This is a genomic window from Ottowia sp. VDI28, assembly GCF_049532675.1.
Classification (GTDB): domain Bacteria; phylum Pseudomonadota; class Gammaproteobacteria; order Burkholderiales; family Burkholderiaceae_C; genus Ottowia.
The window spans coordinates 3,698,204-3,811,020 of record NZ_CP149820.1; the positions used below are offsets into that span (position 1 = coordinate 3,698,204).

A 112,817-nucleotide genomic window follows, 5' to 3' on the forward strand; every position below is an offset into this window, starting at 1 on the left:
GCGCTATCCCATTTCATGCCCATGAAGCCGCCGCGGGCAGCGCCAGCCTGGGCGCGGCCCGCCGGGCTACTCTTTCCGGCCGCACTGGGCCCGCCGCCGTTGTTAGTGAGTCCGTACGGGGGATCGGTGACGATTGAGTCAACGCTGTTATCGGCCATGGAGCCCAACACCTCGAGGCAATCGCCCTGATGAATCTCAAAGTGCGTCAAGCTGCCTCCACACACGAATCACACTTAAGTCGCCAGCCAGTGAAGGCTCCGACGGGTTTTTCCTTCTTGCAAGCAATGCAGGTACTTGTGAGACGAGGCTCCTCTGGCTGTCGGTCTTCGGGCCTGATCCAATTCGGCTGGCCACCAGGGAAATAGGGATAGGGACAGCCCTGGCAGCCAATGGACTGGCAGATGCCCAGGTTCTCGCAACATTTGCTCATGCCCTGCTCCTTAAAGTCCGACATGAGGGAGGCCTCTCGCGGCGAAGTGCCGCAGGGCATTGAGATCCGCGATGCTGATCACGCGGTAGTCCTGACCGATCACGCGCAGACCCATGGCCGCGATGAACATGGCCATCCGCTCGATGTCTTCGCTCTTCATCCGCGAGATCGTGGATTCAGATACGTTCATCTTGTCGGCCACACGGGCCTGGCCAAACTCTGCAAGGGAGTTGCGCAGGATGGTTTCGATCTTGCGTGCGCTTTCACGCAAGTCGGGAGAGACTTCAGACATGGGGATTTCAACCAAGTCAGGTAGTGGAGGCCTGCCCTTGTGCGGGGCTGAACTCGATCAGCAGGCGCAAGTCAGCTGGAGTTGGGAAAGATCGCCCATCCTTCAACCACGAGCAGAGGGCATTCACCACTGCTCCCTCGTCCTCACAGCCGACGGCCTGGAAGTAGACGTTCATTGCCTCGTCGAGGGTGAAGGGTCGGCGGCCGTATATCTCGGTGCACACGGCAAGCAGAAATTTCGCCCTCGATTTGGGCATCTTCAGGAAAGGGATAGGTTTCATGGCAACGAATTTCAAAGATCACTCCACGGCGGACATCGAGTCCGCAGTTGGGCAGGCGCTGGAGGCTCTGTTTGGTGCACCGGTGAGCGTGAACATCAGCACCCTCGACCATCGCCCCACCAATACGGCTGCGGCCTGGATGTCGGGCTCACAGTGGGCGGTGGATTTGCAGATGCGGGTTGCGGACAACCCTCCCCAAGACGAGGATTGAGATGGCCTCGCCTTCTGAGCAGCACGCCCCCTCCCCTTTATGGCGGCCAAGGGCGCCTTTCTAGAATGAGGGTTCCACCAACCACTCGTAGGAAGGGCCCCAGCCATGAACGAAGACATCCGGCACCTGACGGAAGCGTTGCAGTACAACCTGGAACTCGTGCGCTCACTCTCCGACCGGTTGGAGATGCTGGAAGGCAACGTAGAGGAGAACGCGGCACAGAGGATGGCCGTCATGCTTCTGCTCCGGGCCGTAATGCTGAGTTCGCCGGATCGGGATCAGATTGCTGCTCTGGCAGAGCGGATGGCTGCCCAGATGCAGGCTCAGCCCGGCATCCTGGTGGACGGTGGCAAGAGCACATTCCAGCGCATGAAGGGGCACTTGGACTGGATGCTCGGCGCGGACAAGGCCCCGGGCGGATAGCCTCCACTTCCGGGGATCGCATCGCCTGGAATGCAGCGTCCACATTGCGCCGAGTCGCTTCAGCGCGCATCAAGGCGCCAATTTCCCATGCAGTGCGGGCTACAGAGACTTCAGCCCACGCTCTAGCGAGCTGTTCCGCCCCAGAAGTAAGCTGCCGCTTGGCAGCCTCCACCCCACCCGCGGGAGTCTTAGGCGGGCGCGGAGGAGACGCCATCTCCGGTGCACCTTCTTCGGGTTCGGGTGGCAGCTCATACCCCGCCGCCATCATTAAGGCGTCCGCTTCTACCCGAGTGGAACTGATGACCCGACATCCACTCTCGATGCGACGCGCGGCCATCAGAGCTTGGGCCAGACTTACAAGGCGGGACCAATCATCGGCGTGCAGTCGCCCTTCCTTGGATGCCGTCTTCAAAATTCGAAGCGCTCGCCGCTCTTGCGACTTGTCTGCCGCCTGCGTCGAACGTGGCGCGTCTGGGGCTGGGGACGTGGAATTAACTTGCTTCCTCGTCAGCCATGCCCAGACGCGACCGAGCATGCCAGTTGGAGGGCGCCCGGCAGAATCGAGAATCCCGAGATGCTTACCCAAGCGCGCCATCGCTTGTTTCTTGGGGTCCTCATCCATGGGCCACCTCCCCTGCTTGGGAGGGTTCTTTGGTGGCGAGAGGCGGAAGCGCTCGCTCTCCCCGATCAATGGCTGCGAAATAGTCAAACAACGGTTGAATAGTCCGCACACCAGGGTTGCCGCGGTCGCCATAGACTATTTTTCGAGGCAGTGTCTTTGCAACGCCAGCATCCGCTGCAATTGCCTCCCAGCGAGAGGGACCCGCCGATCTCAGTCGCTCGATGAGAGGAGAAAGAATGCTATTCATAGGCTAGCATTCTTCCCCATTTATGGGTAAACGTCAACCCGTATATGGTCCTTCGATGGCGTCACAATCCCGTTTATGGGTTTCTATGTCTGATTCGTTGCTCCACCTATTCGTGAGTAACCTCAAGGCCTTCGGAATAAAGAAGGGCTTGGGGTCCGCGCCTGCGCTGGCGAAAGCCACAAAAGGCGGTGTGGGCAAGTCGACCGTTGGCCGCTATTTTGCGAATGACGGCAATCCATCCCTCGATCACATTGAGGCCCTGGCCACCGCAGTCGGTGTCGCCCCCTGGGAGCTGTTGCGACCACCTGGGATGGATGACCGCCGCCTTTCAGTGGAGCAAGCCTTAAGCCTGGTGATTGCCACTATTGCGCAGTTGCCTCAGCCGGCAAGGAAAGCTCTTTCAGAGGATCTGGGGTTGCTGGCAGTTGCCCCCGGCGATGCGGAAACGCGTGCACGTGTACTTCAGGCCATGGGGGTACAAGATGCATCGGGGGGAGGCAATCTGCTAGGGAAAGAGGCAGCTTGAAGTTGATTTCGATTGGACAACCCCGATTGCAACCATATGCCAAAAGTGACACGAAGTTAATACTTGTAACTAAGGATTTCCACCAATCGAGCGCTTGAGCCAGTTCGCCCTATGATGCTGAGACGACCATCCCGTGTGAGGAGGGAACTTGCGCCATATAGCCCGTTTGATTTCGGTCCGCGTCGCCACGCGCTCGACAGTTAAATATGCTTCGCTCTGGATGTTGACCGCATCCTTGATGTGCGGCACTCATAGCGCGGGCGCCTTCAATATCAAATGCAGTCTTGGGGCGAAGTGCGTTGAAAGTCAGGGCGCATCCATTCCTTCGGAACAGGTCCTGGAGATGATGGAGTACTGCGACGATTTCACTCGCGGAGGAGTCGGACGAACCATGTTGCGCCTATCTCTCCATGAGATATTGCAAAGCTCCGCAGGCAATCACCTGCATCCGATCTACTCAGCCTACTACGCGTTTGAACAACTTCGAGATAGTCCGTTGGCATTCAAGCGGCGCCCGAATGTCGAGGATACGGATTACAACGAGATCGCCAAATCATGCGCGCACCTATCCGCCGACTTTGAAAAATGGGTTCGCTAGCATCAATCAAGCGGAGATGGTGATGCGAGGAATTTCACTGCTCCTAGTCCTCTTGTTTTCTTGCGCCACAGCGCATGCGCAAGCCCACAAGTGCAAGGGCCCTGATGGGCGATTCACTTACAGCGACAAGCCGTGTGTTACAGGCTCCTCCGGTGGGGTTATCCAACTTCGGGAGAACAGCATCGACACCAGCATGGATTGGGAGCGACAGGAGCGGTATATCCGTCAAAGGCACGAAGAAGAGTCCACGAGGGGCCGCCCATTGAGACCTATGGTTACGCGAGGCGAGCCTGCCGCAAGCGGCGAACAGACTTATGAATGCAAGCAGGCGATCAAGAATGCTTCAGTCCACTCCGGCGCAGCCAAAGCCCGAGACATTGATGATCAACGCGCTAAAGCAGCCAGCATCTGCGGCTACAACCCTTGGCCTGGACCCAGCATGACGGAGACCGATGCCTATAACAAGCGCACCCAAGCTTTGGAAAAGCAAAATAACGCCGACAAATGGAACATCTGCACTGAAGCCGGAGGATTTGCTAACTGCCGCTAAGAGATGAAACCCGCAGGCCTCCTCGCCGTGGATTTGAAGAATACCCCTCGCCGCGCACGCTGGTGGGCCATGGATGCCGGTCGCCAAGCTCATTGCTACCGTGAACCAGATGTTGCCACCTTCACCAAACAACATCGGTTTCATTGGCGGGATCCGTACGCGGCCGCATGATGATGTCGGCGTCAGGCCTTATATAAAAAGAGGAACATCGGTCATGAGTCTGGATCCTGCCGTCATCAACGGCTTGTTCGCCTTGGGCGGCGTGCTTGCGGGCGCGATTCCTGCGGTCGTTGCGGCGTGCTTTAAAGAGCGATCCGAAAGTCGACGCCATCTTCGCGACCAGGCACTTAAGGTCGCCCTTGAGGCTTGGCGCGTTCGCCTTGAGCGCCAAATGGCAGTACAGCCACTGGAGCATCAGGTCATCTACTCCACATTGCTGGCCCAGCTTGCTTCCGAAAACCGCCTCACGCCAGATCGGGTCAAGGCAAGGCTGAACGATATCTCCGCCATCGTCGACGTCATGGCCAAGCATTCCGCCAGCAAGGTTGCGAGAAGTTAGAGTCAGCCCGCGCAACACGTCACAACTCCACCCGATAGCGATTGAGCTCCTCTTTGCAGCCCTTATAGGCTTGTGCGACGGACACGCCTACATCGCATCCAGATGCACTGCCCACTCCAGCCTTGAGCGCAGCGATCCGCGGCAGTATTAGCTTCAACATTCCGTGCTCCTAGCCCCGCCCCAGTGGCGGGTTTCTTTTTGGCCTCTGCGTGGCGAGATGCCTCGAACTGGGCTGGCCGCGTGATCGTGGATTGGCAAATTCTACACGCTCTCCCCATTTATGGGTTGACATAATCCCATATGTGGGGATAATTCATCCCAACAACACACCCAGCAAGCACGAGACGAACCGAGTGCGAGGCAGGCTGAGAAGTCCCGGGGGCTACCGGGCGCTGGGGTTGAGCATCCGTCTGAATGGCGGCTCTGCTTGGCGGTGTTGATGGGGCTCCTGTCATCGCGCCGCTGCCCGTCATGACCATTCAAAAGTTGTAGCCGATGTTGCTTGAGTGACCCGCTCATTCGTCCGGCAAATGGAGCCCCATGGGTAACGGGGTATCGCTGTCAGTCCGGGCAGTGTCAGTCCGCCAAAGCGCGGTACACGACTACGAACAGGTGAGGGGTAGACGCCCAAGACAAGTAATGGTCATGCCGCTTGGAATCGCGGCGAGCCCTTCTCACGAGGGGCGAAACAAAAGGGTCACGGGTGGCCCTTTTGCTTTTCTGGAGCCATGTATGACCCAAACCATTGAGGACCAAATCGCTGAACTGGCCATGAAACGCGAAGTGAACAAGCAACTGCTCTTCGAGAAGGTGGCGCTTCGGCTTCGACGCAAAGAACTCTTCTTCGTGCACGGCGAGCCCACCAGCTTGCAAGACCGGATTGCGCTCGACTCGGAGATTGCGACCCTGGAAGCCGATCGCCAGCGCTCGAAGGTCCAGATGCTGCAATTGAAGAAGCAAGCCCGCGAGGCCGATCGGCAGCGAGAACAAAATGCCGCAGCTTGAACATTTGGACGAAATCGCTCAGGAGGCATGGAACGGGGACTGCAGGCGGACAGGCGCCCTCTCCAAGGGCGAGCTGCTGTATGTCGCCCTGGCATCTGGGCGAATGCGTGAACTGGCTCCCGGCGACTCCATTGCCTATGCGGTGGATCGGGTCGGGCCGGAATGGATGGCGCACATGCTGGAAGTGTGGCGGTCTGCCGCGCAGCCGGACTGAAGGAGCAAGACATGGCAATCACAGCAGGCTTCGGTCTCCAAATGGATCTGAAGCGCGGAACTATGCGCCGCTGGTATTCGAAGTTGGACGGGGTGAAGCGGTGGGCCGATAACGATCAGCCATGCGAGCCACCCTGTGATCGCGGCGCCTGCAAGGACTTCTCGCCCGGCCCCTGCGACAACCCAGATTGCGCGGCCCGCGCCGCCATCAACAACGCCAATGGCCAGTAAGGAGAGAAAGATGGATCGATACGCAGCAGAGAACGCTCGCGAAAAGATTGCGGGTTACATGATTTCTAAGCACCCATCGGAATCACCAGATGCGTACTTTGAGCGCGCGAAAGACGAATGCCTGAAGCACATGCGGATTGACATTGAAAATGTTGCTGCGATGGACTTCGCGCAGTTCATTGCAGCCGCAAAGCACAAAAACACCGCACTCGCGGCAGAAGCTGACTAACCCCACCGCCCTGCCGTAGCAGGGCCAAAAGAGCAGCGGCAATACACGATACGCCAGCATGAGCCGAGTGGTTCAGTCCGCAGGCAAGCAACAGTGCATTCTCATTCGTGTGACCACCCCGGGAGAGCAGCGGGGACCATCAAAGAAAAGGCTGGATGACTTCATCCTTCAAGACGGCCTCAAAATGTCCACGAGGGATGCGGAGTCGCGCAGCACGTCAGCTTCTGCGCCGATTGCTGCTCGTAAGGCAGTCGTCCGACCTCGGCGACGTTAAAGGCCGAGGATCATCAAGAGCAGGGACTGTGAAGCGCAGTGGCGGCGGCCCTGATGGACTCCGGTCTAGCCGGACAAATTCGCGGCAGTCTCTGCCCTTGATGGTGAATGCGCTGAAGAAGCGTGGCGCGTTGTCATGGAACCGGCGCCGACTGGAACTAGGCCGCCATGCGCGGCTGCTATGAAAAATCCCGCGCGGCCCTGACCGCCATCACCCTTTCACGCCGGGCCTGGGAATACCTCCTCCTCCCTTCCCTCCTCCTTTCCCCAGGCATGCCGCTTCGGTGGCACCGGCACTTTATTCACAACCGCCCTCCCCCCGAGGGCATTTTTGTCTCTGGAAGCACTATGGACATCACTATCAATCTTGACCTCCCGAGCATCCTCAGCCAAGCGGTGAGCGCGGAGCGCGTCCAGCCGCTCTTGGATAAAGCCATTGGCGAGGCGATCAAGGACGCCATCAACAGTGCGACCGGATACAGAAGCGAGTTTCGCAAGCAGATCGAGGCGCAGTTGACCGAAGGATTGCCGCACGGCCTGGAGCTCGATGACATGGCGAAATTCCAGCAAGTACTCAACCAAGCCCTGACGAGCGCCGTGCACGGAAGCAACGCTGCAGCCATCAACGTAGCGCTGGCGAAGGCAGTTCAGGATGTCATGCCCGACACGCCCGCCGTCATGAAGCTGTCCGAACTGTTGCAGGCTGCCCGCGACGGCTTCAACCGCGAGGACGGCGGCGCGTTTTACGCACTCTATGAGAAGAGCGAATACGGCGGCAGCCACTTGTATCTCGACAGCAACCCCAGCCCGGGGCGTGGCTATGGCGTGGGCAACGGGAAGTACTCCGCGCACTATTCGCTGGACGTCAACGGCGATGGCGACGTCTACGCCCTCAAGATGCAGGACAAGCAAATCACGCCCGCATCCCGCCCCACTGTGATCAGCCGTTTCGACTCCATCCTTATGGCTATGTACGTGGGCCGCACCCGCCTTGAGGTGGACATGGACCCCGACGAAGTTGAAAGCGCTGCGGGCGAGCAGTACGACTGAGGGCGGGTATGGCCAAGCGCTTTCGTTGGACCCGGGAGACATACCGCAGAGCGCATCATGAAGCGCGTATCTACGACGGCATCGGCTTCATGTACCACGATGAGCCGCCAATCGTGAGGCGGTACCGCGAACTCTGGGAGCAACACCCCCAGAAGGATGACCCCCTCTTGAGTCACATCTCCTGGCGCCGACCACCGGCGGACGGAATCCCCTTCTAAACCCGGCCCTCCACGCGAGGGCCTTTTCTTTGGAGAACCTGATGGAAAACATAGAAAAGCCGCCGGCCCAAAAGGGGCCCAGCGAAGAAGAGCTTATCGCGGCCGACATCGCTTACCCAGCGATCCGGGAAGCCCGAGTGCGCCAGCAGTATGAGCGCGACCTGTCCGCACAACAGCAATATTTGGCGTCCACCGGACGCCTGGAGGGATGGAGATGATTCGAGATCTGAAACCCGGCACTGTGACAACTCACATCGCGCTCTGGGGCATCGTCATCGCATTTACGCTGCTCCTGGCCGTAGTCGGCCCGGCCATTGATCGCGGCCCCACGGATAGCCAAGCCGATGGCGCCATCGCCCTTGAGAAAGCAACAGCCATCAAAGATGCCAAGGCTAGCTTTGACGATGCCCGCGTCGAGGAATGGGTGCGAGCGGCCAAGGAAGCAAATCCAAACCTGACAGAGGAGCAGTTGAGCCGAGTGCGCGCGGCCGCCATGTATCTCGAAGGTACGCGGCGATGAAATGGACTCCCCTACTCTTTCAGACTCCAATGGTTCGCGGATTGTTGGCAGAAGCAAAGACCCAGACCCGGCGCGAGGTGAAGTGGCTGGACTTGGACCAGGGCCTGAGTCTCCAATTTTCGGGGCTCAGCACATCAACGACGCCGCAAGGGTGGGTACTGGAGTCCCCGAGCAGCACCTCACACGAATGGCGATCAGCGCCGACGCCCTGTCCCTATGGCGGGCCCGGAGATCGCCTGTGGGTGAAGGAGACATTCATCGCCTGGGGACGCTGGGAAACCCGCTTCTCCGCCAAGAAGGGCCGCGACGAGTGGCACTTCGTGGACATGACACACGAGGGCGGCCACGAGTATGCCTACGCTGCAGATGGCCGCAGCCTTGCGCCCTACACGCGGACCGCCGGAACAATTCCTTGCTGGTGGAAACGCCCCGCCATCTTCATGCCGCGTGCGGCCAGCCGCATCACGCGCGAAATCACCAGCGTGCGCCTGGAGCGAATCCAAGCCATCAGCGAAGCCGACGCAATCGCCGAAGGCATTGAGCGCCAGGGCGGCGGTTGGCGGAACTACCTGGATGCCAATGCTGGGGTGTGCTTCCGCAGCCCCGTGAACAGCTTCCGGTCACTGTGGGAAAGCATCAACGGCCCAGACTCATGGGATGCAAATCCATGGGTTTGGGCGCTCACTTTAAAGAGGTTGCTATGAGCGCAGTCCTGGAAGAACGGCCACAAACCACTCTGCCGGCGGTGCACGCGGAAACATCGGCGCTGATCCAAGCCATCATCGGCGCCGCACACGATCCAACGGTGGACATCGGAAAGATGGAGCGCCTGCTGGATATGCACGAGCGAATCTCTTCGCGGGATGCCGAGCAGCACTTCAATGCCGCGATGGTGGCCGCGCAGGCCGGCATGGGCCGAATTGCCGCCGATTCTACGAACCCGCAGACCAGGAGCCAGTACGCATCCTATGCGCAACTTGACCGGCACTTGCGGCCGATCTACACCGCGCATGGGTTCTCGCTCAGTTTCGATGAGGGCGAAGGTGCTCCCGAAAACTACGTCCGGGTGCTGTGCTACGTGTCCCATGCCGCGGGGCACACCCGTACCTACCACTGCGACATCCCAGCCGACGGGAAAGGCGCAAAGGGCGGCGATGTGATGACCAAGACCCACGCGGTGGGATCCGGCAAGAGCTACGGCAAACGGTATCTCTTGAAGGACATCTTCAACGTCGCAGTCGGCGAGGATGACGACGACGGGAACGGCGCTGCCGGCGTCCACCCACAAGCAGCCGAAGTCCTCGACGCATTCAACAAGCTGATGAAGCGCATCCCCAGTGCGGCCACTGACGCCGCGGCGCTGGGACTTTGGCGCGAGGGGGCGAACATTCTTGGTGAGTTCGAAGACCACCGGAACCTTTACGACAAGTTCAAGGATGCCGTCGCCCTGCGTCGAATGGAGCTCAAGCGATGATCGTGCTCAGCTATCCGCAGGAAGTCGAGACTGGCTGCACGCCCGATGCGGCGTGGCCACGGCCTCGCGGTTCACCGATGCCCGCCAGAAAGTCGGCGCATTGTCTGGGCAGCAACTGGCCTACGTGAACGCGATTCGTTCAGGTCTTCCGGAACTGGAAGCCCGGGATATGGCCGGCTACAAGGCAAAACCCACCTCCGGAGCGATTGCCAAGGCCATCCAAGGCCAGGCAACCGAAGAGCCGGGAGCCGACGCGATCAAGTACGCATGGCTGATTGCCATGGAGACGATCAGCCGGGAGCCGCTGGACGAAACATTCGTCACCTACGCCATGCGCCGCGGGCGAGAACTGGAGCCCCGCGCACGGATGGTCTACGAGCGGCGCACAGGCGCCCTGGTGGAAGAAGTCAGCTTGATCCTGACTGACGATGAGCGGTTTGGCTACAGCGCCGACGGCTTTGTGGACGATGACGGGCTGGTTGAAATCAAGTGCCCACTGGCCTGTGACAAGCTGGGCCAGGTCTGGGAAAGCCCCGAAACTGCCCATCTGGAATACATCGACCAGATCAACGGAGGCCTCTGGATCACCGGGCGCCTGTGGTGCGATCTGATCGTCTATTGCCCCTGGCTGGAGGCAGTGGGCAAAGATCTGTTCGTCAAGCGGATCTACCGCGACGACAACGCGATAGAGGCGCTGGAATCCGATCTGGTTGGCTTCATGCGCCTGGTGGATCGGTGCCTGGAAATCCTGCGCCGGCCCACAAAGATGACCGGGCGGCCTAAAGATGAGGCTGTCGACGTCTTGCCGATCGTGCCCGCCGCTTCTGTGCCAACACCAGGGTACCGCACTGTACCCACCGCTACGCAGCCCAAGCCCGCGGCCGTACCCAAGGCGACCCCAGCCGCCGCCCTCCTCCCTGATCTTTTCTAAGGAAAAACCGTGACCGAAACCATGGAAACAACGGCCGTCGCAGTGCCGAACCCCGCGAGTGACGTGACCGCCAAGCGCCTGAGCATCAAAGAAACCGTGCTCGCGCAATTCATTGAGGCCGAAATCGAAGTGCTGGCCATCGTCAACAAGTACCGAAACGTGGCCTACGCCGTGACCACACCCAAAGGGATGAAGGAAGCCATCGCGGCCCGGGCAGACCTACGGGACAACGGCCGCCTGATGATCACCAAGACGGCCGCTCGCGTGAAAACCGAAGTGAACGAACTCAAGCGCGTGATGGACGGCGAGGTGGAGCGGATTGTGGGGCTCATTAAACCCCATGAAGATGCAGTTGACGCCCAGATCAAGGTCGAGGAGCAGCGTAAAGCCGAGGACAAGGCCGAACGTGAGCGCAAGGAAGCCGAGCGCACCAACAAGCACCGCGAGAACTTGGAAAAGCTCAAATCCTATGTGGAGCGCGCCCAGGGACAACCGATTGACCTGGTGGAGCGCGCGATTGAAACCATTGCCGCTCTGGAGATAGGCGCCGAGTGGGAGGAATTCCAGGCAGCAGCGGCAGCCGAAAAGCAGGCCACCTTGACCGCGCTCAGGAACATGGTTGCCAACGAAAAGCAGCGGCTGGACAACGAGCGCCTGCAAAGGGAGCTTGCTGAAGCGAAAGCACTGCTGGCGGCGCAGTCCCCCACGGCAGATGCAGCACCTCATCCTGAGGTAGCGCCCGGCGCTCAAGATCAGGCCATGCCGGAATCAGACATCAGCACATCGCAACCGAAAGAGTCCTCTTCTGCAGCATTGCAGACTGAAAAATGGAACCGTGATCTCCAGAACCAGGAGCAAGGCCAGGCTCGCGTGGCGCGCTACATCTCGAGTCCGGTATACACCTCCAACCCGGTTGTGCGAGTCGGGCGCCTAAATCCAACGACGCAAGCATCCGATGCGCGAGATTCGGCCGCCGATAGCCCGCAGCGAATTGTGCAAGAACTGGAAATTGCGCCGGTGGCTGCAACAACCACCCCAGCGGCCGCGCCGATCGATGACGGTGCCCGAATCAACCTGGGCGGTATCAAGAAGTGGATTGCGCCCCTGGACATTGATGCCGTCGGCCTAGGGCAACTCGGATTCACCCACGTTGCAACCGAGAAAGCTTCCAAGCTCTACCGCATGTGCGACCTGCCGGCGATTCGTGCGGCCATGGTGAAGCATCTCGAAGCGCTGCCACTGCCGATCGCCCAACAAGAGGAGACACCCACCAAGTAGCAATCCCCCTGACCCTCATCCTTCAACAGGCCCGCCCCCTCGCGGGCCATTTTTATGGAACCTCCTGTGAATGCCCTGAAAAACCCAACCAAGAAGGTCGACCGCAAACCCTTCACCGAATTCTTCAAGTTACTGGAATTCGGCAATTTGGAGGCGGAAGCCACCGACGCGCTGAATGACATGGTGCACGCTTGCACCGAGACCGGCAAAACCGGAGAACTCACCATCAAGATCAAACTCAAGCCGATCGGTGGCAAGGCCGGCCAGGTGGAGCTTGATTCCGACGTGAAGGTCAAGCTGCCGCAGCCGGTGCGCAGCAAAACCCTCATGTTCGCCACGCCGGACAACAACCTGCAGCGCGAGAACCCGCGTCAGCAAACCCTCGATGGCCTTAAAACCCCCGCCCAGGAAGCAGAGGAACAGCACACGCTCCGCACGGCGCCAAAGACGGATGAGAAAGGAACTGACAAGACTCTGCGCAGCGCCATTCACTAATCCTCCCTCTTAACCGTCCAACCAGGAGAACATACCCATGGACCTAAATGAATCGCAACTCGAATGCATTGGCAAGGACGCCTTAGCCGCATCTCACCAGGAAACCCGCTTCGTCGGAAATCTCGGCATTCCGGCCTTGATCCTCCCTGAGGGCTTCAGTGTCCACACGCTGGAGCGCACACTTATCTCTCCTCCCCGAAAGATAGGGACGACTGTGTTGAACGACGCTGCCTCGTTTGTGTCCGTGGTCATCGATCAGATGAGCGAAAGCACCCGCCTCTTCAGCACGATCAATCCGCCAACCTTTACCGCCGTATTCAATCATCACGCGGCTGGCGGCGGCTGGGGAGATCACCGGGCCCAATACAACGCTCCCATTTCCCCGGAATGGAAAGCTTGGACCGCGATCGACGGGAAAAAAATGAGCCAGGTGGAAATCGCCCAGTTCATCGAGAACAATCTGGTGGACGTGGTCGAGCCGGATGGCGCAACGCTGCTCGAAATCTGTCGGACACTGGAAGCTAAGAAGAAGGTGAACTTCGCCAGCGCCATCCGCCTCTCCGACGGCTCGCACCAATTTACCTACGAGGAGGACGTTCAGGGTAGCGCTCAAAAAGGGCAACTCATGGTGCCCGAGGAGTTCGCCATTGGTATTCCCGTGTTCGAGAACGGCGAGAAGTGGCGATTGAATGTCCGCCTCCGTTACCGCATCGCCGACGGCGGTAGCCTGACCATGTGGCTTGAGCTCATCCGACCGCACAAAGTTATAGAGGAGGCTGTGAAGGAGCTCAGGGAGGCAATCGCTGTCCAGACTGGGCTTTCGATTCTGAACGGAACGCCCAACAATAATATGGTCTGCAAGATGTAACGACTACTCCACTAGCCCGCCTTCTGCGGGCTATCGGAGTCAACCTTGGCTCGAGGACTACTCGGAGTGGACCGCATGATCTCGAATTGTGTAGTCACCAGATTCGCATAAGTTTTGAAATCTCCTCTGGTGAACCGGATGTAGACATCAATATTCCCCCGATGCTCGGGCAATGTGAACACAGTCTCACGCTCCTGCATAACCTGAGACAACTCAACCGAAGCGAGTCGGATTTTGTGAACGGCATACGCCCATTTCGGGCTTAGATACTCGAATTGAATCGAACTCGCCTCGGGTATCAGTTCGTTGATTACCCTCTGTCTCAAGCGCAAGATGCCAGCGTCCATCCCTTCAAACGAGAGTAAGAGCCTGCCGAACTGCTCAGCTCTCTCAGCGAACGCCAGGGCTCTTGCGGCGGCGGATTTCTCCCGCCGCCCCTGCTCAAGAGCTTGCTGCCACCGAACTGCAGCGGCTGAAGCCACTATTGCAAGTACTGTGCCAATGACTTGCGCCCAGCTAGCCCACTCGCTTCTGGTCATGCAGATCGTCCACCAAGAGTCGCGATCTCCAAGGAAGCAGTACTCCGGTGAAGAAAGGGCCGCCTTGACAGCAGCCGCTATTCGATCAATCAACTGAATCTGATCCATTGCCCCTCCTCGTTCTGAAGCAAATCGTATCTCACCCGGCCCGCCTCTCGCGCGGGCTTTTTGTTTGCCATGGCCGCCTACTACAACGAGTTCGATCCATATGCGGCTCAGTGGCTGCGCAACCTTATCGCCGCGGGACATATAGCCCCTGGTGACGTGGACGAAAGGAGCATTGAGGATGTTCACCCAAACGACTTGCGAGGCTACACACAGTGTCACTTCTTCGCTGGCATCGGAGTGTGGAGTTACGCCCTTCGGCGCGCAGGCTGGCCCGACGATAGACCTGTTTGGACCGGTTCCTGTCCTTGCCAACCTTTCAGCCAGGCAGGCGAAGGAGTTGGGTTTGATGACGAGCGGCACCTATGGCCGCACTTCCACTGGCTCATCCAAGAGTGCCGCCCTCCAGTCATCCTTGGAGAGCAGGTTGCGAGCAAAGACGCGGATCCTTGGATCGACCTTGTACAAGATGACATGGAAGCCCTGGATTACGCCTTCGGGGCGGTCCCGTTCCCGTCTGCGGGCGTCGGTGCTCCGCACATCCGAGACCGGACGTACTGGGTGGCCCACGCCCACGACGCGCGACTGGCGCGACGGCAGCAACTGCGAGAACGTGGATCCCAACGGGCTGCTGGGGCGCGTCGCGTGGCTGGCCGGTTGGCCCACCACCACCAGCACGGATGCCTTGCGCCATCCCTCGATCGAGGCAACTACCCCGAACATCACGCTGAACCATGCAGCGAACCTGGCGGGCTGGCCGACTCCCACGGCATCGCTTGCGACGAAGGGCGTTCGCTCGCAGGAGGGCGCGATCAAGGAAGCGATGCGGTCGCACGGCCCGGACCTGGCGGCGATGGTTTCACTCGCCTCGAACTGCCCGGCCCGATTAACGGCCTCTGGCGTGCTGCTGACTGGCTCCTGTGCAGGGATGGAAAGTGGCGGCCAGTTGAACCCGGCACATTCCCGCTGGTTGATGGGCCTGCCGGTCGTCTGGGACGAAGCGGCGCCGATTGGCACTCCCCCGCAGGCCCGGAAGGGTTCGGTCACCGCGCAGGCCGACTCAAAGGGTACGGCAACGCGATCAACGCGGAAGCGGCCATCGCCTTCATCGAAGCAGTGATGGAGTGCATGCCTGCACAAACACCGGCCCCTCAGAGGGCCGTTTCTATTTCTGGAGCGACAAATTGACCACCCCCACACCCCAAGACTCTGCCCTGAAGCCCTGCCCTTTTTGCGCAGGCGCGGAAATATTCATTGAGCCTGACGAGCGCGGCAGTGGTGGGCAATGGGTTGGCCCTGTTCACGTCGGCTGTAAAGCTTGCGGTTGTCAATTGTGCGCCGATGATGAAAGCAAGGCGGTAGCGTGGTGGAACCGTCGCGCTCCGCAGTCTGGCTGGATTAGTGTGGATGAACGGCTGCCACCTTGCGACGGCGAAATCATGTTCATAGGAGAGAACGAGGCTGGCTATGTCGCTTGCTTCAATCGCTTCACCGAGGACGGCTATTGCTTTCACGACAGCGCAGAGTCAGAAATCTGCGTGATGAGCGGCCTGCGCGCGTGGAAGCGAGTTGACCTCCCCCTCCTCCATCAACCAAGGGAGAGAGCACCAATGGCTGATCTAACCAAGTGCAAGCACGGTGAACTCGGCTGCGGTCAACTGTACGACTGCGGACTGTGCGCCCGAGAGGCGCGGGCCAGAGCGTTCCGCCGTCTCACGCCTGAGCAGAAGGCATATGACCGCTACGTGGATCCGGCTGGCGCCTATCACACCGATTTCGATTCGGGCTGCTCTTGCCATATCTGCGCACCGTGTGATTTCTGCGTGAGTAAATCTGACGAGGAACCCCAATCATGATCCATCTAGGCGACCTAACCATTGAACAAATGGAGAGCCGTTCAGGCGTGGCCTTTCCGGAAGAGCTACAGATCGGAGTGCAACCATGAACACCAATACCAATGCCGCCCCGCTGGCTGAGGCATTTGACTCTGCGCAGGCCGCGCTGATGCACTGCCCCGACCGAGCATCTATTGCTCACATCCTGGATGTGTTGCGCGCCCGAGTTGATGCAGCCATATCCACCGCAGTACAGCCGCCAGCAGGATGGGCGATTGTTCCTGTGGAGCCTACCCATGCGCAGGCCAAAGCCGCCGCCGATGCATGGCTCGACTGCGGCAGCCGTCTCGTCTTGAACAAAGCTCATGCCGCTGTCAGAGCCGGGATAGCAGCCGCTCCCAAGGCAGACAAGGTAGAGCCGCCACCAGTCGATCCATTGGATGCACTGCGTTGGGGCGCCAACGTGGCGGAAACTCTCCTTAGCATTGGACGTGCAATCGGATTTGGCCGGGCTCAACAAATACTCGGCGAGCAGTGGGAGGCCGAGCACGATTGCGCGCCCAGAGGTCGAATGGGCGTGACGGTGAAGGATGCGCCCAAGGCAGAGCCAGTGCAGCAGCCTGACCTTCAGGCCCGCATCGCCGAACTGGAAGCGAACCTGAAGCGTGCCACGTCAGCTTTGCAGCAGCCTGAGCGAGTGCCGCTGACCGATGAGGCTATCGACGAAGCCATCCAACGGCACGTTGACCCGGTGGCGACCTATAAGAAGCTGCATAAGTTTGCCCGAGCTATTGAGGCTGCCGCCCACGGCATCCAGCCAGCACACAAGGAGCAGCCAGATGAGTAGCCTGCCTGAGTTTGGAACCGCACCTATTCGATGCGGGAGAACCCGCTGCTCCTGGCGCGGCCTGGAAACCGACCTCAAAAAGGTGCCAGGCGAGATTGCCGGAGTGCGTTGCACGCAAAGCACTTGCCCCAGATGTGGCTGCGACAGCTATTCATTCATGACGGCCGGGGAAATCGCCGCCTGGGAAAGAAAGAAGTCCAAGGAGCCCCAATGACTGACAACAAACCACACCCTGATCTGCCCGAGTCCTGGGCAGAAGCCGTGAACCTTGCGCGCAACATCAGCGATGGAGCCGGCGAGGTCGGCATCCCGACTCGAAAAGGCGCTTTCCTTCTGGCTCGCGCCATTCTGGACATGGACGCCACTTGCGCCATGCGTGCTGGGGAGCCCAAGTGCCTGACTTGCAATGGTCACGGCATGATCGGAGGCCTGCTCCCCGGAGACGGTGGATATGACGGACAACCCTGTCCAGAATGCAATACCGCCCCGCCAACGGTAGTACAGGCAGCGCCTGCCGCTGTAGCGGGGCCGATTGCATGGTTGCGTAACGAGCGTGGGGTACATGCTCGCGGCAAAGCTGTCTTAGACCCTCTCTGTATATTGGGGCCGGAAAAGCCATCAGGCTATACAGCAACGTATCAGCCGGTTTACGCCACACCCACCACTCAGACGCCTGCTGTGGCGGGTCCGAGCGAAGATGAGTTGCTAAAGCTTTCCCGTGCATGTGAAAAGATGCCCGGTGGTATGGGGATGTACTACAAGAACTTTGCTCTTGCCGTGCTAGCCCGTTGGGGAGCCGCACCCACCCAGACAGCGCCCCAGCCTGCCGCACATCAGTGGGACACTGTGCTCCATGCCCTATGGGTACTAACGGAACACAATGCGCTCCACTTCGGCGAGAACCACAACACTGTAATCCAAGGTCGCGCCGCTCTCGCCACCCAGCCCCAGGAGGCAGCGCCAGCGGCAGCATGGGAAATTCGCTTCAGGGCGTCGCCGGCATCAGTTGAACTCACGCCGTTCCCAGGCCGAGCCGAGGAAGCCAAGGCGCTGGGATTCGAGGTGCACGAGCTTGTCCGCCGAGTGGCAGCGCCCTATCAGGACGCGCTGACCAAAGCCGCAAAGGATGTGCTGGCCGAACGTCTGCGACAGATCAACGTTGAAGGTTGGACGCCTGATCATGATGATGAAGAGCACCTGCCTGACGAGCTCGCACTGGCGGCAGCAAGTTATGTCTGTGCAGACGCAGGCGATGCGCCGCCCGCCATTTGGCCGTGGGATAGGAATTGGTGGAAGCCGCGGGACCGCCGTCGCAATCTAGTCAAGTCTGGCGCCTTGATCCTGGCCGAACTGGAGCGCTTGGACCGCGCAGGAGCCCGCGCCCAGCAGGAGGGGAAGTGATGCTTGCCCTCAGCATTCGCCAGCCATGGGCGAGCCTGATCATCAAGGCCGGGAAGGACATCGAGAACCGAGATTGGTCAACTCCTGTGCGCGGCCGCATTCTTGTGCATGCCGCCAAAGGCATGACCCGAGATGAACATGAAGATGCCATCGTCTTCGCAGTAAGTGCCATCCGTACCGATCCGCGCAACGTCGGAGCGACGCGAACCCGCACATTGCGAGACCTCGGCTTTGCTTTCGAAGACCTCCCTCGCGGCGGCTTCGTAGGCACTGTCGAGATCGTGGATTGCGCCCAGAGCAGCGCTTCGCCGTGGTTCATGGGACGGTACGGCTTCGCTTTGCGTGATCCCCAGCCTATGGATTTCGTGCCCTGGAAAGGACAGCTCGGATTTTTTGAGGTGACGGATGCGGCACTCGAAGTGGCCCGTGCCCAGGCCAAGGAAGGAGGCCCAGATGCCCTGTGAGCAATGCACCGACCCAGACGGCGTTCCGTGCTTCCCAACATACGGACTCGGCCCTCATATTCATTACGGTGGGCGCACCGTAATGGCGCCTCAAGAAGCTCCCGGATTCACCCCCGATCCGGATGTACCCGGCCTGGGCACCTGGTGGTGTCCGCATTGTGGCGAGGGGAAACCTGAGGCCAAGGAAGGAACAGCATGAGCCGCAAACGCGATATCCGACGCGCCCGAAAGCAGCGCGAAGAAGAGAAACGAAACCCTGAGCCCCGCCATTGAGCGGGGTTTTCCTTTTGGAGGCTCCTATGAGCGCAATACCGGTACTCTCGATCCGGAAGAAGGATCTCCCTGCGGCCATCGGCCTGAGCAAATCCACCATAGATGGGCTTCGGCGCGGAGGCGATTTTCCCAAGCCAAGGTTGATTGGCGGCCGGGCCGTCGGTTGGCCGGTTGACGAGCTTCAGGCGTGGCTGAGGAGCCGCCCCCAGGTCAACACCGAAGTTAAATTTGAAGACGACGATTCAGATTGAAGAAGGCCAATAAAAGCCAAGCAAAGCCGAATTCTATTGGCCCATTCTATGGCCCATTAATCGCCAATCATAAATATAACCTGTTGATTTATATATAGATATGGCGGACTCCTTCTCCGCCAGACAGGCCCCTGAGCATTGATTTGCTCAGGGGCTTTTCTTTGGCCCCTGGCTGGCTGCATCAGCTGAAATCCATCTCCTTCAAAAGAATCAACGTCTCCCGCACAAGCCGTGACGTAGGACCGGACTTCGGAACAGCCAGCTTGAGGGTGTTCCGCAATGAAGGTGGACCAATCCGCGTACGGCTGAGCTTGTGGGCGGTCCCCAGATTACTCACCACGGTTTCAGGCAGTATGGTGTAGCCCATCCCTTGCGAGACCAGCTTCATCACCGTGCTGACAGTGCCCACCTCTGCGACGATCTGAGGCTCAATACCGCGAGGCTTGAATGCGGCATCGATCACGCTTCTCAAGGAGCTGGGAGCACTGGGCAGCAGGAGCGGATACTGGGCCAGCGCAACGAGTCCCACGCGGGCAGGCAACGATGCGCCGCGTAACGGACCAACCAGTTGGAGTTCTTCGTGAAGCAGGACTTCAAAGTTGAGTGCAGGCGTATTCGGCGGATCGAACAGCAGCGCGACATCCAGTCTTCCAGCGAGCAGCCACTCCCGCAAGTGCACGCTCAGGCCTTCGGTGATCGATATGACCGCACGCGGCAAGCGCTCTCGAAAGCGATTGATCAATACATCGCTGTGCGCCATGGAGATGCGAGGAGGAAGCCCGATCGAAATCCGTCCGATGGGGCTTTGCTGCAAGTCACGCAACTCCTCCTTGGCTCGTTGTGCAATGTCCAGCATTGCCCTCGCGTGCACGGCCAGCGCAAGGCCCGCCTCTGTCGGCTTGACTCCCCTGCCCGTGCGTGTCAGCAGGCGCTGCTGAAGTTCTTCTTCCAAGGCGGCAATCTGCCGGCTCAAGGTGGGCTGAGCAAGATCCAGGTTCGCGGCAGCTGCACTGAAGCTGCCTGTGTCGACGATCTGCACGAAATATTCAAGATGGCGCAATTCCATGTCTACAAAGCATAGCTGATATAGGTGCTATGCCATTCACTTAAATCATGCGGCTCGAAATAATCAGCCGCATGACAAGGAGACCCCGCTGATTGGGCGCCATCACCACCCGGAAAGCAGGCTCTGCACAAGAGATCTTCCAATGCCTCACCAAGCATCAAGGCCAAGGCCCCTGACAGGCCGAGTACCTGCAAGCGCCATACGGTGCACGACACTTCCGCGCCTCGATCCGGCTCTGCTGGACCGGGCCAGGGCACTACCGGATCTGACAGCGAATATCAGCGATGCGATGGATGAATTGGGATTGCGCGGCGTGGTTCCTGCGTCCTGCATGGCCTGCCAGTTGCCCGGGGCACGCATCGCCGGCCAAGCCGTCACCGTTCGCAATACCGAGCGTACCGAGGGCGTTGCCGCCAGCGTGGCCTGCGGAAGAGGACTCATGGGAGAGCATGAAGCCTACAACCAGGCCGATCCGGGCGATGTGGTCGTCATCGAAGGGCTTGATGGTGTATCCAACCTTGGAGGACAGTCAGCCATGGTGGCATCGCGATCGGAATGTGCGGGCGCCATCATCGATGGCGGCTTCCGGGATCCGGAAGTTTCGCGGCAATTGGGCTTTCCGATCTGGTCCAGAGGCCCAACCCCCATCACTGGCAAATGGCGCCTGCAGACCGTTGAGATCAACGGCTCTGTCCGCATCGCCGGCGTAGCGGTCCATGCAGGAGATCTGGTCGTGGCGGATGAGGCCGGGATCGCCTTCATTCCCCACGCGCACGCGCTGGCCGTGATCACCGCCGCGGAACGCATCGCCTCCGGCGACACCCGCCAGCAGGCGGATATCCGGAACGGCATTTCTCCGGCCGAGCTGGCCTCCACAAAGTACAAATGACATGAGCGACATGAACACCTCTTCATCTAATCCCGACGTTCACTGCGTTATTCAAAGTGCCGATATCCTGGGAGAAACGCCACGCTGGTGCGAGCGCTCCGCTCGGCTGTGGTGGGTCGACGTGCGCCGCCCTGCGCTGCAAAGCTACGACCCTGTCAGCCATCAGCACACAGCCATTCGCCTGCACCCGGACCTGCTGACGGGCTCCTTTGCCTTGCGGGAGTCCGGCGGCTTCCTGTTGGCCACAGTCAACGGGCTGTGCCTGTACGACCCGCAGACCGGAAAGCCTCCAAGCTTCATCGCTCACCCCGAAGAGGGCCATGCGGGGATGCGCCTGAACGATGGCCGCTGCGACCGGCGAGGACGCTTCTGGGTGGGCAGCATGCACGACACCCAGCGCATACCGGCCGGGACGCTGTATCGCCTCGGCGCCGATCATCAGTACGAAGCCGTATTTGGCGATTTCGTGCTACCCAACTCGCTGTGCTGGAGTCCCGACGATCGCACCATGTATTTTTCGGACACGCATAACCAAATGACGTGGGCGTTCGACTACGACATCGGCGACGGATCGCTCAGCAACCGCCGCGTCTTCAAGGACTGGACGCATCAGATCGGGCGTCCGGACGGTGCCACGGTAGATGCCGACGGCTGCGTCTGGACGTGCATGGTCGGCAGCGGTGAACTGATACGGCTTACACCTGGCGGCCAGATTGACCGCGTCATCCAATTGCCTGTGACCAATCCGACCTGCCCTGCGTTCGGCGGAGCCCGGCTGGATACCTTGTTCATCACGACCCATTCCCAGCGGCTCCCTCCAGAAGTTCACGCCAGAGAACATTTGGCAGGGGCCTTGCTGGCCCTGAACCCTGGCGTGCAGGGCATGCCCGAGGCCAGGTACCGAGGGTAGGTTCAAAGACGCATAAAGACGTACGCCCGCCCCGCAAGTGACATCAACTTTGGAGACAGACATGAAACTGCTCAGAAACATAGCGGCAGCCTTGGCCGCGCTCGTGGCGGGAACGTCATACGCGCAATCAGGAGACACGGTCAAGATCATTGTGCCGTTCGCAGCAGGCGGGCCGGCTGACCAGATCGCGCGGATTGTCTCTACGCCTCTCGGAACGATTCTGGGAAAACCGGTTGTCGTCGACAACAGGGGCGGTGCCGGGGAGTGATCGGCGTCGCCGCAGCCGCCAAATCTCCGGCCGATGGCTCCACGCTGCTGCTGACGACCTCCAGCCTCGTGATCACGGCGGGGACCACGCCGAACCTGCCCTACAACCCGCGAAAAGACCTCGAACCCGTGTACCTTCTTGGCGAAGTCCAGACCGTATTAGCCGTGCGTCCTACGTTAGGGGTGAATACCCTTTCGGAGCTCGTCGAAAAAGCCAAGGGCGAGAAAAAGCTGAACTACGGATCGACCGGTGTCGGTGGGACCATGCACATCGGCGCGGAGCTGTTTGCCAAGGCAGCGCAGGTCAGCATGGTCCATGTGCCCTACCGCGGCGCAGCCCCGGCGCTGACCGATCTGATGGCGGGAACGGTCGATCTGGTGAATGCAGATGTTCCCGTCTTGCGCCCTTACGTCAATGAAGGCCGGCTGAAGGCGCTTGTGATCTACGACACCAAGCGCTCCCCCAGCTTCCGGACGTTCCTACTGCCGCGGAGGCTGGTTTGCCGGCACTTCAGATGAGCAACTGGTATGGCGTTCTGGTGCCAGCAGGCATGGCGCCGGAGCTCAGGAAACGGTTCGAGGACGCCCTGTCCCAAGTAGTCCGGCAACCCAAAGTCGCGGCCCGGCTGGCGGAGGCCGGTTTCAGCGGCCCTCGGGACAGCCAGGCCTTCAAGTCGAAGCTGGATGCCGATTTCAATCGCTGGATTCCTTGGCTGCGCAGCGCCGGCATACAGTCCAACTGACATCAACTTCATCATCACTTTCAGGACTTATTACATGCCAAGGCAGCGCTTGCTCCAGATCGGACCATTGCCAGAAGGATTGCAGTCGCGGTTGGAGGAGCGCTATCACCTGCATCCGCTATGGCTCGAGGGTGATCGCGAGTCCTTCCTGGCTGCGGCCACTCCCTTTGACGGCGCGGTCACCATGTCGCGGCACGCCTGTGATGAAGCCGTGATGAAGGCCATGTCGGGGCGGGTCATCGCTTGCTTCGGCGTGGGGACGGAGCGGCTTGATCTGTCTGCGGCACAACGCTTTTCCGTCCATGTCAGCAACACCCCCGACGTACTGACAGAGTGCGTTGCGGATCTGGCCTGGGGACTCATTCTCGCCACGGCGCGGCAGATTCCTCAAGCGCACGCCTTCGTCCGATCAGGCCAGTGGCATCAGCGTGCATTCGGACTGGGAACCCGGGTCCATGGCAAGCGTCTCGGCATCGTTGGCCTAGGCCGCATAGGCCACGCGATCTGGCGGCGATCAGCCGGCTTCGGAATGCCCATGCGTTACCACGGAAATGCGCCCAAAGCCGGTATTCCGGGATATGAGCCGGATCTCGTTGCACTGGCACAATGGTCGGACTTTCTGCTCCTCTCCTGCCAAGGGGGTCCCGAAACACATCATCTGGTCAACCGGACCGTGCTCGATGCGCTGGGGCCGGGCGGGTTTCTGATCAACATCGCGCGCGGCTCAGTTGTGGATGAGACGGCCCTCGCGCAGGCCTTGAGCCACGGAACACTAGGTGGCGCCGGATTGGATGTATACGCATCCGAGCCTGGGATTTCTGCATTTTTGCTTGAGCACCAGCACGTCGTGACCTTGCCGCACATGGCCGCCAGCACGCATGAGACCCGCCAGGCGATGGAAGAACTGGTCATCGATAACCTCGAAAGCTACTTCCAGTCGGGGCGCTTGCTGACACCTGTGCCATGAAACCACCCCTACACGGAGCATCGGCATGATCATCGAATTTCGAACCTACACGGTCGCTCATGGCCAGATGGACGACTACCTCCAGCGATACGAAGCGCGCGGACTTCCCCTGCTGCAAAGGCATTTAGGCCGCCAGTTGGGTTGCTATGTCAGTGAAATAGGCACTCTGAACCAGGTGCGCCATGTCTGGGAATTCGACAGTTTTTCCGACAGAGAGCAGCGCCGCTCGCGCCTGGAAGCGGATCCAGAATGGCAAGACTTCAAGCGGCTCAACCGCGGAACGTTCACCCACCAGGAGGTGTGCATCATGAAGCCAACCCGATTCAGCCAAACAATCGTCTGACAGCTGTCTGACAAGCGTCAGACAGCGATAGTAGCGTGGGCCGGAGCTGCCTCTGCGCGGAGCAATGGCCGGAGCATCGCGGCGGCCTCCTCGCCCGCCCAGTCGAACTCCCCGACCAGAATGAACGACGCATGGCCTCGCCGGTCGATTACCACGGTGCTTGGAAAGATGTTGATGCCGAAAGCGCGGGCCGCCGCGCCATCCGCATCGCGCACGACGGGCAATTGCAACGACGTCTTCGAGAGAAAGCGGCGGATGGCCGGCTCGCCCTCCTTGAAATTCACCGCCACGACGCGCAGACCTGATCCCGCCTGCGAAGCCGCGAGCTTCTCGAGCGAGGGCATTTCGGCGCGGCATGGCTCGCACCAGGAGGCCCAGAAATTCAGCAGCAGCAGATGGCCGCGCTCGTCGGCCAAGCGCCACGGCGTGCCGTCGATACCGTTTAGTTGCAATGCTGGCGTCGCCTTGCGGCCGGGCCAAGGCTTGCGGACAGACTGTGCCGTGGCACCGAGCGCCACCATGGCGCCTGCCGTACCGGCGATCCAATCACGACGATTCATCAGGGACTCCTTAGAACGTGTTTACGATCTCGTCGCGAGGGCTGTTGTGTTCGAAAAGCCGTGGGTGCAAGGCGAAAAACGCAGGGATACCTCGTGGTATCGCGAGGCTTTTCAACGCCGCAGACGCGGTTTTTCGGGCGCAACGGACCCGCGAGGAGATCGTAAACACGTTCTTAGCGCTGCCAACTGGCGCAGGGCCTTCCTGAGATAATACCTGCCTGTCTGCCACGGCAGGTCAACGACCGATTGGCATCCGCCCCTATGAAGGCGAAGGTGCGGCACGTTGCACAGACCTTCTCAGCGCTCCCGTGCGAACCGCCCCTCTCTTTTGGGGCCTATGCCAAGCAAAGCATCCAAAATGAATCTCAAGCTCACGCGCCGCCAACTCGTCCAATCGGTCACAGCCACCGCGCTGGCCAGCCAACTGCCGCTGCTGCACGCACAGGAAACACGCCGTTTTGAACCCAAACCTGCCGGCTGGCGGCGCTTCGAGGTCACGACCACGGTGCAGCTCAAGGGTGAAAAAGGTGCCTCCACCATCTGGCTGCCTATCCCTTCGTTGGACACCCCGTGGCAACGCACCCAGAACAACACGTGGTCCGGCAATGCTGCCCACATTTCCACGGCCTCCGACGGCCGCACTGGCGCCAAGGTGCTGGTCGCGAAATATGACGGCGGGGGCGCAGACCCGACGCTGGTGTTGACCAATGTCATCGACACACAGAACCGCGCCGTCGACTGGCAAGCCAAGGCTCCGCTCCCCGCCGACAAGGCCGACTTGCACCAGTGGCTCCAGCCGAGCGAGCTCATTCCGCTCGATGGAATCGTGAAGAAGGTCGCGAGACAGATCACACTGGGCGCGCGCAACGATCGAGAGAAAGCCCAGCGCATTTACGACTGGGTCGTGGTGAGCACCTACCGCGAGCCGAAGGTGAAAGGCTGTGGCACGGGCGACATCAAGGCGATGCTCGAATCGGGCAACTACAGCGGCAAGTGCGCCGACATCAACGCGCTCTTCGTCGGGCTGTGCCGCGCCAGCGGCATCCCCGCGCGCGACATTTACGGCATCCGCCTGGTACCCAGCGCCTTTGGTTACCGCGAACTCGGTGGCAATCCCTCCAGCCTGAAGGGCGCGCAGCACTGCCGCGCCGAGGTCTACCTGCAGAATGCAGGCTGGGTCGCGATGGACCCGGCGGATGTGACCAAGGTCATGCGCCAGGAAACGCCGGAATGGATCAAGGACGCCGGGCATCCGATCGTGGCACCAGTCCGCAAAGCGCTCTTTGGCAGTTGGGAGGGCAACTGGATGGGCTACAACTCAGCCAGTGACATCAAGCTGCCTGGCGCGCAGCAGGCCAAGCTCGGCTTCTTCATGTACCCGCAGGCCGAGACCGCCGCCGGGGCAAAGGATCCGTACGACCCCGATTCGTTCGTGTATCAAATCACCGCCCGTGAGATCAATGCCTGAGCCCTACCTGGCCGCTGGCGAGCCGCAGCCGCAACGCTTCAGCGGCTTTACCCTCGCGGTGGCGGGTTTGGCCGCGCTGCTGGCGTCCACGTGCTGTGTCGTACCACTCGTGCTGGCCATCATCGGCGTCTCCGGCGTGTGGATCGGCCAGCTTACTCGCATGGCGCCGTATTCGTACTCTTTCACGGCCCTCGCCGTGCTGGCGCTGGCTGTCGCGGGTTGGCTCATCTGGCGGCCCGCCACACAAGAAGCCATGGCTTGCGATATGTCGTGCAGAAAGCGCACACTGGCAGCGCGCCGCTGGTTTTGGGGCCTGGTCGTACTGACGCTGATACCGCTCGCCGTGCGGCAGCTTGCGCCTTTGTTCTATTGAAGGATTGGAGACTCGCGCATGAAGCCGGCTCACTGGATTACCACCGCCATTCTGCTGGCCGCTTCGTTCACGGCTCAGGCGGCCACACGCAAGGTTGAACTCACGGTCCCGAGCATGGACTGCGACACCTGCCCCATCACGATCCGCATCGCCTTGCAACGGGTGCCGGGCGTGAAGAAGGCCGTGGTGAGTTACACACGGCGCAACGCCATCGTGACCTACGACGATGCGACCACAAACGTCCCCGCGCTCACCAAGGCCACCGAAGAGGCAGGGTACCCTTCATTCGAAACCTCGCGCTAAGGCAAGACCCAAGGGAAAACCGAGCGGCGGCTCTGACGGCGTCTTTGCGCGGTCTACGCCACCGCCGAGCACCTGGCTGCCAGCGTTGACTTCATCCGCTCCACCAGCTCCGAAACAGGGCCTGCGTTCTCCCACGAGTAGATAGAGACCGCCATCGAGGGCTCTGCGGGAAAAAGCGCATACGGACGAACGCGGTATCCGGGCACCGCGCTTCTGGGCAACAAGGAAAGGCCGAGCCCGGCTTCGACCGCGACCGCGACGTTGTGGAGGCTGCTGCCCGAAAAAGCGATGTACCACCGGAGCTGCTCGCGTTCGATGCGCTCGAACATGGCCTCACGATACAAGCCGCCCGGCGGGAAGGCGATCAGGGGAATGGGGTTAGGCCATTCCTCTGGCGCATTGGCGCTCTCGAACCAGGCTATCGCTTCGGGAAAACTGGCTCGGCAATCAGGTGCGGCCATGGACTCCTTGACGATGACGATATCGAACTCGCCAGACCGGTAGCGGCGCGTGAGATCGCGGCTCAAGCCAGCGGTGACGTCCAGATGGATTTCGCGGTGGCTCAGGGCGAATTCACGAAACACCTTGGCCATCTCGGAAGTGACGATGTCCTCAGGCACGCCAATGCGAATGGATGCCGTGCCGGCGGGGTCGCCCAGGGCAGACTCCGCCTCTTGCTGTAGCGCCAGGATTCTCCGGGCGTAGCCCAGGAGCCTCTCACCCGCGGCCGTGGATTTGATCGGGCGCGCGGTACGGTCAATCAAGGCCTGCCCTACCGCCTCCTCCAGCCTCGCAAGCTGCTGGCTGATGGTGGATTGCGTCATGTTCAAACGCTCCGCGGCGAGCGTGAAGCTTCCCGCATCGGCAATGGCAGCGAAGGCGCGAAGCAGGCGTGGATCAAGCATGGTCTCAGGTTGGAATCAACAGATCAGCCAAGCGGGGGAGTATTTCCGTCATCATGCAGAGAATGGATATTTTTTATCAAAATATTTAATTTCCAAATATAAGGCGTTATCCCTATATTTGGACTTTGTACTGATGCGGGCCCTGGCCCATGCTGGAGAAAAAATGCATCGCCGTTCGATCCTCGCCTACGGGTCTGCCTGGGCTCTGGCCGCCATTCCCCTTACCTCGTCAGGAAACGAAGCCATGAATGACTTTCCCTTGCACGCGGCCGCGAGAAACAATGATGCGGCCCGCATCAGGAAACTGCTGGCCCAGGGCGTCAAAGTCGATGCGCGCGATGCGAGCGGTGCCACGGCACTTCTGGCGGCCACGCACGCCAACCAGATCGATGCAGCCAAGGTCTTGATCGATGCCGGGGCTGACGTGAACGCCAAGGACAACATCCACGACAGCACCTACCTCTATGCGGGCGCCCGGGGCCATCTTGAGATTCTCAAGATGACACTCTCGCACGATGCCGATCTCAAGAGCGTCAATCGCTATGGTGGCACGGCCCTCATACCGGCGGCTGAGCGCGGTCATGTGGAAACGGTGCGTACGCTGATAGATGCCGGCGTTGAAGTGGATCATGTGAACCGGCTGGGCTGGACTGCCCTGCTGGAGGCCATCATTCTCGGCAATGGCGGCGAACGGCATCAGAAGATCGTCAGCCTGCTCGTAAAAGCCGGCGCCAATGTCAATCTGGCGGATGGCGAAGGCGTGACGCCACTGCAACACGCGCGCAAACATGGCTACAGAGAAATTGAGTCGATTCTCCGGGCTACCAACGCGCAGTAAAAGCGTGTTCAAAGTTCTGTTGGCCTCCCCTATGCACGAAAAGCGAAATCAAACATGACCAATGAAGACCATTTTCTGCGCGAAGCCATTGAACTGGCCCGCACCAATATCGACAAGGGCGGCCGCCCCTTCGGTGCGCTGGTGGTCCGCGATGGGGCGGTAGTCGCCAGCGGCGTCAACGAAATCCAGGCGACCAATGACCCCACGGCACATGCCGAGCTGACAGCCATCCGCGCGGCCAGCCTCCGGCTGGGCTCGCCTGATCTGAGCGGCTGCACCGTTTATGCGAGCGGACACCCCTGTCCCATGTGCATGGCGGCGATGCGCTTGGCTGGCGTACGCGCAGTGATGTATGCCTACTCCAACGACGACGGTGCGCCGTTCGGCTTGTCCACCGCGGCGATCTATGAGGATCTTGCCAAACCATTCGCCGAACAATCCATGACGATCCGCCATGTGCCGGTGCCCGCGGAAGGCGGCCCCCATCTGTATGCCGAATGGCTGCAAAAGCGGAACCAGCCCACTTGAAAGCAGTACCGCTGGAGCGATCCAAGGAATGACACCCACCAAGCCAGCCGCCTTGTTGTTGGCGGCCGTAGCCCTGGTCGCGCTCAACCTGCGGCCTTTCATCACCGGCATCGGGCCTCTGGCGGCCGACATCGGCCTGCAGACCGGCCTCAGCCTGAAAGGAATGTCGCTGCTGACACTGGTGCCAATGCTCCTCATGGGAGTATTTGCCTTCATGGGCCCTTGGCTGCAGGCACGGATCGGAGAGCGGCGCGCCGTCATCACCGCGCTGGCTTTGCTGTTCATGGGCTCGTTTCTGCGCCTGTTTACCAGCAACGGCTGGCAACTGGTTGGAACCGCTGCCCTGCTGGGGCTTGGCGCGGCAGTCGTGCAGGCTGTGCTTCCCGGCATCATCAAACGGCAGTTTCCTCGCCATGTCGGGGTCGTGATGGGCCTCTATTCGGCCATGTTGATGGGGGGCGGAGCGCTCGGCGCGCAGGTGGCGCCCTGGATATCCGCCAGCAGCGGCAGTTGGCACATCGGTTTGGCCTGGATGGCCGTGCCTGCGGTGCTTGCCCTGGTACTGGCGGCACGCAGCCTGCCCCGCGATGCCGCTACCCGCCAGGGCTCCGTGGCCATCAAGAAATACCTGAAGCGGCCCCGCGTGTGGCTGCTGATGGCGTGCTTTGGCTTGGTCAACGGCGGCTACTCCACGGTAGTGGCGTGGCTCGCCCCCTTCTACCGGCAACACGGCTGGAGCGCGGCAGCCAGCGGAAGCTTGCTGGCGGCACTGGCCGTATGCCAGGCGTTCGCCGCCTTGCTGCTGCCGATGCTGGCCAATAAAAGCCAGGACCGCCGGCCCTGGCTGTGGGTGACGCTTGCCATGCAGATCTTGGGCTTTGCAGCCTTGGCCTTCTGGCCCGAGGCTGCCCCCGTGGCGTGGGCCATGCTGCTGGGTGCGGGCCTGGGCGGATGCTTTGCCCTGTCGCTGATCGCCGGGCTCGATCATCTGCCCGATCCGGCGCAAGCGGGCGCGCTGTCCGCGCTCATGCAGGGCGGCGGCTTCCTGATCTCCGCCATACCGCCCTGGATCGTGGCTGTGCTACATGACTCGACCGGTGGTTTCCGTGCAGGCTGGCTGCTTCATCTGGGCTGCGCGGCTTTGGTCACAGCGCTGTATTGGCGCGTCAGTCCCGCGAGCTACGCCCAAGCCATGGACCTGGAAAGCCAAGCCGCCAGACGCAAGGGCATGAAGACAGCCGCATCGGAGATCTAGCCGCATGGGCGGCCAGTCAGTCATGTCCTGTTGCCATTGGTGTGCCATGGTTTTGACATATTCGGAGCAGGTCAGTGAGTACACTGGCCTAGTTTGAACCAAGGAGAAACACATGAAACTGACCGGCATTGCTCTTCTTTCCGCTCTGGCCCTGGCTGGCTGCGGCAGCATGGGTACCTCGTCTTCGCAGGCGCCCAGCACACCGGCGCAAGCTGCCGACGGCACACTGATCGGGCCAACGGGCAAGACACTGTATTTCTTCAGCAAGGACGAAAAAGGCAGCGGCGCTTCCGCTTGCTATGACACCTGCGCCACCAACTGGCCGCCCCTTGGCGTAGCCGCCACGGCCAAACCCATCGGCGACTACAACATCATTGTCCGCAAGGACGGTGCCCGGCAGTGGGCCTATAAAGGCCAGCCGCTGTACTACTTCATCAAGGATGCGAAACCTGGCGACAAGACCGGCGACGGTGTCGCCGGGATGTGGAAAATCGCCAAGCCGTAACGGCTGAAGGAAGGTGTTCACAGGGTGTGTGCACAAAGTGCGCACCCTACCTCGCTGATCAGCTTTCGGCGTCCAGCGTCTGGATGCGTGGAGCCGCCTGGCGGCTGCGCCAGCCCAGCAACTCATTGAAAAGCAGCGCCCCGATCACCAAGAAACCACCGATCAGGACTTCCTGCCCTGGTGCTTCGCCAGCACCCCACCACGCCCAGAGAATGCCGAAGATCACTTCGAGCAGCGCCAGCAAGGACACTTCGGGCGCCTTGAGCACACGGGCACTCAAGACCGACAACACGCACGGGATCGCCAACTGAACCGAGCCCAGCATGGCGAGCCAGGCCAGATCTGTCTTCGTGGCCGCTGGCGGGAGCGCGAAAGGCAACATGGCCAGCGTCGAGATGACCGCACCCACCAAAACGGCCGGCACCAAGTCGACGCGCTCGCCGTGGGCTTGGCTGCGTTGCACCACTGTCCAGTTGATCGCACCACCGATCGGCACGCCAAGCGCCACCGCCATGCCCATGAGCGAGCCTTGCGTGTCGAACTGGCGCATGAACATATAGGCAATGCCAGCCCCAGCCACCGCGATTGCGGCCCAGGTTCGCGCTGGCATGCGATGGCCGATGGCGATTCGCGCCACCAGTGCCGTAAAAAGCGGCCCCACGGCCATGGTGACCAGCACATTGCCGACGCTCGTCAGGGTGAGTGCCACCATGAAGGCAGTGAACATCAAGGACCAGCACACACCCGAGAGCAGCAGCGCCTTGTTGGTCCAGTGCACGGCGCGAAACCAGCCGATACCTTGCCACAGCGGCATGATCACCAGCAGCGCCAGTACGGTGAAGAAGCTGCGCCAGAACGTGATCTCGAAGCCGCGTGTTTCGGTGAGCTGGCGCGTGACCACGCCGGCGACCGACCACATCAGCGTCACGGCGACCATGGCCCAGACCGCGCGAGCATGACTCCAACCCGGTGTGCTTGGTCGCGCGGGCGTGGTCATGTGGGAATCAGTGATGGATGGCCTGAGGGATGCGGGATTATGCGCGACAGCCGCACCGCATGGAGTGAGGGTAAACAGCGCTTGCCAAATGAGTGGCTTGCATATGGAGCGGTGTGCTTTGGTGGCACCGCTTGCCCTCACCCCAACCCTCTCCCGCATGCGGGAGAGGGGGCAAGATCAGACGGCCGCGGAGCAGGCCATGCGCGTGCAGCCGCGGAGCTGGCTTTGCCAGGCCGCTGGCCGCGTCCCTGGGGGATGGCACGAAGTGCCTCAGGGGGATCAACTTTCTCGACTAGCGCGCTTGCGCTCGTGCTCCTTGAGGTGGCGCTTGCGCAGGCGGATGCTCTTCGGCGTGATTTCGACCAGTTCATCGTCTTCGATGAATTCGACGCCGTATTCCAGCGTCAACGTGATCGGCGGAGTGATCTTGATCGCATCTTCCTTGCCGCTGACGCGGAAGTTGGTCAGCTGCTTGGTGCGGGTGGCGTTCACCACCAAATCGTTGTCGCGGCTGTGAATGCCCACAATCATGCCTTCATACACCGGATCGTTCGGGCGCACGAACATGCGTCCGCGATCATCGAGCTTGCCGAGGGCGTAGGTGAAGATCTCGCCATCATCCATGCTGATGAGCACACCATTCTTGCGGCCGCCAATGTCGCCCCTGTGAGGCTCGTAGCTGTCGAAGATGTTGCTGATCAGGCCGCTGCCGCGCGTCAGGTTCAGGAATTCGTTCGAGAAACCGATCAAACCACGGGCGGGAATACGGTATTCGAGGCGCACGCGGCCACGGCCGTCCGGCTCCATGTTGATCAGGTCGCCACGGCGCTCGCCAAGGGCCTGCATCACACCGCCCTGGTGAGCCTCTTCGATGTCCGCGGTTACCAGTTCGATCGGCTCATGGCGCTCGCCGTTGACCTCGCGGAACACCACGCGCGGCTTGCTCACGGCCATCTCGTAGCCTTCGCGGCGCATGTTTTCAAGCAGAATGGTCAAGTGCAATTCGCCCCGGCCGGACACTTCAAAAATGCCGTCTTCGTCGGTTTCGCGCACGCGCAGGGCCACGTTGCTCTGCAGTTCTTTCTGCAGCCGGTCCCAGATCTGGCGGCTGGTTACGTACTTGCCTTCGCGTCCAGCCAAGGGGCTGGTGTTGACGCAGAAGTTCATCGTCAGCGTGGGCTCATCCACATGCAGCATGGGCAGGGGCTGCGGGTTGGCCGGGTCGGTCACGGTCACGCCGATGCCGATGTCGGCAATGCCGTTGATCAGCACAATCTCGCCCGGGCCAGCGTCGGTCACCTGAACGCGGTCAAGGCCCTGGAAGGTGAGCACCTGGTTCACGCGGCCCTTGAAGCTCTTGCCGTCTTCGCCTTCGGCCACCACCACGTCCATACCGGGCTTGACGGTGCCGGCGTTGACGCGGCCCACGCCGATGCGGCCCACGAAAGTGGAAAAATCAAGCGCGGAAATCTGCAGCTGCAGCGGCGCATTGGCATCGCCCTCGTGCGCCGGCACGTGCTTGAGCACGGTCTCGAACAAGGCCGACATGTCAGGGCCCCATTGCTCGCCCTGCTCGCCTTCTTCAAGAGAAGACCAACCGTTGATGCCCGAAGCGTAGACCACCGGGAAATCAAGCTGCTCGTCGTTGGCACCGAGCTTGTCGAAGAGCTCGAACGCAGCGTTGATCACGTAATCAGGACGGGCGCCGGGCTTGTCCACTTTGTTGACGACGACGATGGGCTTCAGCCCCAGCGCCAGCGCCTTCTTGGTGACGAAGCGAGTTTGGGGCATGGGGCCTTCCTGCGCATCGATCAACAGCAGCACGCCATCGACCATGGACAGCGCCCGCTCCACCTCACCGCCGAAATCCGCGTGGCCGGGGGTATCGACGATGTTGATGTGCGTGCCTTTCCAGGAAACGGCGCAGTTCTTGGCCAGAATGGTGATGCCGCGCTCACGCTCGATGGCGTTGTTGTCCATCACGGTGTCGACCACTTTTTCGTGGTCGGCGAAGGTGCCGGACTGGCGCAGCAACTGATCGACCATGGTGGTTTTACCGTGGTCAACGTGCGCGATGATGGCAATGTTGCGGATTTGTTTGCTCATACGATAGCTTCGTGTTGTTGGCCGCGCGATGCGGCAAGGATCTGCTGGATTTCAATCGGGCTCAGCAGGCGCGCCGGAATCAACTCACCCGACTTGACATGCGCCGTACCGAGCAAGGCATGTGGTTCGCGGCCAAACACCGCCACCTGCTCCTGGTCAGGCCATGAACCGCGGCGGCGCATGCCGGTCAGGAAACGCCCCGCATCTTCATGGCCGAGCGTGACAGGGACATGATCAGGCAGCAAGGTTTCGGGAAGCTGCAGGTGCTGGGAGCGCTCCGCTTCGGGCAAGGCTTCCAGCGCTTCGAGGCTGATGCATTGCGAGGTCACGAACGGCCCTGTGGCCGTGCGCCGCAAAGCGGTCAGATGGCCGCCACAACCGAAAGCCTCGCCAATATCCTGGCCCAAGGTACGGATGTAGGTACCCTTGCTGCAGCTGACGCTGATTTTCATGGCCAAGGGCGCATCCCCGTCGACCTCGGCCCGCTCCATGCGGAGTTCGTAGATCTCGATCTCACGGGGAGCACGCTCTACCTCGATGCCCTGGCGCGCATATTCGTACAGCGCCTTGCCGTCTTTCTTGAGCGCGCTGTGCATGGGCGGCAATTGCTTGATACGGCCCGTGAAACGCTGGCGCACCGCCTCCATCTGCTCGGCCGTGATGACCGGCACCGGGCGCCTGTCGGTCACCTCGCCCTCAGCATCGCCGGTGCTGGTGGTCACGCCCAGCTGGATCGTGGCTTCATAGCGCTTGTCGGCGTTCAGATGCAATTGGCTGAATTTGGTGGCGGCACCGAAACATAGCGGCAACACGCCGGTGGCCAATGGATCGAGTGTGCCGGTGTGGCCTGCTTTTTCGGCGCGCAGCAACCACTTGGCTTTCTGCAAAGCCTGATTGCTCGACAGGCCCAGTGGCTTATCGAGCAGCAGCACCCCGTGCACGGGGCGCCGGACGACCCTCGTGCGCGGCGCGTTCATGACTTAATCTTCTGCGTCTTTTGCGCGTGACGAAATAGCCTTGGCGATCAAAGCGTTCATGTCCGCGGCACGCTCGGTGGTGCGGTCGAAAACGAAGTGCAGCGTAGGCACCGTGTGAATGTGCAGGCGCTTGAAAAGCCCGTTGCGCAAGAAACCCGCGGCCGCATTCAGACCCTCTGCGGTTTCCTCGGGGTCACCGGTCAGCAGGCTGAAATACACCTTGGCGTGGGCGTAGTCGGGCGTGACCTCGACTGCGTTCAGGGTCACCATGCCGACACGCGGATCTTTCAGCTCGCGCGCAATCAACTCCGCCAGATCGCGCTGGATCTGGTCGGCCACCTTGAAACTACGGTTGGGAGTGGTGCTTTTTCGTGGCATGGCAAGTGCGTGACCGCCAATGGCCGAACCCCTCGCTACCGTGGTAGCGAGGGTTCTGGCCACTCATTACAGCGTACGCGCGATCTCCTTGATCTCGAAAATCTCCAGCTGATCGCCTTCCCGGATGTCGTTGTAGTTCTTCAGCTTGATACCGCACTCGAAGCCTTCCTTGACTTCACGCACGTCGTCCTTCATCCGCTTCAGCGACTCGAGTTCGCCGGTGTAGATGATGACGTTGTCGCGCAGCAGGCGGAAGCGTGCATCGCGGCGCACCACGCCGTGGGTGACCATACAGCCGGCCACCGTACCGATCTTGGACGCTACGAACACAGTGCGGATCTCGGCATGGCCGATGACCTCTTCCTTCTGCTCGGGTGCCAGCATGCCCGACATGGCTGCCTTCAGCTCATCGACGGCATCGTAGATGATGCTGTAGTAACGGATGTCGACGTCATTGCCTTCGGCCAGTTTGCGCGCGCCCACGTCGGCACGCACGTTGAAACCGATGACCACGGCCTTCGAAGCAATGGCCAGGTTGATGTCGGATTCGCTGATACCGCCCACGCCGGCATACACCAACTGGACTTTCACCTCGTCGGTGGAAAGCTTGAGCAGCGACTGCGCCAGCGCTTCCTGGGAACCCTGAACATCTGCCTTGATGATGATCGGCAAGTGCTGGACTTCGCCGGAACTCAAGTCGGAGAACATGTTCTCCAGCTTGGCTGCCTGCTGCTTGGCCAGTTTGGTGTTGCGGAACTTGCCGGCACGGTAAGTGGCAATTTCGCGGGCACGGCGCTCGTCGGCCATGACCATGAAGTCGTCGCCCGCCTGAGGTACTTCAGTCAAGCCCTGGATTTCGACCGGAATCGAGGGACCAGCTTCCTTGATGGGTTTGCCGTTCTCGTCCAGCATGGCGCGCACGCGGCCAGAAGTCTGACCGGCCAGCACGACATCCCCCGTACGCAAGGTACCTGACTGCACCAGCACAGTAGCCACGGGACCGCGGCCTTTGTCGAGCCGTGCTTCGATCACCAGACCTTTGGCGGCAGCATCGATCGGTGCCTTCAGTTCCAGCACTTCGGCTTGCAGAAGCACCTGCTCGAGCAGATCGTCCACGCCCTGGCCTGTTTTGGCGGACACGGGAACGAAAGGCGAATCACCGCCGAACTCCTCGGGCACCACTTCCTCGGCCACCAGTTCAGCCTTGACACGCTCGGGATTGGCCTCAGGCTTGTCGATCTTGTTCATGGCCACCACGATCGGCACACCTGCCGCTTTCGCGTGCTTGATGGCTTCCTTCGTCTGCGGCATGACGCCATCATCGGCGGCCACCACCAGAATGACGATATCGGTAGCCTGGGCACCACGCGCACGCATGGCGGTGAAGGCCTCGTGGCCGGGGGTGTCCAGGAAGGACACCACGCCGCGCGGCGTATCAACGTGATAGGCGCCGATGTGTTGCGTGATCCCGCCCGCTTCGGCCGCCGCCACCTTGGCGCGGCGGATGTAGTCGAGCAGCGAAGTCTTGCCGTGGTCAACGTGGCCCATGACGGTCACCACAGGGGCACGCGGCAACGCTTCGGCGGCCTGTGCTTGCACTTCTTCGTCGGTGAACGCCTCGGGGTCATCCAGCGCGGCCACGACCGCCTTGTGTCCGAGTTCCTCAACCAGGATCATGGCTGTGTCTTGATCCAGCGGCTGGTTGATGGTGACCATCTGGCCCAGCTTCATCAACTGCTTGATGACCTCGGAAGCCTTGATCGACATCTTGTGCGCCAGTTCGGCGACGGTAATCGTCTCGGGCACATGCACTTCAATGATGCGTTGCTCCACGGGAGCCGCCTGCATGCGGTGATCGTCGCCACGATCACGCTCGCCACGGCGTCCGCGCGGGCCACCGCGCCAGTTGTTGCGTCCCACGCCACCCGAGCTGTCGCCACGGGTCGGGATGCCTTTTTCTTCGCAGGATCACCGGCCCAGCTGGAGGACAGCTTGGCCGACTTGACCTCCTTGTTGCCACCAGCAGGCGCCGCAGCGGGCGTGCCGCCTGGTTTGTTGGCAGCGCCAGCAGCAGGCTTGTGCAGCGTGCCTTTCACGCCAGCGGCCTTGGTTTCTTCAGCCTTCTTGGGCTCTTCGGGCTTCTTGGCCACGAGCACGCGCCGGGGCGCATTCATCATGTTCCGGATGGCCTCAGCCTCGGCCAGCGCCTTGCGGCGGCGGGCTTCCTGGTCGCGCAGGCGCGCTGCTTCATCGTCAGCACTCGGTTTGGCGGCGGATGCAGCAGGCGCAGGTGCGGCCGGTGCGGGTGCCGCGACCTGTACAGCCGGCGCTTCAGCTGGCTTCCTGGGCGCTTCGGGCTTCGCGGCTTCGGCTTTGGCCGGCTCCGCTTTGACTTGGGGTTCTTCGACTTGGGCGGGTTCAGCCTGAGCTAGCACTGCCGGGGTTTCCTCTTTGGATACTTCTTCAGCCACGACGGCGGCCTGCACGGGTTCGGGTTCAGGTGCAGACACGGGCGCCGGCGCGGGAACGGGAGCGGGGGCTGCCGCTGCCGCAGCTTCCTGAGCACGCGCAGCCGCATTCTGGCGCTCCTGCTCTTCGCGCTGACGGCGCTTTTCAGCCAATTCTTCTTCTTGACGGCGGAGCAATTCGGCGTGGCGGCGGGCTTCTGCCTCACGGCGCGCTTGTTCGGCCTGATCGATGATCGGCGCTGCCGGCGTTGGTGCCGTAACCGGAACTGGAGCCTGAGCCGGCTCAGGTGCCTCCTGGGCCAAGGGCTGCGAAGCCACCAGCTCATCGTCGCGCTTGATGAAGGTTCGCTTCTTGCGCACCTCGACCTGGATGGTGCGCGCCTTGCCGGTAGCGTCGGCTTGTTTGATTTCGCTGGTCGACTTCTTCGTCAGCGTGATTTTCCTGCGCTCAGCCGTCTGGGTACCGTGACTCGTCTGCAGATAGTTCAGCAGTTTTTGCTTGTCGTTGTCGGTCAAGGCGTCGGACGCAGCCGACTTGGCCACGCCAGCGGCTTGCAGTTGTTCAAGCAGGGTATCGGTCGGCTTCTTGAGTTCGTTCGCGAACTCTGCAACGGTGGTGTTCGTCATATACTGTGCGTGTCTCCATGACCATTACTCTTGGTCTGCAAACCAGTGTTCGCGCGCCTTCATGATGAGTGCGCGGGCTTCGTCCTCAGACTGCTGGGTAATGGCGGTGAGTTCATCAATAGCCAGGTCAGCCAGGTCATCGCGAGTCTGTACGCCGGCGTCGGCCAGCTTGGCGATGAGCTCGGGGGTCAGTCCTTCGAGGGTGCGCAGATCTTGCGACACGGCATCGACCTGCTCTTCGCGGGCGATTTCCATGGTCAGCAAGGCGTCCTTGGCGCGGGCGCGCAACTCGTTGACGGTGTCTTCGTCGAAGCTCTCGATATCCAGCATTTCCTGGATGGGCACGTAGGCCACTTCTTCCAGGCTGGTGAAACCTTCTTCGATCAGGATGTCGGCGATTTCCTCGTCCACATCGAGCTTTTCCATGAACAGCTGGCGCGTGGATCCAGTTTCCTCGGCCTGCTTCTGCGCCGATTCGGCCGCATCCATGATGTTGATTTTCCAGCCCGTGAGGTCTGATGCCAGGCGCACGTTCTGGCCGCCGCGGCCGATGGCGATCGCGAGATTTTCCTCGTCGACCACGACGTCCATGGCGTGCTTTTCCTCGTCGACCACGATGGATTGCACGTTCGCCGGTGCCAAGGCACCGATGACGAACTGCGCCGGGTCTTCAGACCACAGCACGATATCCACGCGCTCGCCCGCGAGCTCGTTGGTGACGGCGTTGACACGCGTGCCGCGCACACCGACGCAGGTGCCGATGGGATCGACACGCTTGTCGTGGCTCAGCACCGCGATCTTGGCGCGGCTGCCGGGATCTCGGGCGCAGCTCTTGATCTCCAGCAGGCCTTGCTCTATTTCAGGCACTTCGTTGCGGAAGAGCTCGATCATGAACTCTGGCGCCGAGCGCGAGAGCAGGATCGGCGCACCGCGCAGGGTGAGATCGACCTCCATGATCATGGCCCGGACGCGGTCACCGTTGCGCAGGTTTTCCTTCGGGATCATCTCGCTGCGGCGCAGGCGGCCTTCCACCCGGCCAGATTCGACCAGGATGTCACCCTTGTCCATGCGCTTGACGGTACCGGTGAAGATTTTCTCCCCGCGCGACATGAAGTCATTCAGCAGCATTTCGCGCTCGGCGTCGCGGATTTTCTGCAGAATGACCTGCTTGGCAGCCATGGCGCCGATGCGGCCGATGGGCACGGATTCGACGGGCTCTTCGATGTACTCGTCGACCTCGATGTCCGGAATCTGTTCCTTGGCTTCGAACAGCAGAATTTCCTGCTCAGGCAATTGCAGGCCGGCCTCATCGGGCACCACATGCCAGCGGCGGAAGGTTTCGTAATCACCCGTTTCGCGATCGATCGCCACACGGATATCCACCTCGCCTTCATAAAGCTTCTTGGCCGCCTGGGCGAGCGCGGCCTCGACCGCGCCCAGCACCACGTCGCGCTCGACGTTTTTCTCGCGCGAAATGGCTTCCACCAGCATCAACAGTTCGCGATTCATGATTAAGAAAACTCCATATCAAATCCACCCGCCCGTGAAAGAGGCACGGCACTTACGACCAAAAGACTGCCTAAAAACCTCCAATGGGGTCACTGGCCAAGCCCTTGCAGGCCGTCAACCCTTTCCAGAAACCTTTTCCTGATCATCCGGCGCCGGCCGCCGGCGCCCTTTGAAGTCCACCACAGGCGCCAGGCGAGCGCCTTGAAGTTCGTCCAGCGTGAACGCCATGACATGCATGGGCGGCGGCGCGCGGCGCGCGCTGACGCGCTGCCCCGGCTTGGCCGCGACTTCATCGCTCCAGACGATCTGCCAGCCCGAAGGCTCGGCCCGCTGGAGGGTGCCGCGAAATTTCTTCCGGTTGGCGCTCATCTTGGCGCCCTCGGGCCCCGCCGCTCCGGCCGCCACCGCTGCGCCAATAGGAGCCTTCAGCGTGATGTCGACCTCTTCGCCCTGGAAGCGCTCAAAATCAAGCTCGTGCCGCAGTGGCCGATCGATCCCGGGGGAGGACACCTCCAGCCGCTTGTAATCGACTCCTTCGACTTCCAGCACGTATTGCAACTGGCGCGTGACGCGTTCGCAGTCTTCAACGGTGACAGCCTGCTCTTGCGTGCCCGGCTGCCAGGGCAAGTCGATGGTGACGCGCAGCAACCCGCCGGCGGAACGCTCGGTTTCCACCAGTTCTAAACCGAGCCCTCGCACGGTATCTTCGATTGTTTGCTGCAACGACACGCTCTTCAAATTCGCACCTCGGGCCGCCTGACCCTGAAACCCTGACAAAACGTCAAAAAACAAAGACCAAAAAAAATGGGCGGTTGCAACCCGCCCACCAATCTAGATTTGGTCGTGAATTGATGCAATTCTACCACGAAAGGCGGCTTTTTGCGCTCATTGCGGGCTGGCTCCCAACGTGTTCAGGGAAGGACCGGCGCTTCGCATATCATCAGGCCCAATCAGAGTATGGGACACTGAACAGGTGCCGGACAAGTGGACACATTGGGGTTGATGAGGGATTTTCTAGCCGAGCGGCTGGATGTGGAGAGGGAAAAAGTGGTGCCTGAGGCCAAGTTGGCCGATCTGGGCGTCGATTCCCTTATGTTCGCAGAGATGCTGTTCGAGTTCGAGGACCGGGCGAATACCGAGCTGGACATCCGTTCAGCCGATGCGCTGCCGGAAACGGTGGGCGAGCTCATCACCCTGATCGACGCTCACCTGCAAGCCGGGGGTAGCACGCCCTCTGCGTCACCCCCTGCCACGCACTGATGCAGCGCAGGGTAGCGGTCACAGGACTCGGCATCGTCAACCCGTTTGACGATAGCGAAGCTCCAGGCAGCGACGGAGCTAATGACTTCTTTCGTCGTATAGCAGAAGGCCAATCCGCGCTTTCGCTCTACACCACGGAGGATATTCCCCGGGCCATTTCCATTCCGGCCGTGCGGTGCGCGGCGTTCCGCCCCGAAGTACGGCTTGGCAAAGCGCTCTCGGGCATGATGGAACGCTTTGCCCAGTTGGGTGTCGCGGCGGCGTTCGATGCCTGGAAGGACGCCGGGTTCAGCCGTGGAAGCGAGCAAGCGCCGTACCCGGCCAGCGAGGCCGGAGTCGCCTGGGGCACCGCGCTGGGCGGCTTGATGGCCTTCGAGCGCGGTTACCGCGATTTTTGGCAGCACGGCAAGGAGCGGGTGGCGCCCATGTCGGTGGTGTTGGGCATGAACAACGCCGCGGCAGGGCATATTTCGATTCAATTGGGACTGGGCAACAGCGCCCTCACTTACAGCGTGGCCTGCGCCTCGGCCGCTTCCGCCATTGGCGAAGCCTTCCGTCACATCCGGAGGGGCAGCGCCAAACTGATGCTGGCCGGTGGCTCGGATGCCACCCTGGCCTATGCGGTGGTGCGTGCCTGGGAAGCCCTCAAGGTGCTCGCGCCGGGCGATGAAACCAGCGCTCCGCAGGCCTGCAAGCCGTTCCACCCCGACCGCGCCGGGCTGGTGCTGGGCGAAGGCGCGGCGGCGCTGGTGCTGGAAGACTGGGACCACGCGGTCGCCAGGGGCGCACGCATCTACGCCGAGATCGCGGGGTACGGCGCCAACGCGGACCATGTCCATCTCGTGCGGCCCGATCAGAACGGCCAGGTCGCGGCCATGAATATGGCTCTCGGCGAAGCGGGCCTGTCGCCCACGGAGGTCGGCTATGTGAACGCCCATGGCACAGCCACGCGTGAAGGCGACCCCATCGAGATCGCAGCCTTGCGGGAAGTTTTCGGCGCGCACGCCAAGCAGGTGGCGGTCAGCGCCACGAAATCCGCCCATGGCCACTTGATGGGAGCCACCGGAGCCGTGGAAGCCCTTCTGACCGTGCTCGCGCTCTACCATGACACTCTGCCACCTACGGCGAACCTGAACGAAGTGGACGCCAGTTGCGCTGGCGTCGCGCATGTTCGCGACACAGCCTTGCGCGGCAGCCGTGTCCGTGCCGCATTGTCCAACTCCTTTGCGTTTGGCGGCAGCAATGCCGTGCTGGCCTTCAAGACCACGAGGCAGTAGCCCCCAACTCCCTCATCAGGGATAATTTTTCCGATTTCTCTCGTTTCTATGTCTACTCCCTCTTCTTCGGCAGATGTGTCCACCCTCATTCCCGAGGTGGCGCAATTGATGATTTCCGCCCTCAACCTGGATATGCAGCCATCCGAGATCGATCCGGATGCGCCGCTCTATGGCGAAGGGCTGGGCCTGGATTCCATCGATATCCTCGAAGTAGCGCTGGCGGTATCGAAGAAGTACGGTTTTCAATTGCGTGCGGATGATGAGGAAAAGACCGCCATCTACGCATCGCTGCGCAACCTGACCCAGCATATCGCCACGCATCGCACGGCCTGACCGAGAGTGAGAGCCTGAGGATGCGGCACCCGCTCAGCAGCCATCAACCCAGCGATGCCATTGCGCATCGGCGCGGCGGAACCATCACGGCCGGGCAATTCCACCAGGAAGCGCTGGATCTGGCGGGCGAACTGCCCGCGGGCGCCTACATCATCAATTCCTGCCAGGACCGGTATCTTTTCATGCTGGGGTTTGCCGCTGCTGCCCTGGCTGGAAAGACCACGCTGATGCCCTCCAGCTTCGCGCCAAAAACCATCTCGCAGCTGCAAGCCGCCTACCCCGGCCTGGTATGCCTGCACGATGGGCGCGACCGGGCGCCGGGGCTGCCGGAGATGCAGATCGCCGCTCGCCCCTCGGCCAGCCTGCCCTCCGCGGCCGCCCCATTGCTTGATGCGGAGCATATTGCGGCCATCGTGTTCACCTCCGGCTCCACCGGGGAACCCACGGCGCACGCCAAGAGCTGGGGGCGGCTGTGCGTGAATGGAGCCGCCGAATCGGAGCGCTTGCGCGCGAGCGGGGTCGCGATCGTCGCCACGGTGCCGCCGCAGCACATGTATGGCTTTGAATCCAGCGTTCTGCTGGCGCTGCAGGGGGGTGCCAGCATCTGGCACGGCAAGCCCTTCTACCCGGCCGACATCGTAGAAGTGCTCGCAGCCCTGCCCCGCCCAGGCATGCTGGTGACGACCCCGTTTCATCTGTCCACCCTGCTGGACTCCGGCCTGCCCCTGCCGCCCTGCGACATGGTCTTGAGCGCCACGGCACCACTGGCCTTGCCTCTCGCGGAGCGTGCAGAAAAGGGATTTTCAGCCCCTCTGCTGGAAATCTACGGCTGTACGGAAAGCGGGCAAGTCGCCAGCCGCCGACCTGTCGAAGACCCTGCCTGGCAACTGCTTCCCGGCGTGCAAATGCGCACCGACAACGAAGGCGCCTGGGTCTATGGAGGTCACGTGGAAGGCGAAGTGCAGTTGTCCGACCATATCGCCCCTCAGGGCTCGGACCGGTTCGTGCTGCTGGGCAGGCATGCCGACATGGTCAATATCGTGGGCAAGAGAACCTCGATTGCACACCTCAATGCGCAGTTGCAGTCGATTCCGGGCGTCGTGGATGGCTGTTTCCTTCAGCCCGACGAAGCGCCTGCCAGCGCGGACGGCAGTGACTCCGTGCAGCGGCTGGCGGCGCTGATCGTGGCGCCGGAGCTGAACCCGGAAACGCTGCTGGACGAGCTGCGCGCCCGCATCGACCCCGTGTTTCTCCCCCGCCCCTTGATCCGTGTCGACGCGCTGCCGCGCAATGCCACAGGCAAGCTGGTGCGGTCGGATCTGCTCGCGCTCTATGTGGCGCACAAGCCGCCCGCGCGCTCATGACCGCAGCGGCAAGAACACCCACGAAGGTGCCCGCGAGGCAGCTTGATTGGTCCACATGGCCGGTATTGAACCGCTGGCAGGTAGAGGCCGATCATCCTGTGCTGGCAGGGCACTTCCCGGGGCAGCCTGTCGTGCCTGGGGCGCTGCTGCTGAGTTGGCTGGCGAGCGACGTCCGCAGAGCCACCGGCCGCGAGGTTCTGGAGATCCGCGAAGCGCGTTTTCAAGGCGCCGCCCTGCCCGGCGCCACGCTCGAGTCGCGCACCTCGGCCAGCGCGAGCGCCATGCGTTTCGTGATCATCGAGGCAGGCACACCCGCCCGCGTTGTCGCATCGGGCTCGCTGGTGCTGTCCGGTGAAGAAGCCGCGCCATGACACAACCCGCCAGCGACAAGGCCGTCTGGGCTCAGCGGCCCGAGCGCAGTTCCATGCCCGTGCTGCGCCTGATGGTCTGGCTTTCGCTTACGCTGGGCCGCCGAGTGAGCCGCCTGGTTCTTTACTTCATTGCCGCGTATTTCGTGGTCTTCGCGCCCTCTGCCAAGCGCGCCAGCCGGACTTTTCTCACCCGCGCACTGGGCCGCACCGCGCGTCTGCCTGACGGCTTCAGGCATGTGCTGTCGTTCGCCTCGGTCGTGCACGACCGGGTCTATTGGTTGCGCGGCTGTTTCGATCTGTTCGAAGTGAAAATCTCTGGCGAAGAGCACATTGCCAACCTGCGCGCCGAAGGGCGAGGCATTGTGCTCGTGGGTGGGCATTTCGGCAGCTTCGAAGCGCTGCGGGTGCTGGGTGAGCGCCACGGCATCCAGGCCAAGATGCTGATGTATCCAGACAATGCGCGCATGGTCACCGCCGTGCTGGAAGCCATCAACCCCGCCCTGGCCGATAGCGTGATCTCGCTTGGCCGGCCGGAGTCCATATTGCATGCCAGGGAGCATCTTGCCGCCGGAGGCTGCGTGGGCATTCTGGCCGACCGCACACTTGAAAATGCCAACGACGCCAACGTCCGGGCCGTGCCCTTCCTGGGAGAACCGGCCCCGTTTCCTCTCGGGCCCTTTCGCCTGGCAGCGATGCTGCGCGCACCGGTGGTTTTCATGGCGGGCGCCTACCTGGGCGGCAACCGCTACCATCTTCATTTCGAGCCTGTTCTCGACTTCGCCTCCATCACGGCCCAAGACCGTGCCACCGCTATCACCACAGCCCAGGACAGGTTCGTTGACCTGCTGCAGGCACACTGCAGGCAAACGCCCTGGAACTGGTTCAATTTCTATGATTTCTGGCATGACACGCCGCGCTGAATCTCCACGCTTCTCATTTCGTGCGCGAGGAATGCTCCTCGCTCTGTCCGCCTTGGTTTTTGTGCCGTCCGCATGGGCGCAATGGAATGTGGATGCGCTGATGCAACGCCTGGCCCGGCACCCGGCCGGCGAGGCCCGCTTTACTGAAACAAAGAAGCTTTCCATGCTCGATGCGCCCGTGGTGAGCTCGGGCACCCTGCTCTACAGCCCGCCGGACAGGCTGGAGAAAAACACGCTGAAACCCAAGCCCGAATCACTGGTGCTCGAACGCGACCGCCTCACCGTGGTGCGCGATGGCAAGAAGCATGAACTGCGCCTGAAGCAATACCCCGAGGTCATGGGCATCGTGGAGGCCATTCGCGGTACGCTGATGGGCGATCAATCCTTGCTGCGGCAATACTATGCACTGCAACTCTCGGGCACCGAAGCCAGCTGGCGCCTGGTGTTGATCCCCGCCGATGAGCGCACGCAGCGCTGGGTGACCCAGATCCTGATCAGCGGCAAGCAGAACCAGATCTCCACTATCGAGACCCTGCAGTCCGACGGCGACAGCTCCGTGATGAGCATCGAGCCCGTGAAGTAGGGCTGCGCACGAATGTCGTCCGCTCAATCACGGTCCCGCAGTCACCGTACGGCACTGTGGCTATGGATCCTGGCAATGATCGCCTGCGCCGCCGTGGTGGCCACCAGCCGCTACAGCACCGACATGTCGGCGTTCCTGCCCAAGGATCCCGATGCGCGCCAGCGTCTGCTGGTCGATCAGATCCGGGAAGGCGCGCTCTCGCGCATGATCCTGATGGGCATCGACGGCGGCACGCCGGAAGCCCGCGCCGATGCATCCCGAGCCTTGGCAGCCAAGCTGCGCGCCAGTGGCGAGTTCCTTGGTGTGGTCAACGGCGACGAAGCCAGCCGCGAGCGCGACCAGGAGTTGCTGCTGCACTACCGCTATATCTTGAGCCCCGGCGTCACCGCCGAGCGATTCAGCGAAGCCGGCCTGCATTCGGCCATTGCAAACACGGTGGCGGATCTGACTGGCTCGGCCGGTCTGCTTCTGAAAAACCTGTTGCCACGCGACCCCACGGGCGAGTTGGTGCGGACGCTGGAGGCCATTGCCGGCGCCAACATGCCCTCCAGCCGTGATGGCGCCTGGGCTTCGGCCGACGGCGACCGCGCGCTGCTGATCACCATGACCACCGCGGCGGGCACCGACACCGATGCCCAGGAACGCACGCTGACGGACATTCAAACCGCTTTTGATGCGGCCAATCCGGACGGCAAGCTTTCCCTGCGCATGTCGGGGACTCCAGTGTTCTCGGTGCATGCCCGCAGCACCATCAAAAGCGAGGTGGAGCGCCTGTCGCTGATCGGCAGCCTCACCATTTTTGCGTTGCTTTTTGCCGTCTACCGTTCGCTGCGCAATGTAGTGATCGGCCTGATTCCGGTGGCCTCCGGTATTTTGGTGGCCATTGCCACTGTGGGCCTGGGCTTTGACACCATTCACGCCATCACCATCGGCTTCGGCACCACGCTGATCGGTGAATCGATCGACTACAGCATCTACTACCTGGTGCAGGCCCATGATCCCGAGGCCTGGCGCCGCAACTACTGGCCAACCATACGCCTGGGCGTCGCCACCTCCATCTGCGGATTCGTGGTGCTGCTGTTTTCCAGCTTCCCCGGGCTGGCCCAGTTGGGTGCCTACTCGGTGGCCGGGCTGCTGGCCGCCGCGGCCGTCACGCGTTTCGTGCTGCCCGCGCTGCCCACCGCGCCAGTCCCGATGAAACGGATCGCATGGCTGGGCGAATGGATGAGCCGCCTGAGCGCTGGCGCACGCTGGCTGCGCTGGCCAGTGGCGGTTTTGACACTGGTAGCGCTGGTCATTGTGGTGCAAGGGCACTCCCGGTTGTGGTCCCAGGGACTCTCCGGGCTCAACCCCGCCCCCATGGATCTGCAGAAGCTCGACGCCGATCTGCGCAAGGACGCTGGCGCGCCTGCGCTGCAGCATATGGTGGTGGTGTCGGCCTCCACGCAAGATGGTGCGCTCCGAGCAGCCGAGCAAATCGAACAGCGCTTGCAACCGCTGATGGCCAGCGGCCGGATCAACGGCATTGAAACCCCCGCCCGCTTCATGCCCAGCTTGGCCACCCAGCAGGCCCGCCGCAACGCCCTGCCGGATGAGTCCGAGCTGCGCACCCGCCTCTCGGCGGCGCTCTCGGGCCTTCCGCTGCAAGCCAGCCGGCTGGAGCCCTTTGTGAAGGATGTGGGCGAAGCGCGCTCGGCTCCCCTGCTCACGGCCGAGGTGCTGCATGGCACAAGTTTCGCCTTCGCGGTGCAGAGCCTCCTGTTGCCACGCAAGGACGGCTGGTCCGTGCTCATGCCCCTGCGCTTGCCGGAGGGCACGACAGCCGCCGAAGCCGCCGCAATCAAGGCGGAAGCCAGCAAACTGCTGGAGCCACCGGCCCCTGAAACAGAGGCCTTCTACCTGGATCTCGAAGAGCAGGCCACCAGCATGTTCGGCCAATACCTTCAACAGGCCCTGATCCTCTCCATGATCGGGGGACTATGTATCGTGCTGCTGCTCGCCTGGGCTCTGCGCAACCCCATACAGGTGCTGCGCGTCGTGCTGCCCCTGGCGGGGGCTGTGGTGCTGGTCATGGCCGGGCATCTGCTGGGCGGCGTGAGGATGACGCTTCTGCACCTGGTGGGCCTGCTGCTGATCACCGCGGTGGGTTCGAACTATGCGCTGTTCTTCAACCAGCGGGTTGGCGCCGCCGGGCCTGAAGCCTCCTCAGCCGCGGGGATTCCGCGTTCTGCCGCGCTCGCTTCGCTGGCCTTGGCCAATGTATCCACCATGATCGGCTTCGGCGTGCTGTCATTCTCGAAAGTGCCCGTGCTCTATGCCATCGGCACCACGGTTGGGCCAGGTGCCCTGCTGGCCCTGCTGCTGGCCATGAGCTGGTCCGCCAGCGAGCCCATTCCGGATTCACCATGAACACCACACCGGCCCGCGCCCAGCCCGCCACCGCTCCGTGGGTGACCACCCTGCGCCAGCGGTTCCGCACCTTGCCTTGGCTCAAGGCCACGGGCAATACGGTGTTCCTGGTGATCTTCTTCTACCTGTACCTCTATATCCAGCGCCATCCGGTGTTCGATGTCACGCAGATCCCGGCCACCGCCCTTGACCGCTGGATCGGCTTCCAGCCTTCTGCGCTGGGCTTGTACCTTTCGCTCTGGGTGTACACCGCCTTGCCCGTGGCGCTGCAACCGGACTTGCGGCAGCTAGCGCGCTACGGCGTCCACATAGGCCTGATGTGTGCCATCAGTCTGCTGATCTTCGTGTTCTGGCCCACTTCGGTTTCCGAGGCCGTGGGGACACGGGAAGGCAGCGGCTTGTTCGCCATGATGTACGCCGTGGATACGAACGGCAATGCTTGCCCCTCGCTCCATGTGGCCGCAGCTGTTTTTTCCTGCATGTGGCTGCAATCCACACTGCGCTCCGTGGCCGCCCCCACGTGGCCGAAATGGGTCAACATCTGGTGGTGCGCAGGCATCTGCTACTCCACGCTGGCGGTCAAGCAGCACCTGCTGATCGATTTGCTCGCGGGTGGTACGCTGGGAGCAGTGGCTGGCTGGTGGAGCCTGCGGATCGCGGCGAGGAGCGCGTAAACACGCTCCTGGCTGCGGGATGGCGAGGGGCGTGATTGTCTACTCCTTCTGACATAAGCTCGCTGCCTTTTTGAGGATAATTCCTTCAGCGCCTTCCTTTGCTGTCCATCTTTTGGAAGTTCCGTCATGCAGTGCCTTATAGAACCTACTCCAGAGAGCCCCACAGCCGAAACCACCGAATGCGATGTCCTGGTGATCGGCGGAGGCCCGGCAGGCAGCACGATCGCCGCGCTGCTGGCGCAAAAAGGCTACGACGTCCTGCTGCTCGACAAGGACCGGCATCCGCGCTTTCACATCGGAGAATCCCTTCTGCCCGCCAATCTGCCGCTATTTGAAAAGCTCGGCGTGGCAGATGAAATGCGTGCCATCGGCATGACCAAGTGGGCCGCTGAATTCGTCTCCCCCTGGCACGCCCACAAGCAGGAGTTCCAGTTTGCAGACGCCTGGGACAAGAGCATGCCCCATTCCTACCAGGTACGCCGCTCCGAATTCGATCTTGTGCTGCTGCGCAACGCCGTGCGCCGCGGCGCCCATGTGTTCGAAGGCTGCAAGGTCCTCTCGGTGGACCTGGAAGCCACCCCCGAGCGCGCCCATGCGGTGGCTCGCCGTGACGACGGCCGCGAGATGTCCGTGGCCCCCCGGTTCGTGGTCGATGCCTCGGGGCGGGACACCTTCCTGGCCAACCGCTTCCAGATCAAGCACAAGAACCCCAAGCACAACAGCGTGGCGATCTATGGCCACTTCGCGGGCGCGCGGCGCAACGAAGGCGAGGCCGAAGGGAACATCACCATTTTCTGGTTCGAGCACGGCTGGTTCTGGTTCATCCCGCTGCAGGATGGCGTGACCAGCGTGGGCATGGTCACCTGGCCATATTTCATGAAAACCCGTGGCGAGCGCAGCCTGGAGCAGTTCCTGTACGACGGCATTGCCATGAGCCCGAAGCTGGCCGAGTGCCTGGCCGACGCACGGCTCGTGAACGACGTAGAGGCCGCGGGCAATTTCTCCTACACCAGCGAACGCAACCACGGCCGCAACTATGTGATGCTGGGCGACGCCTACGCTTTCGTCGATCCGGTGTTTTCTTCGGGCGTCATGATGGCCATGCAAGGGGCGTTCACAGCCTCCGACACCATAGACACCTGGCTTACCCAGCCATCCCGGCGCCAGCAAGCGTTGCGCAAGCTTGACCGGGTGCTCAGGCATGGACCACGCCAATTCTCATGGTTCATCTACCGCATGACCAATCCCGTGATGCGGGATCTGTTCATGGGACCGCGCAACCCTTTGCGCGTCAAGGAAGCCTTGCTCTCCGTATTGGCGGGCGACATCTACGGCCGCACACCCATCTGGGCCTCGCTGGCCTTGTTCAAAGGGATTTACTACATCTCGTCGTTGACCCAGCTCCCCACCGCGATGCGCGCCTGGCGCCGCCGCCGGTTCAATATTCAACCAGCCGAGGGTGCAGGCAGCGCGGGCTAAGCCTTGCGCTGCGCATTCTCCGAAAGCTTGCCGCTTTTTGTGCCGAAACTTTTCTGGCGTGCCTATGAACCCGTGGCTATGGTGCTGGGCCTGGGCCTGCTTGCCATCATCTGCCTGGCCTGGACCCCCTGGCGCTTCTGTTGAATCCATGGCTGCCCGAAACGCCTGCCAAGCGCATCGGGCGCGATGCCATTCGTGCCGGATTCCGGCTCTATCTGCGTTTGCTGGCCTTGCTGTGCGGTTGCCGGTTCGATCTGCGCGAGTTGGATGAACTGAGCCACCGGGGCGAACCCATGGTGGTGGTGGCCAACCACCCTTCCCTGCTGGACGCCGTGATTCTCGCGTCGTGCCTGCCGAACGCCGTGTGCATCATGAAAGCCAGCCTGATGCACAACCTCCTGCTCGGTGCCGGTGCGCGAATGGCCCGGTACATTGTGAATGACGCTCCCTTGCCGATGATCCGCCACGCCATCAGCGAGCTGCGGGATGGCGCCTGCCTAGTGATTTTTCCGGAAGGCACGCGCACAAGCGAGACCCCCGTAGGCCCCTGCGCCTCCACCGCCGGTGTGATCGCCGCGCGGGCGGGCGTGCCTGTGCAAACGCTGCTGATCGAGATGAGCTCCCTTTACCTCGGAAAGCAATGGCCTATCTGGATGCCCCCAAAACTGCCGCTCACCGTGCGCGTGCGCCTGGGCAAGCGCTTCGATACCATTGCACAGCCGCACGACTTCGGGAAGGAAATAGAACGCTACTTCCGCAGCCAGCTCGACCCCGAGGTCATCACCGACCATGCGCACCGCGCCATGGATACCGACACCCAGGAAGGATAGATGCCCTCCGTCTCTTCCACCCATCTGGTGCTCATTCCGAGCTACAACCCTGGCCCCAAAGTGCTGGACACCGTGCGCGCCGCACGCGCCCAATGGACACCCGTGTGGGTCGTGGTAGACGGCAGCACCGACGGCAGTGCCGGCTGGCTGCGCGACATGGCCGCCCAGGATCGGGGTCTGCGCGTGATCGTGCAACCAAGCAACCAAGGCAAGGGTGCCGCCGTATTGGCTGGCATTGAGCAAGCGGCGCGTGAAGGTTTCACGCACGCGCTGACGATGGATTCAGACGGCCAGCACCCCGCCGAACTGATTCCGCGCTTCATGCAAGCCTCGCAGGACGCCCCAGAAGCCATGGTGCTGGGCGTGCCCGTATTCGGCGCCGAGGCCCTGCGCCTGCGCGTGCTGGGGCGGAAAGTGTCCAACGGCTGGGCCAATCTGGAAACACTGGGCATGGGCGTGGGTGATTCCTTGTACGGCTTTCGCGTCTACCCCATCGCGCCGCTCGCGCGCGTCATGCGCGGCCAGCGCTTCATGCGCCGCTTCGATTTCGATCCCGAGGCCGCCGTGCGCCTGTGCTGGGCCGGCGTGCGGCCCGTGAACCTGCCGGCGCCAGTGCGCTACTTCACGCCGGAAGAAGGCGGCGTGTCGCATTTCAAATACCTGCGTGACAACACGCTGCTCACCTGGATGCACACGCGCCTGTTCCTGGGGTTCCTGTGGCGGCTACCGTGGCTTCTGTGGAAGCGGCTTGCGCGCAGCTGACGATCCACTCAGGCACTCATATCTACGAATACATCGCCCCGTTGATGGCGATCGTCTGGCCAGAGATATAGCCAGCTTTTTCACTGGCTAGAAAACCAACCAGATCCGCCACTTCCTGCGCCTGGCCAGCACGCTGCATCGGCACGAGCCGTTTGATGGCTGCGTCGTCGAACGCCCCCGCACTCATCTCCGTGGCGATGATGCCAGGCGCCACTGCATTCACGGTCACGCCCCGGCTGGCACACTCCAGCGCCAGCGCCTTCACCGCGCTATGCAAGGCCCCCTTGGCCGCCGCATAGTTGACCTGCCCCCGATTGCCGGCCTGCGCCGCGACAGAGGTAATGGCGATGATGCGGCCCCAGCGTGTACGCAGGAGCGGCAGCATCAGGGGCTGGGTCACATTGAAGAAGCCATTTAGATTGACATCGATCACGCGCTGCCATTGCTCGGGGCGCATGCCCGGGAAAACGGCATCATCGTGGACACCCGCGTTATTGACGATGACCTGAATCGGCCCCACCTCCAGTTGTGTTCCCAGTGCAGTTTCACACGCGGCGCGGTCGGTCACGTCGAACATCAAGGCCTCGGCATGCCCCCCGGATTGCCTGATCTCGGCGGCCAGCGCCTCGGCTGCCTCCCGTTGGCGATTGGCATGCACCAGTACGCCGAAACCCTGTGCAGCCAGGGTACGCGCAATGGCGCCACCGATGGCACCGCTGGCGCCAGTCACAAGCGCGCGGCGCGAAGAGGATGTGGAAGATGTCATGAATTGATAGGTGGAGCGCTCAGCATGACCATGGCCCGCCCTTCGAGCAGCGGCCGACCTGAAGCATTCACGCTGAATGCGTATACACAGTGATCGCCATTGTCGGTCTCGCAGAGCACGGCCACCGTCAGATCGTCAGCCACGTCATCCAGTCTGGCAACATGCAGTGATACCGCCCGCACATTCACCAGAAAGCCCATCCGGGAACGCTCGGCTCCGCGCTGTTCCGCCATCAGCGCGCCATGCAAGGCCATTGCTTGCGCGGCATATTCAATACCGCAGGAAGCCCCCAGCTGGCCGTCCAGCCTCATGGGGTTGTCTGCTGAACGATGGCTGTTGGCGGTACAGGTCACGCCCTCGGGCGAAGCCGCAACCACCTGCGCCAATAGGCACATCAGGCCCTGGTGGGGAATGCGGGCCGCGATCCATTCCCCGGATTGGCCAGGCGCGGCAGACCACACCCCGGCAGCCGAACCTGCGGTCATGCAGCCTCCGCCGCAGCCACCTGCACCACCAATGATTGCGGTGCGAAATACTCGATGGCGACGGATGCAATACCTTCAGGCATGACAAACATTTGGATCAACGGCAGGCCCCGCATGGCGGGCATGCTTTGTATGCAAGCTGCGAGCGCCTCACTGCTGCCAGCCAGGCCACTAGGCGCACACTCCTGCAAGGCTCCCCGCCGCGCCATCCTGATCTGGCCGATGGATCGCTCGCTCCGCGCGGGGGCCAGCACCAGCGCCAGCGCGCTCGTGTCCTGAATGGGCCGCTTGGCATTCAACGGCTCGGGGTACTCGCTGTCGCACGCCACCAGCAATATCGGCTGGCCGCTGGCCTCCACCTGATTCATGGCCTCAAGCAGGCCCGCTGCAAAGCTGGCATCGTAGGCGCCCAGCACCTGAGCCGCCGGCGTGGCACCCGTGGCGATCGACCAATAGCCCGAAGCCGCGTTGTGTACTGAATTGTGAAAGCGCGTAGGCGATATCTGCTGATCGCCAGAAGCCAGAAGCTCGCACAGAGCATGGCAATTGTGGCCATCCCCTCCCGAGGCCGCGAACACATTGGCCAGCGTGCCGGGTTCTACACCCGCCTCTCGGCAAGCCTCCAGCCCCGCGGCCAGCGCGGCCTTGACGATCCGGCTCGCACGTCGGCGCTCGGCCGGCGGCAATACCTCCGGCGCAGGCAACACCGTGGGAGCGCTTTCATAAGCCGCCTTACCACCCAGCAATGCACGGGCACCAGCCCAACTAGTCAGGCCGGGGCCGAGCAAGCCCACGCCATCCACCCACACACGAATATCTTCACGCCGGCTCATGCCTCCCCCTCCCGCGACAGGATCAAGCTGCAGTTGCTGCCGCCAAAGCCAAACGAGTTCGACAGCGCATGCCGCAACGCGGTCGCGTGCCGGGGTTGCAAAATGAGCTCGATGGGAATCTGAGGATCAGGCGTCTGTGTGCCCACGCTGGCGGGCAGCAAGCCTTCACGCAACGCCAGCGCGCAAACAACGGCCTCCAAGCCGCCGGCCGCCCCCAACGTATGCCCAGTCATGCCCTTGGTGGAACTGCTGGGCACGCTCTTGCCGAAAATGGCCGCCACGGCAGCGCCTTCCGAGGCATCGTTGGCGGGCGTAGCGGTGCCGTGCAGGTTGATGTAGCCGATATCGGCGGCCTGCAAGCCGGCGCGCTGCAGAGCGCCCTGCATGGCCGCGCGCGACCCCCGTCCTTCGGGATGTGGCGCCGACATATGATGCGCATCGCTTGACTCTCCCCATCCGGCCAGCACGATCTCGCCAGCGGCCCCCGTCGCCGGCTCCAGCAAGGCAAACGCCGCGGCCTCGCCGATGGAAAGGCCGTCGCGGGCGGCATCCCCTGGCCGGCAGGGTTCAGGCGAAGTCAGTTCCAGCGAAGAAAACCGCACAAGGTGGTCAGGCACAACGAATCAACGCCGCCCACCACGGCCGCATCGGCCAAACCGGATTCAATCAACCGATCAGCGGCGGCAAATGCCTTGGCCGACGAAGAGCAGGCGGTAGACACCACCGAAACCGGTCCGCGCAGACCCAGATATTCGCGCACGAAGGCCCCCACTGAGGCTGTATTGTGAGTGGTCCGATAATTGAACCACTCGGGCAAGGCACCCGAGGCATCGCGCTCACGGTAAGCCTGTTCCGCGGAAAGAATGCCCGAAGTGCTGGTGCCCAGAATCAGCGCCACGCGATCTGCGCCATGGCGGGCGATGGCGGCTCGCACGGCCTCGTCGAACCCGTCTGCCCGGAGGCCAAGCAATGCCAGCCGGTTGTTGCGGCAGTCGTAAGCACCAAGTTCAGGGGGCAGCGCCACTGCATCCACCCCGGGCACCTCGCCGATCCAGGTCTTGACGCTGGCATTTTCGAAATCGCAAAGCTTGAGGCCGCTGCGTCCTTCTTTCAGCGCCACGAGCAAGGGGGCCACGCCAACACCCAGCGCGGTGCTGGCAGTAAAGGCGGAAAGAACCAATTTTCCTGTCACGCGGCCACTCCCGCATCGTCACCCATGGCAGGCAAACGGGCTATGAGCATGGTATTGGCGAATGGAGGACCACCCTCGGTGCGGATAGTGCGCACCTGAAAGCCCAGCAGGCGCAGCGCATGCGCCCATTCTTCCGCCGGACGGCAGTACATGGGCGAAAACCCGTGGCCGCGCACAAACGTCACGGCCTGATCCACCCAGCGGCTCAGCGAGAAACGGAAACCGCCCGCGGCATCACCCACTCGCGCCACCAACAGGCCACCCGGGCGCAGCGCGCCACGAATACGGCTCAGCACATCGTCCTGTGCGGCAGGGCCAAAATAATGCAGCACATCAAAGATGGTGATCACATCGACTTTCTCGAATTGGGTGCTGCAGATGTCGCCGCACTCGATGCGCACCCTGGGCTCGCTGGCCAGCGCGGCTTGTGCACGCGCCACGTCGCGCGGCATCAACTCCAGCCCGTGCAGACTTTCCACCCGCGGTGGAGGCGCCCACCCTGCAGGCCAACGCCCGGCCTCGAACCGTTCCCGCGCGGCCAGCAGCCAGGCGGCGAACACGGCCTGGCCGCAACCCAGATCCAGAAAACGGCCGCTGGCCGGCATATCGCCCAAACGCAGCAGGTCAATGAACAGCGGATCGATCCCCAGCTTGCCCCGCGCGAAATGGTAGGCAAACCGGCTGCCGTTCTGGTAGCGCGCACTCGCGGCATCTACCAGTGCCCGGTGCAGGGCATGCTGCTCCGGGCGCCCGGCTGCTGCCTGATCGCCAGCGCGCGGGGAAACCACAGTTTTCGGCTCCGCCTGGTGTGGCAACGAAGAACCTGCCTTCTGGCGCAGACCCACGGCCTGATCGGGCTGCCTCATGCCAGCGCCTCCCTGGCTGCTGGTGCTTCCAACGGCATGCAACCCGCTTGCAATGTCACGGAATGCAGGCCGTGCTGGCCCAGCGCCTCCAGCAATGGCGGCAAGGCTTCGAGCACAACCGCCTTGCCCGAATGCCCGCGCGCGGCGTGGCCATCGTGCATCAGCAGGATGTCACCCGCAGCCAAGCCTTTGGTGAGACGGCCCAATACCGCCGAAGCATCGCCCGTACGGGTGTCGTAGGGCCGGCGCGTCCAGCTCGCCAGCCGCAAGCCGCGCCGGGCCAGCAGCGGATCCAGGAATGGGTTGCGCAAACCCGCGACGGCGCGGAAAAACCGCGGCGCGCGGCCGGTAATCTCACGCAAGGCGTGCTGGGCATCGTCGATCTGGTGAGCCATTCCTCTTGGGCCGTAGGTAGCGAAAAGATGAGGGTGAGTATGAGTGTGGTTCTCGATCAGGTGCCCGCGCCGGACGATCTCGCGCGCCAGCCCCATGTGGCGGCGCACGCGCTCGGCAATGCAGAAGAAGCTGGCACGCTGGCCGGCGGCATCCAGCAGGTCGAGCACGCGGGGCGTCACGTCAGGATCGGGCCCGTCGTCGAATGTCAGGGCAATTTCGCCCCTTGTGGCTGCCGCAGGCGGCAAACGGGTGAGGTTAGGGCCCAGCAGGCGGCTGCGAGGCAGCAGGCCTGCCACGGCCGCAGTAGCGTGATCCGCCGCCACAGCCCCCAGCCACACCGGCCAGAGCTGCGGCGCCAACACGGCGCCCACGCCGGCACCCACGTGCATGGCGGCACTCAATTGCAGGAACGGGCTGGGCCGCCAGGGCAAATACGCGGGCTGAAGCATTGTGAAGGATTATCTGCGAAGCTTCCGGCTCCCCCGAGAGAATGGATATGAGGGAAATCCTTGAGAGAATTCTGCAAAAAGCTCGCTGGCCTGTCATGACGTACGGATGTACAGGTTGGCGCCGTACCGAGGCAGGCCTTCCTGCAGGAGCGGCTTCAGACCGCGGCCAGCAGCTTCTGCGTATAAGGGTGTTCCGGAGTATTCAATACCCGCTCAACCGTTCCCGATTCGACCACTTCGCCATCCTTGAGCACGATCACATCGTGGGCCATGGCGCGAACCACGTCCACATCGTGCGTGATCAGCAGGTAAGCCAGCCCTCGCTCTTTCTGCAGGCGCTGCAGCAACTCCAATACCTGCTTCTGGATGGTGACATCGAGGGCACTGGTGGGTTCATCCAGCACCAGCAGATGCGGCTCTACGATCAGCGCGCGCGCCAGGGCAATGCGCTGGCGCTGGCCCCCGGAAAACTCGTGGGGATAGCGTGAAAGCAGATCGGGAAACTGCTCCTCCTTCAGCCCGACATCGCTCAGGGCCTGCCGCGCCCGCACGGCCCTGTCAGCCGGTGAAACTTCCGGCGCATGCACCCGCAGGCCTTCATCGACGATTTCCTGCACCGTCATGCGCGGCGACAGAGACGAAAAAGGATCCTGGAACACGACCTGAACAAAGCGGCGCAGCGGCTTGTCCGCGCCAGTCCGCCGCTGCCAGTGCCTGCCAGACAGCTCCAACTCGCCGGAAAACGGCAACAGCCCTAGCGCGGCCAGCGCCACGGTGGACTTGCCTGAGCCAGACTCGCCGATCACGCCCAGCGTATGCCCCGGCAAGACCTTGAAATCGGCGCCTTGAACAGCCACAAACTCCCCTTCTTGAACCAGCCGCGCAGGCCCGGCAGGGGCACCGGGTAAGACACGCGCAGGTTCTTGGCGGTCAGCAGCGGCTTGCCCTCCGGGGGGTCTACCACATGCCGCTCGGGCCGGCTGCCCAGCAGTTTCCGGGTGTAAGGATGCTGGGGAGCACTGAACACCTCGGCCACGGTCCCCTGTTCCACCAGCCGTCCGTGCTGCATCACGGCCACGCGGTCGGCAAAGCGGCGCACCAGATTCAGGTCGTGGGTGATCAGAAGAACCGCCATGCCGTTCTTCTGCTGCAGGCTGCCGAGCAGATCCAGAATCTGGCCGCGCAGGGAAACATCGAGCGCGGTGGTCGGCTCATCGGCCAGCAGCAGCTTGGGCTGGCACGCCAGCGCCATGGCAATCATGGCGCGCTGGCGCTGCCCGCCTGAGAGCTGATGCGGATAAGCGCTGGCGCGGCGGGCGGGTTCGGGGATGCCAGTGCTGGCCAACAACTCGACGGTTGCCTGCGTCAACGGCGCGCCGGCCAAGCCCCGCTTGAGCCTCAAGATTTCGGCAATCTGCTCACCCACCGTCATCAGCGGATTGAGTGCCGTCATCGGTTCCTGGAAGATCATGGAGATCTCATCGCCGCGCAGCCCCCGCAGGGCACGCTCCGGCAAAGCCAGCAAATCACGTGTTTGTCCGCGGGCATCCCCGTCTCCGGAGAACAGGGCGCGCCCGGTTGACTGCGCTTCGGGCAACAGCCGCAGCAGCGCCAGGGAGGTCACCGTCTTGCCCGAGCCGGACTCGCCCACAAGAGCCAGCTTCTCGCCGGGGGCGATGCTGAAGCTGACATCCTGAACCACCGGCTTGCCCCCGAAAGCCACGCTGAGCTGCTCCACCTGGAGCAGCGGCGCAGGGGCGGCGGAAGAATCCGGCGCGGTCATTGGGCTTTCCTCGGATCCAGCGCATCGCGGAGCGCATCGCCCATGAAGGTGAGCAGCAGCAAAGTCAGCACCAGCACGCCGAAGGTAGAGATTGAGATCCACCAGGCGTCGATACTGTTCTTGCCTTGGCTGAGCAATTCACCCAGGCTTGGTGTACCGGCAGGCACGCCAAGACCCAGAAAATCAAGCGAGGTCAACGCCAGGATCGCCGCGCTCATGCGAAACGGCAGGAACGTGACCACCGGCGTCATGCTATTGGGCAGAATGTGCCGCCACATGATCTGCCAGTTCGACACCCCCAGTGCGCGCGCGCCTTTCACATAGTCCAGCTGCCGGTTGCGCAGGAATTCGGCGCGCACGTAGTCTGACAACCCCATCCATCCGAACAGGCTGAGCAAAACCAGCAGCAACCCGATGCTCGGAGCCAGGATCGCACTGAAAATGATCAGCAAGTAGAGATCGGGCATGGCTCCCCAGATTTCGATGAACCGCTGAAACCCCAGATCGATCTTGCCGCCAAAGAACCCCTGCACCGCACCGGCCGCGATGCCCAGCAGCGTGCCGACGACCGTCAGTGCCAGCGCGAACAGCACGCTGACGCGAAAGCCATAGATCAACTGCGCCAGCAGATCCCGTCCTCGGTCATCGGTGCCCAGCCAGTTATCCGTGGTGGGCGGCGCGGGATTGGGAGATTTGGCAAAGTAGTTGATGGTCTTGGAGCCATAGGGGTTCGGCGGATAGACAGCCCAGTTGCCGGGCTTGGCAAACTGCTCCTTGATGAAGGGGTCCAGGTAATCCGTTTCAGTCTCGAAATCGCCGCCAAAGACTTTCTCGGAATAGGTTTTGACCACCGGGAAATACAGCTGTCCCTCGTAACGCGCCACCAGCGGCTTGTCGTTGGAGATCACCTCGGCAGCCAGACTGAGCACCACGAGCACGGAAAAGAGGATCAGGCTCCAGTACCCCAGGCGATTACGCCTGAAGCGCTGCCAGGCGCGGCGCCTGGGCGAAAGGCCGAGCGCCGCCACGGCTACGCCGCCGGTCACGCGCGCGCCTCCGGCTGGCCATAGGGTTGTGCCTTCGAATTCAGCATGGCGAGAAAAATACTCCAGTCACACAGCCAAGTGTATTCGCGCTTCGGCTTATGATGGTGAAACGGGCCAACGGAGGACTGACACCAACAGGTGTTCAGGGACCTGAAGAGAACAACTACACGCCAACCACACGCGGACTTGGCCGCTTCATGGACGCATAGATGCTGAACTGGCGAATCCGCTATCAACGGGTGTTGGGCCATCATCCCACCCTGTTCAACCCAGACCTCACCGTGCTGGAAGTGGGCAACGCCCCTCAGGGCATCGCCGAGCTTCTGAAACGAAGCGTGACGGTCGCCGGCACGCATGGGCCCCATACGGCCTCTCAGTGGGTCACCCCCGTTGCCGCTTCTCCACTCAGCCTGCCTTTTGCCGACAACGCCTTCGATCATGTGGTCTGCATAGACTCACTGCATCATCTTCCTCCGCCCAGCCGCGCCAAGGCGATTTCCGAGCTGGCGCGCGTGGCCCGCCGGCAAGTGATCCTGTCAGTGCCGTGCGGCGCACTGGCCGTGGAAGGCGATCAGCAACTGGCGGTCTCGATGCAGCGCATGGGCCTGAAAACGCCCCCGTGGCTGCAGGAGCATGTCGTACGCGCCCTGCCCTCGGTAGCCGACGTGCTGCGCATGCTCAGCCAGACCCAGCTCCGTTTCGAGGTTCATGCCAACGAGGCCATGATGCAACACTATGGCGGGCTGCTGCTGGATCTCTTCTACCCGTTCTCTCAACACATCAGCAGCGCCGAGCAGGCCAAGAAGCAACAGCAGGTGCTTCCGGCGGGCGATTGGGAGATGTACTACAGCTACCTGTTCCATCTCTTCAAAGAAGATCAAGGTGTACTTCTCGACGCCGGTGCCGCGCCATCCGCCGGCACCCCCACGGCTGCCGCCGTGAGTAAAGACCAGGACATCGCGCTCTACGCCGTCTATCACCGGCGGTTGCCCCTTGCTCCCGGCACCGGCATCACACCGATCTACGTCGGAGAAGCCGCACTGGAAGCGTCCGCCAGCGAGCGTACCGAAACCACGGAACCCCCACTTGACAACAGCCGGTGGTCCGAGCTCTCCGGCGTGCACGAGGTCTGGCGGAACGGCCCCCGCAGCCCATTCGTGGGTTTCTGCCACTACAGGCGAGTCTTCGATTTCTCCCAGGGAGGCAGCAGGCTGCCTTCAGCCTCTTCCGCCCCATCAGTCCCCAGCGGGAAGCCGCGCTCCACCCGGCTCGACTACGGCGTTTACCTTGTCCGTGCTTCGGGCACGGCTACCAGGCACGCGATGGCGCATTTCCAGGACCGCTCGGACACCCTCATCGTGGCACCGCCCCTTGACCTCAACGGCAGCGTCTGGGATCAATACGCCATCGCGCACAACATCAACGACCTGTGTGTGGTCACGAACCTGATCGCCCACAGGCATCCATACCTGGGCCCGCATCTGGCGGAAACGTATGGAGCGAAAACGCTTTACGCCAACAACCTTTTCCTGACGCGCTGGGATCACTTCGATGAATTGTGCGGTCTGTGGTTCGATGTGCTGGGCGCCTTCGAGCGAAGCGTGCCCGTGCGCCCCGAAGACCGCTACCAGCGGCGCGACGTCAGCTTTCTGGCCGAACGCGTATTCGACGCCTGGGTGCGTTTTCGCCAGGCGCAAGGCACCAGGCTCGTGACCGTACCGATTCTCGAGATCACCTACCCGGGGCTGGACACCGCAGCATGGTCGCGCGCCGCGCGGCCGGCTTCCTCCGCTAATTCCGCCCCACCCCAAGGAGCGCATCCGTGAGTGAACACCGCCATCTGCGCATCCTCGTGACCGGAGGCGGAGGATTCGTCGGCTCGCACCTGTGCCAAAGGCTGATCGATAACGGCCACACCGTGCTGTGCGTCGACAACTTCGCAAGCAGTACGCGCCGCAACCTCGCTTCGCTCCTGGAACATCCCCGCTTCGAGCTGATCGAGCAGGACATCGCGCTCCCCCTGCACGCCGACGTGCAACAGATCTACAACCTGGCCTGCCCTGCTTCACCGGTTCAATACCAGCGAGACCCTGTACAGACCCTCCGCACCAACGTGGCCGGCGCCATGAACATGCTGGAATTGGCCAAGGCCACGGGCGCCCGGGTCCTGCAGGCATCCACCAGCGAGGTGTACGGCGACCCTGCCGTCCATCCTCAGCCGGAAAGCTACTGGGGCCACGTGAACCCCGTGGGCCTGCGAAGCTGCTATGACGAAGGCAAGCGTTGCGCGGAAGCGCTTTTCCTGGCCTACCACCGCCAGCATGGCATAGACATCAAGATCGTCCGGATTTTCAATACTTACGGCCCCCGCACACAAATGGACGACGGGCGCGTGATCAGCAACTTCATCGTTCAGGCTCTTCGCGGCGACGATCTCACCATCTACGGAGATGGCAGCCAGACGCGCAGCTTCTGCTACGTGGACGATCTCGTCAGCGGCCTTGTGGCCATGATGGGCTCGGAAGCCGGCTTCACCGGCCCCGTCAATCTGGGCAACCCGCAGGAAATCACCATCGCCGAGCTGGCCCGCATGCTGCGAGACCAAACAGGAAGCCGTTCCCAGCTCGTCTTCAAGCCCTTGCCACAGGATGATCCGCTCCAACGAATGCCGGACATCACCCTGGCCCGCGAGCAGCTTGGCTGGCATCCGGTGACCCCATTGGCACAGGGCCTCGGCCACACCATCGACTATTTTCGGCGTGAACTGCAGGCCGCCTCGGTTGAGGCTGTGCCTGTCTGAAATTCAATCAAACTTTACGCGCGGATCAACCCACACATAGCAGAGATCACTGATCAACTTCGTCACCAGGCCGATCAAGGTAAACAAATAAAGCGTGCCCAGCACCACCGGATAATCCCGGCGGATCACGCTCTCATAGCTGAGCAGGCCCAGGCCATCCAGCGAAAACAGCGTTTCGATCAACAGGGAGCCGGTGAAGAATGCACCGATGAACGCCGCGGGGAACCCCGTCACCAGCGGGATCAACGCATTGCGGAACACGTGCTTCCACAACACCTGCCGCTCGCTCAAGCCCTTGGCGCGAGCCGTCAGCACATATTGCTTGCGGATTTCCTCCAGGAACGAGTTCTTCGTGAGCATGGCCGTGACCGCGAAGCTGCCCAGCACCATCGCCGTGACCGGCAGCGTGATGTGCCAGAGGTAGTCGACAATACGCGCGGGCCAGCTCAATTCCGCCCAGTTGGCGGAGGTCAGCCCCCGCAGCGGAAACCACTGCAACTGCCCGCCAAAGATCACCAGCAAAGCCACCCCCAGCACGAAGCCCGGTATGGCATAACCCACCAGCACGATCAGCGTGGTGATCACGTCAAACCGCGAGCCTGCCCGCACCGCCTTGGCCACGCCCAGCGGCACCGATATCAGGTAGCTGATGAAAAAGGTCCAAAGCCCCAGGCTGATCGAAACCGGCAGCTTCTCCTTCACCAGCGTCCATACGTCCTTGTTCTGGAAAAAGCTGCGCCCCAGATCGAACCGGGCAAACTGGCCCAGCATCTGAAAAAAGCGCTCATGCGCGGGCTTGTCGAAGCCGTACAGCGCCTTGATCTGATCGAGCTGCTTCTGATCGACTCCCTGGCTCCCCCGGTAACTGATGCCCCCCGACTCCACGCCGCCTCGGCCCGCCGCGCTGCGGGCTTCCATCATGTACTGCTCCACGGGCCCGCCCGGCACGAACTGCAGGACCACGAAAGTCACCAGCAGTACCCCCAGCAGCGTGGGGAGCATCAACAGAAGGCGCTTGACGACGTAGGAAAACATGAATCGGTATCAGTTCTTTTCTTGTGACCGGGCCCACCAGGTGGACATCACCCACCCCTCGGCCTGCGCGTAAGGAGGCATTGGCGGGTGATAAGCCAGCCTGTGCGCGTTATAGACCAGACGGTGCGAGGAAAGCGTCCACTGCGGGATATGGTAGTGGCTGTGCATGATGACACGGTCCAGGGCGTGGCAGGCGGGCAGCATCTCCTTCAGGGTGCGGGCACGCACGATGTCGTTCACCAGCGCATCGACCGCAGGATTTTTCACCCCAGCATAGGTGGCGCTTCCCTCCACGTCCACTGATTTGCTGCCGAACAATTCCGCCAGTTCCTGACCCGGATAGGGCGAGCCAGGGATGTTCAGGCTGATGATGTCGTAGTTGAACTTGTCTATCCGCTCCTGGTAGAGCGCAAAATCAACCGAGGTGAACCTCAGCCGGATGCCCAGCTTCGCCAGATTCTGGATCCACGGGCCCACGGTCCGTATGCCGCCCTCATTGCTGTCCAGGTAATCCAGCACCATGGCCTGGCCCTGGGCGTTGCGCAGCGCGCCATCGCGGTAGGTCCAGCCTGCCTCGCGCAGCAACGCCTGGGCCCGGCGCAAGTTGTCGCGCAACGAATGCCCCGGCCCCTCCGTCACAGGCGGCTGGTACATGGGACCAAAGACCGCATCGGGAATCTTGCCTCGCCAGGGCTCCAGCAGCGCCAGTTCGGCGGCATCCGGCGTGCCGGAGGCCTGACAGACCGTGTTGCCGAACAGATCCTTCACGCGAGGGTAACCGCCGTAGAACATCTGCCGGTTCATCCACTCGTAATCCACGGCCAGGCCCAGCGCTTCGCGCACGCGCGGATCGGACAGCATCGGACGACGGGTGTTGAGCACATAGCTCTGGAAACCGGAAGGCAGCTTGTGCTCGAAATTCTTCTTCACCAACTCGCCCGTATCGAAACGCTTGCCATTGATACGTCTCGCCCAATCCCCAGCGGAGTAGATCGACATCAGATCGAACTCGCCCGCCTTCAGCGCCTCCAGCTTCGCCGTGTTGTCACGATAGATCTTCACCGTGATGCGGTCAAAATTCGAAGTGCCGCGGGCCACATTCAGATCGCGCGCCCAGTACTGGGGATCTCTCACGTAGGTGATGTCGCGGCCAAAAACCACCGGCCCGATCCGGTACGCGCCGCTGCCAATGGGCGTATCCGTGACCACCTGGTCAAAAGGCTTGCCCTCCCCCCATTTGTGGCTGAACACCGGCAGGGAGCCCACGGTCAAGGGAAGATCCCGGTTCGGCTGGCGAAAGCGGAAACGCACCGTGCGCGCATCGATCACGTCCGCGCCCGCCACCTCATGCAGCATGGTCCGGTAGGCGGGCGAGGCCTGCGGGCTGATGAGGGTGTCATAGCTGTGCTTCACATCCCGGGCCAGCACCGGATCGCCATTGTGAAAACGCGCCTGGGGCCGCAGCTTGAACACCACCGAAAGCCGGTCTGCCGCCACCTCCACATCTTCCGCCAGCAGGCCATAGCCGCTGGTGGTCTCATCCATGGAGCCGGTCAACAGGCTGTCGAACAGCAGGCTGCTCAGGTAGGCTGGCGGTGAGCCTTTCATCGTGAAAGGGTTGTACTTGTCAAAAGTGGAATAGCGCAGGTTGCTCACCAGGCGCAACTCCCCCTTTGGGCGCGTCGGGGTTCACGTAATCGAAATGCGCGAACCCCGCCGGATACTTCAATTCCTCCCAGGGCGCATAGCCATGGGCGGCCCAGCCGGGGTTGGCAAGTGCAAGGAGTAGACCAGCAAGAAAGAACCTCATGCGACAATTCTGCCGCTAAATCACTGAGGAGCCTTTACGCATGAGCCAGAAGACCGGCTTTCTCGCTGGCAAGAGACTATTGATCACCGGCGTGTTGTCCAACCGATCGATCGCCTACGGCATTGCCCGTGCCTGCCACAACCAAGGGGCCGAACTGGCCTTCAGCTACGTCGGCGAGCGCTTCAAGGACCGCATCACCGAATTCGCCGCCGAGTTCGACTCGAAGCTGGTGTTCGACTGCGACGTGGGCAGCGACGAGCAGATCGAAGCCATGTTCAAGGATCTTTCGGCCACCTGGCCGAAGTTCGACGGCTTCGTGCACGCCATCGGATTCGCTCCGCGCGAAGCCATCGCGGGGAATTTTCTTGACGGCCTCTCACGCGAAGCCTTCAAGATCGCCCACGACATCAGCGCCTACAGCTTCCCCGGCATGGCCAAGGCCGCCCTGCCCTACCTGAACGACAAATCAGCCCTGCTGACGCTCAGCTACCTGGGTGCGCTGCGCGCGGTTCCCAACTACAACACCATGGGCTTGGCCAAGGCTTCGCTGGAAGCCTCGGTGCGCTACCTGGCCGAGGCCGTCGGCCATACGCCGGACGGGCGGTCGATCCGCGTCAACGGCATCAGCGCCGGGCCGATCAAGACTCTGGCCGCCAGCGGCATCAAGGATTTCAGCAAGCTGCTGGGCTTCGTGGCCACCACCGCGCCCCTGCGCCGCAATGTGACCATTGATGACGTCGGCAACGTAGCCGCCTTCCTGCTGAGCGACCTGTCCAGCGGCGTGACTGCCGAGATCACCTACGTCGATGGCGGGTTCAGCCAGACGGCGGGTATCAGCGTGGATACCAGCGCATAAATGCGCTCCGGGGCGTTCCCCGCCCCGGATAAAAAGGCAGAAGGCCGTAGAAGGCTGTAGAGGGACGAAGAAGGCTTCTCGGGAGTCCAATACAATTCAAAGAAATTGTCTTGCATGCTCCCCAGCACGGTCATCAAAAGTGAAGCAAACCGGCACCCGGATCCAGGTGGTCATGGCGGAGGTTCAATCGAGAATCGCCTCTCGCTCCTACCTGCCAGGAACGCGCCTGCCCTCCGTGCGGGCGCAGGCCCAGGCCATGCAATTGTCGGTTTCGACCGTGGTGGAAGCCTATGAGCGCCTGGCGGCCGAGGGCGTTGTAGTTTCCCGCCCCGGATCTGGCTTTTATGTGGCGGGGCCTGTGGCCCCGCTCGCACTCGCCAAAATCGGCCCTCAGCTTGACCGGCAGGTAGACCCTCTGTGGGTCTCACGCCAATCGCTGGAAACGGATGCCACCGCGCTCAAACCCGGCTGCGGATGGTTGCCTCCCTCGTGGTTGTTTGAAACGGGCATGCGCCGCGCCCTGCGCACACTGGCCCGGATGGACGCACCCGAACTAACCGAATATGCAACCCCTCTGGGCCACCCAGGGTTGCGGCAGTTGCTGTCCCGCCGCATGGCCGGAAACGGCATTCAGGCGGCGCCCGAGCAGATCATGCTCACCGAATCGGGTACCCACGCCATCGACCTGATTTGCCGCTTCCTGCTGGAGCCAGGCGACAAGGTGCTGGTGGACGACCCGTGCTACTTCAATTTTCACGCCATGCTCAAGGCGCATCGCGTGCAGGCCGTCGGAGTGCCTTACACCCCGAACGGGCCGGACGTGGATCTCTTTGCCGCAGCCCTGAAGGAGCATGCGCCCCGGCTCTACATCACCAACTCGGGTATCCACAACCCCACGGGCGCGGCGCTCTCACCGGCTACCGCGCACAAGCTTCTGAAGCTGGCCGACCATTCTGATCTGGTGATCGTCGAGGACGATATTTTTTCCGACTTCGAGATGGCCCCCGCCCCCCGGTTGGCGGCTCTCGACGGCCTCGCGAGGGTGATCCACATCGGCAGCTTCTCCAAGACCATCTCGGCCTCGCTCCGCTGCGGCTACATCGTGGCACGCCCCCAATGGATCGAGAGCCTGATCGACCTCAAGATCGCCACCACCTTCGGCGGCGGGCGGCTGGCTTCCGATATCGTCATGATGGCCCTGACCGACAGCGGCTATCGCAAGCATATGGAAACCGTGCGGCTGCGATTGGCGCACGAGATGAAAAAGACCATTGCCCGGCTTGAGGCCATCGGCATCAAGCCTTGGCTCGTTCCCCAGGCAGGCATGTTCCTCTGGTGCCAATTGCCGGATGGCAAGGATGCCGCGTCCATCGCGCGCGCCTGCCTGAAGGAAGGTGTGATTCTGGCGCCAGGAAATGCTTTCAGCCAATCATTGAGCGCCAGCAATTTCCTGCGCTTCAATGTGGCCCAATCGGGCAACGAGCGGATTTTTGAAGTTCTAAGAACTGCACTCCATGCAAGCTGATACCCCCACCAAATTCTGGAGCCCTCCCGTAGCCGCGCTGCGGCCTTACGTGCCGGGCGAACAACCGCGCATCCCAGGGCTGATCAAACTCAATACCAACGAGAACCCCTACCCGCCATCCGCGCGCGTCATCGCCGCGATCCAGCAGGCGGCCAGCGACGGACTTGAACGCTATCCCGATCCTGAATCGCTGGCGCTACGCCAAGCCGTTGCCACGCGCCACGCGCTGCAGCCGGCGCAGGTCTTCGCGGGCAACGGTTCGGACGAAGTGCTGGCCCACGCCTTCTGCGCTTTTTCCGCCAGCCGGGGCAGGCCCTGCTGTTTCCGGACATCACCTACAGCTTCTATCGCGTTTATACGCAGCTCTATGACATCGAAGCCGAGCAGTTGCCTGTCACCGAGGCGCTGGAGGTCGACGTCGACGCGCTGATCGCGCGTGCCGCGCAGGGCTGTGCCGGCATTGTGCTGGCCAACCCGAACGCCCCCACAGGCATTGGCCTACCCCTGTCCACCATCGAACGCCTGCTGGCCGCCTGCCCGGACCGCGTCGTGCTCGTGGACGAAGCCTATGTCGATTTTGGCGGCACCTCTGCCCTGCCCTTGATTCAGCGTTACCCCAACCTGCTGGTGGTACAGACACTCAGCAAATCACGCTCGCTGGCAGGGTTGCGCGTGGGCTTCGCCTGCGGCCAGGCGCACCTGATCGAAGGCCTGACGCGGGTGAAGGACAGCTTCAACTCCTATCCGATCGATCGCCTTGCCAGTGCGGGAGCCATCGCTTCTCTGGAAGACGAGGCCTGGTTCGCCCAGGCCTGCCGCGATGTGATCGAGGCCCGGGAAACGCTGAACGGGCAACTGCGGACGCTGGGCTTCGAAGTATTGCCCTCCCAAGCCAACTTCGTGTTTGCACGGCACCCCCAGCATGATGCGGCCCAGTTGGCGGCGGCGCTGCGCGAACGCGCCTTGCTGGTACGCCATTTCAATCAGCTACGTATCGCCCAGTACCTGCGCATCAGCATCGGAACCCGTGCGCAATGCGATGCATTGGTGGCCGCGCTGACGGCGCTTCTCTGACGGCGCTCCTCGGTAGTTGAGCAGCCGGTCAAACCTCGTGTTTCATGGCGGCCATGGCCGCTTCGAGGTGGGCCGCAAAAGCATACGCGATCACGGGCAAGTTGCGGCCAGCCAGACTCGCCAAGACCAATTGGCCTTTCGGAAACCCGCGATCCTCGATTTCCCTGGCGACCAACTCCCCATGGTCGCTGATCGCCCCCACCGTGATCTGAAATGAGATCGCCTGCTCGTGATGCAGGCAATTGCGCAGAAACTCAAAGCTGTTGCTCTCGATCAGCGGCTTCAGCTTGAACGAGCTGCGCACCATGAAACGCTCCAGCAATTGCCGCCCCGCGGTGTTGCCATCGGGTAAGGCGACCGGATATTCGGCACAGTCCCGAAGACGAAGGCCCTCTTTTCGGGTCGCCAACGGGTGCGTCCGGTGCATCAGGGCGAGCAGCTTCTGTTCCGAAACAGCCAAACGCGTCACATCCGGCTCAGGCGACAGGTTGAACACAAGCGCCAGATCGGATTCATAGGCCCGCAAGGTGGCCAGCGCGTGCACATGGTCTCCTACATGCACGTCGAACACGACTTCTGGATGGGTCTTGCGAAAACTCGCCACCGCTTGCGGCAGCAGCGTGGCCACCACCGCCTGGCTGACCACCAGCCGCACCTTCCCCTTCGCAAACCCTTCAACTCTTCAATCTGCGAAAGCACCTGATCGAGCTCGGTGCTGCGGGAGCGGACATAGCGGATGAACAGCTCACCCGCTGCCGTCAAGCGCATGCCACGCGGCAGACGCTCGAAAAGCGGCGTATCGAGTTCTTCCTCGATGTCCTGCAGCCGCCGGTTCACCGCCGAAGCCGCCACATGCAAGCGCTCAGCCGCCTTGGCAATGGAGCCACTGCGGGCGATCTCGTCAACGTACTTCAGAAAGCGGAGATGGTTCATAGACACCATTGATTCTGACCGGTGCCCCGGTATCCGGGCATTGTATTGCAGTGCCGAAACGGCATGGCAACAGACTCTATTTGGCATGATCTGGCATGGCATTTCGGCACGTGGCTTGCATAGATCCGAGTCATGAACCGGAAAGACTCCCCTCCAAAGCCGCTGCGCCGCATTTCGGTGCAAAGTGCACAGATGCCGGTGCACGAGACGGCCGGAGCGCACAGAAAAGCACCGTTTTCGGGCCCGCGGCCCACAATGCATGGGCGCTGGACAAAAGCGGCATCAGTATGGTGCGCAAGCCGATTCAGCCCCAACCCGTCCGCTTTGGTGCGCAACCCCAGCCCGTCGAAATCGACATCGCGCGCAGCGCGGTGATCGCCATCGACATGCAGAACGACTTCTGCCACCCCGAAGGCTGGTTCGCGCAAAAGGGGCTGGGCGTGAAAGCCACCCGCAAGCCCATCCCCGTACTGCAACGTCTCTTGCCCGCCTGGCGTAAGGCGGGCGGTGCAGTGGTTTGGCTCAACTGGGGCATCCGTGCCGACAGGCTGAACCTGAGTCCCACGATCCAGTTCAAGGGCAAGCGCTCAAGCGAAGGCGTGGGTTATGCGGAAACGTCGCCCCTCGACCACGGCCCATCACTGGTGCGTGAGAGCTGGGGCGCCCAAGTGGTCGAAGAGCTGGCCATCGACCCCACAGACATCACCGTTTTCAAGCACCGGCTCTCCGGTTTCTGGGACAACGAGCTCGATACGGTGCTTCGGCATCAGGGCATCACCACACTGCTGTTCACGGGCGTCAACACAGACCGCTGCGTCTTCTCGACGCTGCAGGACGCCGGTTTCCTGGGTTACGACTGCGTTCTGCTGTCCGACGCCTGCAGTAGCGGCTCTCCTGCCTATGTATCGCGGGCTATCCATTTCATCGTTCAGCAGCTTCACGGCTTCGTGGCCACGGCCGAGGCGCTGCTGACATCCCTTGCTGAGGCCCCACGGCCGAAGCGCTCCAAAACTCCCCGAGGAAATTGACATGACCAAGCAACCCCGCCGCTGGCTCGCTGCCGGCGCCCTGATCGCCGCCAGCCTGTTCGCCGCCGTGCCCGTCACCGCCATGGCACAGACGAAAATCAAGTTCGTGCTGAACTGGAAATACCAGGGCCCTCAGGCCTGGTTCTTCCTGGCGCAGGACAAGGGCTACTTCAAAGCCGAAGGCCTGGACGTGGAAATCGACCAGGGGGAAGGCTCGGCAGCGCCTATCACCAAGGTCGCCTCGGGTGCCTACACCGCCGGCTTCGGCGACATCAACGCCTTGATCGGCCTGGCCGCCAAACGCCCCGGCACCGCGCCAGTGGCCGTAGACATGCTCTACAACACACCTCCCTTCACCATCGTGGTGAAGAAAGACAGCCCCATCAAAACCCCGAAGGACCTGGAAGGCAAGACCATCGGCGGGCCAGCCAATGACGGCGCGCTCAAGCTCTTTCCTGTCTTCGCCAAGCTGGCCAAGGTAGATGCCAGCAAGGTCAACCTGACCAACATGGCGCCCAATCTGCGCGAGCAGATGCTGATGCGCGGCCAGGTTGACGCGGTCTTCGGCTACGTCAACACCATCCGCTTCAGCGCCCGCCTGGCGGGCATCGATCCGGACACCCAACTGCGCTTCATCAAATACGGCGACTACGGCCTGGACCTGTACTCCAACGCCATCATCTTCTCGCGTGCATTCGTCAAGGAGAATCCGGCCGCCGTCAAAGGCTTCCTGAAAGCCTTGAACCGCGCCGTCGTCGAGACCGTGGCCAACCCAGACGCCGCCATGGCCCACGTGATGAAGCGCGAACCGCTGCTCAATCTCGCCGTCGAGAAAGAGCGCCTCATGGCCACTCTGCAGGCCGAGATGAGCCATCCAGAAATCGCCCGCATCGGCCTCGGCGATGTGGACGATGCCCGCTTGCAGCGCGCCATCGCGCTGGTGGTCGAGTCGGATCAGTTGCCCCGCACCCCGAATGTCAGCGAAGTGTTCGACCGCAGCTTCCTGCCCGCGCGCGCCGACCGCCCCTCCAAGCTCTGAATCCGCAGAAAGAATCCCATGGACCTGAAGCTCAAGAACAAAGTCACCATCATCACCGGGCCCGCCAAAGGCATGGGCCGCGCGGTGAGCCTGGCCTTCGCCCGCGAAGGCGCCATTCTGGTATTGGCCGGACGTGACACGGCCGCCATTGAGCCCGTCGCGGCCGAAGCCCGCGCCCTCGGCACGCAAACCCTGGTCGTTGCCTGCGACATGACCGATCCAGCGCAGACCGGCGCCTTGGCCAGTGCGGCGCTCGAGACCTTCGGTCGTATCGATGTGCTGGTGAACGTCGCCGGTGGTTCCGGCCCCATCGGGAAGACAGGGTGGGAAACCACCGCCGAAGAGTTCAACGACATCGTGCAACTCAACATGACGGGCTGCTTCAACACCATCCGGGCGGTCATGCCGGCCATGATCGGCCAGCGCTACGGCAAGGTCGTCAACGTGGGGGGGACCTTCGGCCTGAAGGGCCGCGCCGGACGCCTGGCCTATTCGGCCTCGAAGTGGGGCTTGCGCGGCATCACCAAGAGCTTCGCGCTGGAGGCTGGGCCCCACAACATCAACGTGAACAACGTGGCACCAGGCATGGTCGACGGTCCGCGCTTCCGTGAAAAGGTTTGCGCCAACCTGGTGGCCACACATGGCATCACCCTCGAAGAAGCCATGGCTAAGCACGCCGAGGACTACGCGCTGCGCCGTGTTTCCACGGATGAAGACGTCGCCAACGCCTGCTTGTTCATGGCCAGCGACGTGTCCCGCCAGATGACCGGCGTGGACCTTCCGGTGGACGGCGGCTGGGCTGCCCTCTGATCGCCAGACCCCAAAGAACAGGATCCTTGCCATGTCTACCCACTACAGAGAAGTCGACCTGGTCATCCGGGGCGCGAAGGTCGTCTCGCCCGACCAGATCATCGAAGCCTCGGTCGCCATTGCGGGCGAACACATTGTCGCTGTAGGCCATGACGACACCATGCCTCCGGCCCGCCAGGAGATGCGCGCCGACGGCCTGTACCTGCTGCCGGGTGCCATCGACAGCCACGTGCATTTCCGCGATCCGGGCTACCCCAACAAGGAGACCTGGCGCACGGGCTCGGCCGCAGCGGCCTGCGGCGGCGTGACCACCGTCTTCGAGATGCCCAACACCAATCCCCCCACGGGCACCATCGAGGCGCTGAACCTGAAGCTGAAGGCGGCTGAGTCGTCCTACTGCGACTTCGGGATCCATGGCCTGCTGGGTGACGACACCATCGATCACCTGCAGGATCTGCTGGAGGCGGGTGTCACCAGCTTCAAGGCTTTCGTCGGAAACACCTTCGGCAACCTTCCCTCGCCCACCGATGGCGCCTTGCTCGAAGGCTTCGAGAAGCTGGCGCCGCTGGGCATTCGCACCGTGGTGCATGCCGAAAACTCATCCATCATGGCTCGCCGCCAGAAGCGCCTGGTGGAGGCCGGCCGCATGGACGTTCATGCCCACCTGGCTGCCCGCCCTTCGGTGTGCGAAATCGAGGCCATTGGCCGGGTGCTGACGCTGGCCGAGTGGGCAGGAGCGCGGGTGCATATCGCGCATCACAGCGCGGCCGACTCGCTGTTCGTGATCCGCGCTGCCAAACTGCGCGGCGTGGACGTCACGGTGGAAACCTGCCCGCAGTACATGCTGCTGAGCACCGACGACTTCACCCGGTTTGGCGGCATCATGCGGGTGAACCCGCCCATTCGCGAGAAGCGGCACAACCAGCCGCTGTGGGACGCCCTGATGGACGGCACCATCGACATGATCGCCACCGACCATGCGCCGCACACAGATGAGGAACAAACGCGGGCCGACATCTTCAAGTGCGACTGCGGCTTCCCGGGCGTGGAGACCCAGATGCCGCTGATGCTGACCGAAGTGAACCGGGGCCGCGCCAGCCTGATGGACTATGTCAAGTGGAGCTCGGTCGCGCCGGCCAAAGCCTGGGGCATCTACGGCACCAAGGGCGTGATCGCGCCAGGCGCCCATGCCGACATCGCCATCGTCGACCTGAACCGCTCCGGCGTGCTCAGCCAGGGCAAACTGCAGAGCATCAGCAAACTCAACCCCTGGAATGGCCGCGCCGTACAGGGCTACCCCTTGCACACGCTTTTGCGCGGCCGTTTCGTGATGCGCGATGGCAAGTTGGTGACGGACGCCGTGGGTTGGGGCAAGTCGGTCAAGGGCATCCAGAAAATGCCCACCCCCCAGCCTCGGAACACGCACCTGTACAGCAGCGCCATCCTGGAAACGCCCGCCGGCACCGCGCCGCATGCGCTTCCGGCAGGCTATCCGCTGCCAGCCGTGGAAACGGAGGCAGCGTCATGAACCGCCCCGCCATCCAGCTATCGGACGTCACCCTGCGCTACGGCGCCGGCACCATCGCGCTCGACCACACAGATTTGTTGATCGAACAGGGCGACTTCGTCGCGCTTGTCGGCCCCAGCGGCTGCGGCAAGTCAACGATCCTGAAGCTGGTGGCGGGCCTGCTGGAGCCCAGCTCCGGCGGCGTAGTCGTCGGCGGCAAGGAAATCGGCATCATCGGCAAGGACCACGGCATCGCGCCCGCTTTGCGCATTGGCCTGGCTTTCCAGAACCCGACCATGCTGCCTTGGTTGACGATCCGGGAGAACGTGATGATCCCTCTGAAGATCGTCCAGCCCTTCCGCCAGGATTACGCCCGCAAGAAAAAGGGCGAGTTCGCCGACCGCGCCGAAGCGCTGCTCGAAAAAGTAGGCCTGAAGGGCTTCGGCAACAAACGGCCCTGGCAACTCTCGGGCGGCATGCTGCAACGCGCTTCCCTGTGCCGGGCGCTGATCCACGAGCCGCAGTTGCTGTTGCTCGACGAGCCCTTTGGCGCCCTCGACCAGTTCACCCGCGAAGAACTGTGGGACATCATGCAAGAGCTCTGGATGGAAAAGCGGCCAACCGTGCTGCTGGTCACCCACGATCTGCGCGAGTCGGCCTACCTGGCCACCCGCATCTGCGTGATGACCTCTCGGCCGGGCCGCATCCTGGAGGACCGGGCAGTGCCCTTCGCCCGGCCGCGCACGCTCGAGATGAGCTACGCGCCGGAATTCACGGCGCTGGTGCAGCAGTTGCGCATGCGCATCGCCGAAGCCCGCACCGGAGCCGACACCACTGTCGTTCATCTGCCCTCCAAGACGGCCGCCGCAGCCACAACGAGCACCAAAAGGATCGCCGCATGAACTCGCTTTCTCCCCTGGTGCGTCAGCGGATGCTGTCCGCGACCGCCCTGCTCGGCTTCTTCCTGCTCTGGGAAATCGGCTGCCTGAGCTTCGGTGTCTCCGACCTGATCCTGCCGCGCCCCAGCCAGATCGCCGTGGTGCTCTGGCAAAAAATGCCGCTGCTGTGGCCGCACACGCTGCAGACGCTGTACACCACCTTCGCCGGCTTCGTCATTGGCGTCGCCGCCGGGGTGCTGATCGGCATGGTGATCGGGTCGTCCAAAACGGCCTACGACGTCGCCTACCCTCTGCTGGTCGGGTTCAGCAGCATCCCCAAGGTGGCCGTGGTGCCGATCTTCGTGGTGTGGTTCGGCGCGGGCACGGTGCCTGCCATCCTGACCTCCGCGGTCATCAGCATCTTTCCGGTGGTGGTGAACGTCGCCACCGGCCTGGCCACCACCGAGCCCGAACTGGAAGACGTCTTGAAAGTGCTCGGCGCCAGCAAGCGCGACATCCTGCTCGACGTGGGACTGCCCCGTTCGCTGCCCTACCTGTTCGCGTCGCTCAAGATCGCCATCACCCTGTCCTTCGTCGGTACGGTGTTGTCTGAGACCGTCGCAGCCAACAAGGGTATCGGCAACGTGATGATGATCGCCAGCGGCAACTTCGACGTGCCCATGGTGTTCGCCGGCCTCGTCATCCTGGCCGTGCTGGGTGTGGCCCTCTACTCGGTATCCTCGTACTTCGAATCGCGCATGACCGGTTGGACCCAGCGCAAGAACGATATGACCATGGCCTGAGAACGTGTCGAAAGTCTCCTGACACAAGGAATGTATCCATGAAAAGTATTGCCGTTTTCTCCGGCTCCAACGCAGGCGTGTCGCCGGCCTACCGCGAAGCCGCCGCGGCGCTCGGGCGCGAGATCGCCAGGCGCCAGCTCACGCTGGTCTATGGCGGCACCCACATGGGCCTGATGGGGGTGCTGGCCGATGCGGCACTGGAAGCCGGCGGCGTGGTGATCGGCATCATCACCGAGCGCCTGCACGGCCGCGGCCATCTGCACCCCGGCCTGAGCCGGCACGAAATCGTCGGCCACATGCGCGAGCGCAAGGCGCGCATGGCGGAACTCTCGGACGCCTTCGTGGCCCTGCCGGGCGGCTTGGGCACGCTGGAGGAGCTGTTCGAGGCCGCCACGCTGACCCAGCTCGGCGATCACAAGAAGGCCTGCGGCGCGCTGAACGTCCGAGGTTTCTACGACCCCATGCGCGCCATGCTCACCCATGCGGTACAGGAAGGCTTCATGAAGGCCGAGCACCGCGACATGATGGTCATTGCGGCCCAACCTGGGGAGTTGCTGGACGCGTTGGCCAACTGGCAGGCGCCCACGGTGGACAAATGGATTACCCCGCCCACCCCGGAAACACAGAAGAAAGAAGATTGATATGGCACGCGTACGATTGACCGTCGGCGATATGCAGTTCGTCGCGGAAACGCACCCGGAGGCGCCTGACACGGTGGCCGCATTCCTGAAGATGCTGCCCTTCCGGCAGCAGCTCATCCACGTGAAATGGAGCGGCGAAGGCATCTGGGTTCCGCTCGGAGAATTCAAGCTGGGCGTGGGCTTCGAGAATCACACCAGCCATCCCTCCGTAGGCGACATCCTGTTTTACCCCGGCGGCTACAGCGAGACGGAAATCATCCTGGCTTACGGCGCCTGCAGCTTCTCCAGCAAACTGGGCCAACTGGCCGGCAACCATTTCCTCACCATCGTGGAAGGCAAGGAACAACTTGGCACACTCGGACGGAAAGTCCTGTGGGAAGGTGCTCAGGATGTGCTCTTTGAGGCCATGGCCACTTGAGATGCTCCAGCTGACGATGGTTGCGTTGCCGCGAAAAAATAAGCGGAATCACTCCATCTTTCGGCTGATCACCAACGTCCATGCGGCCACCACCGGCGGCAGCGCAAAACACCACATGCCAGCCACGATGTAGGCCAACGCGGCCAAGGCGCAACCAATGGCAAATGCCAGAAGCGCGCGAATCATCTTGCGCAATCTGCCCAGCGCGGCATCGCGCTCCTCGCCCGTGACACCCCTGAACATGTCGGCCAAATCGATCATCACCTGCGTGGTGGTGCCGGTCATCAAGGTGGAAGGCGGTGCGCTTGCCATATACATGCGCTGCACGCCATTTTGTATGGCCATCGCGCCAACCAGCAACATCCCGGCCGTGAATGCCGGCCATGTATCGCTATCGGGAAATGGGCCTTTGACAAGCATGACCACGGCGGCCCCCAGCAAAGCCACCGCCTTGACCAACAACAGCCAACTCACGGCCGGCTGCCCGCGCGCATGCAAATGGACGCTGACCAGCCGCGACAGAAGAACCACCAGGCAGAAAACCGGCAGGGCTGACAGCTTCGTCAACGCTCCTGCCGTCCCGTGCGCAAACGACGCCCCCAGCGTGACGAAGTTTCCTGTGACGTGGGCTGCAAACAAACCGTTCAAGGCCAGGAAGCCCGCGGTATCGACATAGCCCGCATTGAACCCCAGCAAGGCCGTCAGCTTGGCGGGTATGGGTGGTTGTTCCATAGAAATCCCTTCTCAGGCCATCCAGCACGAACAGCCCAGCGCGCCAAAGAAACTCTTGGGGTCTGAAGAGGGCACGCCGGACGCCCAGGCGTTGGCATGGTTGTGGCCGTGCAGGCCGCAGTTGGTGCCGCAGCCGCAACCCGCGGTCATGTGGCGGTAGCGGGCTGGGTTCAGCGAGTTCCTGCCAGCCCCTTCCGGCTCACCCCAGGCGCCATAGCCCTTGAAGCTGCGCGCAGGCGACCAGTCAGGCATGGCCGGAGGCAGCGGGTTGTCGTCCAGTTCGGCGAAATCGCCTTCTCCGTAGACCACGCGGCCACCCACAACCGTGAGGTGCGAGGTCAGGAACAAAATCTCGTCTTCGGGCACCTTGAAGAAATCCTTGCTGGGCACGATGAAGTCTGCCAGGTAGCCCACCGAGATGCGCCCACGCAGGCCTTCCTCGTTGCTGAACCAAGCCACGTTTTCAGTCCACATGCGCAGGCCGGCTTCACGGTCCAGCAGATTGCGCTGCGGATACATCTGCGTACCGCCCAGCGTCTTGCCGGTGATCATCCACGACAGCGACACCCAGGGGTTGTACGATGCCACGCGCGTGGCATCGGTGCCGGCCGAGACATGCACACCCTTTTCCAGCATACGCTTGATGGGTGGCGTGGCTTCGGCGGCGCGTGCACCGTAGCGCTCAATGAAGTACTCGCCCTGATAGGCCATGCGATGCTGCACGGCCACCCCGCCGCCCAGCGCGGCGATACGGTCAAGGGATTTCTCGGAGATGGTCTCGGCGTGGTCGAAGAACCAGTGGATCCCGGTCAGCGGTGTGTCGCGGTGGACCTTCTCGAACACATCAAGCGCGCGCGTGATGGTTTCGTCGTAAGTGGCATGCAAGCGCCAGGGCCACTTGTTCTGTACCAGCACGCGCACCACCTCCTCCAGGTCGCTCTCCATGCTGGGGGGCATGTCGGGGCGCGGCTGGCGGAAGTCTTCGAAGTCAGCCGCCGAGTAGACCAACATCTCGCCCGCGCCGTTGTGGCGAAAGTAATCGTCGCCCTGCTTGTACTTGACCGAGGCCGTCCAGTTCAGGAAATCCTCTTTTTCTTGCCGGGGTTTTTGCGTGAACAAGTTGTAGGCCAAGCGCACCGTGATCTGGTTGGCGTCGGCCAGCTTCTGGATCACCTCGTAATCCTCGGGGTAGTTCTGGAAGCCGCCGCCCGCGTCGATCACACCGGTTACACCCAAGCGGTTGAGCTCGCGCATGAAGTGGCGCGTGGAGTTGATCTGGTAGTCCAGTGGCAACTTGGGGCCCTTGGCCAGCGTGGCATAGAGAATGGTGGCATTGGGCTTGGCCAGCAATAGGCCACTGGGGTTTCCCGCGGCATCGCGCACGATCTCGCCACCGGGCGGGGCTGGCGTGTCCTTGTTGTATCCCACGGCGCGCAGCGCGGCCCCGTTGAGCAGCGCACGGTCATACAGGTGCAGCAGAAACACGGGCGTATCGGGTGCGATCGCGTTGATTTCCTGCAGCGTGGGCAGGCGTTTCTCAGCGAACTGATGCTCAGTGAAGCCCCCCACCACACGGACCCATTGCGGCGCTGGGGTCACGGCCACCTGGCGCTTGAGCATATCCAGGGCATCAGCCAACGAGCGCACGCCGTCCCAGCGCAACTCCAGGTTGTAATTGAGGCCGCCGCGTACGACATGGGTGTGGTTGTCGAACAGGCCGGGCAGCACACTCCTGCGCCGAAGATCGACACGCCGCGTGGTGCCGCCCGCCAATGCCAGGATTTCGTGGTCATCACCCACGGCCACAAAACGGCCGTCTTGAATGGCCACCGCGCTGGCCACGGGCTTGCGGCGGTCCAGCGTGGTAATTTGGCCATTGAAAAAAATGGCATCCGGATGGGGTTGGGACATGGCAAATGCTCCTTGGTGATCAGAAGATGCGTGCAGCTTGCAACCGTGAGCATCGCCTGCTCGCCCATCAACATTCCTGACGATCCTACCAATGCAACAAAAAGGCCCCCACGCTTCCCCGCTTCGCGTGGTCCGCTGCCCCCGAGGGGGTGTTTTTGTTTTGGGGCGGCCCGGCAACAAAAAACCCGCCGTTCTACGTGGCGGGTTTCATGGGTGCGGGCGCTTAAACTGCCTGCGGACTAGCTTTCTTCAAGATACCGTACAGCTCATCCTTGATGTGCAGCTTTTCCTTTTTCAGTGCTTCAATCTGTTCTTGCGTCGCGGGTTCCTGACCATCTGCCATGCGATTGATCTGGTGGTCGAGTGCATGGTGTTTTTCAAACAGGCGCGCAAAATGGGTATTTTCCATTTTCAGCTTGTGGATCAGGTCGCGGTACTCAGGAAACATTGCTTCTCCTTTCAGTGGTGACGAACGGTGAGAGCCTGTTTGCGCCAATCCGAGCTGTCGGGGCTGCAAACAGGTCTCCAGCGTAGCCTTTCCTGCCGGCCTGATCAACCTACCCTGGTCAATTCGGGGTTACATAGGGTGAATTCGTCTGGGTATCCAAGGTATCCTGGATACTTGTGGTTGGTGTGACCTGCTGGGTACGCCCATCCTCAGCCACGCAATCGGCGTAATACCGCACGTTGTCCTGGTCGTCCCGCACCTCCACCAAGCCATGGATGTCGGTCTCGAAACCAGGGCACATCAAGGCGAACTCGCGCGCGAACTTGAGGTAATCCACAATTTTCTTGTTGAACACCTCTCCCGGGATCAGGAGCGGGATGCCGGGCGGGTATGGCGTGACCAGGCCCACGGTAATGCGCCCTTCCAGGTTGTCGATCTCCACCCGCTCCACCTTGCGCCGCGCAATGCAAGCATAGGCATCTGCCGGATTCATGGCCGGCTGCAGCTCCGAGAGGTACATGTCGGTGGTCAGGCGGGCAATGTCGTACTTGGCGTACAACTGGTGCACGTGCTGGCACAGATCGCGCAAGCCCATTCGCTCGTAGCGGCGGTGGTGCTGGCAGAACTCGGGCATGATGCGCCAGAGCGGTTGGTTGCGGTCGTAGTCGTCCTTGAACTGCTGCAACTCGGTCAGCATGGTATTCCAGCGGCCCTTGGTGATGCCGATGGTGAACATGATGAAAAAGCTGTAAAGACCGGTCTTTTCGACCACCACGCCATGTTCGGCCAGGTATTTGGTCACGATCGAGGCGGGAATCCCCGTCTTGTGGAATTTCCCGTCAAGATCGAGCCCCGGCGTGACAATGGTGGCCTTGATCGGATCCAGCATGTTGAACCCGGCCGCCAGCTTGCCGAAGCCATGCCAGTTGCTCGCCCGGGTGGTGCCGTTCTTGATGATCCAGTCTTCCGCGCGGCCAATGCCCTCGGGCGCCAGCTTGTCCGGCCCCCAGACCTTGAACCACCAGTCATCCTTGCCGAACTCAGCCTCCACCTTGCGCATGGCGCGGCGGAAATCGAGCGCCTCGGTGATACTTTCCTCCACCATCGCGGTGCCCCCTGGGGGCTCCATCATGGCGGCGGCCACATCACAGCTGGCAATGATGCTGTACTGCGGGCTGGTCGAGGTGTGCATCAGGTACGCCTCGTTGAACAGATAGCGGTCCAGCTTCACGTTCTGCGAATCCTGCACCAGCACATGGCTGGCCTGGCTGATACCGGCCAGCAGCTTGTGGATCGACTGGGTGGAATACACCATCGACTCCTTCGGCCGTGCCCGCTTCCGGCCCATGGCGTGATAGGTGCCATAGAACGGGTGGAAAGCGGCGTGCGGCAGCCAGGCTTCGTCAAAATGCAGGTTGTCTACATAGCCGTCGAGCATCTGCTTGATGGTTTCGGTGTTGTAGAGCACACCATCGTATGTGGATTGCGTAAGCGAAAGAATGCGCGGCTTCACCTTGTCTGCATCGATATGCTTGAGCAGCGGATTGGCGCGGATCTTGGCCTTGATGGCCTCTGGCTCGAACTCGGATTTCGGGATCGGCCCGATGATGCCGTAGTGGTTGCGCGTGGGCTTCAGGAACACGGGGATTGCCCCGGTCATGATGATGGCGTGCAGGTTGCTCTTGTGGCAATTACGGTCTACCAGCACCACATCGCCCGGCGCCACCGTGTGGTGCCAGACCATCTTGTTGCTGGTGGAAGTGCCGTTGGTCACGAAAAAGCAGTGGTCGGCATTGAAGATGCGCGCCGCATTGCGCTCGCTCTCGCCAATGGCGCCATCGTGATCCAGCAGTTGGCCCAGCTCTTCCACGGCGTTGCAGACGTCCGCGCGCAGCATGTTCTCACCGTAGAACTGGTGGTACATCTGGCCGATGGGGCTCTTCAGGAAGGCCACCCCGCCAGAATGACCCGGGCAGTGCCATGAGTACGAGCCGTCTTCGGCGTAATCCAGCAGCGCCTTGAAGAACGGAGGCTGAATGCTCTCCAGGTAGCTCTTGGCCTCCCGGATGATGTGCTTGGCCACGAACTCCGGCGTGTCCTCGAACATATGGATGAAACCATGCAGTTCGCGCAGGATGTCGTTGGGCAGGTGCTGGCTGGTCTTGGTTTCGCCGTAGATATAGATCGGCACATCGCTGTTCTTGCGCCGCACTTCCTGGATGAAGTTGCGCAGCATCACCACGGCCGGGTCCAGCTCGGGCCCGGACGAGGAGAACTCTTCATCGTCAATCGAGAGAATGAAGGCGCTGGCGCGGCTCTGCTGCTGGGCAAACTGGCTCAGATCGCCATAACTGGTGGCGCCCAGCACCTCGAACCCTTCGGACTGTATGGCGTCGGCAAGCGCACGGATACCCAGGCCGGAACTGTTCTCGGCGCGGAAGTCCTCATCGATGATGACAATTGGAAAACGGAATTTCATGGGGCAGGCTCCAGCCGCGAATTGGCAATGCAGCGGCGAAGTGTACGGAATTGCGAAGACAGTGCGGTTTCAAAAGGGCGTTTTGCCCGAGCAAAAGCGTGTTTTGTTCGAGAATGTCGCCAGATGGTCACAATGTCCATCAGAATCAAGGTTGACGGAGGATTTAATGGCCGTATCGACAATGTGGTGGATTGTGGCCGGCGCCATGGTGGCGCTGGAGCTCTTCACCGGTACTTTCTACCTATTGATGCTCAGCATCGGCCTGGCGGCCGGCGGGCTCGTGGCGCTGGCTGGCGCGTCAAACGCTGCCCAGTTCATCGCCGCGGCGGTGGTGGGCGGGGGCGCCGTCATCATCTGCTACTTCGTGCGCCGCCGCCGCCCGGGTGATCCATCGCCACGGGCCGACCGGAGCGTCAATCTCGACGTGGGCGAAACCGTGCAAGTGCCTGGTTGGGATGCCGACGGCACGGCCCAGATCCGCTACCGTGGCGCACAATGGACAGCCATTCACCGGCCAGGTGTCTCCCCTCACCCCGGCCCGCACCGCGTCGTCGAACTGGTAGGCAACCGCCTCCTGGTCGAAGCACTCTAATCCTCCTCCAATCCACCCTTCCTGAAAGGAAATCGCCTTGGAAATCGCCATCGTCCTGTTTGTCATCGCCGTCATCTTCATCACTCGCGCGGTAAAGGTGGTGCCCCAGCAAAATGCCTGGGTGGTGGAGCGGCTGGGCAAATACAACACCACGCTTTCGCCAGGCCTGAGCTTTCTGGTGCCTTTCATCGACCGCGTGGCCTACAAGCACAGCCTGAAGGAAATCCCCCTTGATGTGCCCAGCCAGGTCTGCATCACGCGGGACAACACCCAGCTGCAGGTAGACGGCATCCTGTATTTCCAGGTGACCGACCCCATGCGCGCCAGCTATGGTTCGAGCAACTACGTGGTGGCTATCACCCAACTGGCGCAAACCTCCCTGCGTAGCGTGATCGGCAAGCTCGAGCTCGACAAGACCTTTGAAGAGCGCGACATGATCAACGCCCAGGTCGTGCAGGCCATTGACGAAGCGGCCTTGAACTGGGGCGTGAAAGTGCTCCGCTACGAAATCAAGGATTTGACGCCGCCCGCTGAAATCCTGCGCGCCATGCAGGCTCAGATCACCGCAGAACGTGAAAAGCGCGCCTTGATCGCCGCCTCCGAAGGCCGCCGCCAGGAGCAGATCAACATCGCCACGGGTGAGCGCGAAGCCTTCATCGCCCGCTCGGAAGGTGAAAAGCAGTCGATCATCAACACGGCGCAGGGCGAAGCCGCCTCGATCACCGCCGTGGCCGAAGCGACCGCGCAAGCCATCGAGCGCGTTGCCGCGGCCATCCGCCAGCCAGGCGGCGACCAGGCTGTGCAGCTCAAAGTGGCCGAAAAAGCCGTGGAGGCCTACAGCAAGGTCGCTGCCGACGCTACCACTACCTTGGTGGTGCCGGCCAACATGACCGAAGTTTCCACGCTGATCAGCTCGGCCATGAAAATGGTGCAAGCGCAAAAACCCACGGCGTGACGATCTTCTGACGGAGAATGCAGCAACGGGCCCAAGCGGCCCGTTTTGCATGGCCACGCCCTTTTCCCATCCGAACCGGCACCTGACACCATGGCGCGCCCGCTGACCACTGAAGAGTTCCTCGCCATTGCCAAGCAAAACCCCCGCAATGCCGAACTGCTGAAGCGGTTGCCTGCCCTCGGGCTGAATCAATGCCATCTCGCGGCAGGTTGCCTGTTCCAGGCGGCGTGGAATCACCTCTCCGGCCAGCCGGTTGACTGGGGCGTAAGCGACTACGACATCTTCTACTTCGATGACCGCGACCTGTCATGGGAAGCTGAGGACGCGGTGATCCAGCATGCCAGCGCCAAGTTGGCGGACCTGGGTGCCAAGATCGAGCTCAAGAACCAGGCACGGGTACATCTCTGGTTTCCCAAGCGATTCAATGCGCCCTATCCCCAATTGCACAGCGCCCGAGACGGCATCGACCGGTATTTGATTCCCTGCACGTGCGTGGGTATCGAAGTACGCAGCGGCGAACTGTACGCCCCCAATGGTCTTGAAGATCTCACCGGAGGCATTCTTCGGATAAACCCCCTGCTCCCGCAACCGGAAATGTTCCTGAGAAAAGCGCAAAGCTATCAGGAAAGATGGCCCTGGCTGACGATCGCGTAAGACATAGGGATTGCCACTACCTATAGATACCAATGTAACGATATTATTTAATTTTTTCCAGCCCAGGAAACAAGAATGATTACGTTGGTCTGTACAAAAATGCGGCGCCCCGGACCATCGATATGGGCATTGGTGATCATGGGCTTGGTGGCCACCGCCGGCCTCAGCTCCTGTGGAGGAAGCGATGGTTCCGAGAGCAACCCGCCTGGCGGCTCTCCTTCTGGCGCCTACGATGACCATCCCCCCTCACGTGTAGCGCCACGCCTGGCCGATCTCACCATCCCCGCCACGCTAGTCCCCAGTTCCCTGCGCGCGAAGGCCTCCGACCTGCCTCCCATTTCAACCGCAGACCCTGGCCAGGTACTGGGCGGCGGCCAAGTAACCAATCCGTTCCAACCCGCCAACAAGAACTTCACACTGATAGAAGGCATGTCCGGCCGCCCCCTGCCCACGGGCAAGTGGTACAAGGCCTTCTTCTACCAGAGCCCCCGCAACATGGACGTGCCTCTGGGCGTCCCTGGCGATTCCCGCGAACAATCCGTCTTCGCCTTCCCGCACCAGGCGTGGCTCGATGACCGGATGGGCATGGTCAACGTGGCTTTCCCGCGCAAGCGCTATATCCCCAAGCCGGGCGCGCCGCTGGACATGTCCAACCCGTATTACATCGACGCGGCGCCCTACATCATGGCGCCTTCGCCGAACGAAGATCTGCAACTGACTTACCTGGCCCCGGCCGGAGAACGGCTGAAGCGCCGCATCGACCACCAGGATGAACTGACGGTAGCCACCTCCTGGTACGGCACGGCAGCCAATGGCGCAGGCCTGCCCAGCATGCAGATCATCATGGCGGTCGGCTCCCCCTACATCACGGCGAAGTACCTCAACCTGACTCCGCAGATCGGCCTGGGCCAGGGCATCCGCGCGCAGGAAGCCAAGGATCCCAATACCCGGCTGCCCATTGACCCCGGTAAGGGCGATCCCAACAAGTGGGAGGCCATTCCCGAAGTCCAAGCCGTCTCCTCGGATACCCAGCCCATACAGGCCTTCGCGGAAAACGGCGGCGCGCCCAATACGCCGGACCTGAAGGGGCAAAAATTCCGCTTCGTCTACCGCACCTCCGACAACTCCGTCAGCGCCGACCCGAACCTGGCCTTCATGCAGCGGGTGATGGTGGTGTACACCTCCTCCCCGGTGACCTTGGTCTGGGACATCCCCTCCCGCACCTACGTGTTCAGCCAGCCCTTCAACGGCACGGTGCGCGCCGCTTTCGTGAACGAGCAGCCCATCGAGGGAGCGCCCGCCCCCACGGAAGTGCGCTATGCCGCCGAAGAGGCCTTGCTCGACCAGCATGCCGTCGAATACCCTGTCGGCTCCTCGATCAACCTGCAGTACGCTGGCGGCGACGACGCCACGGTGCGCTACGGCTGGCGAACGGAAACCCTGGATGGTTCCACCGCCACGGGCGGCCGCCTGCTCATGGCGGCCTTCGACCAACTGCACCTGAAATCCATGCCGGGCGCCTCCACCGTGGCACTGAAGTACCGCTCCAACTTCGGGACCATGACCGGCGTGGTGGGCAACGCCTGGACGCAAACCCTGAAGATCCCGGGAGTGCTGCAGGAGTCCAATCAGGCCGAGCAACTCTGGCAGGGCGCGGGCACCATCAAAACCGCCGACCGCTCCGCCCTGCTGGCCTCCTTGCACGCTGACGCGGCCACCCTCAAAGGCTACGTCGCGCACTGCAACTACGAGTCCTACCTTTGCGGAAAGTACGTTGGCAACATCGCGCGCCTGGTACTCATCGCGGCCCAGTTAGGGGACGAAGCACGTGACACCCGCAACGAGATGCTCGATTTCCTCAAATCGACACTCAACCCCTGGTTCGACGCGAAGGACGACGACGATCCTGAGTGGGGCGACAAGCTCACCAAGAAAATGCAGGACTACTTCCGCTACGACACGACCAACGGCGGCACGGTCACCAACCGCCCTTTCCTGCAGAACGACTACGAACAGGACTTCTACAACGCGACGTACCTGGACCATATGTTCCACTACGGCTACTTCCTGTATGCCTCTGCCGTGCTGGGACGCTACGACGCCACCTGGCGCGGCCAGTACAAGGAAGCAGTCAATACGCTGGCGCGGGACATCGCCAACTACAGCAGCCAGGACACCTACTTCCCCATTACCCGCACCTACGACTGGTTCCGCATGCAGAACGTGGCGGATGCCGGCCCCGATGCCAACGGCGGCAACACCGAATCGTCGAGCGAAGCCATCCATGCCGACTATGGCCTGGTGCTGTGGGGCGCTGCCACCGGCAACCCTGAAATGCAGGCCATGGGCATGATCATGGCGGCCGGCGAAATCCGCTCGGCCCAGAACATGTACCAGGTCACGCCGGCCAACAGCGTGTTCAAGGACGTCACACCCATTGATATCCCACTGACGAACGGCGGCTCGGTCAGGGCCGATCCCAACGAACTCATCACGGTCGGCATCAAGCGCTTCAACCTGACTGAAACGCAAGTCTTCTTCGGCCAACGCCAGACCTACCGTGTAGGCATTCAGATCCTGCCGATCAGCCCGCTGTCGACCTATATCCTGTCGCGTGACTGGGCCAGCCAGCATGCCGCAGCCTTGCTCAACCTGGAAACCAGCGATACCGCGCTGTTCGACAAGCTGTTCACGGCCTCTCCGGTAGGCGCCCAGTGCGGCACGGCGGCCAATGGCACGCCATCGCTCATGCCGGCCGCCGACTGCGCCGGCCAGGCGCGGGTGCTTTATAGCTGGCGCCAGATCATCAACTCGGTCAACGGCTTGAACGACCCCGCGGCCGCCTTCCAGCGCTATACCGGCTACATGGCCAAGCTGGATCAACAGACCGCCAGCTTCATGGCCAACTCCGTGGGCACCCCCTTCTCCTATGTGGACGCCAACACCCACCAGCAGGTCACGGGCACGTACGCAGCACCCGGTGTCGACCCGGACGTCCTGAAGGACGCCTCAACCCCCTCGAACAACACCAATGTGCTGTGGTGGCTATCCACACTCAAGCAGTAACCGTGGGGCTTCAATGACCGGTGCGTCGGCACCGGTCATTGAAGCGATGGAATATCTACGGAAGGCCTTCAAATTCTTGCTACAATCGAGGGCTTCGGAGAGATGGATGAGCGGTTTAAGTCGCACGCCTGGAAAGCGTGTGTGGGTTAATAGCCCACCGAGGGTTCGAATCCCTCTCTCTCCGCCAGGAATCAAAAAAGCTGCCTTTCGAGGTGGCTTTTTTTGCCCGGAACTCCTCCCGGCCACGCATCTTTGCCATTTCATCGAGCGGCTCTGTTGGCAGTTGCCCGGCCATCGGCGACGCACTCCTCCTACAAAAAGAGGAGCAAAAAGCAGGAACATCCAATCCCGAGGCCGCATAGGCTTGGAGTTTTCACTGGCATGTAGCTCCATCAAGTGCGTCTACCGCAGGAGCGCGCATACCGGCTTGAACCACTCTATCAACGGAGAAGCACTGCGATGAGAACCCAAAGCGCCCTCACAAAAACCACTGGAAACTCTTTGGCGAAATCCACGGCAATAGCAAAGGCAAAGAAAGTGGCCCCCAAGCTGCCAGCCCGCATTGGCACTACTCCAGCCACCAAGTTCCGGGGAAACCCCGACGTCTTTGGTCGCTTGGTCGAGGACCATGACCGGCATCGCGCACTTCTAGCCATGATCGCGGCAACACAAGGTAAGACACCTGAGCGCAAACGCCTATTCAAGGAATTGGTCCTGGAAATCAAGGGTCACGCTGCGGCGGAGGAACAAGCGCTATGGTCCACCGTGCTACGCAACCCGGCCACCACCGAAGACGCGCGTCACGCCGTGGCCGAGCACCATGAGATGGATGAAATGATGGCCGACCTCGCTGCTCGCGACATGGGTTCAAGTGGCTGGTTGCGGCGCTTCGCAGCCCTGCGCGAGGAATACCTGCACCATGTGCGCGAAGAGGAGCAGGAGCAGTTCGTCGCCGCAGAAAAGCACCTTACAGCCGCCGACATCCGGCATATGCGGCAAGTATTCAACCGCCGAAAGCAAGCGGAAAAATCCAGCGCGAAGGTCGAGAAGAAAATTAAACTAAAACCCTGATCGTCGGCATTGAAAATTCAGTACCTGAAGGGTAACAAAGGAATCGCATAGAGCACGCTGACTGCAAAGGTTACCCACTGCCCTGCCGCCCCTCGAATTCGTCCCGCTGGACTACCGCAATCCAAATGTTTCAGGTAGTATCCGGCAGATATCAAGGGGGCCAGAATGAAAACCAGAGTACTGGGGCTTGCGCTGCTCGCATGCAGCACCTGGGCAAACGCAGCGTCTTTCAGCTACACCGGTTCGCCTGTTCCAATTCCTGATTCTCCTGGCGCAAATACTCCCGGTGTTCTGGCGAGCGCCCCGATCACGGTATCTGGCCTGACCCAGCCTATCGCCAAAGTCACTCTGAGCATTGACGGGACCACTTGTACCAGTGCGCAAGGCGCCACCACAGTTGGGATAGATCACTCATTTGTCAACGATCTGCAGATATCGTTGCGCGCTCCGAGCGGAACAAGCGTTCTCGTCATCAATAGAACCGATGGCGGCGGGAACAACCTATGCCAGGTGGTGTTGGACGATGACAGTAGCGGGCCCTCCATCCAATCGGTGGCATCAGCTTCCGCACCGTTTACAGGAACCTACACCCCTAATGCACCGCTCTCCGCCTTCATGGGTGAAGACGCCAATGGCGTCTGGGAACTGCAGGCGCAAGATTTTTTTATTTCAGATATTGGCTCGATCCGCGCGTGGACCCTCAACCTTACCGAGATGCAGGCGCAGGCCATTACCTTTACATCGGCGGCTCCGGTTGGCGCGATAGTCGGCGGCTCGCCATATGTCGTGACTGCCACAGGCGGCGGCTCCAACAATCCAGTGATCTTCTCAATAGACTCATCGGCCAGCGCCGTGTGTTCCATCGCGGGTAGTGATGTCACCTTCCTGGCGCCTGGAGCTTGCGTGATCAACGCCAACCAGGCTGGAAACGATGAATACTCCGCCGCACCTCAGGTGCAGCAAACATTCCAAGTGGCCGCCGTGCCGGTACCTAAGCCCATCACCGCCGTGCCTACGCTGGGAGAATGGAGCTTGATCCTGCTGGCCGCTATCGCTGGAGCCCTGGGCGTCCGCGCGCAGCGACGAAGCTAACGCCTCCCCCGCAACCCGCTTCGGCGGGTTTTTTATCGACTTGGCCAAGCCTTGACAAGTCTTTCCCGCTTTTCCCGCTTTCTGCGAGCCCGGAATTGTTCGGGAGTATTGTGGAGGCTATCGGAACCGCCAGCAAAGAAGCTTCCATGATCCCCTCAGAGCCCCCAGAGCCCTCCCGCCAGCGCTGCGCACTCATCACCGGCGGCACTCGTCATATCGGACGTGCGATAGCGCTCGCGCTGGCCGAAGAGGGACTGGCTTGCACCGTGGTGAGCCGCCATTTCGATGACGATGCCCGCGAGACCATTCGGATGCTTGAAGCTTGCGGTGTGCCTGCCGCTCATGCCGTGGCCGACGTGACCCGCCCCGATGCTGTGAAGACGCTCTTCGCACAGACCGCCGCGCGTTTTGGCGCAGTGGATGTGGTGGTTCACTGCGCGTCCATGCGAGGCGTTGCGGCCCTGGCGGACATCACCCTGAGCAGTTGGCGGGAAGTGATGGCCGTCAACCTCGATGCGGCCTTTCTGTGCAGCCAGGCAGCGCTGCCCCATTTCCCTGCTCAGGGTGGACGAATCATCTACCTTTCGGGCGCGGCAGCCTTCCATGGGGTCGCTCACCGCGCCCATGTGGCGGCTTCCAAGGCGGCACTGCTGGGCTTGGCACGTGCGCTGGCCACGGAACTGGCGGACCTCGGCATCACGGTCAACTGCATCTCTCCCGGAATCATCGACACCGAACCCGGCCCCAATGCCGTTAAGCTGGCGCCCCACCACCAGGGCCTTCGCATACCGGCCGGCCGCAAGGGTACCCCGGAGGAAGTGGCTGCCGTGGTTCGCATGCTGGCTTCCGAGCAAGGCGCCTACATCACAGGCCAAGTCATCCACGTCAACGGCGGCCTTTACTACGGTTGATGCGCCCGGCCGCACCCATACCGTCACTCGCGCACGAGGTACCCCGCATCCACCCATGCTTCGATGCCACCTAGCAGCGGCCGCACTTTGGGCAAGCCAGCTTTGCGCAACAGTTGTGCCACCCGCGCGGCAGAGACTTCGTTGGGGCAAGCGCAGTAGATGACGACCTGCGCCTCCCGGTCGATGGCAGGCAGTGTGGCCTGCCGGTCGTGCGGATCATAGGAAAGCGCTCCGGGAATATGTGCCTCTGCAAAAGCCAACGCTGAACGCACATCCAGAATAACCGGGCGTTCGCCGTTTTGCAGCATGTGGTTCAACTCTCCCACCGTAAGCCGCTCCATGCGCAGCGAGCGGATGACTTGCCGTCTGCTCCACCAACGGCGGGCCACGAACAACGCCAGCGCCGCCGCTACCAGCAACAGGCCCCAGAAACCCAGTTGCGCCAGTACGTCCAGCAGGTCTTCTACGGCACTGGAAAACAATCCCCCCAACAACGCTGCCGAGCCCACCCACAGCAGCGCGCCCAGACCGTCGAACCACAGGAAACGCCCTGCGCGGGTGCCCACTGCACCCGCCAGCGCGCTGGCGATCGATGCGAAGCCCGGTACGAACTTGGCAATCACCAGCGATTTGGCGCCCCATCGCGCATACAGCGATTCGGTGTTCTGAACGCAGGAATCGGGAGACAGTGAAATGCGGCACAGGCGCGCCAATACGCGCCGCCCATAGCGGCGCCCCAGCATGAACCACACGCTGTCCGCCAGCAAAGCCGCTGCCACCGCCACGGCGATCAGCGGCCACGGCAGCGAGGTCACACCCCCTGCCCTTGAATAGCCGCCGCCACCACGATCACCGGGTAAGCGGGAACAGGCGCGCCCAATTGCTCCACAAGCACATTGAGAAACACGATGCCTACGCCGTATTCACGGATCAGAGAAATGATGAAGTCCATGCGCTGCTCCAGCAGGCCAAATTCTCCTTCGGATCAGATTCCCCCAGCAGGGATGTGCCAAAGCACCCCGCCTTCGCTTTCAACTTGTTACGCCGCTATCGGCGGTTGCGGTTTTGGCCTACACCCACCCTTCAAGGCGCCTGCCCATACTGGCTGCATGAACACGCTTGCCCACCTTGACCGCTCGCTACCCCGGGCCCGGTGGCTGCTACCTGCCTTGCTTGCGTGCTGCGCGGCCTCCGCCAATGCACAGCCACCCTGGCCCCCTGGCGTAGGGCCTGACCCGCAACTCCCCGCGCCCACCAAGAGCCGCCTGGTACCCACAGTCAATATCGCGCCTGCGCAACGTTGGCCTCAGGACACCATGCCGCAAGCTCCACCCGGTTTCAAGGTCACGGCTTTCGCCACCGAATTGGACCATCCACGGTGGGTGTATGTGCTACCCAATGGCGATGTGCTGATCGCCGAAAGCAACAAGCCTCCGCCGGAGGAAGGCGCCAAGAACGTGCTCGCCTCCGGCCTGCGCGGCAAGGTCATGGGCATCGTGATGAAGCGTGCCGGCGCAGGGACTGAAAGCGCCAACCGCATCACCCTGCTGCGCGATGCCGATGGTGATGGCGCGGCCGAAACCCGCTCGGTCTTCATGAAGGATCTCTTGTCTCCCTTCGGCATGGCGCTCATCGGCGACCAACTCTACGTGGCCAATGCGAACGCCATCGTCAAGGTGGCGTACAAAGCGGGCCAGACCTCCGTGACGGCGCCTCCGTCCAAGGTCACGGACCTTCCCGCGGGCATCAACCATCACTGGACCAAGAACATCCTCGCCAGCGCCGATGGCAGCAAGCTCTACGCCACCGTGGGCTCCAACAGCAATATTGCGGACAACGGCCTGGAAGCCGAACAGGGCCGTGCAGCCATCTGGGAAGTAGATCTGCCGGGGGGCACCAAGCGCCTGTTTGCCAGTGGCCTGCGCAACCCCAACGGCCTCGGCTGGGAGCCCCATGGCAAGAAGCTGTGGACCGTGGTCAATGAACGGGACGAACTCGGCAACGACCTCGTGCCCGACTACCTCACCTCAGTCAAGGAAGGCGCCTTCTACGGCTGGCCCTGGAGCTACTGGGGCCAGCACGTGGATGACCGGGTGAAGCCGCCCAATCCGGAAATGGTAGCCAAGGCCATTGCCCCTGACTACGGCCTGGGATCGCACGTCGCCCCGTTGGGCCTGGCGTTCTCTGACGCCAGCATGCCGTCTCCGTACGCCAGCGGCGCCTTCATTGGCCAGCACGGATCCTGGAACCGCCAGGAGTTCGCAGGCTACAACGTCGTATTCGTGCCATTTGCCGACGGCAAACCCTCAGGGCCGCCCGCCGTGTTTCTCGGCGGCTTTCTGGATAGGGAAGGCAACGCCCGCGGCCGCCCTGTGGGTGTGGCGCTCGACGGTAAGGGCGGCCTGCTGGTAGCCGATGACGTCGGCAACACCATCTGGCGTGTGTCACGCACCAAGTGATATCAAATGACGGCGCCTGCATAATGAAAACCCCAGAGCCTTCATGGTTCCCTCATTTTGTACATCACCGGAAAGATCCGAGACTCCACCACATGCGACTCACCGCCCTCGCCCCTTTGGTATTGACCGCCCTCCTTGCCGCCTGCGGCGGAGACGACGACGGGGGCCTGGAGCCCACGCTTCCCAGCCCGATGAGCGGCGCCTGGCAAGCGAGCCTCTCCAATGGCGGGACCTTGAACGCCGTGGTGCTCGATGACGGAAGAATGTGGGCGGTGGGCATCCAAAACAGCTACCCCGGCATTCAGCTATCCGCCCGGACATATGCGTATGCCGAGAACGGCCGCTTTGACTCCGACCGGGTGCGGTATTTTGATTACGGCCTGAACGATCTCTTCGGCGGCACGCTGCAGGGCAGCTATGTGGCCAACAACTCCATCAGAGCCGATCTCTGGCTGGACGGCGCGCGCGACAAGAGCACCTACTTCCTCCAGCCCATGCCGGCCAGCATGTTCAACTACAACCGCCCGGCGGTGTTGAACGACATCGCCGGCTCCTGGACATCCGACGGCATGCAGGTTTCAGTGGGCATCAACGGCTCTTTCGAGATGGCGGGCGACACCAGTTGCCGCGCGTCGGGCTCCGTCAGGCCTCATCAAAGCCAAAAGAACGTGTTCGCGCTGAATTTGGTCTTGAGCGGTCCGTTCTGCACGTTTGCCGGTTCGGAGTTCGACGGCATCGCGGTCGTCTGGCGGAGCAACGGCAAAGACGAGCTGATGGCCACCGCCTTGAGCGTTAACGCCAACTACACGCTCAGCCTGTCGCTCCTGAGCGTACGTTCATAGCCGCTGAAATCGCGGAAACGGGGGATGAGCGGCCCCCCAAAACGCGCCTCCTTCCTACTTGGCGGGCGCATCAACTGAGGTAAGGTCACGCCATGCAAAAAACTCTGACACCCTCTTTTATGTCTCCCCGCCTTCGCACCGTGCTCAAGACCGCGGCTGCCGTCACACTGGCCGGCCTGGTGTCGGCTTGCGGAAACATGACCCAAGGAGCGCCAGTGCCGTCCACCTCATCATCTGCCAACGCGCCCTCGCCTGCGCAGTTGAAGGCCTACTATTGGGACCTGAAAGCCGCCTACGATGGCAAAGGCCAGGCCTGGAAATCAAGCGCCAAGCCCGCCATGCAGTTGCAGTTTGACGACCGGCAAGTGTCCGTGCGGAATTTGTGCAACACCATGGGCGCGAGCTACACGCTGAGCGGCAGCAACATCCAAGTGAGCCGCCCCATGTCGACCATGAAGGCCTGCGCAGACAGTGAACTGATGGCACAGGAGCAGCGCGTGGGCCAGTTGCTGCCCACCGCCCAGCGCATCGACCTGCGCGGCGGTGAGCCGCCGCAACTGGTGCTGCATTTTGCGGATGGCAGCCGCTGGGAAATGGCCGGTACGCCCACCCCGCAGACCCAGTACGGCAGCGCCGGTGAGCGCATCTTCCTGGAAGTGGCCCTCAGCGCGCCGCCTGCAACCACCCTCTGATGAAAGACGCCCAATGCCTGCGCGTGCGTGAAATCCGCTATGGCGACAATGGGGTGAAGCAAGGCGAAGGTGAATGGCAGCTTTTCTACAGCGAAATCGAAGGCTACAAGCATGAGCCCGGTATCCGCAACGTCCTACGCGTAAACCGCTTCAAGCGTCAGAACGTGCCTGCGGATGCGTCCGCCTACGCCTATGTATTGGATATGGTGGTCGAATCCGAGCGCGCCAAATAAGCTGGTGATCAAGCCATCCTTGCCCTGATGGCTCTTCTTCTCAGAAGAAGCCATCAGGCGCTCAACCACGCTTTTTCTTGCGTGGTTCTCTCCCGCTCTCCAAAACCTCCCTGAACAACCAGCGCCGGAACGCCGTCAAGCCGGGCATCTCGGCGCTTTCAGGCCTATAGACCACGTAGTAGGCCAAGGCGGAGGTCAATCGGATGCGCGGGAAAAGCCGGACCACCCGGCCGGACATCAGGTCATCGTGAACCATCACGCTGCGCGCCAGCGCAATACCGCGCCCCTCCATGGCCGCCTGCAGAACCGCCGCGGAGTTGTTGATCCTCAAGCCACGGGACGCGGAGACGCCCTCCATTCCCAGCCGCCTGAACCAGAGTTCCCAGGTGGGGAAACCGCTGTGCCCGTCCATGGAAAGATCATGGATCAAGGTGGCGGACTCAAGATGCCCTGGCTTGCTAAAGGGCCCGGTCTTTCTCAGCAGTTCGGGTGAGCAGACAGGGAACACCTCTTCATCCATCAGCTTCTCGGCCACCAGCCCCGGCCATGTTCCCGTGCCGTAACGTACGCCTATATCCACCTTCTGAGCCGCGAAATCCACCGGCTTCAGATTGGTTTCCAGCCGCACGTCGGTGTCCGGGCAGACGGCTTGGAACCGCTCGAACCGCGGCAGCAGCCATTTGGCTGCAAAAGCAGGGCTGACCGTCACGGTAAGGACGCCGCTGGCCGCCGTCTCCTGCAGCCTCTCCAGGCCCTGGCTCAATCTGTCGAACCCCGCCCTGATGTCAGGCAAGGCAAGCGCAGCGGCATCCGTGAGGACGAGCCTCGCCCGCCCCTTCGTACCGCGGACAAAGAGAGGCTTGCCAAGCCATTCCTCAAGGCTTCGTACAAGCTGGCCCACCGCGGCGGGCGTGACATTGAGCTCCTGCGCCGCTGAAGAAAAACTTTGATGACGAGCGCTGGCCTCAAAAGCCCGCAATGCATTCAGGTGCACTGGCGATTTCATATCAATAAAGATTTTCTTTCAATATCAGGAACTTTATCTCAGTTGCCTGACGGCTTTGAATCAAGAAGAATCCAATCTCCATCACATCGGCGGGCAAGGAAGAATTTATTTCCGGCTCTCCTCCGTGCAACCGGTACGGCGCCCGCATGAGCGCCCTCCCATCAACGATCAACGACATGGAAAACCAGGAAATGCGCGCAACCTACCGGGCCATGCAAATCAGCCGCCCTGGTCTGTTGGAGCTCGTGGAGCGGAACGTGCCCGAACCGGGCGCGGGCGAAGTGTTAATCCAGGTACACGCGTGCGGCATCTGCGGCGCTGATGCAGCTGACATTGAAAAAGCGGACCCCGCCGCCCAACCTCCGCGCGTCCCCGGGCATGAGGTCGTCGGGCGCATCGTGGCGCGCGGCGCAGGCACTCCCCCGATCTGGAAGCTGGGGCAGCGCGTGGGAGTGGGCCGCCTCGGCGGCCATTGCAACGAATGCGCTCAATGCCGGCAAGGGCGATTCCAGCTCTGTCTCAACCAGCCGGTGGTCGGCAGCACCCGCGACGGCGGCTATGCCGAAATGATGCTGGCACGCAGTACCGGCCTCGTGGCGATCCCTGATGAACTGAACTCAGAAGAAGCCGCGCCCATCCTCTGCGCCGGCATCGCCACATTCAATGCGTTGAAGAAATGCGGCGCCCAGGCGGGCGACACCGTGGCCATACTCGGCATAGGCGGCCTGGGACACATGGCCCTGCAATATGCGCGGCACATGGGCTTCAGGGTGGTGGCCATCGGACGCGGCAGCGGCACCGCCGCGGATGCCATGGCCCTGGGCGCGCACGTCTACATCGACAACCAAGCGGAAGACGCTACCGCCAGGCTCAAGGCGATAGGCGGCGCACAGGCCATCATCACCATGATCGACCATGCCGACACCATGTCCGCCCTCCTCGCCGGCCTGGCGCCTGAAGGGCGGCTGGTGGTGCTCAACCCCGGCAGGAGCCCGCTGCAGATTCCCGCCGGTCTTCTGGTGGGCGGCCAGCGCAGCATCCTCGGCTCCCTCACCGGAACGCCCTACGACAACGAGAAAGCGCTGAACTTCAGTGTGCTGGTGAACGTGCGGCCCCAGATAGAAGTCATGCCGCTGGAACGGGCTGGCGAAGCCCTTCAGAAGCTGAAAACCGGCGAAGCCAAATACCGCATGGTGCTCACGATGGGACATCCGTCTTGAACGCACAGCCTGCCAGAAGAAGCCCACCCCCGACAAAAATGCAAAACAACCCATCCGCTCCCTCAAGCCCCTCCCCCGCCCTGCTCCCTGAAAAAACCCAAAGCGGAAATATCTGGCGCCTCTCCATCGCCCAGGCGCTGGCTGGCGCCAACGCGATAGTGGTCTACGCGACGGGGGCCATCATCGGAAACACATTGGCCCCGACTCCTATGCTGGCCACCTTGCCCATTTCCATTTTCGTGGTGGGTATGGCGGCCTGCATCCTCCCCATGGGGGCCATCGCGCAAAAGCACGGGCGGCGCGCCGCCTTCCTGGCAGGCACCGGTGCGGGTGTGCTGACCGGCCTGCTCGCCATGCTCGCGGTCATCCTCGGGTCGTTCTGGCTCTTCTGCCTGGCCACCTTCTTCGGAGGCGGCTATGCCGCCGTGGTGCTATCGTTCCGCTTCGCCGCTGCCGATGGCGTGGAGCCGAAGCGGCGCGCGCGGGCGCTCTCGCTCGTCATGGCGGGCGGCGTGGCTGCCGGCATCGTGGGGCCGCAATTGGTCACCTGGACGATGGACCTGCGGCCCCCGCATACGTTCGCGGCCACCTTCCTCGTGCAGGCCGCGGTAGCAGCCATGGCTGGCCTCATCCTGCTTGGTGTGAAACTGCCCATGCCCACGGCAGCCGAGGTGGCAGGCGGAAGGCCTCTCGCCGAAATCGCCCGCCAGCCCCGCTTCGTGGCCGCCGTCATTTGCGGTGCGGTGTCCTACATGCTGATGAACTTCCTCATGACGGCCGCCCCTCTAGCAATGCACATGTGCGGACACACGCAGGAATCGGCCAACCTGGGCCTGCAGTGGCACGTCATCGCGATGTATGCGCCCAGCTTCTTCACGGGGCCGTTGATCGCGCGCTTTGGTGCTGGGCGGATGGCGACCGTTGGTCTGGCTCTCACCGGACTATCCGCCGCCGTGGGGTTGGGAGGCATCGATGTCACGCACTTCTGGGCCACCTTGATCCTGCTCGGGCTGGGCTGGAATTTTGGATTCCTCGGTGCGTCCGCTTTGGTACTCGAATGCCATCGTCCGGAAGAAAAGACCAGAGTGCAATCGTTCAATGACTTCATCGTCTTCGGTCTGATGGCCATTGGGTCGTTCTCGTCTGGGGGCTTCTCTCGGCCTACGGATGGAACACGGTGCTGTGGGGGTCGTTCGTGCCGCTGGCGTTGTCGGTGGTGGCGCTTGCTGTGGCGATGAGGAAGAAAGCGTCACGTATTGCGTAGAAAGAATGGACTGCTTCAGGCTAGTTGCTGTCGTTCGAGTCAGAAATGCCAATGACTGCTGCTGGCAAAAGCAGTCATTGCGCCAAACCCTCTAGACAGGCCTGCTCTGTGCCTCAAAGCAGTCACAAGTCTCCGATGAACACCAAGTGGCAACCATCGCATGTGTTGCATTGACGCTTTCGACCCGGAGCGAAAGTAGCAGCTTCGCGAAAGCGGACGTTCAGCACCTCTGACTGTTGACAGGCCCCGCGTTCAACCATAGCGCACGATGTTGTAGCCTTCCTCCTCCGTTGGCGCGATGAAGTGGCTGGTGATTTGGTCGAACTCCTCATCTGTCGTTTCGAAGGGGTGTTCTCCGGAGAGGTTGCGAGCACGCAGGCGCGCCTTGCAGACATCGTCAGGCACATCCAGGTAGTGGAGGCAATGGGCCGCGCCAGCTTTCTCGAAAAGGCTGCGAGCCCAAGTTCTGGTCTTGACCGTGTTCGAGGGGAAATCGAGCACGACCGACGTGCCTACGGCAAGTAGTGCTTCGACGTGGCTGGCCATCGCTTCGCGCAACCTGCCGGCACAACGTACGTAATCAGCGATGGCGTGAATCTCATTCGGATACAGAAGTGTGAGCCAATCGTCCTCACTGATGAGAACCGTCTTCGGCTCCGTCGCGAGGCGCTTGGTCAGCGTTGACTTGCCGGCGCCAATCTTCCCGCAGACCATATGAAGCACCGCTGGCACGGAAGGGGCCGTGCCGGTCCGCGTCGTATCGAGTTCGCTCATTCCATTCTCCTGTGACACTGAAAGCCCCGGGAGACAGAAAAAACCCGCCTCTCGGGGCGGGTTGTTTATGGCTACTCAGGCCGCACGCTAACCCACCATCCTTTGGATGGTGCGAATAATCGACGCGGTGTGCGAGCAAGCCATAGCGAGGAAATATAGCCGGTGCCGGTGGTCTTGGCAAACCGAGTACGGCTGCTGCCTACAGCATGCAGTCACGCGGAGAGTTCGGTTCGAGGGCCTGCTCTTGGCCGAAAGCTCCATATCACCCACGCCCCCGAAAGCAGTCATCGTCCTATTTTTAGTTCATGTCTAAGGTCTGCTATCGGCACTCTTATCGAATTCACGCTCCCGGCCAATTCCGGTCGGTCAATATGGTGATCAGATAGGATGCCGACTTCAACTGTTCAGGTACCTGGCAGAACGACTTTTTCGGGCGCACCAAGGCGAAAACGCTGAAAGTAGGCACCTTCAATGTCAACTTCGCCTTCAGGCCGGAAGCCCAGCCTGAAAATCCCTTTGATTCTTGTCCTTGAGGGTGGAAGTAAAATTGTGATGGACTCCAGCCCTAGAGAAGTGAATGCACGTTTAACAATCTCTTGATAAATTGCTTTTCCACTTCCCCAAAAATCAGGATGAAGCACCAAAGCTAGGTCAGCATCACCTTCCTCATACTGCAAGCCACCCCAACCAGCAAATTTCTGATCAATTAGAAATGCCCATGGACCATAGCCATATTGCTGCCACTGTGCATCTTTTTGCTGGACCCATTCTTTTGCCTTCGCCAAGTCGAAATTTGCACTTCCAAGCGGCATTTGCCGTAGTACATCGGGATTGTTATTGAGCGAAATGATGTCTACCAAGCTGACATCGGTAAGGCGTTTGAACTCCAGTGTCATGCCTAAGCTACATATGTTTTCTATCAATCAAACATAGCATATCAAAGCGTTGATGGCTGGCCGCTTTGCCTACAACTGACCGGCAGCTTTGGGTCGGTTGCGTGAGTTCAAGCGAGCCTGATGCGGACATCCGACGAGGAGCACTTCGACCACGTCTCCGCGAACTGCAGCGAACGGCGGATCTGGCTTGCAGACCGGCCGCTGAGACTGCGTTCCGGTCGACGTGTCGAGTGACTGCAATGAGCCCTTCACCGTGAGCACAATGCGTGGGGTCGAAGAACCGAGATCACTGCAAACCAACCGTCCAGGGCGAGTTGGCTAAAAATCAAAGCGTAAGTGCATAGCCATGCTGCAATGCCACCCTCTACCGACCAGCCAGTCCCGTCGCTGGGTGTCGAACCAGGTTTCTCCCCTTGCAATCCCTAGAAAAGCACCTTCTGCGCGCTCGTCAATGCCAGAAAGCTGTCGCCCAAAGGCTGGAGAATCGCGTCGGCGATCGGCTGGAGCTGCTTGGCGAGGTAGTGCTCATAGTCAATCCGGGAATGCCGCGCCTCCAAGGGCTCGGGGCCGCTCTGCGTCATCACGTATTGAATCCAGCCACCACGCTGGTACTGCTGGGGACGGTTCAACTTCGCGTTGTGCGCGTCGGCGATGCGCGCCGCCCGCACTTGGGGCGGCACGTTGACCTCATACGCATCGAGCCGGTGGCGCAGACGTTTGCGGTAGATGAGCAGCGCATCCATCTGGCCATCCAGCATCGACCGCGCATAGTCGGCCACAAACGCCTGGTAGGGCTCACCGTGGAAGATGCGCGAGAGCAAGCCCTCCTGAAACTGGCGTGCCAACGGGGTCCAGTCGCTGCGGGCCATCTCTAGCCCGCGATAGACCATCTCCTCCCGCCCCTCTTCATTGACGCTCAGACCGGCGTAGCGCTTTTTGCTGCCGACATCCGAGCCTCTAATGGTAGGCATGAAGAATTTGGCGAAATGGGTGTCAAACTCGATTTCAAGGAAGTTCTCCAGCTGCTGCTCTTCGCGCAGCTTGAGGGTCCACCAGGCGTTGATGTCTTGCACCAGGATGGCCCCAATGGCATGCGCCTCGGCGTTGGGATAGGTGCGTTTGAGCCAGATGAAGATGGAGTCGGTGTCTCCGTAGATGACTTGGTATCCGCGCTGCTCCACGAAGGCGCGGGTCAGCTTCATCACCTCGTGGCCGCGCATGGTGACGGCGGACACCAGCTTCGGATCGAAGAAGCGGCACTCGGACGCGCCCAGCACGCCAGCGAAGGAGTTCATGAGCAGCTTCAGGGCCTGCGATAGCGGCTGGTTCCGCGCCCGCTTGGCCTCGTCCCGAGCATTCGACAGTGTGGTCACGATGTCCGGCAGGCAGTGTTTCTCGCGCGAGAACAGCGTGCCCTGCGGCCCCTGTACAGGCCTATCCTGGGCGTCGGTGTTCGTTCCCTCGGCCAGACCCACGGGGTCCACCAGGAAGGTCCGGATGATGGAGGGGTACAGGCTCTTGTAGTCCAGGACCACGACGGAGTCGTAGAAGCCCGGAGTGGAGTCCATCACATACCCGCCAGGAAAGGCCTTGGCTACGATATCGCCCACGTTCGGTGCCACGTAGCCCAGGCGGTGCATGCGCGGCAGATAGTGGTGGCTGAACGCGGCGATGGAACCGCCAAAATGGTCCACCTGCAAGCCCGTCGTCTGCGCACGCTCAAGCACAAACGGCAGCAGCTCCAGTTTGTCGAAGATGCGCAGCACGAGCGCGCAGTCGCGGATGTTGTAGCTGGCCAGCGCCGGCTTGTCTTCCTGGTAGCGCCGCTCGATCTCGGCCATCTTGTCGTAGGCATCGCCGATCTCTTTGCCCTCGCCGAGCAGTTCCTGCGAGACCGCTTCGAGGCTGAACGACGGGAAGCTCCACATGCCCGCCCGCAACGCTTCGATGCCATCGACGACCACGCGCCCGGGCATGGGCGCGAACAGGTAGCCCTGCCGGCCCGGGTGCGTGCGCCACGCGATGGGACGGCGTTCGCGTCCGAGCAGCAGCGGCACGGAGCTCGCATCGGCCGCCTTCTGTAGTACCCGCAGGTCGAACTGGATCACGCTCCAACCGATGATGACATCCGGGTCATGGTCCGCAAACCAGGCATTGAGCTGCTCGACCATCTCCCGGCGAGTCGGGCAATAGATAAGCCTGAAGTCCACCGGTGACGCTGCTGGCACCGGGGCCTCTCCCAGCATGAAGACCACCCGGTCGCCCGCACCATCCAATGCGATCGAGTACAGCTCCTCGGTCGCGCTCGTCTCGATATCCAGCGACACCACCTTCATCGCCGGGCGCCAACCAGAGGCGGGCTTCAACCGGCAGTCGATGATGCTCATCCCTTCCCGCAGGCCTCCTTCGACCACAACACCGGCCGTGATGAACCGCTCCATCAGATAGCGGTCGTGGGGGCGGACATCCGCTTCGTAGAGCGGGATCCGCAGAGGCTGGAGCGCGCGCGCCAACTTACCGAGATCGCGGAACCTGCGAGCATAGACTCCGAGGACAGGCTCCTGCCCGAACGTCTTCAAACCGAGTTCCTTCACCTCCAGGCCCGGCAGGTTAGCCAACTGAGCCTGTGCCGCAGCCCGATGGCAGGCCGGCAGGAAGGCGACCGAGATCTGCTGGGTCAGAAGTACCTTCTTCGGCCCCTCGTCGGTGGCCAGCCAGTATTCGATCTCGGTGCCGTCCGAAAGATCGCGCCAGTGGCGCGTGAGGATGAAGCCCTGGAGTTCGGTGGGCGCGAAGGCTGAGGACATCAGGTAGAGCGGAGGACGCTAACGCGCGCCAATTCTGACGCCTTGGGCGAGTCGATTGAGGAGTACCAAGGCGCTCTTGCCTATGATACTGATGTTTTGCACAGTATCGCAAAAACTGACACCGAGAAGGCGACGTACGAACCATACCGCCATGTATTCCGTCCTGCACGACCGGCTCCCGCATTGCTGCGCCGCATTTGGGCATGGCTCTGAGCCAGCGCTGCAGCGCTACAGAGCAGCCTTCGCCGTCCACCATGACGCCTCGCTGCATCCTGAAATCTTGCGCCACCGGGCCTAGCCGGCGAGAAGTCGAGAGTGCGAACTGTCTGTGCCGACTGCTTGAAGCTGGTTGCCGACCTTAAGATCTCATAGCTGAGTGACTGCTGCGCGCGAAACCCGCCACTCAGTGGGTCGCCACACGCCTGTAGGCGCTATTCAGAGCCACGCTTCATCCTCGTTATACGGCCATTGCAAACGTCGACTTTCCTATGGGTTTCGAAGGGTCTTGTTCAAACGTACTTGCGGCGCCGGTTCTCAAACGCCGGCTTCGTGCCTTCCAGGATATTCACCACCGATTGGTTCAGGTTCAGCTCTTCGATGGCGCCAGCTTCATAGGAAATCTTGTTTGATCCGTCGCGATCCATGCTGCAGACAATGACCTGCTCGGCGTCGCAGGCCACGGCGAGGTTGGCGTTGTGAGTGACCATCACAACCTGGCGGTGTTGCTTGGCCCGCGTGATGACGCCGACCAGTAGGTTGTAGACCGTCTCGTTGTCCAGGTTTTCTTCAGGCTGGTCGAGGACGATGGGGATGCGGTCCCGGTCGACAAGCAAATAGAAGATGAGCAGCAACGCGCCTCGCTGACCGGGCGAGAGCCGCTCCAGTTCGACGCTTCCAAGCATCAAGCCATAACTCAGACTTGCGTATTCAAGCCCAAAGAGGAAGTCGTACAACTGCGCGGCCGTCCTATCGGACTTGAGAATTGTTGCCGTGGCGACGGCGCGGCGTTGACCGCCGCGAACAGTGAAGGTCAATGCATCGTCTACGTCGGCAAGAAACGCCGTCAGACCCGCATCGGTAGTGAGGTCATGCGCCGCCAGCAGCCTGCTGGCGAGAGCCTTGGACTCCTCAAATCCTACGAACGACCCTGCGCTCTGCTTGATGAAGTCGAACAGTCGCGCGACGAAGACATCGAACGAGAAGCGCACCGAGAACTGGACGCCCAGTGCTTCACGAATCTGCGGCTCGTCGTCCACCAGCGCCTGCACGGGGGCGAAGAGGCTTTTGAGCACGTCTCCGCGCTTGCGCAATGTCCCCAATATTGCCAGAGACAGCTGAACTCGCTGTTTGCGCAGCTGAGCCAACTCGGCGCGCAGAGCCGGGATGTTCTTGAGCCGATGCCACTTCCCACGGAAGGACTCTTCTTTGTCAGCCGCACCAGTCGCTGCAGCCCACTCTTCCTCCCAGAACCGCAGAGCTGTCAGATCCTCCTGGTGCGCTTTCATCGGGCCGTCGAGCTTGGACTGCTCTGCGGCCAACTCCGCTTTGAGTTTGGTCAGCTGTGTCGGGTGCGTCCCTTCGACACCCGGTTGAAGCAATGCTTCCTGTTCGGATAGCTTGGCTTTTGACGCTTTTTGCAGTTCAATCAAGGACACCGTGTTGACGGTAAGCTGAATGATGTCTTCCAGCTTGAGGCCGAGTGATGTGATGCGCTTCGACAGGTCCGCCTTGCTGTCCTCGAGTACCTTCTGAAGAGCGGCGACGCGCTGAAGCACGTCGTCTATAGTACGAATGCGAGTCCGCTGCAGGTCGGCTTCAGCTTTGACCGCCGTCTGCTGCGTCTCGACTGCCGCTATGCGAGCGTTCAAGTCCGTGATGGCAGCCGCCGCGACTTTCGCGGGCTCGTCATCGGCCTGCGGAGCCGGTCGAACCACGGGCTTCTTGTCGCGCAAGGCACGGAGACCGACGAGCGAAAGACGAACCGATTCCCGCGCGCGATCCTGCGCAGGCTGGTTCACCTGCTCAATGAGCTGGATGATGCGAGCGTTTGCCGCCTTCAGGTCGGCTTGGATGGCTGATGCCTCTCGCTCGATGACGTCGGTGCGAAGCGCTATCAGCTCATCCAACGAGTCAGCCCCATCTCGTTCAGTGACCGGGATATGGGAAAAGATGACTGCACGGAGCTCACCCTGCAGCAAGCTGTCGTCGCCTTTGACGTGGTCGTTGCACAGCTCTTCGAAGTACCGCTGCGGCAGGTACTTGACGCGCGGCACAGAACCGCTGGACCGACTGTCAGACAGAGTGCGCCACTCTGGGTCCTTCGAGTCCTGAACCCATTCAAGTTGTGCCTCGAACGAGCTGGCCTTGTTGTCTTTCGCCAACCGAAAGCGCTGGTCGGAGAGGAAAGAGAAGTACTTTTCGTTCGGCGTATCACCGAGTACACCTATGACGTCAGCAAGGGCGCTTTTGCCGCTGCCCTTCCTGCCGATGAGCGCTACGAGGTCTTGATTCAGGGGAAGCGTGGTGTTGCCGAACCATGCGCCGGGCTCGGGGGCGCCAGCACGCTTGCGTACGTAGACGTTCTTGATGAAGAGCTGAGGGTTCTTCTGGACGAAGTCGACCTTGGGCGGCAACGCTCCGACGTAGGAACGGTTCGCCGGCTCGCGGCAAGCCTGCAGAAGCCCCGCGAACGTCGGAAGCGCTTTGATCCACGTGGGGTTACCGCCATGGAATTTCCCATAGTCCGCGATGCGATGCGCATCACTACCGCGAACGGCCAGCTTTGGGTGCTTGATAGCCGCTTGGAAATCGGTGAAGAAGCTGTCGTTGTCCGCAGTCTTGACCCCATTGAAGGCGTCCCGGGTTGCCTGATTGGCGACTTCGAAGACTGCCTCCATTGCGAGCACCTCGCGTGGGAAGGAGTAGTGCTCCCGAAAACGGATTTTGTTCACTCCGTCACTGGTGTCGAACGGCACGAACAGGATGGCGTCACGCTCGCCAAAAGTACGCAAAGCCTCGCCCACCGATTCCGCTGTCACCTCTGCACACTTTGAACCGGCCTGCAGCGCCGCCGCTTCATCGCTGTCGAGGGTCGCGCGAGAAATCCCAAGCGTAGCCAAGCGCTCTGCACTCAAGTTCTGACGCGCCCATTCCACAAGGTAGCTGTCGGTCAACGGCTTACCGCCCATGCTCAACTTCAGCTGGGTCTTGAAGGCGTTCAGCTTGTCGGCGGACAGCTCGGGGTTAAGCAACACATGCATATTCAGACGGAAGCTGCCTGGAGAAACCATCCTCAGCTCGATGCCCGGAAATATGGTTGCCTTGCACTTCATCGCTCCCGGCCGGCCGAGGTATTCGCGCAGGGCGAGGACGCCGTCAAAGGTCCAATAGTCCATGACAGCAACGGCGGCGCAGCCACTGTCGTTGATGCCGTCAACGACTTGCTTCAGCAAAGCGTCTCGGTCGGCAGTTGTAGCGGCATCGCGCAAGCGTTTGCCGCTCCATTGGTAAGAGGCAGGCGTGTGGATGTGCAGGTCCCACTTGCCCCAGGTTGCGCCTTGGTTCATGGTCTTCTTTCCCCCGGAAGTCATTAAGCCAGCCAGGTGGACGCGCATTCTCGGCTTTGTCTTCCAGGCCTCCCCGCGCCTTTCGAGAAGCGGTGTTTCAAAGTGTAGCAGCCGCAACAAGGGATTAATTGTTTGCTGCATCGGCTGCCAACTCAGCCAGCATACGAGCCACAGAGGCATCAGCGACCGCAACCTGGCCCAGACCAATCGCTCGCCCTATATGCCACAGCAGCGGCAATCGCTGCAAAACAGTCTTTGAAACTGGAGCAGTGCTAGGTAAATGGCACCTTCATCCACCGTTAGCTGGAGTCGCGTAGCAATGGAGGCTCTGATTGCTACCGAGTAGCAGTGGCCGAGTGGCGCCACTCGTGTTAATAGGCACCCATGTAGTCGCGCTTACCGATCTCAACACCGCTGTGGCGCAAGATGTCATAGGCGGTGGTCACATGGAAGAAGAACTGCGGCAGACCATAGTGCAGAAGATATGCACTGGCGGTCAGCTTCTTTTCCTTGGGCGTGCCGGGGCGCAGTACGATTTCGCGGCTTTCGCTGAGATCAAATTGCTCGGGCTTGAAGGATTCGAGATGAGCCAGAGCCTTGGCGATCAACGCTTGAAGGTCGGCGAAGCTAGTCTCAGTGTCGGGCCAAGATGGCACTTCGGCACCAGCTAGGCGGGAGGCAATACCCTTTGAGAAGTCTGAGGCGATCTGTACCTGACGTACCAGCGGAAACATGTCGGGAAATAGTCGCGCTTGCAGCAAAGCATTTGGATCGATATTTTTCTGTGTCGCATGGTTTTCGGCCTTCTTGAGCACAGCGGACAGGGCGCGCAACATCTGCTGCAAGACGGGAACGGAGGCGGTGTACAGTGGGCTTGTCATAGAGGATTCATTTTTCAAGTTGGGCACGATGGCCGGGGTGGGCATGGCAGAGATACTGCCAACCGTAGAAGGCTAACAGCAAAAGGACTAACCATCACTCATGATGTCGCTATAGGCTAGTTGCTGTCGTTCGAGTCAGAAATGCCAACGACTGCTGCTGGCAAAAGCAGTCATTGCGCCAAACCCCCTAGCCTGCTCTGCGCCTCAAAGCAGTCACAAGTCTCCGACGAACACCAAGTGGCAACCATCGCATGTGTTGCATTGGTGCTTTCGGCCCTGAGCGGTCTTTTGGCAAAAACGCGCAAAGCTGTCGTCGGACGAGCTACAGACCATTTATTGATCCTATTTCGAGCGCAAGTTATAGTGCTTATGAGGAAATTGTTCACGGACCTGTTTCAGCAACGGTGTGGCGTGTAATACAGGAAGGGCAGAGGGTTCATGACTGAACTTTCAAGATCAATCTACCGAACCAAAGAAGGAAGAAATTTATCCTCAGTTTCGCTGTCCGTCCGAGGCGCTGATGCCCAACCCCTCCATCGAGAGGATGTCGCCCGCAAGCCGGTAGTCGCCTCTCATGCCAACGTTAGCTGTCATGTCCACCACCTCGACGTCCACTCCATGGTTCGCACTTGCCGGCGTCGCACTCGGATTCGCGCTGGGTGAAGGAAGTCGGTACGCGCGTTATCGATGGGATATATACCGGAACCGAAGATTGATCCGCTCCGAGCTTCAGGCCGTCCTCGCACAGTTACCGCAGAAGCGAGACATCCTTCAGCAAGCGCTGGGACACTTGAAAGAGCAACGACTTATGCCAGTGCTCTCGTGTCGAACTGTCGCGACCGGGTACTACGGCGTTCTTGAGGACATCTACCCGCACTTGTCCTTGCGTGAGCGGACATGCTTGCACATTATCTTTGAGCGTCTGAGAGTTGCAGACGAGCAGGCGGATGGATTCGAGAGAAGTTTCATAGGAGCGGTGAAAGAAAAAATCCCTCCCGATCCCTGGAGCACCTTTGCCAGGCGACTAGAGGAGCTGCTTGAGTCGTATTCCGTCATCGAACAGCTGGCACGATCATATCTTGCGGGCAAACCCGAGGACGTGTTCGGAGTGGATAACGCTCAATAACAGCTAATGTTGCAATTAACGCGAACGTCCTCGCGGTCTGAATCGCCCCGGGGCGATTCACGGTTGCCGTGCCGCGTCGAACCGCCGTCAAGTGGAAAATAGGGCTTTCAGTCTGCAGGTACCAGGATCAACCCAGGCAAGACTCGCTGTCTGACACTTAGCTCTGCTGACCCTCCAAGCTCATACCCCTGGCAAGTCAAAACATATGCCGCAAATTCACCATGAACTTGCGCGGCTCGCCAAACGTAGAGTAGTTCACGCCTTCAAGATGCCGATAGCGCCGGTCGGTCAGGTTGCTGACGACCAAGCTGACTTGGGTCTTGGGGGTGATGTTGTATCTCGCGTTCAAGCCCACCAGCACCATGGCACTGTTGCGGATGGTCCAGGCGGTTGGGCCGGAGCCACCGGTTTTATAGGCCGAGCTGGTGGCTGCCACCTGGCCACCAAATGCCCAGTTGGTGCCGGGCAGCCGGTAGTCGGCAGATATGCGCAAGCTGTGGCGGGGTTGATCCGTGGCGTAGCGCGTGCCGTTCTCGGGGCCCGACGCATAGCGGGCGGTGGTGTAGGTATAGCCGGCGGCCAGGTTCAAGTTCCGCCCGACCTGCCCGTTGACACCGAGATCTACGCCCTGGCTGATCACTTTGCCTGCCGACGTGTAGCATGTGCCACCGCAAATGTTGGCGGGATCAGGATCCACGGAAGTGTCTTCCACGCCCAGGTTTGACTGCTCCAACCGGAATAGCGCAGCGGACACGTTCAATGTCTTGTTCAGCAACTCACCCTTGATGCCCACTTCGTAGTTGGCGCCCACCACAGGTTTGAGTACGCTGCCATCCGCGCTCTTGCTGGTTTGCGGATTGAAGATGTCCGAGTAGCTGGCGTAAACGGAGTATTGCTGATTGATGTTGTAAATCAGGCCCGCGTACGGCGTGATCACCCCTGTTTCCTTCGGTGCGACGTTACCCGTGAGAGTGTCCCTGACCTGGAAATTGCTGACGCGAAGGCCCGTGATGAGCTTCAGGTCATCCGTCAGACTCCAGCGCGCCACACCATAGATGCCCAGGCTGGTGGTCTTGTCGTTGCCCTCGTAAGGCGTGCCACCTGCGGCCACCGAGCCCAGCGCACCCGGGTTGAACTCATAGATGTTGTCGATCGCGGTGGCGGGCGGGTAGCCGCTACCTGAGTATTTGTCGCGGTAGATCGAGCCGTTCATGCCCACCGCCAGCTCATGCTTGCGGCCAGCCAGATGGAAAGGGCCGGAGGCGTAGACATCTACGGCATCGGTGCTCGTATCCCTGTCGAAACGCCGCATCCGGTTGAGGTTCATGCCCCCTCCGGTGGCGGCATTCAGCCGGCCGGAGAGATAGCTGTAGTTATTGATCTCGTTTTCTGTCTGTTGGCGGGAATAGGTGGCTTTCAGCTCCCAGTTGTTTTGCAGCTGTTGAGTGACGCCCAGGGTGTAGATTGTGTAGCTCTTGTCAACGGACTGGTTGGCGTCGTTGTAGAAAGCTGAGCGGGGCGTGCCCGCATCACTGCCATCAGATGCGAACGGTGCGCCGAAGTAGTTACGGCCCTTGTCTGCCTGATACTGGACACTGGCACTGAGCAAGGTGGATGACGTCAGGTCTGCCTCGACGATGCCGTAGATTGCGCGCCTGTTGCGAAAAATATAGTCGACGAACGAATCGCTGTTGTCCGCCACGGCGACCAGGCGCCCGCGAACACTGCCCGATTTGGTCAAAGGGCTGGAGATGTCGCCGACCACGCGGCGCCCATTCCATGATCCCAGTTGCACTTCGGCCTGGGCCTGAAAGGTATTGGTGGGGCGCTTGCGCACCAGGTTGATGGTACCGCCCGGCTCGCCCGCACCAGTCAGCAGGCCCGATGCGCCCTGCAGCACCTCCACCCGGTCTATGAAGGCACTGTCGACTTGCGGGGCGCGGTTCCAGGCGCTGATTCCGCCTGGCGCGGCCATGCCGTCGAATTGTGTTTGCAATTCGAACCCGCGGCTGTAATAGGCGCCGCCGTTACTGCCCCGATCCGAGAAGAAAACGCCGCTGGCCGCCTTCACGGCGTCGTCCACCGAAGTCATGGCCGCGTCGTCCATCTGCTGACGCGTGATGGTCGTGATGGTCTGCGGTGTTTCGCGAGAGGTCAACTTCAACTTGGTCGCGGTGCTGGATACGCCAGGCTGGTACGTGCCTGTGTTTTCAGTGGTGCCATCTTGCTCTGCCTGGCCCGTCACGGTGACGGCAGGCAGGCTCTGGACGGCTGCATCTGCCGGGGCTTCAGCCGGCACCGAAGTCTGGGCCTGAGCCTGGGCAATGGAAAACAGCGCCAGACAAGCAGCCATGGCGATCGGGCGCCTACTGGAACGATATGCAAGAACGAAATCCAGACGATTTCGAAGAGGATGCAAGACAGCAGACATGATGAGCCCAGACAGTATTAAGCAAGCACAACCAATCACCCCACGCTGCACGCCCCATGAGCTTGGCGGGCCAAGTTCATGGGGCGTGCAGCGTGGGGACTCCTCCTCAAACGCTAACGCGAATAAGAATGATTATCATAAACTACACTTTACAAAAGGCATTACTATCGTCGGCCTACCGTGGCGTATTGATCACACCTTCGCGTGCTAAAAATGCTTGTCTCCTGCGTGAAGGATCAAGGATGCAATCCAATGGAATTCATCTACGGGCAGTGCGGTGCCTTCTGTTACTGCTGCTGACCGCAACTGCCCTGCTCTGCCAGGCCGAGCCCTTACCTGCTGGAAAAGGGAGCTTCCAATTCACGGACACCAAGGTCAGCCCAGGCAAGACCCTCACCGTCTGGTACTACGCCCCTGCAGGCCTTCGCCCGGACAGCAAGGTCATCTTCATCATGCACGGCACGGACCGGAATGCGGAGGACTATCTGGATGCCTGGGTGGCGTATGCCGAGAAATATGGGTTCCTGGCTGTCGCGCCTCAGTTTTCGCGGCAAGAGTTTCCTCAGGCTGATTACCAGTTCGGCGGGCTTCGGCACTCTGATCGGCGGCAATGGACGTTTCCGATCATCGAGCACTTGTTCGATGAAGTGCGCGGCAGAGAATCATTGGCCACCAGCCGCTACTACCTCTATGGGCATTCGGCGGGCGCTCAGTTTGTGCACCGCTTCATGCTCTTCATGCCTGATCCTCGGGTGGAGTTGGCCATTGCGGCCAATGCTGGGGCCTACACCCTGCCCGTTTACCCCTCAGGGGCCGATGCGGGGTTTCCGTGGCGGCTGGATCAATCGCTGGTCAGTGAAGAACAGTTGAAGAATGTGTTTTCACGGCGGCTGGTGGTGTTGCTGGGCGGGAACGACGTGAATCCGAATCACAAGTATCTGTCGCACAAGCCTGAAGCGGAGGCGCAAGGGCCTTATCGGTTGGCGCGCGGGGAATTCTTCTTTCAGACTGCGCAGCAGCAGGCGGGGAAGATAGGTGTTCCGTTCAATTGGACGATGAGCGTGGTGCCGGGGGTGGGACACAACAACAAGAGGATGTCTGAGGCGGCGGTGAAGTATGTGGAGGTTGGTGAGAAGTGATGGAGCGGGTTTTGGAGGTTGAGACAGCGCCGCGTGCATACCGGAATTCAGGTTTGAACGGTTGTCCTGGATTCCTGCCTGCGCGGGAATGACGGATATGAAGGTGACGCTCGTG

The 112,817-nt window shown here is 61.6% G+C and carries 107 protein-coding genes, 1 tRNA gene and 9 pseudogenes (1 of these 117 cut by a window edge); 79 read left to right on the forward strand and 38 right to left on the reverse strand.

The features are described 5' to 3' along the window. The 3 genes from WJU18_RS17485 to WJU18_RS17495 form a co-directional block, all read right to left on the reverse strand. Positions 1 to 158 carry the 5' portion of a DNA-methyltransferase gene (locus tag WJU18_RS17485; RefSeq protein ID WP_423454302.1) on the reverse strand. Its footprint begins 1,039 nt before the window's first position, so 158 of the gene's 1,197 nt are visible here — the first part of the coding sequence; it begins with the start codon at positions 156 to 158; its stop codon lies off the left edge, out of view. 282 nt (positions 159 to 440) lie between these two features. Next, entirely contained in the window at positions 441 to 722 is a 282-nt protein-coding gene (locus WJU18_RS17490) for a CII family transcriptional regulator (RefSeq protein ID WP_423454304.1), read from the reverse strand. A 16-nt stretch (positions 723 to 738) separates the two neighbouring features. Next, positions 739 to 1,002 carry a hypothetical protein gene (locus WJU18_RS17495; RefSeq protein ID WP_423454306.1) on the reverse strand — a complete coding sequence of 88 codons (264 nt, stop codon included), beginning with the start codon at positions 1,000 to 1,002 and terminating at the stop codon, positions 739 to 741. On the opposite strand from WJU18_RS17495, the gene WJU18_RS17500 reads away from it, so the two are divergent. The 20 genes and pseudogenes from WJU18_RS17500 (at position 1,001) to WJU18_RS17595 (ending at position 13,523) form a co-directional block, all read left to right on the forward strand. Further along, positions 1,001 to 1,213 (forward strand): hypothetical protein, encoded by a 213-nt coding sequence (locus WJU18_RS17500; RefSeq protein WP_423454308.1) that lies wholly within the window; start codon positions 1,001 to 1,003, stop codon positions 1,211 to 1,213. The genes WJU18_RS17495 and WJU18_RS17500 overlap by 2 nt on opposite strands. Before the next feature lie 105 nt (positions 1,214 to 1,318). Further along, positions 1,319 to 1,636 carry a hypothetical protein gene (locus WJU18_RS17505; protein ID WP_423454309.1) on the forward strand — a complete coding sequence of 106 codons (318 nt, stop codon included), beginning with the start codon at positions 1,319 to 1,321 and terminating at the stop codon, positions 1,634 to 1,636. A 954-nt stretch (positions 1,637 to 2,590) separates the two neighbouring features. After that, positions 2,591 to 3,031, forward strand: a complete 441-nt coding sequence (locus WJU18_RS17510) for a helix-turn-helix domain-containing protein (protein WP_423454310.1) — start codon at positions 2,591 to 2,593, stop codon at positions 3,029 to 3,031. 148 nt (positions 3,032 to 3,179) lie between these two features. Continuing rightward, positions 3,180 to 3,629: a hypothetical protein gene (locus WJU18_RS17515; RefSeq protein ID WP_423454312.1), complete on the forward strand. Its 450-nt coding sequence runs from the start codon at positions 3,180 to 3,182 to the stop codon at positions 3,627 to 3,629. A 22-nt stretch (positions 3,630 to 3,651) separates the two neighbouring features. Further along, positions 3,652 to 3,789: pseudogene (locus WJU18_RS17520) on the forward strand (DUF4124 domain-containing protein); the annotation flags it as partial. 111 nt (positions 3,790 to 3,900) lie between these two features. Then, positions 3,901 to 4,179 (forward strand): hypothetical protein, encoded by a 279-nt coding sequence (locus WJU18_RS17525; RefSeq protein ID WP_423461141.1) that lies wholly within the window; start codon positions 3,901 to 3,903, stop codon positions 4,177 to 4,179. A gap of 73 nt (positions 4,180 to 4,252) precedes the next feature. Then, the gene (locus tag WJU18_RS17530) at positions 4,253 to 4,738 is read left to right on the forward strand and encodes a hypothetical protein (protein ID WP_423454313.1); all 486 of its coding nucleotides are present in this window, start codon (positions 4,253 to 4,255) and stop codon (positions 4,736 to 4,738) included. Between the two features lie 732 nt (positions 4,739 to 5,470). Then, positions 5,471 to 5,743 carry a hypothetical protein gene (locus WJU18_RS17535; protein WP_423454315.1) on the forward strand — a complete coding sequence of 91 codons (273 nt, stop codon included), beginning with the start codon at positions 5,471 to 5,473 and terminating at the stop codon, positions 5,741 to 5,743. After that, positions 5,730 to 5,957, forward strand: coding sequence for a hypothetical protein (locus WJU18_RS17540; protein ID WP_423454317.1), 228 nt, complete (start codon positions 5,730 to 5,732; stop codon positions 5,955 to 5,957). Before WJU18_RS17535 ends, WJU18_RS17540 begins: the two co-directional genes overlap by 14 nt. An 11-nt stretch (positions 5,958 to 5,968) precedes the next feature. Next, complete coding sequence (locus WJU18_RS17545; RefSeq protein ID WP_423454319.1) at positions 5,969 to 6,187, forward strand: hypothetical protein; 219 nt, start codon at positions 5,969 to 5,971, stop codon at positions 6,185 to 6,187. Between the two features lie 10 nt (positions 6,188 to 6,197). Further along, positions 6,198 to 6,416 (forward strand): hypothetical protein, encoded by a 219-nt coding sequence (locus WJU18_RS17550; RefSeq protein ID WP_423454320.1) that lies wholly within the window; start codon positions 6,198 to 6,200, stop codon positions 6,414 to 6,416. Positions 6,417 to 6,857: 441 nt separating this feature from the next. After that, entirely contained in the window at positions 6,858 to 7,739 is an 882-nt protein-coding gene (locus WJU18_RS17555; protein ID WP_423454322.1) for a hypothetical protein, read from the forward strand. Positions 7,740 to 7,998: 259 nt separating this feature from the next. After that, a complete protein-coding gene (locus WJU18_RS17560; protein ID WP_423454323.1) occupies positions 7,999 to 8,175 on the forward strand; it encodes a hypothetical protein in 177 nt (58 codons plus the stop codon). Continuing rightward, positions 8,172 to 8,477, forward strand: coding sequence for a hypothetical protein (locus WJU18_RS17565; protein WP_423454325.1), 306 nt, complete (start codon positions 8,172 to 8,174; stop codon positions 8,475 to 8,477). Before WJU18_RS17560 ends, WJU18_RS17565 begins: the two co-directional genes overlap by 4 nt. Before the next feature lie 242 nt (positions 8,478 to 8,719). Then, positions 8,720 to 9,181: a hypothetical protein gene (locus WJU18_RS17570; protein WP_423454327.1), complete on the forward strand. Its 462-nt coding sequence runs from the start codon at positions 8,720 to 8,722 to the stop codon at positions 9,179 to 9,181. Continuing rightward, complete coding sequence (locus WJU18_RS17575; protein WP_423454329.1) at positions 9,178 to 9,951, forward strand: ERF family protein; 774 nt, start codon at positions 9,178 to 9,180, stop codon at positions 9,949 to 9,951. The genes WJU18_RS17570 and WJU18_RS17575 overlap by 4 nt, the downstream gene beginning before the upstream one ends. Then, entirely contained in the window at positions 9,914 to 10,882 is a 969-nt protein-coding gene (locus WJU18_RS17580; RefSeq protein ID WP_423454331.1) for a lambda exonuclease family protein, read from the forward strand. Before WJU18_RS17575 ends, WJU18_RS17580 begins: the two co-directional genes overlap by 38 nt. Positions 10,883 to 10,945: 63 nt before the next feature. Beyond that, positions 10,946 to 12,160, forward strand: a complete 1,215-nt coding sequence (locus WJU18_RS17585; protein ID WP_423454333.1) for a hypothetical protein — start codon at positions 10,946 to 10,948, stop codon at positions 12,158 to 12,160. A 66-nt stretch (positions 12,161 to 12,226) separates the two neighbouring features. Further along, positions 12,227 to 12,655, forward strand: a complete 429-nt coding sequence (locus WJU18_RS17590) for a hypothetical protein (protein ID WP_423454335.1) — start codon at positions 12,227 to 12,229, stop codon at positions 12,653 to 12,655. 37 nt (positions 12,656 to 12,692) lie between these two features. Further along, positions 12,693 to 13,523: a DUF2303 family protein gene (locus WJU18_RS17595; protein WP_423454337.1), complete on the forward strand. Its 831-nt coding sequence runs from the start codon at positions 12,693 to 12,695 to the stop codon at positions 13,521 to 13,523. An 11-nt stretch (positions 13,524 to 13,534) separates the two neighbouring features. On the opposite strand, the gene WJU18_RS17600 is transcribed toward WJU18_RS17595, so the two are convergent. Next, the gene (locus WJU18_RS17600) at positions 13,535 to 14,170 is read right to left on the reverse strand and encodes a hypothetical protein (protein WP_423454338.1); all 636 of its coding nucleotides are present in this window, start codon (positions 14,168 to 14,170) and stop codon (positions 13,535 to 13,537) included. A gap of 69 nt (positions 14,171 to 14,239) precedes the next feature. On the opposite strand from WJU18_RS17600, the gene WJU18_RS17605 reads away from it, so the two are divergent. The 6 genes from WJU18_RS17605 to WJU18_RS17630 all read left to right on the forward strand — a co-directional run bounded on the left by WJU18_RS17605 (position 14,240) and on the right by WJU18_RS17630 (position 19,238). Beyond that, entirely contained in the window at positions 14,240 to 15,355 is a 1,116-nt protein-coding gene (locus WJU18_RS17605; RefSeq protein WP_423454339.1) for a DNA cytosine methyltransferase, read from the forward strand. Continuing rightward, positions 15,352 to 16,023 (forward strand): Lar family restriction alleviation protein, encoded by a 672-nt coding sequence (locus tag WJU18_RS17610; protein WP_423454340.1) that lies wholly within the window; start codon positions 15,352 to 15,354, stop codon positions 16,021 to 16,023. The genes WJU18_RS17605 and WJU18_RS17610 overlap by 4 nt, the downstream gene beginning before the upstream one ends. 85 nt (positions 16,024 to 16,108) lie before the next feature. Beyond that, positions 16,109 to 16,849: a hypothetical protein gene (locus WJU18_RS17615; RefSeq protein ID WP_423454342.1), complete on the forward strand. Its 741-nt coding sequence runs from the start codon at positions 16,109 to 16,111 to the stop codon at positions 16,847 to 16,849. A 210-nt stretch (positions 16,850 to 17,059) separates the two neighbouring features. Next, positions 17,060 to 18,250, forward strand: a complete 1,191-nt coding sequence (locus WJU18_RS17620) for a hypothetical protein (RefSeq protein ID WP_423454343.1) — start codon at positions 17,060 to 17,062, stop codon at positions 18,248 to 18,250. Further along, positions 18,250 to 18,714, forward strand: a complete 465-nt coding sequence (locus WJU18_RS17625) for an ASCH domain-containing protein (RefSeq protein WP_423454345.1) — start codon at positions 18,250 to 18,252, stop codon at positions 18,712 to 18,714. The genes WJU18_RS17620 and WJU18_RS17625 overlap by 1 nt, the downstream gene beginning before the upstream one ends. 299 nt (positions 18,715 to 19,013) lie before the next feature. Continuing rightward, entirely contained in the window at positions 19,014 to 19,238 is a 225-nt protein-coding gene (locus tag WJU18_RS17630) for a helix-turn-helix transcriptional regulator (RefSeq protein WP_423454346.1), read from the forward strand. A gap of 181 nt (positions 19,239 to 19,419) precedes the next feature. Here WJU18_RS17630 and WJU18_RS17635 read toward each other — a convergent pair whose 3' ends face one another. Then, complete coding sequence (locus WJU18_RS17635; protein ID WP_423454348.1) at positions 19,420 to 20,304, reverse strand: LysR substrate-binding domain-containing protein; 885 nt, start codon at positions 20,302 to 20,304, stop codon at positions 19,420 to 19,422. A gap of 142 nt (positions 20,305 to 20,446) precedes the next feature. On the opposite strand from WJU18_RS17635, the gene WJU18_RS17640 reads away from it, so the two are divergent. From WJU18_RS17640 to WJU18_RS17665, 6 genes and pseudogenes are all read left to right on the forward strand, one after another. Next, a complete protein-coding gene (locus WJU18_RS17640; protein ID WP_423454349.1) occupies positions 20,447 to 21,193 on the forward strand; it encodes an RraA family protein in 747 nt (248 codons plus the stop codon). Positions 21,194 to 21,203: 10 nt separating this feature from the next. Beyond that, positions 21,204 to 22,103: an SMP-30/gluconolactonase/LRE family protein gene (locus tag WJU18_RS17645; RefSeq protein ID WP_423454351.1), complete on the forward strand. Its 900-nt coding sequence runs from the start codon at positions 21,204 to 21,206 to the stop codon at positions 22,101 to 22,103. A 61-nt stretch (positions 22,104 to 22,164) separates the two neighbouring features. Beyond that, positions 22,165 to 22,371 (forward strand): hypothetical protein, encoded by a 207-nt coding sequence (locus WJU18_RS17650; RefSeq protein ID WP_423454353.1) that lies wholly within the window; start codon positions 22,165 to 22,167, stop codon positions 22,369 to 22,371. Next, positions 22,368 to 23,113 (forward strand): annotated as a pseudogene (locus WJU18_RS17655) (Bug family tripartite tricarboxylate transporter substrate binding protein). The gene WJU18_RS17650 and the pseudogene WJU18_RS17655 overlap by 4 nt, the downstream one beginning before the upstream one ends. A 34-nt stretch (positions 23,114 to 23,147) precedes the next feature. Then, the gene (locus tag WJU18_RS17660) at positions 23,148 to 24,080 is read left to right on the forward strand and encodes a 2-hydroxyacid dehydrogenase (RefSeq protein ID WP_423454355.1); all 933 of its coding nucleotides are present in this window, start codon (positions 23,148 to 23,150) and stop codon (positions 24,078 to 24,080) included. A 25-nt stretch (positions 24,081 to 24,105) separates the two neighbouring features. Beyond that, the gene (locus WJU18_RS17665; RefSeq protein ID WP_423454357.1) at positions 24,106 to 24,423 is read left to right on the forward strand and encodes an NIPSNAP family protein; all 318 of its coding nucleotides are present in this window, start codon (positions 24,106 to 24,108) and stop codon (positions 24,421 to 24,423) included. Positions 24,424 to 24,440: 17 nt separating this feature from the next. Here WJU18_RS17665 and WJU18_RS17670 read toward each other — a convergent pair whose 3' ends face one another. Continuing rightward, the gene (locus WJU18_RS17670; protein ID WP_423454359.1) at positions 24,441 to 24,983 is read right to left on the reverse strand and encodes a TlpA family protein disulfide reductase; all 543 of its coding nucleotides are present in this window, start codon (positions 24,981 to 24,983) and stop codon (positions 24,441 to 24,443) included. Positions 24,984 to 25,341: 358 nt separating this feature from the next. On the opposite strand from WJU18_RS17670, the gene WJU18_RS17675 reads away from it, so the two are divergent. From WJU18_RS17675 to merP, 3 genes are read left to right on the forward strand one after another with little or no spacing between them, the layout of a single operon-like run. After that, entirely contained in the window at positions 25,342 to 26,451 is a 1,110-nt protein-coding gene (locus tag WJU18_RS17675; protein ID WP_423454360.1) for a transglutaminase-like domain-containing protein, read from the forward strand. Continuing rightward, positions 26,444 to 26,824: a mercuric transporter MerT family protein gene (locus WJU18_RS17680; protein WP_423454362.1), complete on the forward strand. Its 381-nt coding sequence runs from the start codon at positions 26,444 to 26,446 to the stop codon at positions 26,822 to 26,824. Before WJU18_RS17675 ends, WJU18_RS17680 begins: the two co-directional genes overlap by 8 nt. Before the next feature lie 18 nt (positions 26,825 to 26,842). Beyond that, a complete protein-coding gene (merP, locus tag WJU18_RS17685) occupies positions 26,843 to 27,127 on the forward strand; it encodes a mercury resistance system periplasmic binding protein MerP (protein WP_423454363.1) in 285 nt (94 codons plus the stop codon). Between the two features lie 53 nt (positions 27,128 to 27,180). On the opposite strand, the gene WJU18_RS17690 is transcribed toward merP, so the two are convergent. Then, complete coding sequence (locus WJU18_RS17690; protein WP_423454365.1) at positions 27,181 to 28,032, reverse strand: LysR family transcriptional regulator; 852 nt, start codon at positions 28,030 to 28,032, stop codon at positions 27,181 to 27,183. Between the two features lie 163 nt (positions 28,033 to 28,195). On the opposite strand from WJU18_RS17690, the gene WJU18_RS17695 reads away from it, so the two are divergent. The 4 genes from WJU18_RS17695 to WJU18_RS17710 all read left to right on the forward strand — a co-directional run bounded on the left by WJU18_RS17695 (position 28,196) and on the right by WJU18_RS17710 (position 31,158). Further along, positions 28,196 to 28,870 carry an ankyrin repeat domain-containing protein gene (locus tag WJU18_RS17695; protein ID WP_423454367.1) on the forward strand — a complete coding sequence of 225 codons (675 nt, stop codon included), beginning with the start codon at positions 28,196 to 28,198 and terminating at the stop codon, positions 28,868 to 28,870. A gap of 54 nt (positions 28,871 to 28,924) precedes the next feature. Further along, positions 28,925 to 29,398 (forward strand): nucleoside deaminase, encoded by a 474-nt coding sequence (locus tag WJU18_RS17700; RefSeq protein WP_423454369.1) that lies wholly within the window; start codon positions 28,925 to 28,927, stop codon positions 29,396 to 29,398. 28 nt (positions 29,399 to 29,426) lie between these two features. Then, positions 29,427 to 30,653 carry a cyanate transporter gene (locus tag WJU18_RS17705; RefSeq protein ID WP_423454371.1) on the forward strand — a complete coding sequence of 409 codons (1,227 nt, stop codon included), beginning with the start codon at positions 29,427 to 29,429 and terminating at the stop codon, positions 30,651 to 30,653. Between the two features lie 112 nt (positions 30,654 to 30,765). After that, positions 30,766 to 31,158, forward strand: a complete 393-nt coding sequence (locus WJU18_RS17710; RefSeq protein ID WP_423454373.1) for an ATP-binding protein — start codon at positions 30,766 to 30,768, stop codon at positions 31,156 to 31,158. 58 nt (positions 31,159 to 31,216) lie between these two features. Here WJU18_RS17710 and WJU18_RS17715 read toward each other — a convergent pair whose 3' ends face one another. From WJU18_RS17715 to rimP, 7 genes and pseudogenes are all read right to left on the reverse strand, one after another. Continuing rightward, complete coding sequence (locus tag WJU18_RS17715; RefSeq protein ID WP_423454375.1) at positions 31,217 to 32,155, reverse strand: DMT family transporter; 939 nt, start codon at positions 32,153 to 32,155, stop codon at positions 31,217 to 31,219. Between the two features lie 279 nt (positions 32,156 to 32,434). Continuing rightward, positions 32,435 to 34,261 carry a translational GTPase TypA gene (gene typA, locus WJU18_RS17720; RefSeq protein ID WP_423454377.1) on the reverse strand — a complete coding sequence of 609 codons (1,827 nt, stop codon included), beginning with the start codon at positions 34,259 to 34,261 and terminating at the stop codon, positions 32,435 to 32,437. Then, positions 34,258 to 35,238 carry a tRNA pseudouridine(55) synthase TruB gene (truB, locus tag WJU18_RS17725; protein ID WP_423454379.1) on the reverse strand — a complete coding sequence of 327 codons (981 nt, stop codon included), beginning with the start codon at positions 35,236 to 35,238 and terminating at the stop codon, positions 34,258 to 34,260. The genes typA and truB overlap by 4 nt, the downstream gene beginning before the upstream one ends. Positions 35,239 to 35,241: 3 nt before the next feature. Next, complete coding sequence (gene rbfA / locus WJU18_RS17730) at positions 35,242 to 35,616, reverse strand: 30S ribosome-binding factor RbfA (protein ID WP_423454380.1); 375 nt, start codon at positions 35,614 to 35,616, stop codon at positions 35,242 to 35,244. Between the two features lie 66 nt (positions 35,617 to 35,682). After that, positions 35,683 to 38,711: pseudogene (infB, locus tag WJU18_RS17735) on the reverse strand (translation initiation factor IF-2). Between the two features lie 24 nt (positions 38,712 to 38,735). After that, positions 38,736 to 40,220 (reverse strand): transcription termination factor NusA, encoded by a 1,485-nt coding sequence (gene nusA / locus WJU18_RS17740; protein ID WP_423454381.1) that lies wholly within the window; start codon positions 40,218 to 40,220, stop codon positions 38,736 to 38,738. Positions 40,221 to 40,334: 114 nt separating this feature from the next. Next, the gene (gene rimP / locus WJU18_RS17745) at positions 40,335 to 40,949 is read right to left on the reverse strand and encodes a ribosome maturation factor RimP (RefSeq protein WP_423454382.1); all 615 of its coding nucleotides are present in this window, start codon (positions 40,947 to 40,949) and stop codon (positions 40,335 to 40,337) included. A gap of 273 nt (positions 40,950 to 41,222) precedes the next feature. Between rimP and WJU18_RS17750 the strand changes: the two genes are divergently transcribed. From WJU18_RS17750 to WJU18_RS17805, 12 genes are all read left to right on the forward strand, one after another. After that, entirely contained in the window at positions 41,223 to 41,480 is a 258-nt protein-coding gene (locus WJU18_RS17750) for an acyl carrier protein (RefSeq protein WP_423454383.1), read from the forward strand. Beyond that, positions 41,480 to 42,757 carry a beta-ketoacyl-[acyl-carrier-protein] synthase family protein gene (locus tag WJU18_RS17755; protein ID WP_423454385.1) on the forward strand — a complete coding sequence of 426 codons (1,278 nt, stop codon included), beginning with the start codon at positions 41,480 to 41,482 and terminating at the stop codon, positions 42,755 to 42,757. Before WJU18_RS17750 ends, WJU18_RS17755 begins: the two co-directional genes overlap by 1 nt. A gap of 48 nt (positions 42,758 to 42,805) precedes the next feature. Continuing rightward, the gene (locus tag WJU18_RS17760) at positions 42,806 to 43,090 is read left to right on the forward strand and encodes a phosphopantetheine-binding protein (protein WP_423454387.1); all 285 of its coding nucleotides are present in this window, start codon (positions 42,806 to 42,808) and stop codon (positions 43,088 to 43,090) included. A 20-nt stretch (positions 43,091 to 43,110) separates the two neighbouring features. Further along, the gene (locus WJU18_RS17765; protein WP_423454388.1) at positions 43,111 to 44,454 is read left to right on the forward strand and encodes an AMP-binding protein; all 1,344 of its coding nucleotides are present in this window, start codon (positions 43,111 to 43,113) and stop codon (positions 44,452 to 44,454) included. Further along, the gene (locus WJU18_RS17770; RefSeq protein ID WP_423454390.1) at positions 44,451 to 44,825 is read left to right on the forward strand and encodes a hypothetical protein; all 375 of its coding nucleotides are present in this window, start codon (positions 44,451 to 44,453) and stop codon (positions 44,823 to 44,825) included. Before WJU18_RS17765 ends, WJU18_RS17770 begins: the two co-directional genes overlap by 4 nt. Beyond that, positions 44,822 to 45,745 carry an acyl-CoA synthetase gene (locus WJU18_RS17775; RefSeq protein ID WP_423454392.1) on the forward strand — a complete coding sequence of 308 codons (924 nt, stop codon included), beginning with the start codon at positions 44,822 to 44,824 and terminating at the stop codon, positions 45,743 to 45,745. Before WJU18_RS17770 ends, WJU18_RS17775 begins: the two co-directional genes overlap by 4 nt. Positions 45,746 to 45,776: 31 nt before the next feature. Further along, positions 45,777 to 46,328, forward strand: coding sequence for a LolA-related protein (locus WJU18_RS17780; RefSeq protein ID WP_423461029.1), 552 nt, complete (start codon positions 45,777 to 45,779; stop codon positions 46,326 to 46,328). 75 nt (positions 46,329 to 46,403) lie between these two features. Further along, the gene (locus WJU18_RS17785; protein WP_423454394.1) at positions 46,404 to 48,737 is read left to right on the forward strand and encodes an MMPL family transporter; all 2,334 of its coding nucleotides are present in this window, start codon (positions 46,404 to 46,406) and stop codon (positions 48,735 to 48,737) included. Next, positions 48,734 to 49,411, forward strand: a complete 678-nt coding sequence (locus WJU18_RS17790; RefSeq protein ID WP_423454396.1) for a phosphatase PAP2 family protein — start codon at positions 48,734 to 48,736, stop codon at positions 49,409 to 49,411. The genes WJU18_RS17785 and WJU18_RS17790 overlap by 4 nt, the downstream gene beginning before the upstream one ends. Positions 49,412 to 49,537: 126 nt before the next feature. Further along, entirely contained in the window at positions 49,538 to 50,890 is a 1,353-nt protein-coding gene (locus WJU18_RS17795) for an NAD(P)/FAD-dependent oxidoreductase (RefSeq protein ID WP_423454398.1), read from the forward strand. Positions 50,891 to 51,030: 140 nt separating this feature from the next. Beyond that, positions 51,031 to 51,720: a lysophospholipid acyltransferase family protein gene (locus WJU18_RS17800; RefSeq protein ID WP_423454400.1), complete on the forward strand. Its 690-nt coding sequence runs from the start codon at positions 51,031 to 51,033 to the stop codon at positions 51,718 to 51,720. Next, on the forward strand, positions 51,721 to 52,482 hold the full coding sequence (locus WJU18_RS17805) for a glycosyltransferase family 2 protein (RefSeq protein ID WP_423454402.1): 762 nt from the start codon (positions 51,721 to 51,723) through the stop codon (positions 52,480 to 52,482). 22 nt (positions 52,483 to 52,504) lie between these two features. Here the strand turns inward: WJU18_RS17805 and fabG are convergent, their stop codons facing one another. From fabG to WJU18_RS17845, 8 genes and pseudogenes are all read right to left on the reverse strand, one after another. After that, positions 52,505 to 53,248 carry a 3-oxoacyl-ACP reductase FabG gene (gene fabG / locus WJU18_RS17810; protein ID WP_423454404.1) on the reverse strand — a complete coding sequence of 248 codons (744 nt, stop codon included), beginning with the start codon at positions 53,246 to 53,248 and terminating at the stop codon, positions 52,505 to 52,507. Next, entirely contained in the window at positions 53,245 to 53,733 is a 489-nt protein-coding gene (locus WJU18_RS17815) for a 3-hydroxylacyl-ACP dehydratase (protein WP_423454406.1), read from the reverse strand. Before WJU18_RS17815 ends, fabG begins: the two co-directional genes overlap by 4 nt. Beyond that, positions 53,730 to 54,566 carry a beta-ketoacyl synthase chain length factor gene (locus tag WJU18_RS17820; protein ID WP_423454408.1) on the reverse strand — a complete coding sequence of 279 codons (837 nt, stop codon included), beginning with the start codon at positions 54,564 to 54,566 and terminating at the stop codon, positions 53,730 to 53,732. The genes WJU18_RS17815 and WJU18_RS17820 overlap by 4 nt, the downstream gene beginning before the upstream one ends. Next, positions 54,563 to 55,758, reverse strand: a pseudogene (locus tag WJU18_RS17825) (beta-ketoacyl-[acyl-carrier-protein] synthase family protein). Before WJU18_RS17825 ends, WJU18_RS17820 begins: the two are co-directional and overlap by 4 nt. Beyond that, on the reverse strand, positions 55,755 to 56,624 hold the full coding sequence (locus WJU18_RS17830; protein ID WP_423454410.1) for a class I SAM-dependent methyltransferase: 870 nt from the start codon (positions 56,622 to 56,624) through the stop codon (positions 55,755 to 55,757). Before WJU18_RS17830 ends, WJU18_RS17825 begins: the two are co-directional and overlap by 4 nt. Next, positions 56,621 to 57,469 carry a polysaccharide deacetylase family protein gene (locus WJU18_RS17835; RefSeq protein WP_423454412.1) on the reverse strand — a complete coding sequence of 283 codons (849 nt, stop codon included), beginning with the start codon at positions 57,467 to 57,469 and terminating at the stop codon, positions 56,621 to 56,623. The genes WJU18_RS17830 and WJU18_RS17835 overlap by 4 nt, the downstream gene beginning before the upstream one ends. A 155-nt stretch (positions 57,470 to 57,624) precedes the next feature. Continuing rightward, positions 57,625 to 59,252 (reverse strand): annotated as a pseudogene (locus WJU18_RS17840) (ABC transporter ATP-binding protein). After that, positions 59,249 to 60,298, reverse strand: a complete 1,050-nt coding sequence (locus WJU18_RS17845; protein WP_423454414.1) for an ABC transporter permease — start codon at positions 60,296 to 60,298, stop codon at positions 59,249 to 59,251. Before WJU18_RS17845 ends, WJU18_RS17840 begins: the two are co-directional and overlap by 4 nt. 209 nt (positions 60,299 to 60,507) lie before the next feature. Between WJU18_RS17845 and WJU18_RS17850 the strand changes: the two genes are divergently transcribed. Then, on the forward strand, positions 60,508 to 62,124 hold the full coding sequence (locus WJU18_RS17850) for a DUF4422 domain-containing protein (protein WP_423454415.1): 1,617 nt from the start codon (positions 60,508 to 60,510) through the stop codon (positions 62,122 to 62,124). Further along, positions 62,121 to 63,098 carry a UDP-glucuronic acid decarboxylase family protein gene (locus WJU18_RS17855; RefSeq protein ID WP_423454417.1) on the forward strand — a complete coding sequence of 326 codons (978 nt, stop codon included), beginning with the start codon at positions 62,121 to 62,123 and terminating at the stop codon, positions 63,096 to 63,098. The genes WJU18_RS17850 and WJU18_RS17855 overlap by 4 nt, the downstream gene beginning before the upstream one ends. Before the next feature lie 3 nt (positions 63,099 to 63,101). Here the strand turns inward: WJU18_RS17855 and WJU18_RS17860 are convergent, their stop codons facing one another. Further along, a complete protein-coding gene (locus WJU18_RS17860) occupies positions 63,102 to 64,133 on the reverse strand; it encodes a microcin C ABC transporter permease YejB (protein ID WP_423454419.1) in 1,032 nt (343 codons plus the stop codon). 9 nt (positions 64,134 to 64,142) lie between these two features. After that, positions 64,143 to 65,943, reverse strand: a pseudogene (locus WJU18_RS17865) (extracellular solute-binding protein). Positions 65,944 to 65,983: 40 nt separating this feature from the next. On the opposite strand from WJU18_RS17865, the gene fabI reads away from it, so the two are divergent. From fabI to hisC, 3 genes and pseudogenes are all read left to right on the forward strand, one after another. Further along, positions 65,984 to 66,799 (forward strand): enoyl-ACP reductase FabI, encoded by an 816-nt coding sequence (gene fabI, locus WJU18_RS17870; RefSeq protein WP_423454421.1) that lies wholly within the window; start codon positions 65,984 to 65,986, stop codon positions 66,797 to 66,799. Between the two features lie 172 nt (positions 66,800 to 66,971). Beyond that, on the forward strand, positions 66,972 to 68,324 hold the full coding sequence (locus WJU18_RS17875; protein ID WP_423461030.1) for a PLP-dependent aminotransferase family protein: 1,353 nt from the start codon (positions 66,972 to 66,974) through the stop codon (positions 68,322 to 68,324). Beyond that, positions 68,314 to 69,398: pseudogene (hisC, locus tag WJU18_RS17880) on the forward strand (histidinol-phosphate transaminase). The gene WJU18_RS17875 and the pseudogene hisC overlap by 11 nt, the downstream one beginning before the upstream one ends. Positions 69,399 to 69,426: 28 nt before the next feature. Here hisC and WJU18_RS17885 read toward each other — a convergent pair. Together WJU18_RS17885 and WJU18_RS17890 are read right to left on the reverse strand one after the other, a co-directional pair. Then, a complete protein-coding gene (locus WJU18_RS17885) occupies positions 69,427 to 70,053 on the reverse strand; it encodes a LysR substrate-binding domain-containing protein (protein ID WP_423454422.1) in 627 nt (208 codons plus the stop codon). Continuing rightward, the gene (locus WJU18_RS17890) at positions 69,951 to 70,331 is read right to left on the reverse strand and encodes a LysR family transcriptional regulator (RefSeq protein ID WP_423454423.1); all 381 of its coding nucleotides are present in this window, start codon (positions 70,329 to 70,331) and stop codon (positions 69,951 to 69,953) included. Before WJU18_RS17890 ends, WJU18_RS17885 begins: the two co-directional genes overlap by 103 nt. A gap of 287 nt (positions 70,332 to 70,618) precedes the next feature. Between WJU18_RS17890 and WJU18_RS17895 the strand changes: the two genes are divergently transcribed. The 8 genes from WJU18_RS17895 to WJU18_RS17930 are packed head-to-tail and all read left to right on the forward strand — an operon-like array spanning position 70,619 to position 77,455. Then, the gene (locus tag WJU18_RS17895) at positions 70,619 to 71,359 is read left to right on the forward strand and encodes a cysteine hydrolase family protein (protein WP_423454425.1); all 741 of its coding nucleotides are present in this window, start codon (positions 70,619 to 70,621) and stop codon (positions 71,357 to 71,359) included. Between the two features lies 1 nt (position 71,360). Continuing rightward, complete coding sequence (locus WJU18_RS17900) at positions 71,361 to 72,398, forward strand: ABC transporter substrate-binding protein (protein ID WP_423454426.1); 1,038 nt, start codon at positions 71,361 to 71,363, stop codon at positions 72,396 to 72,398. 18 nt (positions 72,399 to 72,416) lie between these two features. Beyond that, a complete protein-coding gene (locus WJU18_RS17905; protein ID WP_423454428.1) occupies positions 72,417 to 73,208 on the forward strand; it encodes an SDR family NAD(P)-dependent oxidoreductase in 792 nt (263 codons plus the stop codon). 31 nt (positions 73,209 to 73,239) lie between these two features. Beyond that, positions 73,240 to 74,736, forward strand: coding sequence for an allantoinase AllB (gene allB / locus WJU18_RS17910; RefSeq protein ID WP_423454429.1), 1,497 nt, complete (start codon positions 73,240 to 73,242; stop codon positions 74,734 to 74,736). After that, the gene (locus tag WJU18_RS17915) at positions 74,733 to 75,617 is read left to right on the forward strand and encodes an ABC transporter ATP-binding protein (RefSeq protein ID WP_423454431.1); all 885 of its coding nucleotides are present in this window, start codon (positions 74,733 to 74,735) and stop codon (positions 75,615 to 75,617) included. The genes allB and WJU18_RS17915 overlap by 4 nt, the downstream gene beginning before the upstream one ends. Then, positions 75,614 to 76,396, forward strand: a complete 783-nt coding sequence (locus WJU18_RS17920; RefSeq protein ID WP_423454433.1) for an ABC transporter permease — start codon at positions 75,614 to 75,616, stop codon at positions 76,394 to 76,396. The genes WJU18_RS17915 and WJU18_RS17920 overlap by 4 nt, the downstream gene beginning before the upstream one ends. A gap of 38 nt (positions 76,397 to 76,434) precedes the next feature. After that, complete coding sequence (locus tag WJU18_RS17925; RefSeq protein WP_423454435.1) at positions 76,435 to 77,037, forward strand: TIGR00730 family Rossman fold protein; 603 nt, start codon at positions 76,435 to 76,437, stop codon at positions 77,035 to 77,037. 1 nt (position 77,038) lies between these two features. After that, complete coding sequence (locus tag WJU18_RS17930) at positions 77,039 to 77,455, forward strand: DUF3830 family protein (protein WP_423454437.1); 417 nt, start codon at positions 77,039 to 77,041, stop codon at positions 77,453 to 77,455. Positions 77,456 to 77,503: 48 nt separating this feature from the next. Here WJU18_RS17930 and WJU18_RS17935 read toward each other — a convergent pair whose 3' ends face one another. The 4 genes from WJU18_RS17935 to WJU18_RS17950 all read right to left on the reverse strand — a co-directional run bounded on the left by WJU18_RS17935 (position 77,504) and on the right by WJU18_RS17950 (position 83,025). Continuing rightward, positions 77,504 to 78,172: a YoaK family protein gene (locus WJU18_RS17935; RefSeq protein WP_423461031.1), complete on the reverse strand. Its 669-nt coding sequence runs from the start codon at positions 78,170 to 78,172 to the stop codon at positions 77,504 to 77,506. Between the two features lie 27 nt (positions 78,173 to 78,199). Then, on the reverse strand, positions 78,200 to 80,098 hold the full coding sequence (locus WJU18_RS17940) for an amidohydrolase (protein ID WP_423454439.1): 1,899 nt from the start codon (positions 80,096 to 80,098) through the stop codon (positions 78,200 to 78,202). 223 nt (positions 80,099 to 80,321) lie between these two features. After that, the gene (locus tag WJU18_RS17945) at positions 80,322 to 80,615 is read right to left on the reverse strand and encodes a YdcH family protein (protein ID WP_423454441.1); all 294 of its coding nucleotides are present in this window, start codon (positions 80,613 to 80,615) and stop codon (positions 80,322 to 80,324) included. 49 nt (positions 80,616 to 80,664) lie between these two features. Next, a complete protein-coding gene (locus WJU18_RS17950; RefSeq protein WP_423454442.1) occupies positions 80,665 to 83,025 on the reverse strand; it encodes an Orn/Lys/Arg decarboxylase N-terminal domain-containing protein in 2,361 nt (786 codons plus the stop codon). A 166-nt stretch (positions 83,026 to 83,191) separates the two neighbouring features. On the opposite strand from WJU18_RS17950, the gene WJU18_RS17955 reads away from it, so the two are divergent. The 8 genes from WJU18_RS17955 to WJU18_RS17990 all read left to right on the forward strand — a co-directional run bounded on the left by WJU18_RS17955 (position 83,192) and on the right by WJU18_RS17990 (position 91,366). Continuing rightward, on the forward strand, positions 83,192 to 83,617 hold the full coding sequence (locus WJU18_RS17955) for an NfeD family protein (protein WP_423454444.1): 426 nt from the start codon (positions 83,192 to 83,194) through the stop codon (positions 83,615 to 83,617). A gap of 37 nt (positions 83,618 to 83,654) precedes the next feature. Beyond that, positions 83,655 to 84,572, forward strand: a complete 918-nt coding sequence (locus WJU18_RS17960) for an SPFH domain-containing protein (protein ID WP_423454446.1) — start codon at positions 83,655 to 83,657, stop codon at positions 84,570 to 84,572. Between the two features lie 90 nt (positions 84,573 to 84,662). Further along, on the forward strand, positions 84,663 to 85,226 hold the full coding sequence (locus WJU18_RS17965; protein ID WP_423454448.1) for a nucleotidyltransferase family protein: 564 nt from the start codon (positions 84,663 to 84,665) through the stop codon (positions 85,224 to 85,226). A gap of 75 nt (positions 85,227 to 85,301) precedes the next feature. Continuing rightward, entirely contained in the window at positions 85,302 to 88,292 is a 2,991-nt protein-coding gene (locus WJU18_RS17970) for a glycosyl hydrolase (RefSeq protein WP_423454450.1), read from the forward strand. Between the two features lie 96 nt (positions 88,293 to 88,388). Next, positions 88,389 to 88,479: transfer RNA gene (locus WJU18_RS17975), tRNA-Ser, on the forward strand. Positions 88,480 to 88,751: 272 nt separating this feature from the next. After that, positions 88,752 to 89,363 carry a hemerythrin domain-containing protein gene (locus tag WJU18_RS17980; protein ID WP_423454452.1) on the forward strand — a complete coding sequence of 204 codons (612 nt, stop codon included), beginning with the start codon at positions 88,752 to 88,754 and terminating at the stop codon, positions 89,361 to 89,363. 165 nt (positions 89,364 to 89,528) lie between these two features. Then, positions 89,529 to 90,455 (forward strand): IPTL-CTERM sorting domain-containing protein, encoded by a 927-nt coding sequence (locus WJU18_RS17985; protein ID WP_423454454.1) that lies wholly within the window; start codon positions 89,529 to 89,531, stop codon positions 90,453 to 90,455. Positions 90,456 to 90,601: 146 nt separating this feature from the next. Beyond that, positions 90,602 to 91,366, forward strand: coding sequence for an SDR family NAD(P)-dependent oxidoreductase (locus tag WJU18_RS17990; RefSeq protein ID WP_423454456.1), 765 nt, complete (start codon positions 90,602 to 90,604; stop codon positions 91,364 to 91,366). Between the two features lie 23 nt (positions 91,367 to 91,389). On the opposite strand, the pseudogene WJU18_RS17995 reads toward WJU18_RS17990, so the two are convergent. Continuing rightward, a pseudogene (locus tag WJU18_RS17995) lies at positions 91,390 to 92,318 on the reverse strand (rhodanese-like domain-containing protein). Between the two features lie 157 nt (positions 92,319 to 92,475). Here WJU18_RS17995 and WJU18_RS18000 point away from each other — a divergent pair. The 4 genes from WJU18_RS18000 to WJU18_RS18015 all read left to right on the forward strand — a co-directional run bounded on the left by WJU18_RS18000 (position 92,476) and on the right by WJU18_RS18015 (position 95,592). Continuing rightward, complete coding sequence (locus WJU18_RS18000) at positions 92,476 to 93,825, forward strand: PQQ-dependent sugar dehydrogenase (RefSeq protein WP_423454457.1); 1,350 nt, start codon at positions 92,476 to 92,478, stop codon at positions 93,823 to 93,825. Positions 93,826 to 93,917: 92 nt separating this feature from the next. Then, a complete protein-coding gene (locus tag WJU18_RS18005; protein WP_423454459.1) occupies positions 93,918 to 94,667 on the forward strand; it encodes a hypothetical protein in 750 nt (249 codons plus the stop codon). Positions 94,668 to 94,786: 119 nt separating this feature from the next. Further along, on the forward strand, positions 94,787 to 95,359 hold the full coding sequence (locus WJU18_RS18010; protein ID WP_423454461.1) for an META domain-containing protein: 573 nt from the start codon (positions 94,787 to 94,789) through the stop codon (positions 95,357 to 95,359). Continuing rightward, positions 95,359 to 95,592, forward strand: coding sequence for a DUF4377 domain-containing protein (locus tag WJU18_RS18015; protein WP_423454462.1), 234 nt, complete (start codon positions 95,359 to 95,361; stop codon positions 95,590 to 95,592). The genes WJU18_RS18010 and WJU18_RS18015 overlap by 1 nt, the downstream gene beginning before the upstream one ends. 61 nt (positions 95,593 to 95,653) lie before the next feature. Here WJU18_RS18015 and gcvA read toward each other — a convergent pair whose 3' ends face one another. Further along, positions 95,654 to 96,598 carry a transcriptional regulator GcvA gene (gcvA, locus tag WJU18_RS18020; RefSeq protein WP_423454464.1) on the reverse strand — a complete coding sequence of 315 codons (945 nt, stop codon included), beginning with the start codon at positions 96,596 to 96,598 and terminating at the stop codon, positions 95,654 to 95,656. Between the two features lie 191 nt (positions 96,599 to 96,789). Between gcvA and WJU18_RS18025 the strand changes: the two genes are divergently transcribed. Both WJU18_RS18025 and WJU18_RS18030 read left to right on the forward strand, forming a co-directional pair. Further along, complete coding sequence (locus WJU18_RS18025) at positions 96,790 to 97,818, forward strand: alcohol dehydrogenase (protein WP_423461032.1); 1,029 nt, start codon at positions 96,790 to 96,792, stop codon at positions 97,816 to 97,818. Between the two features lie 38 nt (positions 97,819 to 97,856). Then, positions 97,857 to 99,082: pseudogene (locus tag WJU18_RS18030) on the forward strand (MFS transporter). 252 nt (positions 99,083 to 99,334) lie between these two features. On the opposite strand, the gene WJU18_RS18035 reads toward WJU18_RS18030, so the two are convergent. From WJU18_RS18035 to WJU18_RS18060, 6 genes are all read right to left on the reverse strand, one after another. Continuing rightward, positions 99,335 to 99,856: an AAA family ATPase gene (locus tag WJU18_RS18035; RefSeq protein ID WP_423454466.1), complete on the reverse strand. Its 522-nt coding sequence runs from the start codon at positions 99,854 to 99,856 to the stop codon at positions 99,335 to 99,337. Positions 99,857 to 100,260: 404 nt separating this feature from the next. Then, positions 100,261 to 100,752 (reverse strand): GNAT family N-acetyltransferase, encoded by a 492-nt coding sequence (locus WJU18_RS18040; RefSeq protein WP_423454468.1) that lies wholly within the window; start codon positions 100,750 to 100,752, stop codon positions 100,261 to 100,263. Positions 100,753 to 101,174: 422 nt separating this feature from the next. Beyond that, positions 101,175 to 103,559 carry a DNA polymerase II gene (locus WJU18_RS18045; protein ID WP_423454470.1) on the reverse strand — a complete coding sequence of 795 codons (2,385 nt, stop codon included), beginning with the start codon at positions 103,557 to 103,559 and terminating at the stop codon, positions 101,175 to 101,177. Positions 103,560 to 104,068: 509 nt separating this feature from the next. Next, positions 104,069 to 107,125 carry a TrlF family AAA-like ATPase gene (locus WJU18_RS18050; RefSeq protein WP_423454471.1) on the reverse strand — a complete coding sequence of 1,019 codons (3,057 nt, stop codon included), beginning with the start codon at positions 107,123 to 107,125 and terminating at the stop codon, positions 104,069 to 104,071. Between the two features lie 371 nt (positions 107,126 to 107,496). Beyond that, positions 107,497 to 108,006 carry a DUF1993 domain-containing protein gene (locus tag WJU18_RS18055; RefSeq protein WP_423461033.1) on the reverse strand — a complete coding sequence of 170 codons (510 nt, stop codon included), beginning with the start codon at positions 108,004 to 108,006 and terminating at the stop codon, positions 107,497 to 107,499. Positions 108,007 to 109,328: 1,322 nt separating this feature from the next. Beyond that, a complete protein-coding gene (locus WJU18_RS18060) occupies positions 109,329 to 111,485 on the reverse strand; it encodes a TonB-dependent siderophore receptor (protein ID WP_423454473.1) in 2,157 nt (718 codons plus the stop codon). Between the two features lie 320 nt (positions 111,486 to 111,805). Between WJU18_RS18060 and WJU18_RS18065 the strand changes: the two genes are divergently transcribed. Further along, positions 111,806 to 112,702, forward strand: coding sequence for a hypothetical protein (locus tag WJU18_RS18065; protein WP_423454475.1), 897 nt, complete (start codon positions 111,806 to 111,808; stop codon positions 112,700 to 112,702). The last annotated feature ends 115 nt before the right edge of the window (positions 112,703 to 112,817 follow it).

Coding starts and splice junctions, on each gene's coding strand:
- WJU18_RS17490 (WP_423454304.1), bottom strand. CDS start 722: ATGTCTGAAGTCTCTCCCGACTTGCGTGAAAGCGCACGCAAGATCGAA.
- WJU18_RS17500 (WP_423454308.1), top strand. CDS start 1,001: ATGGCAACGAATTTCAAAGATCACTCCACGGCGGACATCGAGTCCGCA.
- WJU18_RS17495 (WP_423454306.1), bottom strand. CDS start 1,002: ATGAAACCTATCCCTTTCCTGAAGATGCCCAAATCGAGGGCGAAATTT.
- WJU18_RS17505 (WP_423454309.1), top strand. CDS start 1,319: ATGAACGAAGACATCCGGCACCTGACGGAAGCGTTGCAGTACAACCTG.
- WJU18_RS17510 (WP_423454310.1), top strand. CDS start 2,591: ATGTCTGATTCGTTGCTCCACCTATTCGTGAGTAACCTCAAGGCCTTC.
- WJU18_RS17525 (WP_423461141.1), top strand. CDS start 3,901: ATGGTTACGCGAGGCGAGCCTGCCGCAAGCGGCGAACAGACTTATGAA.
- WJU18_RS17530 (WP_423454313.1), top strand. CDS start 4,253: ATGCCGGTCGCCAAGCTCATTGCTACCGTGAACCAGATGTTGCCACCT.
- WJU18_RS17535 (WP_423454315.1), top strand. CDS start 5,471: ATGACCCAAACCATTGAGGACCAAATCGCTGAACTGGCCATGAAACGC.
- WJU18_RS17540 (WP_423454317.1), top strand. CDS start 5,730: ATGCCGCAGCTTGAACATTTGGACGAAATCGCTCAGGAGGCATGGAAC.
- WJU18_RS17545 (WP_423454319.1), top strand. CDS start 5,969: ATGGCAATCACAGCAGGCTTCGGTCTCCAAATGGATCTGAAGCGCGGA.
- WJU18_RS17550 (WP_423454320.1), top strand. CDS start 6,198: ATGGATCGATACGCAGCAGAGAACGCTCGCGAAAAGATTGCGGGTTAC.
- WJU18_RS17555 (WP_423454322.1), top strand. CDS start 6,858: ATGCGCGGCTGCTATGAAAAATCCCGCGCGGCCCTGACCGCCATCACC.
- WJU18_RS17560 (WP_423454323.1), top strand. CDS start 7,999: ATGGAAAACATAGAAAAGCCGCCGGCCCAAAAGGGGCCCAGCGAAGAA.
- WJU18_RS17565 (WP_423454325.1), top strand. CDS start 8,172: ATGATTCGAGATCTGAAACCCGGCACTGTGACAACTCACATCGCGCTC.
- WJU18_RS17575 (WP_423454329.1), top strand. CDS start 9,178: ATGAGCGCAGTCCTGGAAGAACGGCCACAAACCACTCTGCCGGCGGTG.
- WJU18_RS17580 (WP_423454331.1), top strand. CDS start 9,914: ATGCCGTCGCCCTGCGTCGAATGGAGCTCAAGCGATGATCGTGCTCAG.
- WJU18_RS17595 (WP_423454337.1), top strand. CDS start 12,693: ATGGACCTAAATGAATCGCAACTCGAATGCATTGGCAAGGACGCCTTA.
- WJU18_RS17600 (WP_423454338.1), bottom strand. CDS start 14,170: ATGGATCAGATTCAGTTGATTGATCGAATAGCGGCTGCTGTCAAGGCG.
- WJU18_RS17605 (WP_423454339.1), top strand. CDS start 14,240: ATGGCCGCCTACTACAACGAGTTCGATCCATATGCGGCTCAGTGGCTG.
- WJU18_RS17615 (WP_423454342.1), top strand. CDS start 16,109: ATGAACACCAATACCAATGCCGCCCCGCTGGCTGAGGCATTTGACTCT.
- WJU18_RS17620 (WP_423454343.1), top strand. CDS start 17,060: ATGACTGACAACAAACCACACCCTGATCTGCCCGAGTCCTGGGCAGAA.
- WJU18_RS17625 (WP_423454345.1), top strand. CDS start 18,250: ATGCTTGCCCTCAGCATTCGCCAGCCATGGGCGAGCCTGATCATCAAG.
- WJU18_RS17630 (WP_423454346.1), top strand. CDS start 19,014: ATGAGCGCAATACCGGTACTCTCGATCCGGAAGAAGGATCTCCCTGCG.
- WJU18_RS17635 (WP_423454348.1), bottom strand. CDS start 20,304: ATGGAATTGCGCCATCTTGAATATTTCGTGCAGATCGTCGACACAGGC.
- WJU18_RS17640 (WP_423454349.1), top strand. CDS start 20,447: ATGCCTCACCAAGCATCAAGGCCAAGGCCCCTGACAGGCCGAGTACCT.
- WJU18_RS17645 (WP_423454351.1), top strand. CDS start 21,204: ATGAACACCTCTTCATCTAATCCCGACGTTCACTGCGTTATTCAAAGT.
- WJU18_RS17650 (WP_423454353.1), top strand. CDS start 22,165: ATGAAACTGCTCAGAAACATAGCGGCAGCCTTGGCCGCGCTCGTGGCG.
- WJU18_RS17660 (WP_423454355.1), top strand. CDS start 23,148: ATGCCAAGGCAGCGCTTGCTCCAGATCGGACCATTGCCAGAAGGATTG.
- WJU18_RS17665 (WP_423454357.1), top strand. CDS start 24,106: ATGATCATCGAATTTCGAACCTACACGGTCGCTCATGGCCAGATGGAC.
- WJU18_RS17670 (WP_423454359.1), bottom strand. CDS start 24,983: ATGAATCGTCGTGATTGGATCGCCGGTACGGCAGGCGCCATGGTGGCG.
- WJU18_RS17675 (WP_423454360.1), top strand. CDS start 25,342: ATGAATCTCAAGCTCACGCGCCGCCAACTCGTCCAATCGGTCACAGCC.
- WJU18_RS17680 (WP_423454362.1), top strand. CDS start 26,444: ATGCCTGAGCCCTACCTGGCCGCTGGCGAGCCGCAGCCGCAACGCTTC.
- merP (WP_423454363.1), top strand. CDS start 26,843: ATGAAGCCGGCTCACTGGATTACCACCGCCATTCTGCTGGCCGCTTCG.
- WJU18_RS17690 (WP_423454365.1), bottom strand. CDS start 28,032: ATGCTTGATCCACGCCTGCTTCGCGCCTTCGCTGCCATTGCCGATGCG.
- WJU18_RS17695 (WP_423454367.1), top strand. CDS start 28,196: ATGCATCGCCGTTCGATCCTCGCCTACGGGTCTGCCTGGGCTCTGGCC.
- WJU18_RS17700 (WP_423454369.1), top strand. CDS start 28,925: ATGACCAATGAAGACCATTTTCTGCGCGAAGCCATTGAACTGGCCCGC.
- WJU18_RS17705 (WP_423454371.1), top strand. CDS start 29,427: ATGACACCCACCAAGCCAGCCGCCTTGTTGTTGGCGGCCGTAGCCCTG.
- WJU18_RS17710 (WP_423454373.1), top strand. CDS start 30,766: ATGAAACTGACCGGCATTGCTCTTCTTTCCGCTCTGGCCCTGGCTGGC.
- WJU18_RS17715 (WP_423454375.1), bottom strand. CDS start 32,155: ATGACCACGCCCGCGCGACCAAGCACACCGGGTTGGAGTCATGCTCGC.
- typA (WP_423454377.1), bottom strand. CDS start 34,261: ATGAGCAAACAAATCCGCAACATTGCCATCATCGCGCACGTTGACCAC.
- truB (WP_423454379.1), bottom strand. CDS start 35,238: ATGAACGCGCCGCGCACGAGGGTCGTCCGGCGCCCCGTGCACGGGGTG.
- rbfA (WP_423454380.1), bottom strand. CDS start 35,616: ATGCCACGAAAAAGCACCACTCCCAACCGTAGTTTCAAGGTGGCCGAC.
- nusA (WP_423454381.1), bottom strand. CDS start 40,220: ATGAATCGCGAACTGTTGATGCTGGTGGAAGCCATTTCGCGCGAGAAA.
- WJU18_RS17750 (WP_423454383.1), top strand. CDS start 41,223: ATGAGGGATTTTCTAGCCGAGCGGCTGGATGTGGAGAGGGAAAAAGTG.
- WJU18_RS17755 (WP_423454385.1), top strand. CDS start 41,480: ATGCAGCGCAGGGTAGCGGTCACAGGACTCGGCATCGTCAACCCGTTT.
- WJU18_RS17760 (WP_423454387.1), top strand. CDS start 42,806: ATGTCTACTCCCTCTTCTTCGGCAGATGTGTCCACCCTCATTCCCGAG.
- WJU18_RS17765 (WP_423454388.1), top strand. CDS start 43,111: ATGCGGCACCCGCTCAGCAGCCATCAACCCAGCGATGCCATTGCGCAT.
- WJU18_RS17770 (WP_423454390.1), top strand. CDS start 44,451: ATGACCGCAGCGGCAAGAACACCCACGAAGGTGCCCGCGAGGCAGCTT.
- WJU18_RS17775 (WP_423454392.1), top strand. CDS start 44,822: ATGACACAACCCGCCAGCGACAAGGCCGTCTGGGCTCAGCGGCCCGAG.
- WJU18_RS17780 (WP_423461029.1), top strand. CDS start 45,777: ATGCTCCTCGCTCTGTCCGCCTTGGTTTTTGTGCCGTCCGCATGGGCG.
- WJU18_RS17785 (WP_423454394.1), top strand. CDS start 46,404: ATGATCGCCTGCGCCGCCGTGGTGGCCACCAGCCGCTACAGCACCGAC.
- WJU18_RS17790 (WP_423454396.1), top strand. CDS start 48,734: ATGAACACCACACCGGCCCGCGCCCAGCCCGCCACCGCTCCGTGGGTG.
- WJU18_RS17795 (WP_423454398.1), top strand. CDS start 49,538: ATGCAGTGCCTTATAGAACCTACTCCAGAGAGCCCCACAGCCGAAACC.
- WJU18_RS17805 (WP_423454402.1), top strand. CDS start 51,721: ATGCCCTCCGTCTCTTCCACCCATCTGGTGCTCATTCCGAGCTACAAC.
- fabG (WP_423454404.1), bottom strand. CDS start 53,248: ATGACATCTTCCACATCCTCTTCGCGCCGCGCGCTTGTGACTGGCGCC.
- WJU18_RS17815 (WP_423454406.1), bottom strand. CDS start 53,733: ATGACCGCAGGTTCGGCTGCCGGGGTGTGGTCTGCCGCGCCTGGCCAA.
- WJU18_RS17820 (WP_423454408.1), bottom strand. CDS start 54,566: ATGAGCCGGCGTGAAGATATTCGTGTGTGGGTGGATGGCGTGGGCTTG.
- WJU18_RS17830 (WP_423454410.1), bottom strand. CDS start 56,624: ATGAGGCAGCCCGATCAGGCCGTGGGTCTGCGCCAGAAGGCAGGTTCT.
- WJU18_RS17835 (WP_423454412.1), bottom strand. CDS start 57,469: ATGCTTCAGCCCGCGTATTTGCCCTGGCGGCCCAGCCCGTTCCTGCAA.
- WJU18_RS17850 (WP_423454415.1), top strand. CDS start 60,508: ATGCTGAACTGGCGAATCCGCTATCAACGGGTGTTGGGCCATCATCCC.
- WJU18_RS17860 (WP_423454419.1), bottom strand. CDS start 64,133: ATGTTTTCCTACGTCGTCAAGCGCCTTCTGTTGATGCTCCCCACGCTG.
- fabI (WP_423454421.1), top strand. CDS start 65,984: ATGAGCCAGAAGACCGGCTTTCTCGCTGGCAAGAGACTATTGATCACC.
- WJU18_RS17875 (WP_423461030.1), top strand. CDS start 66,972: ATGGCGGAGGTTCAATCGAGAATCGCCTCTCGCTCCTACCTGCCAGGA.
- WJU18_RS17890 (WP_423454423.1), bottom strand. CDS start 70,331: ATGAACCATCTCCGCTTTCTGAAGTACGTTGACGAGATCGCCCGCAGT.
- WJU18_RS17895 (WP_423454425.1), top strand. CDS start 70,619: ATGGTGCGCAAGCCGATTCAGCCCCAACCCGTCCGCTTTGGTGCGCAA.
- WJU18_RS17900 (WP_423454426.1), top strand. CDS start 71,361: ATGACCAAGCAACCCCGCCGCTGGCTCGCTGCCGGCGCCCTGATCGCC.
- WJU18_RS17905 (WP_423454428.1), top strand. CDS start 72,417: ATGGACCTGAAGCTCAAGAACAAAGTCACCATCATCACCGGGCCCGCC.
- allB (WP_423454429.1), top strand. CDS start 73,240: ATGTCTACCCACTACAGAGAAGTCGACCTGGTCATCCGGGGCGCGAAG.
- WJU18_RS17915 (WP_423454431.1), top strand. CDS start 74,733: ATGAACCGCCCCGCCATCCAGCTATCGGACGTCACCCTGCGCTACGGC.
- WJU18_RS17920 (WP_423454433.1), top strand. CDS start 75,614: ATGAACTCGCTTTCTCCCCTGGTGCGTCAGCGGATGCTGTCCGCGACC.
- WJU18_RS17925 (WP_423454435.1), top strand. CDS start 76,435: ATGAAAAGTATTGCCGTTTTCTCCGGCTCCAACGCAGGCGTGTCGCCG.
- WJU18_RS17930 (WP_423454437.1), top strand. CDS start 77,039: ATGGCACGCGTACGATTGACCGTCGGCGATATGCAGTTCGTCGCGGAA.
- WJU18_RS17940 (WP_423454439.1), bottom strand. CDS start 80,098: ATGTCCCAACCCCATCCGGATGCCATTTTTTTCAATGGCCAAATTACC.
- WJU18_RS17950 (WP_423454442.1), bottom strand. CDS start 83,025: ATGAAATTCCGTTTTCCAATTGTCATCATCGATGAGGACTTCCGCGCC.
- WJU18_RS17955 (WP_423454444.1), top strand. CDS start 83,192: ATGGCCGTATCGACAATGTGGTGGATTGTGGCCGGCGCCATGGTGGCG.
- WJU18_RS17965 (WP_423454448.1), top strand. CDS start 84,663: ATGGCGCGCCCGCTGACCACTGAAGAGTTCCTCGCCATTGCCAAGCAA.
- WJU18_RS17970 (WP_423454450.1), top strand. CDS start 85,302: ATGATTACGTTGGTCTGTACAAAAATGCGGCGCCCCGGACCATCGATA.
- WJU18_RS17980 (WP_423454452.1), top strand. CDS start 88,752: ATGAGAACCCAAAGCGCCCTCACAAAAACCACTGGAAACTCTTTGGCG.
- WJU18_RS17985 (WP_423454454.1), top strand. CDS start 89,529: ATGAAAACCAGAGTACTGGGGCTTGCGCTGCTCGCATGCAGCACCTGG.
- WJU18_RS17990 (WP_423454456.1), top strand. CDS start 90,602: ATGATCCCCTCAGAGCCCCCAGAGCCCTCCCGCCAGCGCTGCGCACTC.
- WJU18_RS18000 (WP_423454457.1), top strand. CDS start 92,476: ATGAACACGCTTGCCCACCTTGACCGCTCGCTACCCCGGGCCCGGTGG.
- WJU18_RS18005 (WP_423454459.1), top strand. CDS start 93,918: ATGCGACTCACCGCCCTCGCCCCTTTGGTATTGACCGCCCTCCTTGCC.
- WJU18_RS18010 (WP_423454461.1), top strand. CDS start 94,787: ATGTCTCCCCGCCTTCGCACCGTGCTCAAGACCGCGGCTGCCGTCACA.
- WJU18_RS18015 (WP_423454462.1), top strand. CDS start 95,359: ATGAAAGACGCCCAATGCCTGCGCGTGCGTGAAATCCGCTATGGCGAC.
- gcvA (WP_423454464.1), bottom strand. CDS start 96,598: ATGAAATCGCCAGTGCACCTGAATGCATTGCGGGCTTTTGAGGCCAGC.
- WJU18_RS18025 (WP_423461032.1), top strand. CDS start 96,790: ATGCGCGCAACCTACCGGGCCATGCAAATCAGCCGCCCTGGTCTGTTG.
- WJU18_RS18035 (WP_423454466.1), bottom strand. CDS start 99,856: ATGAGCGAACTCGATACGACGCGGACCGGCACGGCCCCTTCCGTGCCA.
- WJU18_RS18040 (WP_423454468.1), bottom strand. CDS start 100,752: ATGACACTGGAGTTCAAACGCCTTACCGATGTCAGCTTGGTAGACATC.
- WJU18_RS18045 (WP_423454470.1), bottom strand. CDS start 103,559: ATGTCCTCAGCCTTCGCGCCCACCGAACTCCAGGGCTTCATCCTCACG.
- WJU18_RS18050 (WP_423454471.1), bottom strand. CDS start 107,125: ATGAACCAAGGCGCAACCTGGGGCAAGTGGGACCTGCACATCCACACG.
- WJU18_RS18055 (WP_423461033.1), bottom strand. CDS start 108,006: ATGACAAGCCCACTGTACACCGCCTCCGTTCCCGTCTTGCAGCAGATG.
- WJU18_RS18060 (WP_423454473.1), bottom strand. CDS start 111,485: ATGGCTGCTTGTCTGGCGCTGTTTTCCATTGCCCAGGCTCAGGCCCAG.
- WJU18_RS18065 (WP_423454475.1), top strand. CDS start 111,806: ATGCAATCCAATGGAATTCATCTACGGGCAGTGCGGTGCCTTCTGTTA.